Origin of the sequence: Ornithinibacillus scapharcae TW25, from assembly GCF_000190475.1 — a bacterium.
Taxonomy (GTDB): domain Bacteria; phylum Bacillota; class Bacilli; order Bacillales; family Amphibacillaceae; genus Ornithinibacillus; species Ornithinibacillus scapharcae.
In genome coordinates this window covers 57,672-173,014 of sequence record NZ_AEWH01000006.1, presented here as the reverse complement: position 1 = coordinate 173,014, position 115,343 = coordinate 57,672, and the positions used below count along the sequence as shown (strand labels likewise).

The following is a 115,343-nucleotide window of genomic DNA, read 5'->3' as shown; positions in this document are numbered from 1 at the left end:
CGTTCTGTAATATCGAACTGTGGAAATAAATTAGTCTGGGAGTCTTCCAAATACTGCTTTAAAACGATAGCATCCTCTACCTCGTCCACGTCCAGTTCTTGCAAGCGTTGCCTCATCGTTTGAATATCGTCGTCATTTGCGAGGTTTTTCATGTATACTAATCTGACATCTTTTGGCGAAAGAGTTCCTATCTTAAATTCCTCAAAAATTAAGTCTGGTGATTTTATCCGCCAGCGCACAATATTCATATTCTTTGCCAGTGATTCTGTAAACGAAATTTTTGGTCCTAATACAAGAGACTCTGTTTCTGCCTTTTCTAATGATCGACTTTCTTTAATTGGAAATAGATAACTTAATGTTTCGTTGTCACCTTCTATATAAATAAAAACTTCACCAATAATTAGCTTACTGAGTATCATCTCTAATTTATCAATGGTTGAACCTGTACTTAAAGGGAGATTGTTTTGTAAATTTTTTATAGACAGTTTTAGTTGTTTTCTATCAAAGTGAACTAATGGTGTTAGTAATCCTTTTTGTACCTGATCTGAGTCAATTTGATAATCAATAAAAAAAACAGCAACTCGTTTATCTCCAACCGTATATTGATTGAATTTTAAATCTGGATCATTATTAAATTCTCTCTTCAGTATCTTTTCAAGCTTATCCAATTTTATAGGGAAAATATCTGTTTCCTTCTTATTTTCTTTTATCTTGGTTTCTGTTTTTTTCCTCCACACAAAAAAACCTCCAGGCATTGCAAGTAACTAGTAGAACTTAGCTTGTGGAGAAATGGGGAATTTATGTATAAAAGAGGGTAGTGAAGAATAAAAAAAGAGAGGATTAGTCCTCTCTTGTAACAATATCAACTTTACCTGTTCCAGGATCAATTACGAGACCATGTACTTTGACATATGGTGGAAGAAGTGGGTGATTTCGAATCAAGTTAACACTTTGTAGAACCGATTCTTCAACCGTATCGAATCCATGAAATTCTTCTTCAAAATCGATACCAGCATGTTTCAGTGTGTGGATAGTTTCTTCTTCGATACCTTTTTCTATCATTTTATTGGTTAATGCCTTTGTATCAACACGGGACATACCACAGTCGTGATGGCCAATGACGGTAACTTCTTCGGCTTTAAGTTCAAAAATAGCTACTAGTATACTTTTCATGATGCTATCAAATGGTTTACGGATAATGGCTCCAGCGTTTTTTACGACTTTTACATCACCATTTTGAATATTCAGCGCCCTATGTAAAAGTTCTACTAAACGAGATTCCATACATGTGAAGATTACCATTTTTTTGTTCGGAATACTATCTGTCTGGTATTGTACATACTCTTTTTCTTCCACAAATTTTTTATTATACGTTAACATGTCATCAAGATGCATACTTATCACTCCTTATAGTTTGGTAAAATACCCCATAAAAACTATACCAGTTTTCGAACTATATAGAAAATATTTTATTAGAATGGGGGAGAGATGATGAATGGACACGTACAGATTTGTAAATTATGTAAAAAACCAAAGCGATATAGTGCCTTTTATATTTGTCAAGAATGTTTGGTTGAATTAGACAAGGTAAGTATGTTTATCAAAAAGAATCCGCAAGCAAGCATTGCAGAAATATCATATGGTATAAATTTACCCTCAGATTGTGTCCAGCGTATCATTGAATTCTTCCTTGGACCGAATAAACAAATTAAACAGTGAAGTGTAGATGTTTAAAAAGGAATAATTTTTTGAAAAACTTATTGACTTCTAAAATATACCAAATTATAATGGTGAAGTATTAAAAAATAGTAAAGGAGGGCATGAAAATGAAAAACATTATTTTAACACAATCAAAATACAATTTTATATTTCATGTGGCCTCTACTAAGCGGAGAAATGTATTCTAATTACTGGCATATTTTTAATCGTTTATGTAAGGTCACTGTGTGCTGTGGCCTTTTTGTAATATTTAGGGGAATTTCTGTCCTATTAGTTGTTTCCTAACTTACTTGCATGCGTCATTGGCGCATGCATTTTTTATTACAAAAATATCGTTTCACAGTACTGGATAGGAAAAATTAGGAACTCAAAAAAAGTTAACCATCGAGAGAAAAGAAGGTGATAAACCATGTTTCAAGTATTTAAGAAGTTAGATTGGTTTTTTAAGCATTATTGGAAACGTTATACGTTTGCGATTATTTCGTTAATCATGGCAAGTGCGATCGGATTAATCCCACCAAGATTACTAGGTTTTGCAATTGATCATATACAGTTTGAGACACTCACAGCTCATTTATTAACAATCATTATTGTTGGATATCTAGTCTTGATTATTGTCCATTATAGTATTTCTTTCCTATGGGATTATACCTTATTCAGTGGTGCTGTTATTTTGGAAAGATGGACACGAACGAAGTTAATCGATCATTTTCTTCGAATGACACCAACATTCTATGGAAAATACAAGACAGGTGACTTAATGGCCAGAAGTACGAATGATTTAAAGGCTATTGCCCAAACAGCTGGTTTTGGGGTTTTAACCTTGGTTGACTCCACAACGTTTATGTTCATGTTGATCGCTATGATGGGCTTCACTATTAGCTGGAAGTTAACTCTGGCAGCGTTAATACCATTACCGATTATGGCTATTATTATGAATAAATACGGTGCGGCCATACATGCAAGATTTACAGAAGCACAGGCAGCGTTTGGTAATCTGAATAATGAAGTACTAGAATCAATACGCGGAATCCGAGTTATTCGAGCGTTTGTTCAGGAAAAGCAGGATAGAAATCATTTTGAAGCAATGACAGAAGACGTCTATCAAAAAAATATAGCGGTTGCAAAAATTGATGCGATGTTTGAACCGACTATGAAAATATTGGTTGGCTTGTCTTACACGATAGGTCTTGGCTATGGGACCATTCTCGTATTCCAAAATGTGATTTCGTTAGGAGACCTAGTATCGTTTAACGTATACCTTGGTATGTTGATTTGGCCAATGTTTGCAGTAGGCGAATTAATAAACGTCTTACAACGTGGTAATGCCTCCCTGGATCGTGTTAATGAAACGATTAATTATGAGGCGGATGTTCAAAATCCAATCAGCCCAGTAGCTGTTTCTCATGTGTATTCAATTGATTTTCATGATGTATCCTTCTCCTACCCTGGTACAAAGGTTAATCAATTAGAGCATATTCAACTACAGGTGAAGAAGGGGCAAACCATCGGAGTTGTTGGAAAAACGGGTTCTGGAAAAACAACATTGTTTAAGTTGCTGTTACGTCAATACCCAGGTGTAAAAGGCAAAATTATGATCTCTGATGTTGATGTGGAGAACCTTACATTAGAACAAATTCGTTCTTGGATTGGGTATGTACCTCAGGATCAAATTATGTTCTCTAAAAGTGTCAGGGAGAATATTCAATTCGGGAAAAGTGATGCAACAGACGAGGAGATTTTCCGAGTGATGGAGCTTGCACACTTCTTAACGGATATTAAACAGCTTCCACAAGGACTAGATACCAAAGTTGGAGAAAGTGGTGTAACACTATCTGGCGGTCAAAAGCAAAGGGTTGCACTAGCTAGAGCATTTATTAAAGACCCGGAAATTTTAATATTAGATGACTCCCTTTCAGCAGTGGATGGAAAAACTGAGTCAAAAATTATTGAACACTTGCGTGAAGAAAGAAAAAATAAAACTACCTTTATTGCTGCTCACCGCCTTTCAGCAGTGACACATGCAGACCATATAATTGTATTAGAAGACGGTAAGATTGCCGAAGAAGGTACTCATGAAGAACTGATGAAGAATAATGGGTGGTATAAGGAGCAGTATGAACAACAACAGCTGGATGATGAGGAGGTGATCTCCTAATGAAGACTAAGGGATCGACAGAGAGAAGATTATTTCAATATGCTCTACAATTCAAGAAGAAGATTATTTTAGGTATTGTCTTTTTGATGATTGCGACAGCTTTAGAGTTAGCGGGGCCGCTAATTGCAAAGACCATCATTGATGAACATATTGTAGGTATCGAGGGAACTTGGTTTGAAGTTTCCGATAATAACGACCGGAACACAGTGGAATTTAATGATAGCTACTACAAGCGTTCCGACCGTATAGAAAATGAGGATATTCAAGTAAGCAAGAATACAATTTTGCAAATAGGACCTAGCTATTATCTGGTGGACGGGGATGTACCGTTACTTGGTGAAAGAAGTTTTGAGGATGATACGGTTACCGTTATCTCACAATCTGAAGAATTAACTTTCCCAGGGCAAAAGATTTCGGTAACAGACATCTATTCTTTCTTTAAGCCTGAACAAAGACCGATTTTCATGCTATTAGGTTTATATGTTGGATTACTATTGATTGCAGCTGTTTTTCAATTTTATAAGACATTCTTGTTACAAAAGGCATCTAATCAAATAGTGAAAAAAATGCGTATAGACGTTTTTGAACATACGCAGCGGATTCCTATCAATTATTATGTGGATCAGCCTGCAGGGAAAATCGTTGCACGAATAACGAACGATACGGAAGCAATCCGAGATTTATATGAACGTGTATTAAGTATCATCATCACTAGCGCTATTTATATGGCAGGAATTTTTGTTGCATTATTTATTTTAAATGCAAAATTAGCGGTATGGTTCTTATTATTAATTCCTCTTATTATTCTGTGGATGAAATTCTATAAATTCTTTGGAACGAAGTATAATAAAGTTATTCGTTCTACTATTAGTGAAATCAATGGGAAGATAAATGAAGCGATTCAAGGAATGACTATTATCCAGGCTTTCCGAAGAGAAGAGAAGACGAAAGAAGAGTTTGAAGAGTTAAATACGAGACATTTTAAATATCAGCGAAAACTAATTAAACTAAGTGCCTTAACTTCTTTTAATTTAGTAAATGTATTTCGTAATATTGCATTCGTAGCCTTCATTTGGTACTTTGGTTCCGCTTCATTGGATTTAAATACGATGATTTCGATAGGAATGTTGTATGCAATCGTTGATTTATTAACACGATTATTTGAGCCAGTGAACGATATCGTTAACCAATTGCCATTATTAGAACAAGCTAGAGTTGCTGGTACTAGGGTGTTTGCACTTATGGATATTGATGGAGAAGAGGTTGTTCAGGATCCCATTAAACGATACAAAGGAAATATTGAATTTGACAACGTTTCCTTTGCATACGATCATGAAGAGTATGTGTTAAAGGATATCTCGCTTTCCATTAAAGCAGGAGAAACAGTAGCCTTTGTTGGTCATACAGGCTCAGGTAAAAGTTCTATCATGAATTTATTATTCCGTTTCTACGATCCGCAAAAAGGCAAGATTACAATTGATGGATTTGACACAATGGAGTGGTCAAGGCAGCAAGTTAGAAGCCACATGGGAATTGTACTACAAGATCCATTCTTGTTCTCTGGAACTATTCTTTCTAATGTCACGATGAATGATCCGAAAATTAGCCGTGAAAGAGCAATAGAAGCTCTAAAAACAGTAGGAGCAGATCGGTTTATAGAAAAGCTTCCTAAGAAATATGATGAGAAAGTTACAGAAGGTGGAAGTACGTATTCGTTGGGCGAAAGACAGTTAATCTCCTTTGCGCGAGCTCTGGCATTTGATCCTGCAATATTAATCTTAGATGAGGCCACGGCAAATATTGATACCGAAACCGAGAATGTCATTCAAAAAGCATTAGAAATATTGAAGAAAGGTAGAACTACCCTTGTAATTGCTCACCGTCTATCAACCATTCAACAAGCAAATAACATATTTGTCCTTGAACATGGTAAGATTATAGAAGAGGGCAACCATGAAGCACTGATTGCTGAAAAAGGTACCTATTATCAAATGTATAAGATGCAACAAGGAATCTCCCAAAATTCGTCCAACGTGGGGTGACTTGATGGATAAAAATGAGCAAAAAAATGATATGATTGACCAAGACTTATATGAAGAATTCGAAGAGGAAGAACTGTATGAACTAGTGGATCAAGCTAGAAAAGATGCGCTTTTAAAGTCTAAATTGGAGAATCCAGATCAAAAGCCAAAGCGTCCCTTTCCAAAGTGGACGTTTTGGCTTATTGCCATAGTGCTGTTTATTAATGTGATTGCAATACTGCCACAAACGTTTTCAATACCAGCAATAGATTTTCTCATTACTTCAACAAAATTATCTGTTGACGAGGAGATAAAGTCCTATAAGGCAGCAGTTGTTGTCGTAGAAACGGAAGAAAGTAAAGGAACAGGTTTTGCTATTTCTGCGGATGGTTATATCATTACAAACCACCATGTAGTGGATGAAGAAACAAGTGTTACAGTTGCCTTCCCAGAAGAAGGGTTGTTTAAAGCAGAAGTAGTAGAGAATTATCCAGATGTGGATTTAGCAATATTAAAAACAGAAACAAAGGAAGAATTACCCTATCTGGAATTGGCCCAAACTGCACAGTTTAAGGAGAATGAACATATTTCATTTATAGGAAACCCACTTGCTTTTAATGGAATTGCTAATGAAGGAACAATCATTGGCTATACACAATTATCGGATTGGGATAGACCAGTGCTTATGATTAAAGCACCGGTTTACCGAGGGAATAGTGGCAGTCCAATTATTAATGAGGAAGGCTTAGTAATTGGGGTTATTTTTGCAACACTAGATCATGAAGAGCATGGGAAGGTAGGGCTATTCATTCCAATTGATTATTTACAGCAACAAGAAAAAAATACTACTTCTTAATTGAATATACTTACCGATATTAAATAGAAGAGAGTCGTGTACACTCTTCTATTTTTTATGGTTCCGATAATATTTTTCTTTCTCATCAGGAACCAGTTTGGTTTGTGGGGGAAGTTAACATAATTTAAACAAACTGTAACTCTTCTGTGACAGTGCCTGTAATATTTATACGATAAGATAGTCCTATTCAACTATAAAATTAATGTAATGGTGGACAAACATGACTTATTTAATGATAAATCGATATAATTTGATAAAATATATATATAACACACCCAAAAAATATGTAACACAAACGAAATATATGAATGCTAGGGGTGATCTCCGATGACAAATGAATTATTAAAAGACATCCCTTTAGAAGAGTTAATTAGAAAAGCGCAAAATGGTGATGATGTTACGCTTAACTTTTTACTAAAGAGTTATCAACCATTTATTGCGAAATGCGTTTCAGAAGTGTGTAAACGATATATTGACACGGAACGCGATGATGAGTTTAGTATAGGACTGTCAGCTTTTAATGAGGCAATTCGCATGTTCTCTCCAGATAGAGGTAGCTCTTTTCTAACTTTTGCAAATTTGGTTATTAAGCGTAAGGTAATTGATTATATTCGTTTCCAAAATAAGTATCCTGCTGCAATCTCTTTGGATGAAACATATGATGAAGAGAGTATGGAAAATCCAACTGAACTAGAAGCAGTAAAAGAGATTTACCAACAGGAGCAAGAAGCTTGGTATCGTAGAGAGGAAATTTTGGAGTTTAAGCAAAAGCTTGCTACGTATAAATTATCACTTGCGGAAATAGCGGAAGTTGCTCCCAAGCATCGTGATGCCCGAGACACTGCAGTTGGAATCGCAAGACTAATCCGAGATGATCAAGAGCTACGGGAATATGTTGAAAAGAAGAAAAAACTTCCTATTAAAGAGTTAGCTAAAAAAGTTGATGTTAGTAAGAAAACGTTAGAACGAAACAGGAAATTTATATTGGCAATCTTCATTATTCTTGGTGAAGATTATGTCTTTCTACAAGATTACTTAAAGGGGGTAGGTCAGTGAAAAAAGGAATAGTCATGGAACAGCATCGGGGTTTTACCATCGTGATGACCGATGATGGCCTATTCGAAAAAGCGTATCCAATTGCAAATGCATCAATTGGATTTGAAGTAGAATATGAACCAATAATTCAAAAACAATGGCTCGCTGTTTTGAAGGAAAAGTTTTTCACGATGCGAGTCGCCGCATTGGCATGCGTTTTCTTAATTGCATTACTACCATTTTATATGTGGACGAATCATAATAGTACGTATGCCTATGTTGATATTGATATAAATCCAAGTATAGAAGTGGAAATTAATGAGGACTTAGAGGTTATCAGTATTCTACCTTTTAACGATGACGCGGTATTGTTGATTGAGAAACTTGGTGATGTGAAGGGAAAAGATATTGAACGAGTAGTTGATAAAATTATTGCTGCAAGTGAAGAAACTGGCTTAGTGAATGATGAAAAGAATGTGTTAATTGGGGTACATTATGTGGAAGAAGATTCCAATAATACCGTACTAGATGCGATAGACCAACACTTTACTAAGAAAGCCTCTGAATGGGATGTTATTACCGTGGAAATTCCAGAAGAGATTAGAGAGACCGCGGAAGAGAAAAACATTTCTATGAATAAGGTCTTAGCTAATACAGTGAAAGAAAAAACAGTGGAGAAAGTTGATTCTATTTCAGAGGAAGACACAAAGGTATTGCAATCATTTTTTAACCAACATCCAAAAACAAAAGTGGAAATTACAACAGAAGAAGTACCACAGGAAACTAAGGTAAAGCCATCTATGCAAAAAATAATGTGGAGACTGTACAGCCCACTGAACAACGTCCACATCCAAGTGAATTAAAAAGTAAGAATGGAGAAATAAACGCTGCAAAACCGGAAAAAACGAACAAAAGAAAAATCAGCACCAACAGAAAAAAGCGGACAAGTCTAATGGAAATAATATAAATCACAATTCGGTACATCAAGAAAAAAAACAAGATAAAAACAATCAAAAAAAGTGGCATCCAGAAAAAAACAACAAGGGTTCTCATGAACCTAAATCCAAACCAGCTGACATACAGAAAAATCAATCTAATGACCACCGTGGAAAAACGAATGAACTCAAAGGAAATACGCCAAAACAGCCTGGAAATGGTCAAAATAAGAACCAAGAAAAAGGTCAAAAGGGAAATGGAAAGAATCAGGATTAGGTTTCTGATTATAAAAAACATTCAGGAGTAAGCTGTTTAGCCTACCCTGAATGTTTTTTTTGAGCATGAAAATCGTTTCGATTTCGTTAGACTTCCATAATTGCCGATGGTGTGTATTTCATCGCGTGGTCAATATAATAAAGAAGATTTTCATGCGATTCAACAATTCTTCGATCATCCAACGAATAATGGTAGGCATGTAGGAAGTTCTGTATCTTTTTGGATAATAAATCATCCTTTGTCCGTACCATTAATACTAATAAGTCATCCCATTGTCCCCATAACGTATAGTAAAGCGCCTTGTCGTAGTCTGGAATATCCATGAATTCCCCTCCTTAAAACTCCAAGGGTAATTATAGCTTCCCCGTATAATATATATATTTCTCTAGAACATATTTGGTGTGGTTACCAATTAAAGGTGGGCTCTAATTAGCATAAACAGATACAACCGATACATACTAAAAAAACAAAAGAGAGGGGTGAAATGATTATGAGAAATAAAATAATAACGCTTGCAGCGACATCATTCTTACTCGTTGCTGCTGGATGCGGGAATCAGGATGAAGAGGGGCAACAGGGTACCGATAATAATAATATTGAACCAGTAAGGTTTCAAAATAACGATGATACGGATTATCATCGGAACTACACGCTCCAACGCGATATAGAGGAAAGTAACACGTATGATGGTAATCCAACTCAAATAAGGAATGTAAAAAATAACAATGCAGCTAACAATAATGGCAATGACGGCAATGGAAATGGTGAAAAAACCAATCAATATGATGTTGCCGAAGAAGCTGCAGATTTAATCGAGAAAAGAGTTAAAGGTATTGATAACGTGTATGTATTCACTACCGATAACAATGCATATGTTGCGGCAGAAGTTGATAACAAGCAAGATGGACAAACTTCGGAGCTAACCGATGAGGTAAAAGAACAAATTTCAAAAGTAGTAAAATCTGTTGATCATGACATTGACAATGTGTATGTATCCACTAACCCTGATTTTATGGACCTAGCCGATAATTATGCAAATGATTTGGAAAACGGCGAACCAATTGAAGGATTTTTTGAGGAAATGGGCAACATGATTGAACGCGTCTTTCCGGAAAATAAATAGATACTCCAATAGTACTCCCGAATGGGAGTACTATTTTTTTAGCAGTTAGCAAAAACGAGCACATTCGCAGTGCGAATGCGAGTTTTTCAAAAAGGTGTATAGTAAAAGAGGGAAGGATCTAATTCTTTTCATATTCCTCAACATATGGTAGTGTATTACATATAATCCATATTAAACATAGTTGTTTACTATGATTTAAAAAAATTATATGGAGTTGGGTATATATGGGGAGAGAATTTTTAGATATTTTTGAAGGCTGGGCAGAGGAATATGACAACACAGTTAGTGGTTATGATCCAGAGTATAAAGAGGTATTTCATGCATATGATGATATCTTGGTGGAAGTAGCTAAAAACTCAGAAGGAAACATTTTGGAGTTTGGTGTAGGAACAGGGAATCTAACGGAGAAATTGCTAGAGAGGGGTCATGATATCATTGGTATAGAGCCTTCCCCTGCAATGAAAGCAATTGCTAATGCAAAACTTCCAGAAGCATTAGTAATGGATGGAGACTTTTTAGAATATCCTATACCAACTATACCAATTCATACGATAGTAAGTACGTATGCCTTCCATCACTTAACCGATGATGAGAAGGATAATGCTGTGAAGAAGTTTGCTGATATATTAGAAGTAAATGGAAAGGTTGTTTTTGCTGATACCATGTTCGAAACATTGGAAGCAAAAGAGAAAAAGACGAGTGAAGCAGAAGAAATTGGTTTTACCAATTTAGCAGCAGACTTGCGAAGAGAGTATTATCCTACAATGGAGACTATCGAAGGAATTTTTACAAAGCATAACTTTACGGTATCTTTCAAACAAATGAATGAATTTGTTTGGTTAATTATAGCAAAAAAAGAATAAGGAGAGGTAGAAGCACATGAAAAAGATGAATGTTGAAAGCTTTAACTTAGATCATACAAAGGTGAAAGCACCATATGTGAGATTAGTGGGAGTAACAGAAGGGGCAAATGGTGACAAGGTCTATAAATATGATATTCGTTTTAAGCAGCCAAACAAAGAGCATATGGAAATGGCAGGATTGCATTCAATTGAACATTTAATGGCCGAAAATATCCGAAATCATATGGATAATGTATTGGATATTAGTCCAATGGGGTGCCAGACAGGATTTTATCTTTCTATTTTAAACAACGATTCCTATGATGAAGCGTTAGTTGCACTTGAAAAAACATTACAGGATGTCTTAGCTGCCGATGAAGTTCCAGCATGTAATGAAGTGCAATGTGGATGGGCTGCTAATCATAGTTTAGAAGGTGCTAAATCAATTGCAGAAGAAATGTTAGCGAAAAAGGATGAGTGGAGAGAAGTATTCTAATTATAAATATCAAATAATGGGGTACTTCGGTAAAGAACTCATACCAGGTTCCCCATTGAGTTGCCTTTAGATGATGGGGTGAAGAAATGGCAATTTATCACTCATTACATGAGTTAATCGGTCAAACACCATTAATAAAGATTAATCATTTTGATCTTCCGAAAAATGTTAATCTTTATGCCAAGTTAGAGTTCTACAATCCTGGTGGAAGTGTGAAAGATCGCCTCGGTGTAGAGTTAATAGAGGATGCTTTGCAATCTGGAATGCTGCAAGCTGGCGGTACGATTATTGAACCTACCGCTGGAAATACTGGCATTGGATTAGCGTTATCTGCCCGTTCAAAGGGATTGAACGTAATATTTGTAGTTCCGGAACATTTTAGTCAGGAAAAACAAATAATTATGCAAGCGCTTGGAGCTAAAATTGTTCATACTCCTAGAGAAAAAGGGATGGTTGGAGCAATAGAGAAAACAAAGGAATTATTAGAAATGATTCCAAATAGCTATTCACCACAACAGTTTTCTAACCATGCAAATCCGAATACCTACTATAAGACATTAGCACCAGAAATTTGGGAAGACCTGAATGGTAATTTGGACGTTTTTATAGCAGGAGCGGGATCTGGAGGAACATTCATGGGATGTTCACGTTTTTTTAAAGAGAAAAATTCCAATATAAAAACAGTGATAGTGGAACCTGAAGGGTCAATTATTGCTGGTGGAAAACCTGGATCGCACCGTACGGAAGGAATCGGGATGGAATTTTTCCCTCCTTTCATCGATACACGTTATTTTGACCAAATTTACACGGTCCAAGATGATGATGCATTTCATATGGTGGAGAAACTTGCTAGATGTGAAGGCATTTTAGTAGGGAGTTCATCCGGAGCAGCAATGTATGCTGCGGTTAAAGAGGCGCAAAAAGCAGATGAAGGTGCAAATATAGTTGTCATATTTCCAGATAGTAGTGACCGATATTTAAGTAAACAAATTTACCCTGAAGTAATAGGGGAGGAGATATAAGATGCGTTCAAAAACAAAAATGGTTCACGGTGGAATTACTCGTGACGAACAAACCGGAGCGGTTTCTGTTCCGATTTATCAAGTTAGCACGTATAAGCAAGATGGAGTTGGTAATTTTCGTGGATATGAGTATTCGCGAACAGGTAATCCAACGCGTCATGCTTTAGAAACCGTCATTGCAGATTTAGAAAATGGAACTCACGGATTTGCGTTTGGATCAGGAATGGCTGCCATTACAACGGTTATGATGCTTTTAGACTCTGGTGACCATGTTGTATTAACAGATGATGTGTACGGAGGCTCTTATCGATTAATGACTAAGGTATTGAATCGCTTCGATTTAGACCATTCGTTTATCGATACTAGTGACCCAGCGAAAGTCAAACATGCAATCCAACCGAATACGAAGGCACTTTATATTGAAACGCCAACCAACCCACTACTCAAAATTACCGATTTAAAGAAGATGGCAGAAATAGCGAAAGAGCATGATTTGCTTCTGATTGTAGATAATACTTTTGCGACACCATACTGGCAGCAACCCCTTAGCTTAGGAGCTGATATCGTGCTGCATAGTGCAACAAAATATATCGGTGGTCACAGTGATGTCGTTGCTGGTTTAGTTGCTGTAAATTCAGCGGAATTAGCTGAAAAGGTTCATTTTCTGCAAAATTCTGTTGGTGCCGTATTAGGGCCACAGGATTCATGGCTTCTTATGCGTGGGATTAAAACATTAGCATTAAGGATGGAAGCTATAGAATCGAATACGAAGAAGCTAGCTTCATATTTAGTGGGACATGATAAAGTTTCAACAATCTATTACCCTGGCTTAGAATCTCACCTGGGTCATGAGATAGCGAAAAATCAATCAACAGGTTTTGGAGGTATGATCTCCTTTGATGTTGGTAGTGGGGCACGTGCTGAGAAAGTCTTAGAGCGGGTTAAGTATTTTACACTTGCAGAAAGCCTAGGTGCTGTTGAAAGTTTAATCTCGTTACCTGCAAAAATGACTCATGCATCCATACCAGCTGATAGAAGAGCAGAGCTTGGGATAACGGATGGACTGATTCGTGTCTCTGTCGGTATAGAAGATGCTGAAGATTTAATAGAAGATTTAGAGCAAGCATTAACAGAATAGTTTGCATTAGGGGCGTATGTTACATAACATACGCCTTTCTAATTGATGTTACTATCTATTTTTAAGGTAATAAATCAGATAGTTATTCCTATTCAATCTATGCTAAAATAGACACAATATAGTGAAGAGGATGTGAATGAATGAGTCAAAAAGCATTAGAATATTTAACAGAAAATCGTGATCGCTTATTAACTAAATTAAATGAGTTCTTATCCATTCCAAGTGTGAGCACAGATAGTGTACATAAAAAAGATGTTCAACAAGCTGCAAGTTTCTTAGAGGATTATCTAAACGAGTTAGGGTTTGAAAACGTACAAAAGATAAGCACTTCAAAACATCCGATTGTGTTTGCAGAGTATACAAAAGCAGGTCCGAATGCTCCCACGGTTTTATTATATGGACACTATGATGTTCAACCAGTAGATCCTATTGAGTTGTGGGTGAGTGATCCGTTTCAACCTGAGGTGAGGGACGGGCGTCTATATGCAAGGGGGGCTAGTGACGATAAAGGGCAAGTATTCATGCACCTGGCTGTGTTTGAGGCACTATTAGAAACAGAAGGTAGCCTTCCCCTCAACGTTAAGGTGTGTTTAGAAGGGGAAGAAGAAATAGGCAGTGAGAATCTGTATGCCATGCTTCAGGAAAACAAGGACCTATTCCAAGCTGATTTCGCTGTAATTTCAGATTCAGGAATGGTTGCAAAAAATCAGCCTACCATCCTATATGGTTTAAAGGGCTTTACTGGAATTGAAATAACAGTAACTGGACCTGACCATGATTTGCATTCAGGAATGTATGGGGGCGCCGTGAGAAATCCAATAATGGCATTAAGCCATATTTTAGCATCCATGAAAAATGAAGATGAAGTGGTTACTGTTGATGGTTTTTATGATGGCGTTGTTGGTTTATCAGATGAAGAAAGAGAATTGATTGAACAAGTTCCAGGTGAAGATTTTGTTAAAGCGACTGGTATTACAGAAACTGTATCTGAAGAAGGATATACACCGAAAGAACATACGATGGCACGTCCGACGTTTGAAATCAATGGCATTTATGGTGGATACCAGGGGGAAGGAACCAAAACAATTATTCCTACCTCAGCAACCGCCAAAATAACCTGTCGTTTAGTACCTGGTCAGGAGCCAGTAAAAATACAACATGCATTGGAAGCACATGTAAAGAAAGTAGCACCTAAAGGAATAACTGTAAGTGTAAAAAAAGAAAAGCTATCTGCAAAAGCATATAAAGTGGAACCTAATCATCCGTTAATCCAAAAAGCAGCGACAAGCTATACAAGAGCATTTGGGAAAGAGACTGTATATGTTCGAATGGGTGGATCTATTCCAGTAGTGGAATGGATAGAAGACATCTATAATATTCCAATTGTTCTACTAGGATTTGGAACGCCAGAAGACCGTCTGCATTCTCCTAATGAAAGCTTTCCACTTGATAGCTATGATAAGGGAATGGAGACATTAATATACTATTGGCATGAATTGAATAATAAGTAACGAGTGTTTCCCAGGAAAACTCCTGGGAATATCTTTCTATAGGGGGAATTAAGATGGAATATGCTGTGGAGAGGGTATTTCGTCCAGGGATTATAGATGATTTTTTGAAGGAATATAATCTTGATAAAACGTATAAATTACTAGGGGACTTTGAAAATTATGTGTATGAGGTTTATCGTGGTAAGGAAACATATATCTTGAGAATCACACATAGTTCCCACCGAAGTGAGGAAGAACTATATGGTGAATTAGATTGGATAAACTTTTTACATCAACATGGTGCAAATGTTTCTGTAGTGTTCCCATCCATAAATCAGAACTTAATAGAAAAACAAGTAGCGGAAGATGGTACCATCTTTTTTGCTTGCCTGTTTTCAAAAGTTAGCGGGGTACCCATTCGTTCTAATGATGAACGATTTTCAGAGCCATTTTTTGAGAGTTGGGGCAAAGAAATCGGAAAAATGCATAGAATTACAAAAGAATATCAACCAGATGCCGTATTCCGTAAGCAATGGTTTGAGGATGATTTATTTGAATTGGAAAAGTACGTTCCTCAAGAAGAGCTAGTGATCCAACAGACAAAGAAAGTAGTAGCGGTTTTAAAGGAATTACCTAGAGAAGAAGGCTTTGGGCTCATCCATAACGATGTACATAATGGAAACTTCTTCTATGATGGTAAAGGTATTCATGTGTTCGATTTTGATGATGCTTGTTACTTTTGGCATGTTTCAGATATCGCCATTCCATTATATTATTCTTGTTATTCGTTATTTCCAAATAAGAATATGCCTGGTAAAGAGGAGTTTGCTAATCGATTTATTACTGCGTTCATGTTCGGCTACCAACAAGAAATGGAACCACCGAAAGAATGGGAAACATTGTTACCTTTGTTTTTAAAGGTTCGTGATATTACACTTTACGCTGCTCTTCATAAAAAGATTGCTACGGAAGACCGGAATGAACTACTGCAGAAGAGGATGCAGGATATTAAGGACAGAATCGAGAATGGTGAACCGATTGTATTGGTGAATGGAAGAATAGGGGATTGATATGAAAATAGCATTAGTCACTGGAGTGTCTAAAGGATTAGGAGAATCGATAGCGAAGTTGTTTCTCGAGTCAGGTATCCATGTTTTTGGGGTCTCGAGAAATATAAATACCCGTTTAGAAAAGGTTGCTAAAACTAACACCGTAAACTTCCACCATTATTCTTGTGACCTAGGGAAAACAAGTGAAATGGCACAAACGGTTGAGCTAATCACAAAGGATATTACGACATATAACCCAACAGTAATCTATTTAGTCAATAACGCGGCAATGATTGAACCGATAAATCGTGTAATGGAGTTAGACCATCAATCTTTATCGGATCACTTTCAGTTAAATGCTGTTGCACCAATGTTCTTAATGAATCAGTTGTTGAAGTTCGCGACTTCTTTAAATACATCCTTTATCGGTGTTAATATAACTTCTGGTGCAGCGGAAAGACCAATTTTTGGTTGGAGTGCCTATTGCAGTTCGAAGGCAAGCATTAATATGTATACACAAACAGCAGCATTAGAACAAGATGTTCTAAAGACTGGTCACAAAATCATTGCCTTCAATCCAGGAATAATGGATACCAACATGCAAGAAACGATTCGCTCTAGTGCAAAAGAGGCGTTTGCAGAGGTTGATAAATTTAAAGGCTATAAAGAAAATAATCAACTACGTCATACAGAAACTGTTGGTGGGGTTTTAATTGATATTTTGAATGATGAGGCAAGTATTGAAAATGGAAAAATCTATCATGTAAATGAATATTTTTAATGAAAAAAGATGTCATTAGAGTAAAATCTAATGACATCTATTTATTCGATTAATAATATCCACCACTATAACCACCTGCACCAACGATGATTAACAGGATGAAAAGAACCACAATTAGCGCAAATCCGCCTTCAAATCCGCGACCCATTATGTCACCTCCCTATAGTTTAGTTATATATTTAAAAGTTAGACTATGCCCAAAATCCATTGCTGTATCCGCCGTAACCATAGCCACCATCATTGTTGTACCCACTAGCCCCTACTATGATTAACAATATAAATAACACAACGATTAAAGCAAAGCCTTTACCATAACCTCTTTCTTCTTTACTCATTACTTCCCACCTCCTCTACAATACAATGTATGTGATGTTTTCCCAGGTGACAGGGCGAATGTAAGGGTTTATGATGGTTAATTTACCCGTATAATTTTTGTTTTTAGTCATGGGCCTAATGAAAGTGCTGATAAAATGTGGTAAACTTATGAAATGGAAAACTGATAATAGCTGATTAGCTGTGATGAATAGAAAGGACGATTACATGATTACAAGAAAGAGCAAACGAGAAATTGAACAGATGCAAAAGGCAGCAGACCTACTTGTTCAAGTCCATAAAGAGATAGCAAAATTAATCAAGCCTGGAATTAGTACCATGGAAATTGACACGTTTGTCGATCGTTTTTTAGAAAAGCATGGTGCGGTTCCTGAGCAAAAAGGATACAATGGTTTCCCATATGCAACTTGTGCGTCCATTAACGATGAGATATGTCATGGTTTCCCAAGAGAAGAGAAACTGAAGGACGGAGATATTGTAACAATTGATATGGTAGTTAACCTTGATGGAGGCCTAGCGGATTCTGCATGGACATATGCAGTTGGAAATGTTGATGAAAAAGGTCTAAAGCTAATGGAAGTTACAAAAAAATCTCTATACCTAGGTGTTGAGCAAGCTCGTGCGGGAAATCGTATTGGTGATATTGGTCATGCTATTCAAGCATATGCGGAAGCGGAAGGATTTTCTGTTGTGCGTGATTTTACAGGTCATGGCATCGGACCAACTATTCATGAAGACCCACATATCCCGCACTTTGGATTACCTAACAAAGGACTTCGTCTAAAACCAGGAATGGTCATTACAATCGAGCCAATGTTAAACGAAGGGGACTGGCGCAGTCAAGTTGATGATAATGGTTGGACGGCTAGAACTATTGATAAAGGTAGATCTGCGCAATATGAGCATACAATTGTTATTACGGAAGGCGATCCGATTATTTTAACAGAACAAGATAAATAAAGAATGGAGAATCTGTACCTAGGGTATGGGTTCTTTTTTGTTTGGTGGGGAGTTCTATCCGAATCGCGCCACCTTGGAGTAAAGTTGCACGGGCCGAGCTAGAAGCCGCTCGAGGAGCAGTGAAGTTCGCGCAAGTTGATGATTAAGTTACGAGAGTTGATGTCAAAGTCGCGCGAGTACACCCTCGCCGCGCGAACTATTACTCAACTGTCGTGAGTTTTCCAAATCCCGCGTAAGTATTAATAAACCTCGCGCGCCGTGGGAGGAGTCGCGCCACCTTGGAGTAAAGTTGCACGGGCCGAGCTAGAAGCCGCTCGAGGAGTAGTGAAGTTCGCGCAAGTTGATGATTAGGTCGCGCGAGTTGATGTCAAAGTCGCGCGACCGACGCGAAAACTAACTCAAGCCAAGCTAGAAATCATACGACTATCTCAGGCCATGCAAGAGAATCCACCTAAAAAACGAAATAAAATAAACAATTTCAGTTTTCACTTTCTTTTAAATCAGTTATAATAGTAGAAATTTTACTAGAGGAGACGCGTAAATGGGGATTGGAAAGGTTGATAGAAAGTCGACATCTGTATTCAAACGTGGTTTAGCTGTTGGGTTTCCAATTATGCTTGGATATATTCCCATCGCTATTACATATGGCGTTTTAGCAAAACAGTCTGGTTTATCTTTATTAGAATTAACATTCATGAGTGTGTTTGTGTTTGCGGGAGCAAGCCAGTTTATGGGGGCGAATATGATTGCTCTCGGGGCAGGCGCTGTAGAAATTATTATAGCAACTTTTGTTTTAAACTTTCGACACTTTGTCATGAGTTTATCCTTTATGAACCGTATGCGACCAGTAGCTTTAAAATGGAAACTGCCACTTTCTATGGGACTAACGGATGAGACATTTGCTGTTTCCTCCTTACATCCAGAAGAAGCAAAGGAAGAGAAGGGCTATTTATTTTATGGGGCGCTAACCCTTGTGGCGTATATTTCCTGGGTAGTCGGTTCATTTCTTGGTGGTGTATTAGGTGAGGTTATCCCGGAGGCTCTAAGCCAAAGTATGGGTGTTGCTTTGTATGCTATGTTTATTGGCTTATTAGTTCCTTCTGTTAAGAAAGAATTTAGAGTAGGGTTGATAGCGATTATTGCAATGTTAATCAATGTGATATGTCTCCAGTTTATGAGTAGTGGATGGGCAATTGTTGCAGGTACAGTATTAGGTGGCTTTAGTGGTGTATTTTTATTGAAGGGGGAAAAAGAATGATACTTTTGATTATTATCGGGATGTCGATCGTTACGATGCTCCCAAGAATTATCCCTGCCTTCATTGTAGATAAGCTACAGTTTAAAGATTGGGTAAATCGGTGGCTTAACGCAATACCTTATGCTGCATTAGGTGCATTAATTTTTCCAGGCGTGTTATCTGTTATTCCAGATAAGCCGTATATCGGCTTAGTAGGTGGAATAGTAGCTATCATTCTAGCGTACTCTGGACTTAACATTATCTTCGTTGTAATTGGATCAATAGTATCCGTCTTTTTATTATCTACATTGTAATGGCATTATTTGATCTGGTTTCTCATAGAATAACATATAGTTTTCTATGAGAAATGTTGCTAAAGTTTATATTCCGTTAGAATTTATATAAAAAAATAATTGACATGAATCGTGATATGCATTACTATTAATCCCAGCATAAATAAAGTCTATCTTATTAATAGCCGCTGAGACGAGGGGTCAAAGATGCGGTGGCAAACCAGTTTGATTAAAAAAATCAGATATGGGGCCCAACCTGAGCGCAAAACTAGAATTGTTTTGCGAACAATAAGAGGATAAGCAGCTGATATTAATCGAAGCTTTCCTTAGGTTGTAGGAGAGCTTTTTTTATGCCCAAAATTGTAAAAAAATGGAAGGGATGGTTAATATTGGTAGAAAGAGTTTTATTTACTTCTGAGTCTGTGTCAGAAGGACATCCAGATAAAATTGCAGATCAAATTTCGGATGCTGTGTTGGACGCTGCGCTTGAACAGGATCCATTTTCAAGAGTTGCGTGTGAAGTGTTTACGACAACTAATACAGTCATTGTAGGTGGTGAAATTACCACTTCAGCAATTTTGGATATTGAAAAAATTGCACGTAATACTTTAATAGAAATCGGATACACAGATGATCGTTTCGGTATTGATGGACATACGTGTGATGTACGAGTGCTTGTTCATACTCAATCCCCCGATATAGCATTAGGTGTAGATGTATCGAGTGATATGAAAGCGATTGGTGCTGGTGATCAAGGAATTATGTTTGGTTATGCTACAGATGAAACAGATTCTCTGATGCCTTTAGCAATTCAAATGGCTCACCAACTAGTGAAGCAAGCTTCTCTACTACGGAAAAATGGTGAATTTTCATGGGCACGCCCGGATATGAAATCACAAGTAACCATTGACTATACAGTACCGAATCAACCAAAGATTGATAGTGTATTAATGTCCATACAGCATGATGAAAATTTTGATAAAGAAATATTTGAACAATACGTTACAGAAACTATTATTAAACAAACTGCTCGAGACTTTGGATTGAATCAAGACTTTAGAATTTTAATTAACCCTACAGGGCGATTCGTTGTAGGGGGACCACATGGTGATACAGGGTTAACTGGTAGAAAAATAATTGTGGATACGTACGGAGGTTCTGCTAAACATGGTGGTGGTGCATTTTCTGGTAAAGACTGTACCAAGGTAGACCGTTCTGCAGCATATGCCGCACGCTATATAGCGAAAAATATTGTTGCGGCTAGTTTGGCTAAGAAGTGTGAAATCCAGCTTTCTTATGCAATCGGTGTGAGTGAGCCAATTAGTATTGCGATTGATACATTTGGAACTGAAACGGTTGAAAAAGAACAATTGATTAGAGCTGTTCGACAAGTGTTTGATTTAACACCAGCAGGTATTATCGAGATGCTAAATCTACGAAAACCACAATACAGACAAGTCGCTGCATATGGTCACTTTGGACGAACCGACCTATCCCTTCCTTGGGAGAGAACCGATAGGGTAGAGGATGTAAAACAAGCATTGGAAATAATCGAGCCTGCGGGAGTTAGTAGGTAATGAGTCAGGTAAAGGAACTTGTCGCCAACCGCAAATATTCTTTGAGCCAAGATAAGATGCCTTTATTCAATGCCTTAGTGAACTATGCGAAACAAGATGTAACTCCGTTTGACGTTCCAGGTCACAAAATGGGCTCTAGAATGAATCCATTAAAGTCGATACTTGGGGATATGGCACTCCGAATGGATGTGAATTCCATGAAGGAATTAGATTTACTGAGTCATCCTCAATCCGTAATAAAAGAAGCACAGGATTTAGCAGCTGCTGCCTTTGGGGCGAAACAAGCATATTTTCTAGTGAATGGTACGACAGTCGGGATTCAAGCTATGATTATGGCAACTTGCAAACCAGGTGATACATTACTAGTGCCAAGAAATGGTCATAAATCTGTAATGGATGGAATTATATTAAGTGGAGCGAGACCGGTATTTATTCAACCAGAGGTGGATTACCATTTTGGCGTTTCACATGGTGTGTCAGTGAAGAATGTGGAGAAGGCTATTAATGAAAATCCAAATGCTAAAGCATTATTAATCACGTATCCAACTTATTTTGGAGCGATGAGTAATTTAGAGAAAATTTGTCAGTTAGCTCATGAACAAGAAATCACTGTTATCGTAGACAGTGCACATGGGGCTCATTTGCCCTTTATTTCAGAAGACATATTAGATCCAATTTCCGCGGGTGCAGATGTGGTAACCATTAGTATGCATAAAACCGGCGGCTCTATGACGCAAAGTTCTATACTTCTTTTACAGAATAATAGAGTAGCACCTGAGGCTATCCAAAAAAATCTTAGTTTGTTGCAATCAACTAGTGCTAATTATTTGCTATTAAGTTCTTTGGATGTTGCTAGAAGGGAAATGGTTTTATATGGGAATGAGCGTTATCTTCGATTAAAACCAATTGTTGAGAGAGCGATAATTGATATAGAATCAAATTCTCGGTATGAGGTATTAAAGAGTCATTATCTTGAAAAGCATTTTGACCAATCATATGACTGGTCAAAATTAGTAATCAGAGTAAATGGAATTGGATTAACTGGATTTGAGGTATATAGTATTTTGAAAGCTGAATATGGAATACAAATGGAACTTGCTGAGGGGTATGTTGTCATGGCTGTTATTTCAACTTCTGACACAGAAAGTTCTATTAGAAAGCTAGTAAGAGCTTTAAAAGATATAGAGGAAAAGTACGGTGAAAAGACTGTTCTTATGTCTACTAATGTTACAGCTAATCAGGTTAACAAACTTATTCTTAGTCCAAGAGAAGCTTTCTATGCAGAGCAAGAGACTGTTGATATATATAATGCAGTGGGACGAATTAGTGCTGACACATTAATGATCTATCCTCCAGGTATCCCACTTGTAATCCCTGGAGAACTAATTTCAGATGATGCTGTAAAGCAGTATCATTATTATCGCCAAACGTTGGGTACGGTGTTAAGTGAGGCGAAAGAGGCAAATCATATTACGGTCGTAAAGGAGAATGAGTAATATGGGTATTGAATTATCAACTTTAGGGAGACATGTCCTAATTGAATTTTATGGTTGTCCAAGTGATATTATTGAAAACAATGCATTAATTGAAAAGTTTATGAACGAGGCTGCAGATTATTCCGGAGCTACAATCGTCGATTCGGTATTTCATCATTTCAACCCATATGGTGTTTCAGGAGCCGTAATAATTGCGGAGTCACATTTGACTATTCATACATGGCCTGAATATGGTTATGCCTCTGTCGATGTATATACATGTGGCGATACTGTAAGTCCATGGAAAGCGGCTGAATACCTAAGTGAGAAGCTAAAGGCTAAGAAAACTGAATCCTTTGAAGTTCCGCGCGGTATGGTAGATAAAATTAAACAATTTGCTATGCATGAAATAAGTGAAGTACAAGTTAAATCAATGTTAGAAGGTGTATCGAAATGAATTGGTATACGGAACAGTGGAGCAAGAATTGTAACTTTTCGATTGCATATGAAACCTTACTTCATAGCGAAAAGTCTACTTTCCAACAAATTGATTTTTATAAGGGAGAAGAGTTTGGTACCTTCTTTACCCTTGATGGATTAATGATGGTAAATGAAAAGGATGAATTTATCTATCATGATATGATAGTTCATCCCGCTTTTGCCACAAACCCGAAAATTAAAAAAGTGTTGATCATTGGCGGTGGTGATGGAGGCACTGCACGAGAAGTGCTACGTTACCCAACAGTAGAGAAAGTAGTTATGGTAGAAATTGATGAGCGGGTATTCCGTTTATGCCAGGAATATCTTCCCATCACAGCTAGTGGGGTAGAAGAGGATAGAAGAATGGAACTTTGTTTTGAGGATGGCTTGGCCTATGTCAACCAAGCAAATGATGCATCTTTTGACCTCATAATTGTAGATTCTACCGATCCTATTTCCGTTGGAGAAGGGTTATTTACTACTGCATTTTATCAAGAGTGCTATCGTGTACTAAAAAAGGACGGTATCTTAATCAATCAACATGAGTCACCTTATTTTGCAGAGTATGCAGAAAATATGAAAAAAGCTCGTGAGAAAATAAAAGCAATCTTTCCTATCACAGAAGTCTATCAATATCATATGCCAACGTATCCATCCGGACACTGGCTGTTTGGTTTTGCATCTAAAACACATGACCCCATAAAGGATGTAAAAGTGGAAGAGTGGAAAAACTTTGGTCTGAAGACGAAATATTACAATACGGACTTACATGTTGGATCCTTCAGTTTGCCGAACTACGTAAGGGAGGCACTAGGCAATGGGAACTAAGCAATTAAATATTAGTACATTTATAGGCTGTGAAAAAACATATGAAGAGGCAGATGTAGTACTTTTTGGAGTACCTTTCGACGGTACAACAAGCTTTCGTCCAGGAACTCGTTTTGCCATGCAAGCTATTCGAACTGATTCATATGGGCTAGAAACTTATTCACCTTATCTTAATAGAGATTTGGAAGATGTATCCATTCATGATGGTGGGGATTTGGAATTGCCTTTAGGAAATACCGAAAAGGTCTTAGAACAAATAAAAGAATTTAGCCAAGAAATTTTAAAGGATGGAAAGAAATTTTTAATGGTAGGTGGAGAGCATCTCGTAAGTTTACCTACTATAAAAGCAGCTTATGATAAATTTCCAAATCTTCATGTGATTCATATTGATGCACACACTGATTTACGGGATGCGTATTTAGGAGAAAAGCTCTCTCATGCTTCCGTCATACGTAGAAGTCATGATTTTCTAGGTGACGGCAGAATATATCAATTTGGGATTCGTTCTGGGATGAAGGAAGAGTTTGAATGGGCTAAGAAGCATACGTATATGGAACGCTTCTCGCTTGAAACGTTGAAGGATATTGTTAATCAGCTTCAAGATGTACCAGTATATGTTACCATTGATTTAGACGTATTGGACCCAGGTGTATTTCCAGGAACCGGAACTCCAGAACCGGGTGGAATAACATATAAAGAACTATTGGAAGCTATACAACAATTACAATCATTAAACCAAATTGTTGCTGCAGATTTAGTGGAGTTATCTCCACAGTATGATCCTTCTGGAGCTTCAACTGCAATGGCTTGTAAAACAGTACGAGAAATGTTATTGACTTTAATAGACTAATAATCAAAAGAATAACTAATCACTAGATAAACAAAAAAGAGTATTCCAAAGTTTTAGTGAATGCATATCAAACTTAATCCCCCTTAAGGTAATCAATGTTATTAATATTGTTGCCTTGAGGGGGATTTATATTTATTAAGCATTATTCTCGATACGGCTCTATGTGTATATGCGTGTATAAAATACCGTGCTTTTTAGCAAGCTCTTCTTCAATTTTAACCGTTATATCGTGCCCCTGTCTTACAGTAAGGTTGGGGTCCACTTTAATCGTTACATCCAAAACGGATTGATTACCAAGAGCTCTTCCCTTAATATCCTCTACTTTCATTACATCTGGGAAATTAGTGATTTCGTCTTTAATAACTTTAAGACGTTTTTCATCAAAACCGTCCGTAAGTGTTAAGGTGGAATCCTTAAATATTTCCCAAGCGGTTTTGCAAATGATAATTCCTACAATTAGACCAGCAAGTGGATCAAGCCAGAATATCCCAAACTGTGCACCAATTATTCCTATAAATGCACCAATACTAACGAGCGCATCTGATCGGTTATCCTGTGCGGCGGCATACAACGCACTACTATTAATTTTACGTGATAAGGTAAGATTATAACGATACACGAAGAACATGACGATTGCTGCACCGATAGCTGTCCATGCAGTTAACATATCAGGTTTTACAATATGATCCTCAAACATCTTCCCAATAGTAGAGAAAATAACCTGCAAACCAACTGCTACCATGATAAATGCCGCAAGTAAGGATGCAATAGTTTCCGCTCGGTAGTGTCCATACCGATGATTTTGATCAGGTGGCTTTTGAGAGATTTTTAACCCGATAAGAATAGCAATTGAAGCAGCGACATCTGTAGTGTTATTCAATCCATCAGCCCATAACGCATCTGAGTCTCCTATGGATGCTATGACAAGTTTAGTACCAGCGAGGAATAGATAAGCAAAAATACTAATCCATGCTCCTTTTTCACCGCTTTTCATATTATTTGGTTGATTCATTCCATTTTAGCCTCCGTTATTTCCTAGGTAACTTTATCACTATAACAAAGCTAATATAGGTGGGTCTAGAGAAAAAGATGAGCGCCCAAGAATATCATTTGGCATGTTATAAGTATGTTTCCCAACCCCAATAATTATGACCAAGTTCTAGCTTATCCACCTTAAAATTTTGATTGCAATTATTCAAAAAATTTAGGATAATAGTAATAAAGGAGCAAAGGGGCGTATTCCAATGAAAAAGGAAAAGGTAGTCTACCTGTTTTGTCCGTATAAAGGAAAAGTCCTAAACGCTAAAAGAGAGATATCCTTTGAAATTCGCTTAACATCACGCTTAATTTTGGATGAAATCTGCTTTAACTGGAACAAAAGAGTTCTAGAGGATAGAATAAACCAATCTATTCAAAACGGAAATAAAGAAGAATTTGCAAGCGTTCGGAAGGAATATCTACAATATATATGGGAGTAAACCGTACGCATCTATATCCAGCCTTGCCTTTAGTTTGGTAAGGCTGTTTTTATGACAAATTGGAGGAATTCTACTATTGCCTGCAAAGTTTTCACTCGAAAGTGCAGTTCTAAAGGGGGGATCTTATGAAGCTAAATGAATCCATATTAAAGCGACAAAACCGTATTCTTATGTATATTATGTTATTTGCTGTGTTTCTGGGATTAGGAGCTGAAATAGTTGTAGGGGCACCTCTGAATAATATGTTAGCGCTAACATTTGGTGGTGCTATTGGTGTAGGATTAATGGCATTTTTTAATCATAAAAAAATCTATTTAAAGGTAGTTCCGTACATAGCCCTAATTTGTCTAACAGGTGTATCAATAGTTATCATGTTAAGCTCCAATTATGTCACGAATATGTTGTTTACATTCTTTCTATTAGCGGTTTCAGCAGTATCCTTGTCAAAAGCAGTATTGACTTCCGGAAGTGTACTAGGAGTATCCCTACTTGTCTTCTTTATTGCGGTAAAAGGTGATGTAGTAGGATTCGATATTCGGTCAGCTGCAATCGCATTCGTGTTTTATGTGTTAATTTTTCTCGTATTATTTATTCAAATTAGAGTATCTAGAAGTTTCTTCTCTACGATGGAGAATGCTATATCAGAAATGGAAGAGAAGACTATTATGGAAAAACGTCAATCTGAGTATGTACAAGCAGGAGCATTAAAAGTTAAAGATCAAATGGCGATTATTGAACAGGACAGTAGTTTAAATCAACAACAGATGAAAGAGATGCTGGAAGGGTTCAGAGAAATTGCGATGGCAACACAGACTCAAGCAGAGACTGCTTCCAATATATCAGAATCAACGGTCTCCACTAACCAGTCATTAGAAAAGATGATTAACTCTTTTACTAGAAGTGTGGAAGACGGAGAACATCTTATGAATCTTTCTTCAAAAGGCAAAGATTCTATGGATGCATTAACGCAAACGATTAATAATTTCAACCAGTCCTTTAATAATCTAACGACCCATATGGATAACTTGGTCAAGAGAATTGATGAGAATAATGCCAATGCAGAAAAAATCCAGGATATAGCAGAGCAAACGAATTTATTAGCCTTGAATGCTAGTATTGAGGCGGCTAGAGCTGGTGAATTTGGTAAAGGATTCTCTGTGGTTGCTTTGGAAATACGTAAACTTGCTGAAGTGTCACAGTTAACAGCAAAACAAATCCGAGAAAACCTAGAGATGATAGAATATGATGCAAAGAATACGCAGCAAGAGGTACAACAAAACAAAGCCTATTTAAAGACTAGTGCTGATCATACTAGGATTTCAAAAGAAAATTTTGAAATTATTTCTGAACAGCTACAAAACTTCATTAAGTATTTACAATATTTACATCATCAAACAAATGCTATAAAAGGATCGTCTGAAACCATTGAGATATCTGTTGATAACCTCGCATCTATTATGGAAGAAACGACAGCAACAATGGAGGAATTAGAAGCGATGGTAGATGAACAAGTCAATCGGATGTCTAATTTAGTAAGTGCCATTGAAGTGACGAATGAGGCTGCTGCGTCGCTAGAAAGGATTCAGATAGAAACTTAACGATAACTTAACAATAGCTGTACAAACATTTTGCTATGCTAATGGTGAGGGGAGTGTTTTTATTGAATAAAGATAAAAAAACACAATTAAGCTGGGCACTGTATGATTTTGGAAATTCAGCATTTGCAACAACGATGCTAGCAGCGATTCTACCAATTTTTTACTCGAGTGTAGCTGCCAATAATATTGACGAAAGTTTAGCAACCAGTTACTGGGGATATGCGAATTCGATTGCAGTATTAATAGTTGCGATTTTGGCTCCAATACTAGGTGCTATTGCTGATTTTTCAGCTGCAAAGAAAAAGTTTCTACGCTTTTTTGCATTTATGGGGATGATAGCAAGTGTTCTTCTTGCTTTTACGGGTGAAGGAGACTACATATTTGTAGCAATATTATTTATCGTTGGATCTATTGGTTTTTCTGGTGCGAACGTATTCTATGATGCTTTTTTACCGGAAGTTGCCGATGAAAAGGATATGGATAAAGTTTCTTCAAAAGGATTTGCATTAGGATATGTTGGTGGAGGAATTTTATTATTAATTAATGTATTGATGATTCTAAAGCCAGACCTATTTGGTTTAACGACTATCAGTGCGATGCAGGTATCCTTTGCAATGGTCGGTGTGTGGTGGTTAATTTTCTCCATCCCTTTATTAAAAAATATTCATGATGAGAAGAAACAGCCTATAAAACGAGACAAATCCTACATGGCGATTGGATTTACTAGAATCGGAAGTACGTTTAAGGAAATACGACAGTTCAAGCAATTATTACTTTTCTTATTTGCTTTTTGGCTATTTAATGATGGTATATCCACGATTATACGTATGGCTACCATCTACGGAACAGAAATAGGAATTGATCAAAATGACCTGATCGTTGCGTTGTTAATTACACAATTTGTTGGGATTCCATCTACCTTCTTCTTTGGTTGGTTAGCAGGAAAAATTTCAGCGAAAAAAGCATTAATGATCACGTTAATAATATATTTAGGAATTGTTATTATTGGATACTTTATGAATTCTGCCTTGCATTTTTATATCTTAGCAACGATTGTTGGACTTGTTCAGGGAGGTGCTCAAGCTCTCAGTAGATCGATATATGGTAGGATGGTACCTTCCAATAAGAAAGGTGAATTCTTTGGCTTCTATGGGATATCATCCAAATTCTCGGCTGTATTTGGTCCTTTCCTATTTGGTTTCGTAGGCCAACTGACAGGGAATAGTCGATACGGAATACTATCCTTAATCTTCTTCTTTATTGCTGGTATTATCATTTTGAGTTTTGTCAATGTAGAGAAAGGTGCACAAGCAGCAAAGAACGCAGCTTGACGAGTCATTTCCTATACCTAAAACACCGCACAGATTAAACCGTGCGGTGTTTTCTTTTCTAATTATATGATCGGATCACTATACTGATTACGCACGTTCAACTCCAAGGGCAGCCCTGTATCATAAGAAATATCTCCGATAGATGACACTAATTCCTCTCGACTTGTTCCATCGTTTCCCCAATAACCAATAACTTTTCTCATAATCTCTATTCCCTCAATACGAGCTTGTTCATATAAATCAATAAAGCTTTTGTTACTTGGGTTTTTAGTAGCCGGATGATACCATGTCTCATGTTTTAAATTAAGATAATCTATCTCCTCTTTAATGGGTTGATGGGAAAAAGAGGAAATCGTTGATTTGAGTAATCTGTTTTTCCAGCCATGAGGGTCGGCCAATAGCTTTAAAGCCAATTTCATATCGTTTAATGCCTTTATGATATTTTTTTTCGTGTTTTGCTCCAGTTCAGGAAAGTGTTTATGAATAGTTAAATAGAGTAATGTCGCAATATCATTTTTTTGCTGTCTATTTAGGTGAATCTCTTTATAAACTGGGGTTTTCCATGTTTGTAAATTTTTGTACCGTTCCATCATTAATGTATCAAGAATAATTTCAAATTTTGAGTGCTTGTTTCCCTCATATCCAGCACGATAATGGATATATGGATGTGCATTTCGATCAAGAATATGATGGGTGACAAAACCGAATACAAATGATTTTAATTCGTCGGTACCGTCTTTAACAGAGTCGATTAAGTCTATTAAGAAGCTTCCACATTTTTCAGTGTGAAGAAGCGAACCTATTTCATTGACCTGAGTATCTTCCATCCATGGCCAAAAATGATAATAAAAGAATGGATCTGGACCTTGTGCACCTAGATTTAGGATATAACTATGCTTTGGAATGGATTTAGGGCTTTCTATTGCATCAACAATATCTTCACAAAAAAGCATATGTGTCCAAATATTTGGCATGTAAAGCCCTCCTATCTATATAATGTTCTGGTATTCCATTATAAGAATGGTAATACCGGGCTATGTATTCTTAAAAATATTATATTACTTAAGTATAATAGTAAATGAACAAGGAAGGCTTTACAATTTTGTGAATTAATAATTGTCAGTATAAAATTTTGCGAAGGAGAAATGAAATTGATTTTCATTTGTAGAAAATTTGATACAATAGAGAGGGATTCAAAAAGAACATTGGGGAGGAAAAACAGATGGATTATCGTATTGAACATGATACGCTTGGAGAAGTGAAAGTACCAGCAGAAAAATATTGGGGTGCACAAACCCAACGTAGTAAGGAAAACTTTCCAATAGGAACAGAAACAATGCCAAACGAAATAATTAAAGCGTTTGCAATACTTAAAATGACTGCAGCAAAGGCGAATAGTGATTTAGGGTTATTGGATGCCAAAAAAGCTGAGGCTATTGAATATGCTGCTTTGCAAATAGTTGAAGGTAATTTAGACGACCATTTTCCATTAGTTGTGTGGCAAACAGGTAGTGGTACACAATCGAATATGAATATGAACGAAGTAATCGCATATGTAGGGAATATGTGGTTAAAGGATCAAGGTAGTGACCTAGTACTTCATCCGAATGATGACGTAAATAAATCACAAAGCTCAAATGATACATATCCAACAGCAATGCATGTTGCAGAAGTACTTAAGTTAGAGGATGTTGTACTGCCGGCACTACGTCAGCTAAAGAATACATTCCAAACAAAAATGGATGCATTCGATTCAATTGTAAAAATTGGACGAACTCATTTACAGGATGCTACGCCATTAACCCTTGGGCAAGAGATTAGTGGATGGCATCGTATGCTTGAAAAATCCGAAAGCATGATTCAAGCTAGTTTACCATACCTAAAAGAATTAGCAATTGGTGGTACAGCTGTTGGGACTGGGTTAAATGCTCATCCAGAATTCTCAGAACGAGTATGTGTAGAAATTAGCAGATTCACAGGAAAAGAATTTATTTCCGCACCTAATAAATTCCATGCGTTAACTTCTCATGACGAGACAGTGTTTGCGCACGGTGCTTTAAAGGGACTTGCAGCCGATTTAATGAAAATCGCTAATGATGTTCGCTGGTTGGCTAGTGGCCCCCGTTGTGGTATTGGCGAAATTACAATTCCGGAAAATGAACCAGGAAGTTCTATCATGCCAGGTAAAGTAAATCCCACTCAAAGTGAAGCTGTTACGATGGTAGCTGCACAAGTAATGGGAAATGATGCAGCAATCGGATTTGCTGCAAGTCAAGGTAATTTTGAACTAAATGTATTCAAACCAGTTATTGCTTATAATTTCTTACAATCTTGCCAGCTTCTTGCTGACAGTATGTTATCGTTTGATGAGCGATGTGCACAAGGTATCGAACCAAATCATGATCGGATTGAGAAGAATTTAAATGACTCATTAATGCTTGTTACCGCATTAAACCCTCATATTGGTTACGAAAATGCTGCTAAAATTGCTAAGAAAGCATTTGCCGATAATTCAACCTTAAAAGAGGCGGCAGTTGAATTAGGTCTTTTAACAGATGAAGAGTTTGATAAATATGTTGATCCAAGAGAAATGACACATCCAAATGTATAAAGTAAAAAAGGAATCCACCATTATGGTTGGGTTCCTTTTTTAACTGATAGGAAAGCATATAAATCTTTCTAATGCACAATACGCTAATCACCTCTTTTGAAAGTTGGCCAAAATTTACCAGAAATTTTTTGTGATAAGATTTTCGGTTCTGCTCACAATATAGTTACAGGAGGTGATAAACATGGCAAACAACAACAATTCAAACCAATTACTAGTACCTGGTGCAGAACAGGCACTAGAGCAAATGAAATATGAAATCGCTTCTGAGTTTGGTGTAAATCTTGGTGCAGACACTACTTCTCGTGCTAACGGTTCTGTTGGTGGAGAAATCACTAAGCGTCTTGTACAAACTGCTCAACAACAATTATCAGGTAAAATTCAATAATGATGGCTTGGGTGAATACCCTATATCAAGGGAAAGCTATTAGCTTTCCCTTTTAAGTCCCCTTTTTTAAGGCCTTGTAATCCTTTGGCAAACGACTGTCTAGCGAAGTCTGTAAGAATTACCAGTGTTTTCTTGTAGTAAGATTTTAAGTTCTGTTAAGAATAGTTATTACAGGAGGTGATACACATGGCTAGCAACAACTCAAATCAACTATTAGTTCCTGGTGTTGAACAAGCTCTTGAGCAAATGAAATATGAAATTGCTTCTGAGTTTGGTGTGAATCTAAGTGCTGATACAACTTCTCGTGCTAACGGTTCTGTTGGTGGAGAAATTACTAAGCGTTTAGTTCAAACAGCTCAACAACAATTAAATGGTAAATAAAACTTTATACGATTGGCTAATAAGGGAGAGCGTAATGCTTTCCCTTTATATATTGATATAAGTATTATGTACGAATCCCTACAAAAAATTCCCTTTAATTTACAAAAATGTTTCTTTTTATTTCAGGTAATTAAGAGTAAATAAAAAGAGGACAAATGTCCTCCTTTACCGATATTATTTAATTCTTTCTTCAGTTTCTACATCGAAGAAATGCGCTTTATTCATATCAATAGCTAGCTCGATTGTTTCTCCACCTTGAATATCTGATCTAGAATCAATACGTGCAACGAAATCTTGGTCATTTATTTTAGAATAAAGGAAAGTTTCCGCTCCCATTAATTCTGCAACTTCAATATGAGCAGTTATTTTAGTTTCAGGAGTAGATTCAATAAAGACTAATTCATCATGAATGTCTTCCGGGCGAATACCTAGAATTACTTCTTTCCCTACATATCCTTTTTCTTTTAGAAGCTTCAGTTTACCTTCTGGGATTTTTATCTTAACGTCACCCATAACAAATGAAGATTCTTGAATAACACCTGTTAAGAAATTCATAGCAGGTGACCCAATAAATCCACCTACAAAGACATTATTCGGGGCATCATATACTTCTTTAGGTGCACCGACCTGTTGGATAATACCATCCTTCATAACTACAAGGCGTGTTGCCATTGTCATCGCTTCTGTTTGGTCGTGTGTTACATAAATCGTCGTAGTTTGTAGACGCTTGTGAAGCTTTTGAATTTCTGCACGCATTTGTACACGAAGTTTAGCATCTAGGTTTGATAAAGGTTCGTCCATTAAGAATACTTTTGCATCACGAACAATAGCACGTCCTAATGCAACACGCTGACGCTGACCACCAGATAGAGCTTTTGGTTTACGGTCTAAATATGCTTCTAATCCTAGGATTTTAGCAGCGTTTTGTACTCGCTTATCAATTTCGTCCTTTTTAAATTTACGTAGTTTAAGACCGAATGCCATGTTATCATACACATTCATATGTGGGTATAGGGCATAGTTTTGGAATACCATTGCAATGTCACGATCTTTCGGTGCAACATCGTTCATTTTTTTATCATCGATGTAGAATTCACCTTCTGAAATTTCTTCCAAACCAGCAATCATACGAAGTGTTGTTGACTTACCACAACCAGATGGTCCAACAAACACGATAAATTCTTTATCTTTAATATGCAGGTTGAAATCATCAACTGCAACCACATCTTTATCATATCTTTTTTGAATATGCTCTAAGCGTAATTCTGCCATAATTGAAGTCCCCCTTAAATTTGAAAGCGTTTTACTTGATGATTTCATTATATAGGATAATATCATCGAAGCTAAATAGAAAACATGCACAAAAAAGTTTGTTTGCTTTGTGCATGTTTACTAGTTCTTATTGGTTACCTGCGAGAATAGCAAGATAAACCGTTAGGGCTTGGCGAAAATCCCTAATATCAATGCCAGTCTTCTCATAGAATTTATCAATCCGATATTGTAAGCTATTTCGGTGCATGTACAAATTTTTGGCGGCGACTGAGATATTTAAATTACTTTCTAATAACACTTCCACCATATGAATGAATTCCGAATCATTGCGAAAGTCTTGTAAAATTAAGTGATGTAGCTCCTGTTTAAGAACAGGATCAGATTGGTCTAATAATAGATATGGCACAGCTTCTAAGTACGTAACAACACTTTGTTCAGAATAAGCAAATGCTATATGTGCTCCAGCAATTACTTGTTCATACAGTTCTTTTAACCTGTCCAAACTATTGTTAAATGGTCCTATGAAGAAACGGATATTGATGTATAAGTCACTCATTAGGACATCAATAATTTCTTTGTAAGAGATACTATCTTCCAGATTCTCCGTAGATTCAATGATAATACCTTCTCTATCGCTTTCCCATAAGACAACGGTGTTCGTTTCGAAAAGTTCGTTGATAGCTTCTTTAAAAACTTTTGGCCTAATTTGATTAGGAGTTATTTGAAAATAGACAAAACGAAATGCCATCGATGAATTCGCAGGGAAATCTGTTTTACCATCTAACCAATTTCGCCATTGCTGCTCTTCATTGCTCAGAACAGGAAATAGAGTATCATAGGGCTGTAGAAAAGTGTTCAGAAGCTGTAGGTCTTTGTCAGCTAAATCAACTGGATGAATGCTAATAATTTCAGAATCATTCAGGAAGAACCATTTTAATTCATTGTTTATTTGAGTTGGTATTGTTTCATAATGTAATAATGAAGGAAAAATTCTTTTTAGCTTCTCAATCAATAGGAAAACCTCTTTTTTTATTTTCATTATACCAATTACATTTTATATTAAAAAAGATTATCTCACATATAACTGACTGGTATTAAGTACCTGGCTTAAGCTAATGGGGTTAATCAAGGCGGAGGAGAGGGGAAACTGTTAGTTTTCGATAAGATTCTGTGTGTCCGCCCACGAAATGAAGTTTCACTTTATTGTAATTGGTATTAGTATACATAGCATTAATGGTTTGTTATAGTGGTGGTATCCGAAATCAAGGAGGAATTTGTTTTGCCAAATATGTATGATAGTGCCTATGAATTGGAAAAGGCCATTCGTGAGAGTGAAGAATTTAAAGGACTAAAGGTTGCATTTGAAACAGTAATGAATGACGCTGATGCGAGAAAAACTTTCGAAGATTTCCGTGATACTCAAATGGAACTTCAACAAAAGCAAATGCAAGGTGAAGATATCACAGAAGAAGAAGTAGAGAAAGCGCGTAAAGTAGTGGAACTAGTTCAACAACATGAAGCAATCTCTCATTTAATGGAACAAGAACAACGCTTAAACTTAGTTATAAATGAACTTAGCCAAATTATAACAAAGCCATTAGAAGAACTGTATGGCTCTCAGTCTTAAAGATATAAAAACACGAGGAGAACTCCTTGTGTTTTTTTGATGCAGTAAATAGTATGTATACGGATAATCGTTGAAGGAGTTTAACCGAAGTAGCGCGAGCTCACCTAAGGTCGCGCGGGTACTCTTCAAAGTCGCGAGAGTCCACCAGGGATCGCGCGTGCACCACTTAAAGAAGCGCCACCTACCCTGAAACTCACGCCAGTCCCATCTAAACTCACGCCACAACTCTTTTCCCGCGTCAGAAATAATACACCACGCGCAACATTAACCAATTCCCGAGCAACTTTACCAGAAGCCCGCGCGACAACAGCCACATCCCGCGCGACTACCATTTACTAACCAATAAAAGCAGGACTTTTCATCCCCTATATCGAATAAGTTGAATAAGCATATGTCAATAAGGGGGAGCAAACATGAGTTTTGTTAAACAGGAGAGTAAAAATGGAATATCCTATATTCGTCTAAATCGACCTGATCGTTATAATGCGTTAAACAAGGAAATGTTAGAGGAGTTATTAATGGCTATTGAATCTGTAGAGAAGAATGGGGATCGAGTTGTATTGATTTCTGGAGAAGGTCCTGCATTTTGTGCGGGCGGCGATATCGGTATGATGAAAGACTTTTCCAACAAAGAATTTTTTGATCGTGTAATGGGAACTATCGCTGCAATTGTTCGGAAGTTATACATGATGCCTAAAATAATAATTTCTGTTGTACAAGGTTCTGCAGCTGGATTGGGTCTTAGTTTAGCATTGACAGCGGATTATGTGGTAGCCCATCAGGAAGCCAAATTCGGTATGCTGTTTAATGGAGTAGGACTTGCGCCGGATGGTGGTGGACATTTTTGGGCGGAGCAGCGTCTGGGAACACAACGGGCAAAGCAATTTATTTGGGGAAATCCCCGTCAAGTTAAAGGGGAAGAAGTGCAGCAATTGGGACTTGTCGATATTTTAACTGATAATGATGTCTTTCAAGAAGCTGAAAATCTCGGGAAACTGTTGTGTCAATCCCCGCTAGAAGCAATGCTTAAGACAAAAATGACTTACCACCATAAACATATCGATTCCCTCAATTACTATTTAGAGAAAGAACAAGATAATCAATGGGAATTACGTAATACTGCAGACCATAAAGAAGGGGTAATGGCATTCTTAGAAAAGCGCAAGCCTAAATTTAAGGGGCTATAATAAGTTTAAAAGGCTGTCTAGTTAGGAAATTTTCCTATAGACAGCCTTTATAATTTACCTATGAAATAAGATTAATTTTGCCTCTGGTGAAACACATCGGTGCGTATACTCTAGATACCCTGATTTTTCTAAACGCTTTTCTCCAATGCTTTTTGCTTCTTGATCGTTTGCGGCTTCAAATGATTCATCTAGTAATTTTTTACCGTTTTCTCAAACACTGTTAATACATAGTTTCTCATGGTTAACCTCCTGAAGTGTTCTTACTCAATTTATATTCGACTTTTTTCTTTGAAATCCTTCTTATCAGAAAAATTAAAAATAAATGTAAAGCAACCTTGACATCTCACGTCCATGTATAGTAAGCTTTACGTAAAGTTAACTTTACATAAAAAGTGGGAGATAAGATGAAAACATTAATCCGTGAAAAACGCACCGAGAGGAATATTACACAGGAGGAGTTATCACAGCTCTTGCAAGTATCGAGACAGACAATCATTTCCTTAGAAAAGGGAAAGTATAAACCTTCATTAGTTTTGGCACATAAACTTGCACAGATTTTTGAGTGCTCCATAGAAGATCTATTTATCTTTGAGGGGGATGAGAATGTTCAATGAAAAATGAGCTTGGATTTTGATACCGATAATAACAATGCTAGTTTGGTCAGCAATTTATTATCGTATTAAAGAAATGTAATTATTTGGATATAGGGGGAATAGAATGTTTAGTCAAACGTTTTTAGATGATCCATGGCTTATATTATTTTTAATATGTAATTATTTGTTCTTGCTTACGCTTTTTTTCATCCAAAGAAGAATTGGGAAAAAGAATTATCGTTACGATGAACGCTATTATCGAGTCAATAATCAAGCTAAGGGTCGTACATGGGACATTATGCTAGTTATCATGTTAATTGCTACACCTATCGTGATCATGTTTGATGGTATTTCTTTTGCATTTTTCTTACTACAAATATTATATGTGCTTCAGTGCATTATTTTTGCGATAACTGCAGCTTATTACAATTCAAAGGAATAAAAGGGGAGAACTAGCGAGATGAGTTTATTATTAAAAAATGTAACAAAACGTTTTGGGAAGCACACCGCTGTTAATAATCTATCATTGGCAATTCCAGAGAATGAAATGTTTGGATTTTTAGGAGGAAATGGGGCTGGAAAGACTACAACCTTCAGAATGATACTAGGATTATTAGACAGATCCTCCGGAGAAATAACCTGGAATGGGGAAGCGATAGACTATGAGAAAAGTAATATCATAGGTTACTTGCCAGAGGAAAGAGGATTGTACCCGAAATTAAAAGTAAAGGAACAAATTGTGTATTTAGCTCGTTTGAGAGGAATGGGAAAACGAGAAGCAGAAACAGAACTCAATAAGTGGCTCGAACGATTCAAGGTTCCTGAATACTTGAATCAAAAGGTGGAGGAGTTATCAAAGGGTAATCAACAGAAAATACAATTTATTTCTGCTGTTATTCACAAACCCAAACTGTTAATCCTGGATGAGCCTTTTTCTGGATTAGACCCCATCAATGTTGAGATGTTGAAGGAAGCAGTCATTGATTTGAAAAATAATGGTACTTCCATTGTATTTTCATCCCATCGAATGGAGCATGTGGAGGAATTATGTGAGCATTTATGTATTCTGCAAAAAGGTAATCCTGTCGTACAAGGTTCACTAAGAGAAATTAAGCGTTCTTTTGGTAAAAAGAATTTAGTAATTCATGCCGATATGTCATTGGACTTTTTAAAAGACTTTCCAGGTGTTGTCCTTTATAAACAAACTTCTGAAGGCTGTGTCTTACAAATATCCAGCGAAGAAGTGTCACAAGAAATCCTAACTAGAATACAAGGAAAAGGGTTTATTCGGAAATTTGATTTAGTAGAGCCATCCTTAAATGATATTTTTATCGAGAAAGTAGGTGCAGCATATGAATAAGTTTTGGATAATTGCTTCACATACCTATCTATCAAGATTAAAAACGAAAATGTTCTATATTAGTACTATCTTAGTTTTAGCTTTTATTATGTTAATGGCTAACTTTGATTCAATCATCGAGTCCTTCTCGGGAGAAGGGGAACATGAAATAGCAGTTATCGATGAATCAGAGGGATTATATGATACTTTAGAGTCTAGTGTAGCGGATAAAGATTGGGAGATTACACAACTAACTAGCTCTATTGAGGATGCTAAACAAGCTGTAATCAATGAAGAATATTCAGCCTTAGTCACTCTCCATGTAGATGAGAATGGCCTACCAGAGGCAACATTTTATGCGAACAACATTACAGATTCTCAGCTTGTAAGTGATGTACAGCAATCATTACAACAATTAAAGGTTAGAATCGCAACAGAACAGCTAGGAATAGAGCAAGCGCAGATTATGGATATCTTTTCTCCTATTCCATTTGAAAAGATTTCACTTGATAGCAATAGTAAGTCTGAAGAGGAATTAAATCAGGCTCGTGGTATTGTCTATGTCATGCTAATGTTACTCTATATTGCGGTATTAATGTATGGAAATCTAATTGCTACGGATGTGGCAACAGAGAAATCCTCACGGGTAATGGAAATTTTAGTTTCCAGCGTATCGCCAGTAACACATATGTTTGCGAAAATACTAGGGATCGCGCTATTAGGAATGACACAGGTTGCGATATTCATTTTAGTAGGATTTGCCATGCTTCAGTCTAGGAAAAGTGAAGTTGGAGGGATGCTGGAATCTTTTGGGTTAGAAAACATTTCGACAACACTCATACTTTATGGAGTTCTGTTCTTCCTTCTAGGATACCTTTTATATGCAACCCTAGCAGCGATGCTTGGCTCTATTGTAAGCCGAGTGGAGGAAGTTAACCAAGTGATTATACCGATGACTTTCCTTATTGTCATTGCATTCTTGTTATCTATGTTTGGTATGGGAGTACCAGATTCTACCGTCGTTACGATTGGATCTTACATTCCATTTTTCACACCGATGCTCATGTTTGTCCGAGTGGGGCTACTAGATATAGCGATGTGGGAAGTGTTATTATCTGTTGGAATAATGGTTGCAACGATTCTACTGTTCGCGTTTATTGGGGCAAAAGTATACCGTGGAGGCGTGTTGTTATACGACAAATCAACTTCATTTAAAGATATTAAAAAAGCGTTACAGCTGACTAAAAAAGGTTAGATTGAACACCAAAAAATCACTATTTAAAAGCCGTATCGAAATGCGGCTTTTTTATTTTGTCTTCAAGTATATCGAACGTGCATTCGCTTTGTGATTCTGGTAAAATAATACGCAAGAGGAGGGATCGTGGTGAAAAAGAAGATATCGTTTATACACGCTGCCGATTTACATTTAGATAGTCCTTTTAACGGTCTTTCTGACTTACATGAAACTCAATTTCAAGAGGTACGAGAAAGCACCTTTAAGGCATTAGAGAATCTCGTAACGACTGCTATAAAAAGAGAAGTGGATTTTATCGTGCTGGTAGGAGATTTATTTGATAATGATAAGCAAAGCTTGAAAGCGCAAATCAAACTTCGAAATGCCTTTGAAAAATTACAAGCTCATCAAATAGATGTGTATGTATCGTATGGAAACCATGATTATACGTCAGGAAATATTTATCCAATTACATATCCAGAGAATGTTCATATCTTTCAAGATGAGCAGGTACGTTCGTTCACCTATGTAAAAGATAATACCCCACTGGCCATGATATATGGATTCAGCTATGAAAATAGAGCGGTTATACATAATAAGGCGCATGAATATAAAAAAGGCGATGCAACAATTCCGTTTCACATAGCGATGCTTCATGGAAGTATTGAAAGCAACACGGATCATGATACATATGCGCCGTTTCAGGTAGGGCAGCTAGTGCAGGCAGACTTTGATTACTGGGCATTAGGTCATATTCATAAAAGAGAAATTTTAAAAGAAAATCCGTATATTATTTATCCTGGAAATATACAAGGTAGAAACCGTAAAGAAATCGGTCCAAAAGGCTGTTACTATGTGGAGTTAACCGAAACACAACAGTTAGTTGAATTTGTTCCTCTCCAAGCGGTACAATACCATACACTAACTGTCGATTTGGTAGATTGTGATTCTATTCATCAAGTGGAGGAAATACTAACCAATACGTTGAAAAAGATTCCTGCTTCAGTACCACAGTTATTAGATGTTTCCATACGCGGTGGAACGAAACTATGGGAATGGAAGAATGATGATGTGCTCGATGAGTTAATTGAAATTATAAATGAAAGTTTCTCATCACAACGGAACTGGCTGTACATCTTCAGGTACTCAGTAATAGAAGGTGAAACAGTCCACCAGCTAGAAGGTGATTATTTCATTGGCGAAATAAAAAATAAATTAGAAGAATTTACCGGTGGGGAACACATAAGCGAAATATACCAACATAAAGAGGCAAGGAAATACTTGGATCACTTAGATGCTGACGAACTTAAGGAAATAAACAAAGAGGCGTATGAACTGCTTATACATAAGCTTTTTCAGGAATGAGGTGAAATAGTGAAGATACTTCAGGCAAGAATTTATGGCTTTGGGAAATGGGTAGATTACGAGATTGACTTTTCCAAGCACTCCTTTATAACGATTTTTGGTCATAATGAATCGGGAAAAAGTACACTGCAACGATTTCTGCAGTTTATGTTATTTGGTTTACCTCCAAAACAGCGCAAATACTACCAACCAAAGGATAGTAGTAAGATGGGTGGAAGATTATTTATTCTAGACACAGAAATAGGGGAGTATAGTATAGAACGTATCGGTGATGCCAACAATGGAGCAGCAAAATGTTTCACACCGGATGGGAAAGAATATGATGAATCCTGGTTAAAAGAAAGGCTTCATAGTATTGATGAGAAGACTTATCGTGCTATATTTTCATTCTCTGCAATGGATTTAAATGATCTCCAAGATGTAAAGGAAGAGGAAATTAGCGAGGTTTTATTAGGAATAGGCCTAAGTGGCTCAACGAAAATCTATTCTGTCGAAAAACGATTAGAACAACAAATCGGTGAGTTTTTTAAGCCATATGGAAAAAATCCAATTATCAACCAACAATTACAAACGCTAGAACGCCTTCAACGAGAAATTAAGGAACTAAAGGAAGAAGAAGCAGAATATCGAGAAAAAAAGAATGCGATTCATCGGATTAAGGGAGATATTACACTTCTCGAAAAAACGATAAAAGAAGAAAAGGAAAGACAATTTCAGCTTGAGAAACTAATTCAAGCCTTTCCGCAAATTGAGGAATATATCGGACTTCAAAATAGGTTAAAGGAATTACCAGAGGAGTTTTATTTTCCTGAAGATGGAATGGAACGGATAGAATCTCTAAAGAGGGAGCTCATTCCGCTTGAGAGTGAAATAAAGCTAGCCATTCGAAATAGAGAAATCTTCCAGAAAGAAATGGAAAAACTAGAAGGACAAAATAGTGAAATTTCTTTTATAGAAGCGAAAAAGATAATAACTCAGTCTAATGAATATCAGGATATGGAGAAGGAGAAGAAGGTTGTAAGAGAACGGGTTGACCAGCTTCACCGTGAGATTCGTTCCAAATTATCGAATCTAAATTTGGGCCTAGAGATGGAGCAATTATCTCATTATCAACTTCCGTTTCACCTCGAGAAAGATTGGAACCATTACAGAATATCTATTGAATCGATAACACGTGAAATGAGACAAATAAAGGAAAATACGCAGCTTCAACAGGCAAAATTGGAACGAATAACGGAAGAATTGTCTAGGGTGGAATCTAGTCAACTTACGGCTGATAAAAGAAGCGAGCTGGAGGGTATCCTAGAATTACATCATGAATCTCAATTATTGGAAATCGTACAGAAAGAACATTACCATAAACAGGAAAAGTGGAAAAAGACAAAGCTACAGAAAAGAAAAAGATTGAACGCATTATGGATCGGAAGCTTGTTTTTAGGAGTAGTGACAGCTGCTTTATCGTTCATTACAGATCAATTTTGGCTAATCAATATTTCTGTTCTGAGTTTGATAGTTGGACTTCTACAATGGTTTCTTGGTGTTAAGTCTATTCAGAATATGGATAAGATGTTAGAACCGAATACTACTACACCGTTCCGAACGATATCGGTGGAGGAAAGAAGAAGTGCAGAGAGCTTGCTTTTACAAGAACAAGAAATATTGCGGGAGAAGGAATTACTTCAGGACAAGTTATTAGACACAGAGATTCAGCTTCAACAACTAACAGAGAAACAAGTAGTAATAGAAAACCAACAAGATGAGTTAATGGAACGGATAGCACTTGAAAAAACAAAGTATCCGTTTTTGGAGCATGTGGATTTAAACTATTGGCCAGAGCTATACCATACCTTAAAAGGAATCCTTGATCAGATTAAACAAATCGATGAATTGTACAATCAAGATAGGGATATCTCTCAGAAACTTGATGTTTACCACAACTTGCTTGATAAGTTTATAGAAAAACATTATCCATCCTCTAACTTTAAAAGCTATATAAGTAAGCTAGAGTTTTTAGGAAATGAGATATCCGCATATCAGGATCGTGAGCAGCAAATCCAGCAGTTAAAAATTAGATTGCAAGATATCGAGAACCAAGTTCAGGAAAAAACGATTAGTTATGAACTAGTTGAGGAGCGCATTATTTCGTTATTCTCTAAAGCTAATGCAAAGGATGAGGAAGAATTTTATAAGCGTTATCGTGAGTGGAAAGAGCAAACAGAACTACTAGAATCCTGTCGGAGAATAGCGACACAGATTTCTAGTTATTTCACTTCCGAAAAGTGGAATAATATTATAGAAAACCCACCAAGTCGGAGTAAAGTTGAGTTAGAGTTAAAAGAATGTGTCCAATTAATCAAACATCTAGAGGAAGAACTGGGCCAAAAGAGACAACAGCTAGCAAATCTTACGGTTGAGCTACAGAATTTAGAGAAATCTGAATCCTATTCAAAAACTATACATGTTTTCCAGATGGAAAAGGAAAGATTGCATAAGCTTGCTCGGAAATGGGCTGTATTAAAAACAGCAAAAGAGCTCCTATCTGAAACCAAACATCAGTACCGTGACAAGTATTTAACAAGAGTATTAGAAAAAACGACACAATACTTCCGAAACCTAACAGACCATCAGTATGTTCAAGTGTTCTCTCCAACGGCAGACAAACCTTTTATGGTAGAAAATAGTAACAAAATTCGTTTTTCCGTAAAAGAACTATCACAAGGAACGATTAACCAATTGTACGTGTCGCTGCGCTTAGCCATTAGTGAGGTCATGAGTGAGAAATTTCACTTACCATTTATAATTGATGATGCCTTTGTACATTTTGACAAGCTACGAAACAAACGAATGCTTGAAATTCTAGAGAGCATTTCGAAGAATCATCAAATCCTATTTTTTACATGTAAACAGGATGTGCTTGAAGAAATACCAATCCAAAACCTAGTCCATTTGACAAATCATATACCTTTAGTAGAAAATAAATGGTAAACTTATGGCGAATTAATATATGCGTAAGAATTATTAATAGTGGACAATAGTGGAGGGGCATCCATTGAATGAGAATCAAAATAGTAAAGACTGGGAAAAACACGAAGAAACCATAGAAAAATTCATTCAAACTATCGCTAAAAATATGAATCTATATGGCTTAACATCTTCTATTGGCAGGTTGTATGGCGTTTTATATTTTGCTGAGGAGCCGATGACCTTAGACGATATGCGTGAGGCATTGGAAATGAGTAAAACGAGTATGTCAACAGGTGTTCGAGCCCTTGCTGATATGAAGATGGTGGAATCAACTTATAAAAAGGGGATACGTAAAGACCTTTATCAATCAGAAGAGGATTGGTATAAATCGTTTACTTCTTTATTTGGTAATCGTTGGCGAAAGCATACCGAATCTAATATTGAAGAAGCCGATGAAGCGATTGAAGCGTTAACGAACATATTAGAGAAATCTGATGATGATGCATTAAACGAGCGAATTAATCGTGACCTAGAACGCTTAGTGTATGCGAGAAATTATTATGATTGGTTGATGAAATTTATTCAAGTCATCGAATCCGGGAAAATATTTGACTATATTCCAAAGAATAAATAACACACAGAAGAAAAGTAATTTAAAGTCCTACTGTTCCGGTATGATCCAGAATCAGTAGGACTTAATTTATTCGAAAAAAACTACTGATTCTACTACTTTATTTCCTCTGTATTCTCATACCTACTATCCAAAAAGTCAACAATATGAATGATATATCCCTCAACAGTCTGTGGACTCCTTATCGCTGCTCCCCATTCTGGCAAACCATGGTGACATAGAATACAATGAGAAATTAAATGTATATCCTCTATGGAAATACGAATATCCTCCGTTTCAATTACCTTCGTTAGCATGAGTACGCCATACGGAATATGTCCAATCATGACACCTAATTCATCCATTTTAATACCTGTTTGCTTACGCATTGTTATGCTAGAATCTGTCGCTGTAGGATATAAGAAGTTGAATTCATCGTACTTCTTCCCAGCGTGGTCATATTCCAGTAATTTACCAATATCATGGAATAGGATACTAGTCATTAAAGCATCGTAATTAGGTGGGATATCTTTATATTGCATCATACCTGAGAGCATTTTATATAGGTGATCAATGGTATCCTTCCATACTAGATTAGATGGTTGCTCTTCTGATTGAAATTGTTCCCATAGCTCTTTTTTATATGCTTTTTCTACAACATTGATTAATTTCATAACGGCTTGAAAGTGATTCTCTTCTTGTTTTAAGATGAATCTAGCAAACCTCATTAAACCGACTGTATGTTTCAACAATCCCCCTAAATAGTTATGATGAAACCCTTTAGCTGCAGGTCTAATACGAAATTGATCCCAGAAACGATTCATTGCAGACAATGAAATTTCTTTGTAGGGGGATTCTAATTCGTATAGATAAGAAAATAACTCAACGGTAAGTTCTTCCATGTCTTGTTGTGTATATGCTAATAAGGAAAATGGGTTAATGCTTTCTTCACATGGTACCATCCGATTAATCGTAATTGATTTATAACCACGGTATTCATCTATGATACCTTCTATATCAAAGATAGAAAATTCCTCTAGTAGCGGCACAATTTGTTCTATAGCTCCTTGATTGTCCCACATTTTTGCATTAATATTTCCGAAATTATTACTAAAAGTGATTTTTAAGTACTGCTTGTTGGTTTTGGTCATTTGAATGGTAAATTCATTAAGAAGTACCCGTATATTAACACTATTACCTGCTGATTCCTTTTGTAGATTAAAGTATTCTTCACTTTTTGGTAATGCAGGAGGTGGGAAATTTGCCAGAATTTCCCCACGCGCTTGTGGAGTAATTTCTTGAATAATAGGGACAAAGTTATAAAAATATGATTTATTTACTGTCATGGTTATCACTCCATAAAAAGGTTTAGGATGTCTCTATTCTAACTTATTATAATGTTGTTAATCTATTAAAAACGAAAATAGTTATAAGTAGTAGATTTCTTGTTAAACTAAATCTAATACGTATATTGTAAATTATATTGTATTTCCCATGGAGAGGGACAGCTACGAATTCCTGTAATGATTTGTCCAACTTGTTCATATACTTCAAATAAAGTACATATGGACAAGGAGGTAGTATGGTGATATTAGGTATGCCTTGGTGGGTATTCGTCGTAATTTTATTTATTTTCTTTAGTGGTTATATGTCGTTTAGAGCAATGCGTGCAGAACGAGAGTTAGAGAAGCATTTTATTGAAAAAGAAGGTCAGGTTTATATGAACCGAATCCAAGAAGAACGTGAAGAACGCTTAAAACAAAATGAAATTACGAACTAACCTAAAAAAAGAGCCAATCCCTATATCTAGGAGTTGGCTCTCATCATTAACCTTGTGCTTCTGTCTTTTTGAATATATCTTTATAGTCTTCGATTTTTACATCGATTTTAGCATCTTCTATAAGCTTGTCCATTTTTTCTTGGACTTTAGCGTTGTCAACTTGTTCCGTTGCTAATTGTCTACGGATAGTTTCTTTCTCATCTTCTAAAGTAGGAATGTCAGTTACGGTGATGATATGGTAGCCAAACTCAGATTTTACTGGATCACTAATTTCGCCTTCTTTTAGGCTAAATGCAGCATCTTCGAATTCTTTCACCATTCTACCTGTAGCGAAATAACCTAAGTCTCCACCTTGTTCAGCAGAACCATCAGTAGAATATTCTTTCGCTAATTCTGCAAAGTCTCCACCTTCATCAAGCTTTTTCTTTACTTCATTAGCAGTTGCTTCATCTTCGACCAAGATGTGGCTAGCTCGGATTTCGAGTTCGTTATTTTCTTTCATCTCATTAAATTTCTTTTCAACTTCTTCATCTGACACTTTAATATCTTCAAAAACTAATTTTTCTTGTAGAAGTCGTTGATATGTTTGCTCGCGGAAAGCATCCTCATCTGGATAGCCTTGTTGCATCAGCCACATAGAGAACATATCGCCTTGCTCATCTTTTACTTCTTTAACGGCCTTATCAACTTCTTCATCTGTTACATCGTATTTATCTTCTAGAACTTTAATTACAACCATATTGTATAGTGCACTTTCACCAATATAGTTTTTCATTTCATTATAGAAATCTTCCTTTGTAATGTCGCCTACTTTTGTTTCTACGACAACTTCTGAATCATTACTACAAGCAGACAGTAGCAAAAATCCTGTCGTAATTGCTGCAATCGTTAATTTTTTCATCTAAAGCTACACTCCTAATCTTCATTGACTTAATGATTAATATACCATAATCTGTATTGATTATAATAGTTAAAAGTCATATTCCTAACTTTTTACACATTTGCTTTTTGATTACACCATTGAATTTAATACTTTTACATAAGAAGTAACAAGTAAGATAAGGATCATAATATTCGTGAACCGAAACACTTTAGCTTCTTTAGCAGCATTCATCTCAAGCTTCTTACAAAATTTATCTGTTAACGTATTAAAGGTGAATAGGATGATTAATGCATAAAACAGAAAAAAGATTATCAACCTTATAGCCTCCCCCAACAAAATACTAACAAAATATCTATGCCATGGAAATACGAAAAATTCATAGCAAAAATAACTATATAAAATACTGTAACAAAAAATTCAAATTATGAATAGTAAAAAAAGAGGCTTCTGTAGAGAGCCTCTTCTAATTAGCTTTTAATAGTATATCGAAGCCTTCCTCACCATTTTCAACATAAGCGTTATTCGGTGCTTTCCACAAATGGCGGATGGTTAAGAAGTCAAGAAATGATAGACCAATATTGACTGCAGCTATTAGTAATGCATAAACATAAACCATAGGAAAAATGATTCCAGCAACTATACAAGGTATGGTAATTAATAATGAAGGCATGATTAATGATATGATATAGTTTTTTTTACTAATATGCGAAACAATATAAAAAGTAAATATAGGTAATACTTTTTTTCTAGTTATCTTTAAATTAATACGGCGATTCATTATAATTAATGGTAAAATATGCATAAATGAGTGAAGTGTTGGTAATAAAACAATCGCTATGATAAATACTAGTATCCCCACTTGTTGTACTTGTTTATCAAGATGTAGCATAGAGAATGGTACATAGAGTAGGATAAAGGCAATTAATCCAATGAAACAAGAGATTAAATTAATACGTTTTAACCCATAATGCTTATCTAAATTTATTGATTTCCAGCAGTTCATCATCATGCCTCCTTTTCATTGGTGTACGAACTGATTTTTTTATTAGTTTTAGAGTCAATTTAAAAAAGCCTTTTTGATAATAGTATTTAATGATAAAAAATGCAATAGGTTTTAAGGAAATTTAACAAGAAAAATTGTTTCCTTGGAGTATATATAATTTGAATACCATATGTAATAAAGAACTATGATGGGAGGGAGCTATACGTGAATAATAATGAGGCTGATAACCTAGCAACATTTCAAATACAATTACTGACCAATATTATTGATATAAAAAAGTTCCCTTTTACCAAACTTATAATGGAGAGAAGAGTTACGGAAAAAGAATATACCGAACTCTTTGAAATGCTTGAACGGCTGAACATGGAGTATAGGCAACAAAAAGAAGAAGGGTTACTGGACTATTCGACACATCTTATGCGATTTGTTGGTATGTTAACGGAAAAGTTAGATCCAACTGAAACCATACTAGCATTAGAATGTGAAGGCTACTATCCAGAGTTATTAGGGGAATTTATCCGATTGATACATAAAAATGGCTTATAGGGGTTTCCTATAAGCCATTTTCTATTTGTTCTTCGATGCTTCTTTAAAAAATACATCCAGTTTGTTATGAAAATCTAGTAAGTCATTTAATTTGTTATGAATATGTTCATTGCTTTGGTCCAAGGCGGATTGTTCCAATTCTGATTGGAGTTCTAGTAATGCCTCTTTTCGATCCTCTGTTGCGACAATCCATTTTTTCATATAAAAGCTCATAAACTGCTTAAATAGCTGTTCATTCGCCTGGAATAAATCCTTTCGAACCCCTTTTTTCCATACGCGCTTTACTAGATTTAAATCTACTAAACTGCGTACTCCTGTGCTCATGGATGTTTTGCTTTTCCCTAATGCTTCGCTCATCTGATCCAATGTTAAAGGCACTCCTTCTATATAAAGAAATGCAAAGAGTCTGGCCTCTAATGGGGATAAGTCAAACAATTCCACGGTTTTTGCGAATTCTAGAAGAATACTGTTCTTAATATGTTCGTTGTTGCAATCCAACATGCAAACCTCCCAACAAGTATAAGGGTACAACAGTCTGAACTAATTTTAAAACGGGGAGTTGATACGGATTTGGGAGCATTTGGGAGGATTTCTAAGTATCACCTGTGAATAATGTGTACAGTTTAAACTGTACAAAAAATATAAACGAAAATAAAGGAATACACAGTTTGTTGCGAATGGGTAGAAAGGTGTATAGTTATCAGGTAAGCAATTCGGCAAAATCAGTTTTACTTTTATCTAGTTATGTTTCTCTACTTCTTCCCTAATGAATTATGTGATGGGGAAGAAATATGCATTTGAAAAGGTTTGAAATTATGTATATCTGTATTGTGGCTGTTCGGTGATTGTTAAAACACTTACCCTGAGTAGATAGAGAGTTTAATTGATTTATAAAGGACTTACATGAAGGAAGAGGTGAAGGGTATGCCCATTATAGAGGCGAAAAATTTAACGAAAGTATTTGGGAAAAACCCCAAACAAGCATTAGCGCTTTTAGAAGAGGGTTTATCAAAAGAAGAGATATTAAAGAAGACCGGTAGTACAGTAGGTGTTAATCGTGCTAGCTTTACGGTTGAACCGGGAGAGATTTTTGTCATTATGGGACTCTCAGGTAGTGGTAAATCTACGCTAGTCAGACTTATCAACCGCCTAATTAATCCAACTGAAGGTAGTATGATGATAGACGGACAGGACCTAGCTAAAATGGATCGAAAGCAGCTTCGTCAAGTTCGAAGAGATAAATTAGGAATGGTCTTTCAACGGTTTGCGTTATTTCCAAATCGAACCGTTTTACAGAATACAGAATATGGATTAGAGATTCAGAAAGTACCTAAAGAGGTACGGACAAAAAAGGCACTGGAAGCTCTTAAGTTAGTTGGTTTAGAAGGTTATGCGGATCAAAAGCCTGATCAGCTTTCTGGTGGGATGCAGCAACGTGTTGGATTGGCTAGAGCGTTGGCAAACGATCCAGAAGTCTTATTAATGGATGAGGCATTTTCAGCACTTGACCCATTAATACGTAAAGATATGCAGGATGAATTGATTGATCTGCAATCGACCATGAAGAAAACCATTATTTTTATTACGCATGATTTAGATGAGGCATTACGTATTGGTGACCGAATTGCTTTAATGAAGGACGGAACAATCGTTCAAATCGGTACTCCAGAAGAAATATTAGTAAACCCAGCAAATGAATATGTTGAACGATTTGTAGAGGATGTTGATCGTTCAAAAGTATTGACTGCACAACATATTATGAAGCGTCCAGAGACAATAAATATTGAAAAACACGGGCCGCGTGTCGCTTTAGAGCGTATGCGTGAAGCGGGTATATCTAGTATTCTAGTGGTCGATAGCAAGCGCAATCTAAAAGGGTATGTAACAGCAGATGATGCATCAGAAGCGAGAAAACAAGAAGTGCGTGATATTAACACTATCTTACGTACAGATATTAAAGAGGTCACAAAGGAAACATCGATGCAAGATATCTTTAATGTCATCAATGGTTCACCAGTACCAGTTGCTGTAGTGGAAAATGAGAAACTTGTAGGTATTATCGTACGCGGTGCCGTCATTGCTGCGTTAGCAGGGGATAGTGAGGTGAACATAGAGCATGTTTAAAGAATGGTTTACAGAAGGCATACCGATAGGTGATTGGGCAAAAAGTTTTACAGAATGGACAAAGGACACCTTTTCCTTTCTATTTGAACCAATCAAAGAACATTTAGGGAACTTCATGGAATGGTTTTCTGAAGATGTTCTCATGCAGATACCGGCTTTTGTATTTATTTTAGTTATTGCAATTCTAGCATTTATTCTTTCCAAGAAGAAACTAGGTTTAATGGTATTTTCAATCGTTGGGCTTTGGCTCATTTATAATCAAGGTTACTGGGAAGAACTAATGAGTACTGTGACACTAGTGTTAATCGCTAGTATATTATCCATTATTATTGGGGTGCCACTAGGTATCTTAATGGCCAAAAGTAAAACAGCAGAAGCGATTCTTAAGCCAGTACTCGATTTTATGCAGACAATGCCAGCGTTTGTTTATTTAATTCCAGCGGTGGCGTTCTTCGGAATTGGTTTGGTACCTGGTGTATTTGCATCCTTAATATTTGCAACGCCACCTACAGTTCGCTTCACAAACTTAGGAATTCGACAAGTATCCAAAGAATTGGTTGAGGCATCTGAGGCATTTGGTAGTACAGGAGCTCAGAAATTATTTAAAGTTGAGCTACCGATGGCAAGAGCTACTATCATGGCAGGAATTAATCAGACAGTCATGTTAGCTCTATCCATGGTTGTTATAGCATCCATGATTGGGGCACCAGGACTTGGAAAAGAAGTATTAACCGCCTTACAACGCTCTGATGTTGGTACAGGATTTGTTGCCGGAATTGGAATTGTTATTTTAGCCATTATCATTGATCGTTTTACACAAAGTGTAAATAAAAAACAAAACAATGCTTAATTTCTTAGGATTTCTTTTCTATATGAAAAGTTCCATATAAAAAATTATGAAGGGGAGTTAATGATATGTTTAAACGTAATTGGAAGCGTCTAGGGATAATTGCTGGACTTTCTTTATCCTTAATCGCAGCAGGTTGTTCTTCGGATGATTCATCATCAAAAGATAGCGGTGAAGGTGATTCTTCTGTAGGCGAAGGACAAGAAATAAATCTTGCTTATGTAAATTGGGATACAGAGATAGCATCTACGAACGTTATCGGTAAAGTATTAGAAGATCTAGGTTATGATGTTACGCTTACAGGATTGGATAATGCTATTATGTGGGAAGCGGTTGCGACAGGTGAAGCCGATGCAATGGTTGCAGCATGGTTACCTGGAACACACGGAAGCCAATTCGAAGAGTACGGTGACCAAATGGAACAGTTAGGCCCAAACCTAGAAGGTGCTAAAATTGGTTTAGTTGTACCATCTTATATGGATGTAAATTCTATTGCCGACTTAACAGATGAAGCAGACATGAAAATTACTGGTATTGAGCCAGGTGCAGGTGTTGTTGCCGCATCTCAGCGCACATTAGAAGAATATGATAACCTAGCAGATTGGGAAGTTGTGACGTCATCTAGTGGTGCTATGGCAACTGCGCTAGGAGAAGCTATTGAAAACGAAGAAGAAATTATTGTAACTGGTTGGTCACCACATTGGAAATTCCAAAAATATGACCTTAAGTATTTAGAGGATCCTAATGGTACATTTGGTGATGCTGAAACAATTGAAACAATGGTACGTAAAGGTCTAAAAGAAGATATGCCTGAAGCATACCAAGTGCTTGATAACTTCAACTGGACTACAGCAGACCTTGAAGCTGTAATGCTTGATATTACAGAGGGTATGGATGAAGAAGAAGCAGCAGCTAAATGGATTGAAGAGAATCCAGATAAGGTTGCGGAATGGACTAAAGGAATAGAATAATCATTAAAAAACCTGTAAACATTATATAAATTGTTTACAGGTTTTTTCTTTACATAATGAATGAGCGGGAGAAATCGATAAAAAAACCAACACCTAAAAAGATGCTGGTCTCGGTTTATTCTTCTTTATTTTTACCGGCATTAACCTTTTCCTCTAAGTCCTTCAGACTTGATTCGATTTGCTCAAGATATTGATGAATATTTTGCTGATGTGGCTCAACCGATTCTTTCCACTCTACAATGGAGTTCTTCATCTCGTGTGTTAAATCTTTCATTAATGAAACACCTTCTTTGGACGTTGCTGCAATTTGATTTTTTAAACGTAGCCCATCCTGTTTGAGGTTTTCAAGCAATTCCTTCCATTCGATACTTTGATCTTTAACCTTCGTTCTTAAATCTTTACCAGATGTCGGAGTCGTTAGTAATGTTGCAGCTGCTCCAACTGCTGCTCCGAATAAGACTCCAAGGGCTAATGATTTTCCATTCGCCATAAAAATCCGCTCCTTCCCGTATACTATAATTTTTCCTTTATCTCTCTATTTTATCCAACCTATGACTAGTATCCTGTGTAATGGGGACTTATGATAGGACAACCCCTACCATATGAGGGTGTATTCCTATAGAAGTATGTATAAGTTAGTTGCTTTAAAAAATCCTCTGACACTCGCCAGAGGATATATATATGGTTATCATTATACGGTAATTGGTTTTGAACGCTTTAGAATCTGCTGAACAACAGGGTATATCACAACCATTAGTACGGTATTTAATCCTGCAGCTGGCAATACAGCAGTTGTAAAAGCGAGCAGAAATGCACCATCCATTAAACCGATAACATATAGGACAAAACTTAAGAATATGGATCCACTAATCATAGTCCCAATTGCTGTTAATACTGGTGCAGTGATATTGTGATTAATCTTATCTTTCAACAGTAAAAACAATGCAAAGAATATAAATGCTGTAATAGGCTTTTCAATTAGATTGGCGATTTGTCCACCGGGTGCACTCGTTGATAAAGCAGATAGCACTCCTGTAGCAATGGAAAGCACCATTACATAATTAATCTTTGGAAACAGCATAATCCCTAAGAACATCATTGCTAGCATCATATCTGGTGTTACCCCATAAATTGGTGGCATCACAAAATGCAATGCTGCTCCTATCCCTACTAGTAGTGACAGAATGACTAAAACTCTTGTATTCATTTGTACCTCTCCTCGGCTAAGCTTATCTAAGCTCTTATTTTTTAGTTCCTCAACTGTACACTCGTTGTCAGTTGCAGAAACTTATATATATTATATCAAACATTACAGCAAAGAAAAAGTAAATTCTAAAAACTTTTCATTTACATAATGGGAGATTTACTTAACTTCTTTGTTTATTTCGGCTGCTATGTTCTGTAGGTTCTCAGAGGTGTAATCATCCGTATGCACCTTCCAGTTTGATGAAAAACCATCGCCTTCTCCATAGCGAGGAATTAAGTGAATATGTAAATGGAATACAGATTGATCAGCTGCCGGTTCATTGTTATTTAATAAGTTCATCCCAATAGGTTGGAAAGCTGTTTTTATTGCATTAGCAATTCGAGGGACCCGAGAAAATAATTCACTCGCAACCTCACTAGGTGTTTCGTAAATGTTTTTTACATGAGTTTTTGGAATAACTAAGGTATGCCCTTTTGTTACTTGACTAATATCAAGGAATGCATAAACATGTTCATCTTCGTACACCTTGGCAGAAGGAATTTCACCAGCAACAATTTTACAAAAAATACAATCTTCATGTGCCAATTTATTTCATCTCCTAACATTTTCTTCTATTGTAAATAGATGGCGCTCAAAAAGTAAAGTGTTTGGATTGTTTAATTTCTCACAGAATAACCAAAAAACAGGCATCGCCCGAAGGCGTGCCTGCTGTAGAGTCGAGGTCAATAAAACTAATGTGGGGACTTGTAGTACCGTTAATTCGCCCAAAGCTTCTTAACTGGTTTACAAAAACCTTTTTGTTAGTATCCCTTGGCGTTGAGACATCTTCTAACAAAAGGGTTTTATTGCATTAGATTATCTTTCACCAACACCCCATTTGTTTTTTTCATGTTGTTTTCTAGTGCAGCTTCACTATTTTCCAACACTAACACCTCATTTGTGTGTAACAAATTGGCTTGCTGTGAGTCATCCTCGACTCTACACTAGTATTTTGAGCATTTTTTAAAGTTCTATACCTCTTTTTTAAAAAAATTTAAACTAAAAGTTCCTTTGGTATGTCACTAGGGTAAAGCAACACGAACGAACTACCCGACCATATGAGAAAGTTGTCGAAAATCTATTGTGAGTTTCCTTTGGAATTTATATCTATAAGTGATAAAATTTTTATCAAGTGATAAGAGAAGTAGGGGGAAAGCTTGTGGAGCCTTTATTACATATTGACAATCTCGTTGGAGGGTATACCCATAAAAATGTTCTCCATGGTATTTCGTTTGAAGTAAATACCAATGAAATAGTTGGATTAATTGGTTTAAATGGTGCCGGCAAAAGTACGACCATTAAACATATTATTGGATTGATGCAGCCTAAAAAAGGATCTATTTCGATTAATGGGAAAACCTTTAAAGAAAACCCATCAGAATATAGAAATCAAATGGCCTATATTCCTGAAATGCCTATTCTATATGATGAATTAACATTATATGAACATTTACGCTTAACAGCTATGGCATATAATGTTCCAGAAGATGTATTTGAGAAGAGGTTAGAGGTATTATTAAAAGAATTTCGTTTAGAAAAAAAGCTGAAATGGTTTCCAGTACATTTTTCCAAGGGAATGCGACAAAAGGTAATGATAATGTGTGCGTTTTTAATTGAACCACCACTCTATATTGTGGACGAGCCTTTTGTAGGGTTAGATCCACTAGGGATCCAGTCATATCTTCAATTAATGGATAATATGAAAGAGAACGGTTCAGGTATATTGATGTCTACTCATATTTTAGCAACTGCTGAACGCTACTGTGACCGGTTTGTTATCCTGCACGATGGTGATGTTCGTGCACAAGGAACGTTAGAGGAATTGCGTGAGCAGTTTGATATGCCTCGTGCCAATTTAGATGACCTATATGTACAACTAACAAAGGAAGATAGCCATGTTTAATGCACATGACTTTTTTATGAAGCGTTTCAATGCGCATCTAAAAGATATGAGTAGGTATCTTCGTTATATTTTTAATGGGCATATTGCTTTTGCAATGCTATTTTTTGTTGCTGCATTGGCATATTATTACCAACAATGGCTAGCAAATCTCCCAGATAATTTCCCAACAGCATGGATTATGGGGATAGTATTAGGTGTTGTCGTTAGTTATAGCCCTGTACGAACACTGTTAAAGGAACCAGATTTAGTTTTTCTTCTACCGGCAGAACATAAGATGAGAGCCTATTTCCGGAATGCTCTTATCTATAGTTTTGTTATTCAACTATATATAGTAGCAATTGTAATGGCTGCTTTTGGTCCTTTATATTCTGCTTCCTTTGGCGAGCGTGAAGGGAAAACATACTTCGTTACCATCTTAGTCGTATTAATATTTAAGCTATGGAATTTAATCGCTAATTGGTGGATGTTAAGGGTACGTGAAGAACATCTCCGACTGATAGATCAAGTAGCGAGATTCCTGCTTAATATTGCAGTTTTCTATTTCATCATAAGTGGAGAAATGCTGCTTGCAGGAATTACTACTATTTTGTTCATTATTGTATTTCTTTATGATTTAGGTATCTCTCGTAAGCAGGCGGGAATTGCATGGGAGCTCCTTTTGGAAAAAGACCAGAACCGTATGCAATCTTTTTATCGTTTTGCTAATATGTTTACCGACGTACCGAATTTAAAAAATCGAATAAAGCCAAGAAATTGGCTAGTGTCATTTGTGGAGAGAAGAATTCCATTTGAACGGAAAGCTACCTATGATTACTTATACCGGATTACGTTTATTCGTGGTGGAGATTATTTAGCCATGTATATTCGTTTGATTGTAATTGGCGGTTTGTTTATTTTCTTCCTACCAAACCTGTGGGTGAAGATTGGATTTGCAATTCTATTCCTGTACATGAGTAGTTTTCAAATGATGGCATTGTATCAACACCATCGCACCATCATCTGGCTAGACATATATCCTGTTGAAGCAGAACCTAGAAGAAGTGCATTAATGAAGTGGTTATTGCAGCTGGGAGTTATTCAGACAATAATCTATGCGATTGTTTTTCTACTGTCTCAAGCCTACATAGGTGCTATCATCACTTTAATTTCTGGGTTAGCCTTTATTTACATCTTTACAAATGGTTATATCAAACGAAAATTAGCGTAAAAAAGGCATTCCTTGGAGTAATTGATCCAAGGAATGCTTTTTTACATGGCATTATATATCTTGTTGATAAGCAAAGTAAGTACTGATTAATGTTTTGGCAGCAATTGGCATCGCTCTTTCATCAAAATCAAAATGAGGGTGGTGATGTGGATAGTGATTTCCTTCCTTTTCAGCACCTGTAAAAAAGTATGCCCCAGGCCTTTCTTGAAGATAATAAGCAAAATCTTCTCCACCCATTACTGGTATGATTTCTTCTATCTGATGTACATCGGGTATTTTTCTCGCTTCATGTAGGACAAGTTCTACCTCTTTAGCATGGTTAATGACAGGTGGATACCCCTTTATGTAATCAAATGAATAGGTACATTCATTTGCGATGCAAACACCTTTTATAATTTTCTCCATTTCCTCTATTACTTGATCTTGAATATCTGTATTTAAATATCTTACAGTTCCAACGAGTTTTGCTGTATCTGCAATGACATTAAAAGCATTTCCAGCTTCAAATATGCCGATAGTTAAAACTACAGTCTCAAGCGGGTCGATTCGTCTGCTTGTAATTTGTTGCAACTGTGAAATGAGTTGTGCACCTATGACAATCGAATCCTTTGTTTCATGGGGATATGCGCCATGACCACCTTGCCCTTGAATCGTAATTTCAAATCGATCTGCCCCAGCCATCAGGACGTCTTTTGCGGATTGGATTGTTCCGAGGGGAGTGGTGGCCCATAAATGTGTACCAAAAACAGCATCAACGCCTTCTAAAGCTCCAGCTTCAATCATCGGCTTTGCCCCACCTGGTGCATATTCTTCTGCATGCTGATGAAGGAATACAATGGTACCCGATAATTCTTTTTGATAGGATTTCATTACCTTTGCCAGTGTCAGTAAGGTAGCTGTGTGGCCATCATGTCCACAAGCATGCATCACACCATCTACCTTGGATTTATATGGAACATCCTTCTCATCCTGAATTGGTAGAGCATCAAAATCAGCCCGTAGCGCAATTGTTTTTCCTGGCTTGCCGCCTTTCAATGTAGCAATTACACCGTTTCCCCCGACTTCCTTTTGATATGGGATTTCTAATTTATCATAAAAGTTCGTAATGTATTGCGCTGTTTGATACTCCTGAAAGGATAATTCAGGATATTGATGTAAATGTCGGCGGATATCGACCATTTCTGGATATAAAGCATCTATCGCTTTATGTATTTCCGTTAACATAGACCAATTCCTCCTTCTGAATTTTTTTACTATTATAGCATCTTTTTTAGTGTGACAAGAAATTATTTTATTTCATTCTGGAAAAACTAGCGTTGATGAATGGAAAAATGATGGTTGGAGGCAGGTCAATTTGAAAAGTAGATTAATCATTACTTTATCTTTATTAGCGATAGTTGTTATGAGTTCCTGGATTTATCAAATCGTACGAGGACAGTTACCATTTTTAGATAAGTGGACACAACCATTTGCAGAAGAACTTTCAGGTACATTATTCTATACTTTTTCTCGAGAAATTACTATTCTTGGTTCCTATCCGGTTATATATTCAGTTACGATTGCTGGTATAGTCCTATTGTTTATCCTTTACCGCACGTGGATAGAAGGGATTACATATGGATTAGGAGTCATGGGCACCCATTTACTTAATAGAATCATAAAGGAGCTTGTTGGTAGGGAGCGTCCATTGGTACTGGCTGAAATCAATGCGTCAGGTGAAAGCTTTCCATCTGCGCATGCCATGTCATCGTTAGTATGTTATGGATTTTTAGCCTATTTTATAGGCAATAAAATATACTCGAAGTCCAAGAGAACACTTCTTCAAATTATAGCTGCGTTGTTGGTGATCATAGTAGGTATGAGTAGGTATGTCACGAATGTTCATTTTCTATCGGATGTATTAGCTGGATTTATAATCGGCCTTATCTGCCTTGTGGGCCTAATCTATCTGTACCGAAAACTCAAAGAAAAAAGTAAGAACAGAATACCTTCTCGGTCTCTAGACTGAGTTAAAAGCATTCTGAAGATGGTTTTCCCTTTATCTTGGAAGGATTAAGATAAATGTAATAGAAGGTTAGAAGGGAGCATTTCGAATGGATGCTGTAGAGAAGCAAGAAAATATAAAGGTACCAATTTTTCATAATCGAAATTTTGTTTTTCTATTAATTAGTGCGTTATTTTCCTCACCAGGCTATTATGTCTATTTAATAGGTGCGGAATGGCTCATGCTGAGTATTACGGATAATCGTTTTTATTTTGGTTTATTGTTTTTTGTAGCTGCAATTCCAAGACTTATCTTATTAATTGTTGGGGGAATCATTGCGGATCGAGTAAATAAACGAACGATTTTATTTTGGTCGGACTTCTCTCGAGCGGTATTAATTGGTATATTGGTAGTACTTATTATTACTGATCAGGTTGCAATATGGCATTTATTAGCCTTATCTGGTTTGTTTGGTATATCGGATGCGTTTAGCTATCCAGCTATGAATTCACTTATTCCGAATCTATTGGAGGATGACCAGCTACAACGAGGAAATTCTTTTATACAAATGACTAATCAAATTAGTCCTATTCTTGGACCTGCGCTTGGCGGTACATTAATTGCACTATTAGGTTTTGAAGGAGTATTCTCGGTCGCTTTTGTTATGTTATTGTTATCTGCTATAGCGGTCTTATTTATTCGACTAAAGCACTTGGAGACTGATGAGGATGAAAAGCATACACCATTAGCTGATTTAAAAGAGGGCTTCCAATATGCGCGAAAGAAGGAATTGATTATATCCGTCGTTGTTATGGCGCTTTTCCTAAATCTATTCTTTTCAGGTCCTATAGCTATTGGGATGCCGGTAATTGTAAAAGATGTCTTTAATGGAAGTGCTGTGAGCCTTGCAACAATCCAAACATCAATGGGAATCGGTGCACTAGCTGGTGCTATTTTATTAGCAAGCTGGAAATTAAAAAGTCCAGGGAAAACGGTAATCCTAGGATTGATTGGGCTAGGGCTTGCATTTAGTACCATGGGATTGTCATCGAATATTTGGATGATGGCAGGATTAGTTGCCTTAATGTCGGTCTTAACGCAAGTAGTTAATATTCCATTAATTACGATGTTACAGCAAACAACCGAGAAACGAATGCTGGGAAGAATGATGAGTATGTTTATGACAGTTTCAACAGGGTTAACACCTATTTCCTATATTGTAACTTCTTCCTTAATCGCAGCGGGTATCAGTATAAGGGTCATTATCGTGGTTAGCGGAGTTGTTGTTACTGCTATCGCTATCTATAGTTTTAGAAACAAGAAATTATTAGGTTTTAAACTTTCGCAAGGGAGAGAGTCACTATGAGTAAAGGAATCCGCTATTTTGTTGCAGCAGCACTTATCGCCTTTGGTCTAGTCCTAGTGTTGGGAAACATAGGCGTTATTGACTTCGAATGGAACAGTAGAACCGCTTGGAGTTATATTTACCCTTCTTTATTTGTGATTTTTGGAATAAAATGTATGATAGACCGATTTAGACATCGTGGTGGAAGTTGGGCATGGGGATCATTTTTCTTTATATTTGGTTCCCTTCTGTTACTAGATCGCTTTGGTATAATTTTCTTCAAATTCAATGATGTATTCAAACTATGGCCATTATTAATTATTTACATTGGATTTGCGGTGATTGGAAATTCTGGAAAACCAAAGGTAATTATTCAAAAGGACGGAGATTATGATAAGAGTGAAGAGAGTACCACTTACTTTACTGTAGGAGATTATGAATATAATAAACCAAATTGGAAAGTGGAACCGATGACGATAAAAACGTTTGCTGGGGACTTTTATTATGATTTTTCGAAAGGGTATATTCCAGAAAAAGAGATTCCTATTTCAATAAGCGCATTAGCAGGTGATGTTCACCTTATTATTCCGGAAAATCTGGAGTTTAGAGTGAACGCGTCCATTAAGGCAGGAGATATTGATATCGTTGGGAATACGGTTGATGGCATTAATCGCTCCCTTAACTATGAAACTCCAAACTATGATTCTGCTAAAAGAAAATTAACCTTTACCTTAAAATTAAAAGCAGGCTCTATTCGAGTGGATTATGTGTAAGGAAAGGGGAGGGTGTTTAGATGAAAAGTCGATTTTCTAATATCCGTTATAGTTACATCATTTCGCATTTAACAGCACTTTTTTTAACGCTGATTACTATTTTGGCAATTCTTCTTTCCATATATGTCCTATTTAGTCCAACATGGTTAACTGCAAACAGTATCTTTCTATTTATAGGGTTGTATGCAATTATTTCTTTCTTTATTTCGATTTATGTTGGTTTTCGATCTAGTGGTGAATTAAAACAACGAATGGATTATATGTCTCTATTAATAAAACAGTTTGCCAATGGAAATTACCAATCGCGAATCTATCTTAATGAAGGTGATGAAATAAATAGATTCGGAAATGATTTAAATGAACTTGGTGAAAAACTACAAAACCAAGTGAAGTCCTTACAACGTCTTGCTGATGAGAAGGCTGAATTAGCAAAATCTGCACATAAGTCAGCGGTTATGGAGGAAAGGCAGCGCATTGCTAGGGATTTACATGATGCAGTTAGTCAACAACTTTTTGCTTTAGCGATGATGTCTGAAGCAGCTATTAAGCAAATCGAACATAATCCGTCACTAGCGAAAGAACAAATGGTTGAAGTAGCGGGTGCAGCTCATCAGGCACAATCCGAAATGCGTGCGTTATTACTTCATTTGAGACCTGTCCATCTCTCTGGAGATCCACTTCCCAAAGGGATTCAAAAGCTTGTACAAGAGTTAAAGCAAAAATCGCAAATAGACTTCGAACTTGTAATAGATGAAACAATCAAACTATCAGAAGCTACTGAGGAGCATGTTTTTAGGATTATACAAGAGTCTTTATCGAATATATTAAGGCATGCCAATGCAACAGAGGTTAAGCTAGAGATTTTTAAGCGCGGAAAAGAGTTATTTATGCATATTGCAGATAATGGCAAAGGTTTTGAGCTAACGGGTGATAATGAGAAAAAGACATCATATGGATTAAAAACAATGAGAGAAAGAAGCGAGGAATTAGGTGGTACTTTTACTATTCGTTCAAATGTTAATGAAGGTACCTATATTGATATACGAATACCATGCTAAGATGAATTATCAGAATTCATTGTATAATGTTAAGTAGGGGAGGGTTTGTTATGATCAGAGTAATTGTTGTGGACGATCATGAAATTGTCAGAAAGGGCATTATAGCATACTTGCAAACAGATCCAGAGATAGATGTTGTCGGTCAAGCAAGTAGTGGGAATGAAGGTGCTAAGTTAATCTTAAAAGAAAAGCCAGATGTCGTGTTAATGGATTTGATGATGGATAATGGAACAGGAATTGATGCAACCAATCTAGTAATGAAGGAATACCCATCCTGTAAGATAATTATTCTAACTAGTTACTACGATGACCAGCAAGTATTTCCTGCACTGGAGGCCGGGGCGTTTAGTTATTTATTAAAGACATCTTCAGCCGACGAGATTGTCACTGCCATTAAGAAGGCAAATAGTGGGGAAAATGTTATTGAACCTAAAGTGGCAAGTAAAATGATGACGAGTTTTCGTGGGGAACAACGTAAGCTTCATGATGATTTAACAGAAAGAGAGATGGAAGTACTACTTTGCATTGGGAACGGGATGACCAATCAAGAGATAAGTGAAAAGCTTTATATTGGAATAAAGACAGTGAAAACACATGTCAGCAATATTCTAGCCAAACTAGATGTACATGATCGAACACAAGCTGCAGTTTATGTTCATAAGAATAATCTCATGTGAATTTCATATTCTTTTAGATGAAGAGGTAGCCCTCTTCTTTTGTTTTTTACTCTATTACCTAGTATAATACTAGGGAAATAAAATATGAGGAGAATACCGGAATGGGTCTTTCGAAGCGAAAAGAAAATGTCCTAATGGGTATATGGGGAGTAGCCCTAATCGCTACTGCTGGAAGTTTGTTTTTCTCAGAAGTGATGGGTTATGAGCCTTGCGAAATGTGCTGGTACCAGCGGATTCTGATGTATCCACTTGTCATCATTTATGGAACGGCATTATTTAAGAAGAATCTATCGATTGCTCTGCCAGGACTTTTTATGAGTGGAATAGGAATGTTTGTCTCTACATATCATTATCTTATACAAAAATTACCTGCACTCTCAGAAGCAGGAGGTTCTTGTGGACTAGTTCCTTGTAATTTTCAATATGTGAATTACTTTGGGTTCGTCACGATTCCTTTTATGGCGGGCACAGCATTTATCATCATCTTTGTTACACATCTAGTATTACTAAAACAAGGTAGGGGGAAATAATCATGCAAAAGAAAATGCTTATTATCATTGGCGTTATTGTCGTATTATTCGTTGCGTTATACTTTGTCATTGATTACAAGAATAATAAAGCACTGGAAGGCAGTGACAATCCATACGGTACTACTGACTTAGAACAACCAACAATTGACCAATTAGATGACCCAAACTATGGTAATCAAATTTTACCAGATGATTTAAAAGAAGCGGTTGAAAGTGGAGAAGCTGTAACGGTGTATTATTACAGCCCAACATGTGTATACTGCCAAAACACGACACCATATTTAGCACCATTAGCGGAAGAAATGGGTGTTGATATGAAAAAATTAAACTTATTAGAATTCGCTCAAGAAGTGACTCAATTCTCGATTCGCTCAACTCCAACACTTGTACATTATAAGGACGGTAAAGAAGTTACTCGTATTGAAGGTCAAGCCGAAGAAGAAGTGTACGCAGAGTTTTTTGAAGAGTATGTGTTGAATTAACCATTCGCTTGGTATAGCCGCGTTTTAACTGATAGGAAGATATAAATTAGGACAGTCCCGATAAAAAGGGACTGTCCTTTGTTCGTAAGGAAGTAGTTATTCCTTTTCTTCCATCATTTGATACGTATTTACAAACGGTCGATCTGCAAAATATGCGGGTGGTTTTGTTTCACTATGTGCTTTTTGAAAGTCACTAGAATTCTTCCAGTTCTCATAGTTTTCATGGGATTTCCACTGTGTGAAAACAACATATGTATTCCCTTTCTTTGGTTTTAATAATCGAAAGGCTAAGAATCCCTCCCGATTGTCGACAGCTTGTTTTCTTTTCTTAAAGTTATCCTCGAAAACCGGTTTACCTTCGTCTGTTACAGGTATATTATTCATGACAACATAGCCCTTATCTTGAATATTTCCGCTCTGAATAATGATTTCATATTCTCTGCCTGCTGCGAACACTTTTGAAGAGGTACCCTCATAATAAGCCAAATCATTGGAAGTTCCGGACATGAAGTAAAACTGGATAGCTGGATATTTATCCTTTAACTTCTTTAAAAAATCAAAAGTTCCATTCGTCATATATGCTTTCATGATATCAGACTCCTTGTTTCTAAAATTATTATTAACTAGTAACTCTTATTATTTTATATTTCGAGAGATTTGACGTATAATACATTTTGTAACTAGTATTGCCTTCATTTCTACAACCAATTGTGAAATAGAATACATGTATGGGAGACTTTATACATTCTATTTTAGCGTATAGAAATTGGAATTATAACCCATTATGATGAATTTTACTCCATTCTTATTTGGCAAATCCCTCTAATTTGACGGATTTACTACATTTGCTAAATTTAGACAAATTAATGACAAAAGGCCTATCTTCCTATACATCAAAGTGGTAAATCGTTATAGTAGAATAAGATGAACGGCAAGTTTAGGCATGATGCCTAATTATTACATATAAGGTATGGATGCTGTCCTAGTGATGATCCAAAAAGGGTGAGAACATGAAACTGAATGATACTATTATTCGCGCTTACAAGGGCGAGACTACGGATTATACTCCTGCATGGTTTATGAGACAGGCAGGAAGATCACAACCAGAATATAGAGAACTGAAGGAGAAATATTCTCTATTCGAAATTACACATCGACCAGAAGTTTGTGCATACGTAACAAGACTTCCAGTTGAACAGTACAATGTTGATGCTGCAATTCTTTATAAGGATATTATGTCTCCTTTACCAGCACTGGGTATTGATGTTGAAATTAAAGCTGGAATTGGACCTGTAATTGATAATCCAATTAGAAGTATGCAGGATGTTGAAAAATTAGGTACGATAAATCCAGAACAAGATGTTCCTTATGTTTTAGAAACGATCCGCTTACTAACAGAAGAACAACTAACAGTTCCATTGATTGGATTTAGTGGTGCTCCATTTACATTAGCTAGTTATTTAATCGAAGGTGGACCTTCTAAAACTTATGGAAAAACAAAAGCTTTCATGTATGCAAATCCAGAAACATGGTTTGCATTAATGGATAAGTTAGCGGATATGACGATTACGTATGTGAAATCACAAATTAGGGCAGGCGTAAAGGCTGTTCAAATTTTCGATTCATGGGTAGGTGCTTTAAATGTTAGGGACTACAGAACCTATATCAAACCAGTCATGGATCGTATCTTTAGTGAATTACAAAATAAAGATGTACCGTTGATTATGTTTGGCGTTGGTGCAAGCCATCTATTAATGGAATGGAACGATTTGCCGGTTGACGTCATTGGATTAGACTGGAGAACATCCATTAAGGAAGCAAGGGATTTAGGCGTAAGCAAAGTATTACAAGGGAACCTCGATCCGGCAATCTTACTTGCAGATTGGGATACAATTGAAGCTCGTGCGAAAGAAATCCTTGATATGTCTAAAGAAGATGGGCGTCATGTATTTAATTTAGGTCACGGTGTAACACCTGATATAAAACCAGAAACATTGAAAAAACTAACAGAACTGATTCATACGTACTCGAAACGTTAAGCGAATCAAAACTTACATGAAGAGGTGTAGGAAATGGAAAGAAAGAAAATAGGATTACTAGTAATGGCTTATGGTACTCCATATAAAGAAGAGGATATTGAACCTTATTACACACATATCCGTCATGGAAGAAAGCCTTCTGATGAACAATTACAAGACTTAAAGGATCGTTATAAAGCAATTGGTGGAACTTCACCACTAGCTCGTATAACAGAGGAACAAGCGAAAGCTATTGAAGTTAAATTAAATGAAATACAAGATGAGTATGAATATAAGGCATATATTGGCTTAAAACATATCACACCATTTATTGAGGATACGGTTGCTGAAATGGCAAAAGACGGTATTAAAGAGGCTGTTTCTATTGTATTAGCACCACATTACTCTACATTTAGTGTAAAATCCTATAATACTCGTGCTGGTGAAGAAGCAGCTAAACATGGTATCGAGATTCGTGCTGTAGAAAGCTGGTATGATGCACCAGGATTTATTCAGTACTGGGCAGACCATATTAATGCAGAATATGCGAAAATGTCTGATGAGGAACGTGAAAAAGCAGTTCTTATCGTTTCTGCACACAGCTTACCAGAAAAATACTACAAAACGGCGATCCATATCCAGATCAATTAGCTGAAACAGCAAGACTTATTGCGGAAAAAGCTGGGATTACGAACTATGAGCTAGGGTGGCAAAGTGAAGGGAATACACCAGATCCTTGGTTAGGACCAGATGTGCAAGATTTAACTCGTTCTCTATATGAGGAAAAAGGATACCGTTCATTTGTTTATGCACCTGTTGGCTTTATCGCTGACCATTTAGAGGTTCTTTATGATAATGATTATGAATGTAAAGTGGTTTGTGATGAATTGGGAGCTAGCTACTATCGCCCACCAATGCCAAACACACATCCTTTATTTATTGAAACTTTAGCAAACGTTGTACAAAATAAAAGTAAAGCGTGATGCATAATGGATAAACAAACAATCGTAATAATAGGTGGCGGGATAACAGGGTTATCCGCTGCCTTTTATTTGCAAAAAGAGATAAAAGATAAGAATCTACCTTATCAATTGAAGCTTGTAGAAGCAAGCGACCGCCTCGGAGGCAAAATTATCACGTACAAGCGGGATGGATTTACCATTGAACGGGGACCAGATTCTATTATTGCTAGGAAAAAGCCAGGTATGAAATTAGTTGAAGAATTAGGGCTGGCAGACCAAATAATCCGTAACGGAACTGGTCAATCCTACATTCTAGTTGAAGACAAGCTCCATAAAATGCCTAAAGGGGCCTTTATGGGAATTCCAAAGCAAATTGGTCCATTCCTAGGGTCTAGTCTTGTTTCACCTGTCGGTAAAATCCGTACTTTATTTGACCTAGTTAAGGCAAAAGGTGATGAGCAGACGGATCAATCTCTAGGTGGATTTATGCGCCGTCGTTTTGGGAATCAACTAGTTGAAAATGAAATTGAACCATTACTATCTGGAATTTACTCAGGAGATATCGATGAAATGAGTTTAATGGCAACGTTCCCGAACTTTTATCAGCTGGAGCAGAAATATGGTAGCTTGATTAAAGGATTGCGTGCAACGATTCCGAATCCACCTAAGACAACAGGAAAGGCACCTGGTGCATTTTTCTCTTTTAAAAATGGTTTAGAAACCTTAGTTGATAAATTAGTAGAAAAGCTTGATAGAGAATCCATTATACTAGAAGCACCTGTTGACCATATTGAGAAAAAGGATACGACATATCATGTATTGTTAGGGAATGGTGAAGTGATTAAAGCAGCTGCGGTACTTGCAACAACACCACATGCAACCTTACCTGAAATGTTCAGTCAATATGATTTCTTGAAGGTATTTAAGGATGTGCCTTCTAGCTCTGTAGCTAATGTTGCACTCGCTTTTGACCAATCAGCCATTAAGCAGGATATTGATGGAACTGGTTTTGTTGTCTCAAGGAACAGTGATCATCGAATTACTGCTTGTACATGGACCCATAAGAAATGGCCATCCACAACACCTGAAGGTAAAGTGTTAATACGTTGCTATGTAGGTAGACCGAGTGACCAAGAAGTAGTGGATCTATCAGATGAGGAATTAACGGAAATTGTTTTAAAGGACTTAAATAAAACAATGAATATTACAGCCAAACCGGATTTTGCGGTTATCTCACGCTGGAAAAACGTCATGCCGCAATATACAGTTGGACATATAGAAAGAATTGCTCAAGTGCGAAGTGCTGCAAGTGAACAGCTTCCAGGTGTTTACTTTGCTGGTAGTTCCTTCGAAGGGGTTGGTATCCCTGACTGTATCGAACAAGGAGAAAAAGCAGTACATCAGGTATTGGATTTTTTAAAAGATAAATAATGATATATAGAAAAAGCGGTATTTGCGTGGGAGCAAATACTGCTTTTTTCAGTGAAAGTAGATTATGAGTGGTTTACATCACGTTCTTGAGAAGGAATAGTGAAGGAGAAGATGAAGATGGAGGCTATCATCACGTTTCCGAGAAAGAATAGTGAAGGAGAAGATGAAGATGGAGGCTATCATCACGTTTCCGAGAAAGAATAGTGAAGGAGAAGATGAAGATGAATGGTATCATCACGTTCTTGAGGAGGAATAGTGAAGGAGAAGATGATGATGGAGGCTCTCATCGCGTTCTTGAGAAGCAATAGAGAAGGAGAAGATGATGATGGAGGCTCTCATCGCGTTTTGAGAAGGAATAGTGAAGGAGAAGATGAAGATGGAGGCTATCATCACGTTTCCGAGAAAGAATAGTGAAGGAGAAGATGATGATGAATGGTATCATCACGTTCTTGAGGAGGAATAGTGAAGGAGAAGATGAAGATGGAGGCTCTCATCGCGTTTCCGAGCAAAACTTCATCAATAGACATGGGGAGCAAAAAAGAAACGGTCAAGTGACTACCGAAGTCTATGACCGTTTCAATTTTATTATTTATTGATAGCTTTTTTCTAGTTCATCAACTAACGAGCCAACAAAAGCAACTGCTTCGCGGATTGCATCAGGTTTTGACATATCGACTCCAGCTTGTTTGATTAAATCAAGTGGTTTTAATGTGCCGCCTGCTTTGAGAACCTCTAACCAGCTATCGACAACTGGTTTTCCTTCTTCTTGAATACGTTTCGCTACAGCAGTAGAAACGGTTAGTCCAGCAGAGTACGTATATGGATATAGACCCATATAGTAATGTGGCTGTCTCATCCAAGTTAATCCTGCACCTTCATCAAAAACAACAGAATCTCCCCAGAAGTTTTCTAGTGCTTCTTGTTTTTGTTGTGTTAGTACACTAGCCGTTAGTGGCGTACCAGCTTCTGCTAGTGCATACACACGACGTTGGTATTCGCCCTCTAATAGGTGTGTTACAAAGTTATGATAATACGTACCCAATAATTGCGTAATAACCCAACGCTTCATTCGTTTATCATCTGTCGTACTCATGAGATGATTTGCCAACAGCAATTCATTCATTGTAGAAGGAGCTTCAACAAAGTATGTGGAAGGTCTTGTATTGAATAGAGATTGGTTTTTACCAGCAAGATAAAAGTGTCCTGCATGTCCAAGCTCGTGTGCTAATACAAACGCACCACGCATCGTATCTGTCCATGTCATTAAAATGTATGGATGAACACCATATGGGCTAGAACAGAAAGCACCAGTTGATTTCCCAACGTTATCAGATAAGTCAACCCAACGTTCGTTTAGTCCCTTTTCCATAATTTCTGTGTATTCCGGTCCCATTACTTTTAATGAATCTAAAATGACTGTCTTTGCTTCTTCATAGGTGGTCTTCGGATTGAAATCTGGATCTAATGGTGCTTTTAAATCACAATAACGCATCTCATCTAATCCAAGCTTTTCTTTCTTTAACTTAGCATAACGGCGCATATGTGGTGCTAATTCTTCCTGAATAACATTTAATTGATTTTCGTACATTTCTTTTGTTACTTCTTGTGGAGCGAGTAGCATGTCTGTTACAGATTCATACTTACGTAAGCGTGCCATGGTTACTTGCTTCGATACCTCTGTTGCATAGGTAGCAGCAAATGTGTTTTTATACTGGTTTAATGTCTTTACGAAGGAATCATAAGCATCGCGACGCAGCTTAGTATTCGATTCTAATTCAAAGCGATCTTCATATAGTGCTGCCGACATTGGATGATCCTTGCCATCTTCATCAATGACAGAATCAAACACCATGTCTGAGGCTTTACTACGAGAGTAGATCATATATGGAGCCCCATGAACTTCTGCTAAAGCAGCTAATGTTTCCTCGATTTCTGGTGCTAATGTATGAGGCTTTTCTTCTAAAATATCATCTAGCATTTTTTTATAGGTTTGTAGTGCTGGTTCCTCTTGTAAGAACTGTGCAATTGTTTCTTCTGAAAGTGTTAGCAATTCAGATTGGATAAAGGATAGCTTTGCACCAATGCTTGCTCCTGCTGATGAAACTTTAGCAGAGTCACGTTGATTTTCTGGATCACTTCCATCTGCACTAGCTTTTAAACTAGCATATGTACCTACTCGTGTTAGACGCTCACGGTAGTTTTCTAGTGTTGTAAGACAGTTCAATAGCGTCTTCGCATCACTACCTAGTTTTCCTTTAAATTGGGTAATCTCAGTCACGTCATGTTGAATCGCCTGTAGGTCCTTTTCCCAATCTTCAAAGGTAGGATATAAATCTGTTAAATCCCATTTTTGTTCTTCGGGTACTTCGGAACGTAATAATCTTTTAGTCTTAGTAGTTGTCATTTTATTTTCCCCTTTCTAAAAAAACACCAAAAGTATTTCGGTAGTCTAAATATTATAATACAAAACTAGAAGGAAGGATATGATTTTTCTGATATTTTTAGCAAAAAAAATACAGCTATCTGGAAGTAGCTGTTAGAGAGTTGTATCTCTTGTGACTAAGGTATAGAATTAGGAGGAATACATGTATCTTATCTTGCAGGATGGTCACATTCTTCGCAAATATTGATATAGCAGTCTGCTTGTTCTAAAATGTCTTGACCACATTTTTGACACTTTTTCTTTGGAAGATTTCGAAAAAACTCAAGCACATTCAGCATAACGAAGTTCCTCCTTTAGCTTAGTAGTTTCATTGTAATATAACAGTATGCAAACAGTCAACGCTGTGTTACAACAAAAATAATGTAGAGGTGATTCATATGAAAATAACAGTAATAGGTTATTGGGGAGGATATCCCGCCCCTGATAGTGCAACATCAGCATATTTATTAGAAAAGGATGATTTCACTTTACTAATAGATGCCGGTAGTGGTTCACTTTCCAAACTTCAAAAATACAAAAATGTCCTGGATGTTGATGCTGTAATCCTATCGCATTATCATCATGATCATGTTGCCGATATTGGTGTGCTTCAATATGCATGGCTAGTGCAATCTTATGTGATAGGGAATAAAGAAGTTTTACCAATTTATGCGCATACAGACGATATGGATGGATTTAATAAGTTGACACATGATTTCACGGAAGGTGTAGCATATGATCCGACTCAAACATTAACGGTTGGTCCATTTTCGATTACTTTCCAAAAGACCAAGCACCCAGTGCCATGCTATGGCATGCGAATTACCGATGGGCAGAGTGTCATCGTATATACGGCAGATACTAGTTATCAAGAAGATTGGATAGCCTTTAGTAAGGATGCTGATTTATTAATCACCGATTGCAACTTCTATGCGAATCAAGATGGTTCAGGTGCTGGACACATGACAAGCAAAGAAGGTGGACATATCGCTAGTGAGGCAAATGTGAAAGAATTAATACTAAGTCATCTACCACAGTACGGTAATCGTGAGGATTTAATTCAGCAAGCAAGTGAAGTTTTTAATGGCAAAATTCGTCTGGCTGAAGAAGGATTGTCATGGGAAAAATAAGGTCTTTTCTTTGCTTACCTATCTATTTTTCGATAAACTAATATCTGGAAAAAAACTGTATCTATTAGGAGGGGAAAGCTGTGAAATTTATTGATAATCAAGGCATTACTGACCCAACGATTAACTTAGCAATTGAGGAATATATCCTGCAAAACTTTGGTGAGAAGGATACATACTTATTATTCTATATCAATAAGCCTTCCATCATTATTGGAAGAAATCAGAATACAATTGAAGAAATTAATACAAATTATGTTGAAGAAAACAATATTAAAGTAGTTCGCCGTCTTTCTGGTGGTGGAGCGGTATATCATGACGAACAAAATCTAAACTTCAGTTTTATTACGAAGGACGATGGAGAAAGTTTCCATAACTTCGCGAAATTTTTAAAGCCAGTAATTGAAGTTCTGAATGAGCTTGGAGTTCCAGCAGAGCTTCAAGGTAGAAATGATGTTGTAGTAGAGGGAAGAAAAATCTCTGGTAATGCCATGTTCTCAACAAAAGGACGTATGTTCAGCCATGGTACATTAATGCTTGATTCTGAAATCGATAATGTTGTAAAAGCCCTTAAAGTAAAAAAAGAGAAGATTGAGTCAAAAGGGATTAAATCTATTCGTAGTCGTGTCGCTAATATCTCCGAGTTCCTGGATGAGAAAATTTCTATGGAGGAATTTAAAGAGCGTATATTGAAACATGTATTTCAGGTTGATGATGTGAAGGATGTTCCTCGTTATGAATTAACTGAAGAAGACTGGAAGAACATTCATAAGATTTCTGAGGAACGTTATCAACAGTGGGAATGGAATTATGGTAAATCACCGGCATTTAATGTACAAGCATCTCATAAATTCCCATCTGGATTATTAGATGTACGTTTTGATGTGAAAAAAGGTATTATTGAGAACTGTAAGATTTATGGAGATTTCTTTGGTTTAGGGGATATCCATGACCTTGAGAATAAATTAGTTGGTGTACGTCATGAAAAACAAGCAATCGAAAAAGCACTTGATGACATTGATGTCGCACATTATCTAGGAAAAATTACAAAAGAAGACTTTATTGGTCTGTTATATTAAAAACATCTGCCCACAATCATTTTGTGGGCTTTTTCATTCATGTTATCAATGCGTTATTCAGCCTTCTCCGGCATTCGCCTTAATTCTTCATGAAAAAAGTATGAAAAAAATGGGATTTATGCATAATAATATAATATCGGTTCATGAAGGAGGAATTTTGCATGAAAAAACAAGAAGGAAATCCGGAATTAGAAACCTTTACTATATTAAATCCCAACTTTGTACTACCATCGGAAGTATATTCATCGGAATCGAAACTCGAAAAGCAATTATCTGAAGGAAATATTTCCAAAAATGATGAAGTCAAAGATTGATAAAGAGAAAATATCTTGATTTGTTGAATTTTAATCGTTTTATCTATTATTTTGTTGATACTTTTGATACATTATTTCATAAGCCATACCCTTTCATGGATAGTGGAAAGGATGAACATTAACATGTTTATAGAAGATTTATATTCTCCATTACATGAAATTACCCCGTTAACGCTAGCTATTGTATCAAAAGAGGATGATGATGGAAATGTTCAAACTTATGTTCTGGAAGAGGAAGCGGAATATATGGTAGAACACTCCCCGAGTAAATTAATTGACCATGCTTGTCGTTTTTTTGGGTCGAGTCTCAAGGGCAGACAAGAGGGTACGAGGGATATTTGTGGGATTACCCACAAAGCCCCAATATCGATTGACCCTTCAAGTGGCATGTATTTCTTTCCTACCTCTTCCCCCTCTAATGTAACCTGCTCCTGGATAGCACATACCCATATTAATCATGTGAATCGTACAGATGAACGCGCTACAGAAATTGTGTTTAAAAGCGGGAAAAAGATTACAATTGATGCCTCTTATGGATCAATTATGAATCAGATTCACCGTACAGCACAATTCAGGTATCTATTAGATAATCGGATTAAGCATTTGCAACAGCGAAAGGTTGTTCTTGAGCCAAAGCATTCAACATAATCTCTTGGACAATTTCTTCTACCTTTTTTCGAATAGCGGGGTTAAAGTAATTTCTCTTTTCTTCTTTTCCTTTACTAATAAAGAGATAGGAAGAAAAGGAGTCGTTTTTATTAATTAGCATGACACGTAATTTTTTATTCTCCATTTTTGAACGTAATTGTCTACGCTCACTAAGTGCATTTGCATTCATCTTTTCTAAGAGCTGTATATATGGTTCTTTTATTTTAAAAGCACCCTTTTGGATGTGCTGAATATCTTGTTGAATGACGACGATTGCCATTGAAAGAAAAAGAAAGCGTGTAGCAATTCTCAATTCTTCATCTGTTAAATAGCGCATGTAAGTTACCCCTCCAATTAGGAACATTTGTTCTCATTATACGCCAAAGTAAATAAAAAATACACTATTTGTTTAAAAAAATATAGAAAATGAAAGGGTATAGGCGATACTACCTTTAGAATACTAGGTTATTCCATGTATAGGTATTTGGTACTTTGGTTAAAACTTTTCATAATGCATAAATTCCTTTAAAATAAAATTAATACATAAAGGGCTTGGATGGGGAGACTTATTGAATGAATCTTTTTAGTATCATAACAGATTGGAAAACCGCTATTCAGAATGACAATTTAGACGAATATATAATGGAACTATTGCAAGATTATGAGAGTTTAGGACCGTTACCTGGAATACTACTACCATTTATCGAGGCATTTCTACCATTTTTACCGTTAGTTGTATTTGTTATGGGAAATGCCGCAGCATACGGCTTACTGGAAGGATTTTTATTATCATGGGCAGGCTCTAGCTTAGGAGCAATACTAGTATTTTTAATTGTTCGGAACCTTGGTGACAAAAGAATCTTTGTAAAGATACGTAAAAACAATCAAGTAAAAAGAGTTACTAGTTGGTTGGAGAGGCATGGATTCGGTCCATTATTTCTACTGATGTGTTTTCCATTTTCTCCATCAGCCGTAATAAATGTTGTTGCTGGTCTGTCTAACATTAACATTTATCAATTTATTTTAGCAGTGTTACTTGGAAAATCCGTCATGATATTTTCCATTGCTTATGTAGGATCCAGCATTGCATCATTTGCACAAAATCCTACAAAAACTATTGTTGTCGGTGTATGTATTATTTTATTCTGGGTATTAGGAAAATTCATTGAAACGAAATTACATCAAAAATCAAAGCAAAAAGAAGAAATCTCTGACTCAGAGGGAGTAAAATAAAAACCAAAACTTCTGTCTTGTACAAGTCTTAGTCAGTAAGTTTTTTTCATTACTGGAGAGTTAAGTAAGGAGGAAGTTAAAGTGGGACTCCGTTTTATATTAGGTAGAGCTGGAACAGAAAAGAGCAATATAGCATTTGAGGAGATTAAAGAGAAGTCATTAGCAAACCCTCAAGGGCCACCGATATTTTATATCGTTCCAGATCAAATGACATTTGAACAAGAATATACACTATTTCGTGATAAGGAATTCCAAGGGAGTAGTCGTACACAAGTGACAAGTTTTTCACGGCTTGCTTGGCTTATTTTACAGGAAACAGGTGGTGCAACAAGACAGTTTATTAGTTCGGTAGGGATACAAATGATGCTACGTAAAATCATCGAGGAAAAAGAGGGTGATTGGCATGTATTCCAAAAGGCGGTGGAAAAACAAGGTTTCTTAAGTCAACTTGAAAAAATCATAACGGAATTTAAGCGGTATGAAATTACACCGGATACCTTATTAACTCAGAAATATCAAATTAACCAATATGCCCACAAGGAGCCAGGTGAAGTAGCATTAGTAAATAAGTTGGAAGACTTGCATTATATATATGAAAAACTAGGACAAGCTTTAGCAAACCAATATATTGATGGGGAGGACCAACTAAGTTTATTAGCAGAAAAAATTGGTGAGGCGAAGTCATTAGAAGGAGCAGAGATTTATTTTGATGGCTTCCACAGATTTACACCAAAGGAACTAGTTGTCGTAGAGACGTTGCTGAAGAAGTGTGAGCGAATCACGGTAACCTTAACAACAGAGGAGGATGTGGATCACGCCATTTTATCTGATATGGACTTGTTTTATCAAACTAAGGAGACATATCAGGTTTTAAAAGAGATCGCAAATGTTAATGGAATTACAATAGAGGATAGTATTGTATTACATGCTAACGATGGTGTGTTTCGAGATAAACCTTATTTTGCCCATTTAGAGCGTAACTTTGATGTGCGTCCTGCACCGCGATTTGAGGGGGAGGCACCGATTCGAATCGCAGAGGCAGTACATCCACGGGCAGAGATTGAAGGGGTTGCTCAAGAGATTGTTCGTCTGGTAAGAGAAGAGAATTACCGCTATCGTGATATCGCCGTATTAATTCGTCAAACAGAGAAATATCAAGATATTATTGGTACTATTTTTGAGGATTATAATATACCAGTATTTATTGATGAAAAGCGTACGATGCTGAATCATTCTCTCATTGAATTTATTCGTTCTGCCTTAGAGGTAGTGGATACAAATTGGCGGTATGATGCGGTGTTTCGCATGCTGAAGACCGGTTTTATTCCAGAGACAGATGATGAATATCCGCTGACAAGTGATGCAATAGACGAACTGGAAAACTATGTAATTGAATATGGTATCCGTTCTCGGAAGCAGTGGATGAGTGAAGAGGACTGGATTTTTCAACGTTTCCGTGGTTTTGATAGAGGAGCACAAACTGATGCAGAGAAGGAAATGCAAACAAGGATTAATCGTTTCCGAAGACAGGTTATTCATTCACTAGGAGCATTTGATGCGAAAATCCGTTCGGCAGTAACTATTCGGGAGCTTTGCATTAATCTATTTACATTACTGGAGGAAATAGCAGTTCCTGCCAAACTGGAGGAAATGCGTACTATTTTTGATGAAAATGGTCAACTTTCCAAAGGGCGAGAACAAGAACAGGTTTGGAATGCCATCATCCACCTAATGGATGAAATGGTAGAGATGGCTGGAGAAGAGGAAATGTCACTTTCAACTTTTCGTGTCACACTTGATGCTGGATTTGAAACATTAAAGTTCTCACATGTTCCACCTAGTATCGATCATGTCATTGTTGGTACAATTGACCGCTCACGTATTAGTGGAATTAAATGTTCATTTTTAGTAGGGGTGAATGAAGGGATTTGGCCATTAAAACCGCCAGCTGATGGAATGATTAATGAAACAGAGCGGGAAATGTTGGCAGCGAGTGGCATGAAGCTAGCAGACACAAGTAAAAGACAGTTATTAGATGATTGGTTTTATATGTACTTAGCCTTTTCATCTGCTTCAGACTATCTATGGATTAGTTATCCGCTTAGTGATGAAGAAGGAAAATCCAAAATGCCATCACAACTAATAAAAAGACTGGAAGATATGTTCCCATCTTGTAGGGAGCACGTTCTACTACAAGACCCAGATGAATTATATGAAGCAGACCGTTTTATTACATCACCGGTAAAGACAAGATCAGCCTTAACGGCTCAGTTAGCTAGGAGTATAAAAGGGTACCCTGTAATGCCTGTTTGGTGGAATGTGTTAAATTGGTATGTGAAAAATCACGAAAAATACGGTACGACCTATACCATTTTACAAAGTCTGTTCTATGAGAATACGCCTTCAGATATGGAAGAGGAGACAGTGGAACAACTGTACCCGAAACAATTAACAGCAAGTGTTTCGAGGTTAGAAACGTACTTTAGTTGTTCTTATCAGCATTTTGCTAAATATAGTTTAGGGTTGGATGAGCGAAGAACTTATAAATTAGATGCGCCAGATATTGGTAACCTTTTCCATGAGGCATTAAAGATTATTACGGAATGGATACAGGAGGAAGGAAAGGATTTTGCTCATTTAACAAAGAAGGATGCAAATGATTATGCCCAGAGAGCTGTAACGAGTCTTGCGCCAATATTACAGCATCAGATTCTTCATAGCACCAATCGATATCAATACATCCAGCAAAAGCTACAACATGTTATTGCTCGCGCGGCATATGTGTTAAGTGAGCAAGCAAGATTGAGTAAGTTTTCACCAGTCGGCTTAGAGCTTGGATTTGGTACAAAAGGGGATAAGCTTAAGCCAGTATCCTTACAACTGCCAAATGGATATGAAATTAAGCTACGAGGTAGAATTGATAGAGTGGATAAGGCATTAGACCAAGAGGATTTATACTTGCGAATTATTGATTATAAATCAAGCTCAAGAGGTCTAGATATGGTTGATGTCTATTATGGAATCGCCATGCAGATGCTTACGTATTTGGATGTCGTATTATCACAATCGGAACAATGGCTTGGAAAGAAAGCGACACCAGCAGGCGTACTATATTTCCATGTTCATAATCCAATGATTTCTGGTAACGCCCAAATGTCAGATGAGGAATTAGAAAATGAGTTATTTAAAAGTTATAAAATGAAGGGTCTATTGATAAATAATGAACGCGTGGTGCAAATGATGGACACTTCACTGGAGTCGGGACATAGTGAAATTATCCCTGTACAAATCAAAAAAGATGGTAGTTTTTCCAGTAAGAATTCCAAGGTTGCAGGGAAAGAAACCTTCTCCATCCTTCAAGGGCATATCCATCGTTTAATGTATCAAGCGGGGATTGATATTACTGGGGGACAGGTACACTTAAATCCATATCAGCGAAAGCAAAAAGTGGCCTGTACGTATTGTCCATTTTTATCGGTATGTCAATTTGATTCTTCTCTAGAAACGAATGACTTTAGGAGATTGACTGAAATGAAAGAGGAAGAAGTATTAGAAAAACTAAGCACGAAGGAGGGAGATATCAATGGTTAGATGGACGAAGGAACAAGAGGCGGCAATCTATACAGAGGGTAGTGACGTGTTAGTTGCTGCTGCTGCTGGTTCTGGTAAAACAGCAGTACTTGTAGAACGAATTATCCAAAAGCTACTAAAGACAGAAAATCCCGTTGATATTGATTCCCTTCTAGTCGTAACGTTTACAAATGCAGCGGCACAGGAAATGCGAAATCGTGTCGGCTTAGCTTTAGAAAAAGCACTGGAACAGGATCCGACCTCCAATCATTTAAAAAAGCAATTATCGCTACTACAACGTGCTTCGATATCGACCTTACATTCATTCTGTCTCGATATTGTGAAGCAGTATGCTTACCTAATTGATATTGATCCAGGCTTCCGAATTGCAAATGATATGGAAGCCGATCTCATGCAGCAGGATGTCTTAGAGGATTTATTCGAAGATTGGTATGGCAGAGAAGGGAAAGACCAAGAAAAATTCTTCCAAGTGGTGGATAGATTCTCTGGTGACCGTAACGATGTTGATGTAGAGAAATTAGTCTTAGCGCTTTATAACTTTGCTGTCCAGAATCCATGGCCACACAAATGGTTAGATGATTTGGCTGCAGTATATGAAGTGCCTGAAGAATGGACAGAAGAAGATTTAACCTGGTTAGAGATAATTAAACGAGAAGTACGCGATAAGTTTAGTGGTCTGGAACAGGAAATGAATTTAGCTCTGAGAATAGCAAGAGAAAGTGATGGGCCATATCACTATATCGATACAATTGAAGCAGATATAGAGCTATTAAATAATGCAATATTGAAGCTTGAAACCTGGGATGAATTACAACAGTTTATGATCACTAGTAAGTTTACTGACCTATCGAGAAAAAGACCAGATATTAACAAGGATAAGAAAGAAAGAGTTCAGAAATTACGCGGTACGTATAAAAAGCGCTGGGAAAAGATGGCTAATAATTGGTTTAATAGAAATCTATCTGCCCATGTAGAGGACATGAGAGAACTAGCAACGGTTGTAAAAGCATTAACGGAAATCGTGAAAGACTTTATTGATCGCTTTACCATAGCGAAGCGAGAAAAGGCAGTAGTCGACTTTTCGGATTTAGAGCATTTATGTTTGCAATTACTACTGGATGAAACCTCGACAATCGAAGAACCAAAGCCGTCAAACGTAGCAAGAAATTTGCAGAAGCAGTTTAGTGAGTTATTAGTTGATGAATATCAGGATACCAATTTAGTACAAGAAACTATATTAACATTGATAAGTGACCAGGTTGGTCCTGGGAACATGTTTATGGTGGGAGATGTAAAGCAAAGTATTTATCGTTTTAGACACGCTGAACCATCTCTATTTATTGAAAAGTACAAACGATTTGCCTTAGATGATAACCCAGGGATAAGGATTGATTTAGCTAGTAATTTTAGAAGCCGAGAGCTTGTGTTAATAGGAGCGAACTATATCTTTAGACAAATTCTTGATGAGAATCTGGGAGAAATTAACTACGATAGCGATGCAGAACTAATCTATGCCAATAAAATGTATGATTCCTTACCATTAACTGAACCAAATCCAGAATTAATCATTATTGATAGACAGCAACCTGAAGCAAAAACCAGTATCGACGATGATGAGGCATCAGGGAATGAGGAAGATTATCGTGATTTAGAGAATGCACAGCTTGAGGCTAGGGCATATGCCATGAAAATAAAACAATGGATTGGTACAGAGGACAAAGCCCCCCTTCAAGTAGTGGACAAGGCTACCGAGTCTTTAAGAGATGTACAATACCGTGATATTGTCATTTTACTTCGTTCCATGACATGGGCTCCAACTATTGTTGATGAGTTGAAGAAGCAAGGAATACCAGTTTATGCGGAGTTGTCGACAGGTTATTTTGAAGCAATTGAAGTAAAAATTATGTTGAATTTGTTGAAGGTTATTGATAATCCTAGACAGGACATTCCACTAGCGTCTGTATTGAAGTCACCAATTGTGGGCTTGAATGAGAATGAGTTAGCAAAAATTAGACTGGCTGATAATAGAAACACGTATTATGATGCAGTCGAAAAATATCGTAAACAAAACAGCGATGCATTAACAACCAAATTAAATTGGTTTACCGAGCTGCTGGAACGATTCCGCCTTGCATCTAGACAGGGTGCATTATCAGATTTAATTTGGCAAATTTATCGGGAAACAGGATATTTTGACTTTGTTGGTGGGATGCCAGGTGGTCGTCAGCGACAGGCTAACCTTAGAGCTCTTTATGATCGTGCTAGAGGCTATGAAACTACTTCATTCAGAGGTTTATTCCGCTTTCTGCGTTTCATTGAGAGAATGGAGGAAAAAGGCGATGATTTAGGTGCAGCGAGAGCCTTGAGCGAGCAAGAAGATGTTGTTCGCATTATGACAATCCATAAAAGTAAAGGGTTAGAATTTCCTGTTGTTATTGTTGGAGCAATGGATAAGCAATTTAATATGATGGATCTACGACAAAATTATTTACTTCATAAGGACCTAGGTTTTGCTACCAAATATATTGATCCAGTGAAGCGAATTACGTATCCAACGTTGTTCTACCATGCGATAACGGAAGAAAAGCGAAGAGAGCTGCTTGCAGAAGAGATGCGGGTACTCTATGTAGCATTAACACGGGCCAGAGAAAAACTAGTGATGGTTGGTAATGTAGCCTCCTTTGTCGATAAACGAGATAAATGGGAATCTATTTTAGAGCATTCCGAATGGATATTACCAGCTCATTTCAGAATTGGTTCGAAGTCCTATTTAGACTGGGTTGGACCAGCGTTGATTCGCCATTCCCATACAGAAGCATTACGAACTGGAGAAATACATGATGCTATATTAGAAGAGATTCGGATTGATCCTTCTAAATGGGATATTACGATATTGCATGGTAGTGAGTTAACCAATTTAGATGAAGATTCTATTGAGGAAGATTTACTACTTAAAGAGAGGATTAAGGAATGGGAACCGGTTGCTATAGAAGAGTCATTATTAGATTCCTTTGTGGATGAAAGACTATCCTTCCAATATCCATTTGAAGAAGCGGCTTATTCTCGAGCGAAACAAAGTGTAACAGAGATAAAGCGTCAGCGTGAAATAAAAGATGAATATAGTGCTACTCAGTTAGTTCAGCCATTTAAGACGCCGATAGCAAAGAAGCCAATTTTTATGCAAAAAGAAAAGACACTTTCCGCAGCTGAGAAAGGTACAGCAATGCACACGGTGATGCAGCATCTTCCATTTGAGAGAAAGATGTTTAGGAAAGAGATTGAAGAATATATTGAAGGATTGGTAATACGTGAGATTTTACGAAGACAAGAAGCAGATTCCGTTGACATAGAGGCGGTAGAGAAGTTCTTTGATACAGACATTGCTGAATTAATGATGGAGGCAGAAAAGCTCTATCGTGAGGTTCCATTTAGTATTACGTTACCTGCTAGTCAGGTATATGCAAATTGGGATAGTGAGATAGAGGAACAGGTACTAGTCCAGGGGGTTTTTGATGCGGTAATCCCTGCTAAAAATGGATGGATTATACTGGATTATAAAACAGATCATATTACAGGTGAAGTGGATGATGATGTTATTTCAAAACTAGTGAACCGATATCGTGTTCAGTTAGATCTCTATCGTCATGCACTTGAGGCCATCTGGAATGCTCCTGTTGAGGAAACCTATCTTTATTTCTTTTCGAAACAACTGTTAGTAAAAGTACCAAATTAATTAGAAGTATAATAATCCGTCGCCTGTAGCTTGGCGACGGATTTTTTCATGTTGGTGAAAGTTAAGCGTTAGCGGTTTGATTTTGATCATTTACATCTGGATCGAGAGGATTGATTAGGTTTGCCCCGGTATTCGTATTAATAAAATCACCTGTATTCAATGAACCTGAACCAGTAACGGTTTTCGCTGTGCTCTTTGGGGACAAATAGAATGAATCTCCAAAATTGACCACACCGCCTCCGATACTATTTATTTTAATTGGGCCGACGATTGATGGCATGGAAAACACCTACTAAATAAGAGTTTACTTTAAAATATGTGAGTTCTTGTGATTCTGTGTGTATGAGTGAATTATTATTCTATGAAACAAACAATCTGACGATTATTTTAACCCCCTACAGAGTCATCAAGTAAAATCCGAAAATGCTTTAATCTAGTTTCTGCATTTATTTTGTTTAGTCCGCCAACTTGGAAAAGAGAGGACTGACTAACATCGGATATAGATACAGAATTAACCTGAATTCCATTATGATGATTAGAGTTCATTTCTACCGGTAAATCTAAGTGAACCCAATGAGTTTGTCTTTGAAATAAAGAATATTCAGAAAAATGGAAGTCGTAATTTTCATTCCATGAATTACCTTCACGTTGTACAGCGATTGCCTTAAATTTGGGATTAAAATGTACCGAATCTCCAATGTTACAAATAGAACTAAAGGCAATTGTATTGATTTCACTTTGCGAGAGTTGTACCATTCGATTCCGCATGATTTACCTCAATAAGGAGCTAACGGTACGATATTTCCTAAGACATAGGATTCTGGTGGAGTATCAAAAAATGAAGATAGTTTCATTTCTTCATTATCTCCAATTAGAAAGACAGAGGAAGAGGCAACTGTATCTATGGTGACATCTCCAACACAGAGCCCCCAGTTATGGACTTCTATATTCATAATCATTCTCCTTTTTCCTCAGATTTTTCCATAAAACGTTGTAAGGAATGGTAGATTTCTTTTTTTACATGGTCTAGAATAAAGCTTTCTAGCTGGATTCCATCTGTAATATGGTGTTTTTCTTTCGCTTCTTTTTCATAGTATGCTATTCTATCAGGAACCTGACTTAATATATCGTGAATAATGTCACCTTCTAGTTTTTTAGGTATGGTCATATTATTTTTTTCGGATAAGTTACGAATGATTTCTGGTCCTTGTTCATTAATAAAATGATTAATTGGTGGAACGAGCTTTTGTTTCAGTTCGTTTTGGACTTGTTTATGCTGAAATTTCGGAATACCTAGGTCGTCGATGTTTGCTAATTCATTAGGGGAAAGTCCGATATGCAACGTACCATCCAAACGTTCGATTTTTAATTGATCGAAGTGGTATTCAATCTTATCGATGGAAGGGCTACTGGTATGTTGAAGTTTCATCTCGAGCTGGTTAACTTTTTCTTCTAGTAATCGTATTTGTTCACTCTGTTTATAGGTGATTTGCTGTAGTTCGTAGATGTGATTACGCCACTCATACATATTCATCGTCTAATCCCCTTTACATCCGGTCTAGGCTAATAACTATGAATATTGTATGCTAAAGTTTTATTTCTGTGCTAGAGGGGTGTAAGTTGTACAATAGGGGACTGTTGTCCTTGCGGAGTAGCTTCCTCTGCGGGTTCTGAGAACCCCCCAGTATTATAAATTTCGGAATATGCCCCAATAGCCCCTGTACTTCCTATCTGTAATACAGAGGAATTGGTTATAGATCCTACCTTTAATAGATTGATATGAATGGATTGATGAACCGTAATATTCATTATAATCTCTCCAGTATTAGGATATTGGCTGATCGATGTTGTCTTTATCATAGACATAGATATTAGAGTTGTCTAGATTCACATGAATCCCGTCTCCAGAATTAAAAGATCCACCACCAGCATATGTTTTTGCAGTGCTCTCTGGATTCATCGAATAGACATCTCCTATATTAAAAATGCTGGATGATGAGATACTATTTATTTTTACTGCTCCTACTTTTGCTGGCATCTGAATCCTCCTCTTAGTTAGTTTATGATATGGTTAGAAATTGTTGAAAGGGGATATCGTGAGTAAAGGAAAAAACAGGATACAAAAAAGATGCCGCATCACATGCGGCATCTTAATCTCAGCCTTTTAGAACTTCTTTGATATGATCAATCGCCCAATCAAGATCATCTTTGGTAATGATTAATGGAGGTGCAAAGCGAATAACATTTTCATGTGTTTCTTTACATAATAAGCCCTTTTCTTTTAAGGCCTCACAGTATGGGCGTGCAGATTCAGTTAATTCCACCCCAATGAATAATCCTTTACCACGAACTTCTTTAATCTTTGGATTATCAATACTTCTTAATTCTTGCATCATGTATTCTCCAAGTTCTAATGAACGAGCAGCTAAGTCTTCATCTTCCAGTACTTCTAGTGCCGCAATGGAAACCGCACAAGCCAGTGGATTACCACCGAAAGTGGAACCGTGTGAGCCTGGATTAAAGACACCTAGAATATCCTGATTGGCAACCACACAGGAAATCGGCATTACACCGCCACCAAGTGCTTTTCCAAGAATAAGCATATCTGGTTCAACTTCTTCCCAATCACATGCAAACATCTTGCCAGTACGAGCAAGACCTGCTTGTATTTCATCAGCGATATATAGAACATTGTTTTCTTTACATACGTCATAAGCCTCTTTTAGGAAACCTTCTGGAGGTATAACAATGCCAGCTTCACCTTGAATTGGCTCAAATAAAAATCCAGCAGTGTTTTCGTTTATTGCAGCTTTTAGTGCTTCAATGTCACCATAAGGGATTAGCTTAATTCCCGGAAGCATTGGGCCGAATCCACGCTTATATTCTGCTTCAGAAGATAAAGAAACAGCGAGCATTGTACGACCGTGGAAGTTTCCTTCACATGCAATAATCTCTGCTTGGTTCTCAGGCACACCTTTTACTTCGTATGCCCAACGACGTGCAGCTTTAACAGCCGTCTCGACAGCCTCTGCACCGGTATTCATTGGTAGGGCCATATCTTTATTTGTCAGTTTACAAATTTTTTCATACCACGGACCTAACTGGTCATTATGGAATGCACGAGAAGTAAGGGTTACTCTTCCAGCCTGCTCAACTAGAGCATCGATGATTTTTGGGTGGCGATGACCTTGGTTAACAGCAGAGTAAGCACTTAGCATATCCATATAGCGATTGCCTTCTGGATCCTCCACCCAAACACCTTCAGCCTTTGCAACCACAACTGGTAGTGGATGATAGTTTTTCGCACCATATGTATCCGTTTGACTTATAATCGTTTCACTAATATTTGTCATGATATCCCTCCTATATAAGCAAATGTAACATAATTCGCTCCATTATTAAATAAAAATTAATATGTACGATCATGTATAATAATTTACTAGGATAGGAGGGAGCAAACTTCATTCTGCAAAGGCGGTCATCACGGAATGTTAATTGAACTTATTGGACATCTATAGGGAGTTAGTCTTACTGAATGAAGTTTCACTTTATTGTCAATAATTTTTTGTAGGACAGAACAAGCTTACATGATATGATAAAATGGAAACACTTTGGTCTATAAAATGAGAATACTAACTTAGGAGGAAAAAGATGAATACACATCTACATATTACGGCTTGGGCATTAGCTTTAATTTTATTCATCGTCGCTATCATTCTACATAAGCAAGGAAAACAAAAAGGTGCGAAGATTGTACAAATGGTTCTTCGTTTGGATTACCTGTTAATTCTTTATTCCGGTGGGGATTTAATCGCGAACTACTTCGGTGGTGATAGCCCGATGATGGTTGAAGCAATTATTAAGGGAATTGCTGGAGTTTGGGTAATCGCTGCGATGGAAATGACTTTAGGAAAAATTAAAGACAATGATTCCGCTAAAGCTGGTTGGATTCAATTAATTATTGCATTAGCCATTACGATTGCATTAGGATTCTTCCGTTTACCAGGTGGACTTTTACCGTAAGGGCAATGAGAGCCGTTCCAATCAATTGTGGAATGGCTTTTCTTTTGGCTCAGAGGCGAAGTGGAAATTTTCTCTCCTAAACTTTTACGTGGATTCACGGTATATTATGAAGGATTTTTAACAATTTAGATGTTTTCGTTGACGAATGGAAAGAAAGAATAATAAGGTAAGAAAGGAATGTTACTTGGCTGTTGTCATCGTTATGTAGTTGGAAGAGATTCGACCTACCAAACTGGTAAAATATGCTGGAGGAAAAATAGATGAAAAAACTTACTCTCATTCTTATAGCGGTATTGATATTGCTTCATACATATCCAGCTGTAAGCTTTGCACAAAATAGCTCCATACAGGAAGAGATTTTTTATGACATACTAGTAGACCGTTTTAATAATGGTAACCAGGCATTTAGTGAACAAGTACGAGTTGATGATCCACTTGCCTATCATGGTGGTGACTTGGAAGGAATTAAATTAAAACTCGATGACTTGAAGGAATTAGGTTTTACGGCGATTTCCTTATCACCTATCATGGAAAACTCGGAGAATGGTTACCATGGTTATTGGGTAGAGGATTTTTATACAGTTGAAGAGCAATTTGGAACAATGGAAGATTTACAGTTGTTAGTTCAAGAGGCTCATAAACGGGATATGAAAGTCGTGCTAGAATTAGTTGTGAATTATGTATCGAATACAAACCCTATTGTAAGTGACCCAGAAAAGAAAGATTGGATTATAGAGGATTCGAGCGTGGAAACGTATGATGAACCGTGGCTTGAGAATGTATCTATCTTAAATCAGGAGAATACCGAAGTTCAAGAGATGTTAATTGATATGGCGAAGTATTGGTTAGAAGAAGGTAATTTGGATGGACTAAAGATCCATGCTGCTGATCAAGCTTCTCCAGAGTTTCTAACTACATTGACGCGTGAGATAAAGGAAGAAAAATCAGAAGTTTATGTAATCGCGGATACATTGTCTAATGAAGCACCAAAAGAGCTATTTAATATCGATACGATTGATATTGTGGAAAATTCTATTCTTTCGCAAACGATTGTCGATGTATTGGCAGAAGTGGATAAGCCAATTTCTGAGATATATGAAAAATGGGATGAAATCGAGAACAAAAATGGTTTAATCTACCTAGATAATAAAACAATGGATCGCTTCACACAGGTTGCTGCCATCAATAAACGTGATGATGTTAATACATGGATGCTTGGATTAACATACTTATTAACTACTCCAGGTGTTCCATCTGTGTTTCAAGGCTCTGATGTCCCTATGTACGGTTCAGGGATAGAACAAGTGCATCAATTAGTAAACTTTAATAGTGGTGATCCTGAGCTTGAAGAGGTTTTTTCTAAGGCACTTGCTTTACGAACGCAATTCCCCGCACTCCAATATGGTGACTTTGAGCTTGTTGGTTCTGATGAAGGGATGAGCGTTTTTAAACGTAGTTATGAAGATCAAACGGTGTATATTGCGATTAATAATGATAGTGTTTCCAGAACGGTATCCCTAATGGATATAGAACCTGGTATTCAATTAAGGGGCTTGTTAGGTGACAATCTAGCCCGTCAATTAGATAATGGTGAGTACCGAATTGGTCTTGCAAGAGAAACGGCAGACGTCTATATTATTGAAGAGGATTCAGGTGTTAATTGGGGATTTGTTGCTCCTATTATAATCGTCCTGTTACTATTTATTGTAGGTGTTGTCTACCTAACAAGAAAGCAGAAAAAAACGAGAAGCTAATAAGTAACAAAAAAAGTAGCATTAGTCTTATAAACTAGTGCTATTTTTTTGGTTGTAACTATTTGGAAAATTAGTTACAATTGATGGGATTGATTGGGAGATGGGGAGGGATTTGTTTGGGATTTCGTCTATTCTTATTTTTATTAACAAGTATTGCGATATGTTTTGCTGCCTTTGTAGTTAGTATGGTTACGCTGTTTTTAGGTATATATAAGTTTTATATTCCTTTCATTATAATTGTAACAATTGGCATTCTTTTCTTCGTTTTTAATCATTATTTTAACATCGTAAAAGGTAAGGCACTGCGCCGAAGCGCTATCACATTTATTTCGGCTGCAATCTTAACCATTATGGTATATGAAAGTATACATTTATATGACAAAGCGATCCCAACATTAGCAAATGACAGTGTAGATTTATACGAGTATCAGCCATTCGGTGAACCAACGAAGGCTGTAAGTCTTGACGATCCTGCAACCTTTAAGATAGATGGAGAACTTCCAAAGATTGATGGAGCTACAGCCTTATATCCAATTTACGCTGCTTTTGTTCAAGCTACATATCCAGAGAAGCAATATGACGTATATGAAAGTGAAGTAATCTCTACTCGAACTCCATATGCATATGAAAACCTAATAAATGGGAAGGTAGATATGATATTTGCTTTAGGTCCTTCAGAGGCACAACTGAAGAAAGCTGAAAATAGGGGAGTAGAGTTAAAGCTAACCCCAATTGGAAAAGAAGCATTTGTATTCTTTGTCAATGCGAAAAACGAAGTCAGTGGATTAACACTTGATGAAATCAAGAAAATTTATTCAGGAGAAATAACGAACTGGGGAGACGTAGGGGGAGCCAACGATTCCATTCGTGCTTTTCAACGACCAGCAGATAGTGGAAGCCAAACAACGTTGGAACAATTAATGGCGGATACACCAATTATGACCCCACCAACAGAGGATATAATAAGTTTAATGGGCGGAATTATTGAAGAAACGGCAAATTATAAAAATTATAAGAATGCAATTGGATACACATTTCGCTTTTATTCCAATGAAATGGCTAAGAACGATTCTATTCGGCATTTAGCAATAGATGGAATTGCCCCAACATTAGAAACCATTAGAAATGGAGAATACCCTATTACAGAGACCTTTTATGTGGTAACAGCAGGTAGTGAGAACCCTAATATAGAACCATTTATCGAATGGATTCTTTCAAGTCAGGGGCAATCTATTATTGAAAAGACGGGATATGTGCCAATCGGTTCAGATTTATGATAATTTAAGTGAGAAAGTGATTGGAGTGGATAATGTGTACGAATTAAAAACAAAGGAAAATGAAAGTAATGTTATCGAGTTTATCGAAACAGTTGATAGTCCAAAGAAAAAAGAGGACGCTTATCGGTTGCTAGATATCTTTACAGAGACGACTGGATATCCTGCAAAGATGTGGGGCACCAGTATTATTGGTTTTGGCTCCTATCATTATAAGTATGCCTCCGGGCATGAGGGGGATGCACCACTAGTCGGGTTTTCTCCGAGAAAGGCAAAAATAAGTCTATATTTTGCAACGGGTGATCCAGAACGAGAAGAGATTTTGCAAAACTTTGGTAAATACACAACAGGAAAAGCATGTGTATATATTAATAAAATTGCTGATATCGATGTAGAAGTTTTAAAGAAAATGATAAATCAATCCATAAAGTTTTTAAAAGAAACCTATCCAGATGGAATAGAATAAGAGGAAAGATGGCTATCGGAGATGATAGTCATTTTTTTGTAAAGTAAACTATTATCATGTGAACCTATATTAAAAAAGAAAAAAGCCCAAAAAGGACTCTGAACTAAACGTATTCATGAGCTGAAGTAGCTCCTTGTTGATGAAGAAAGTTGTACACATCACGGTAAAACCTAATATCTATTTGACCAGCAATGTATTTTTGTTGGTAGTAATCTAAGAGGTCGTTTAGTGTTTTGGGTACTTCATTTCGATCCGTTTCATAATCAGAAATTAATTCATTTATTAGCATGGAAATCCCCCTCTTGTAAGGTTGCTCGGACAACTTTTATTATCAATATATGATTAAGAAGGAGATTTCATGTTGATATTTGCTAATTTTGTGAAAGGTTAATTTAAAGTATTAGAGGAATCCTAATAAAAGGAGAATGTTCACAGAACATTCTCCTACTTTCCCTAATATTCAAATGATAATTCAGGAAATTCTACACTGGTTAACAGTTGCTTTTTATTCCAATCATAAGCTTTCATCTGATCCCAAGAGAATGTATAAATAGTGTCATCTACTGAGATTAATCTTTTTATTTCAGATGTCCACTCTGGATATTCCTCAAATTCTCCCTGATGAGTAATGGTGTCTCTAAGTTTAATTCCATTTTCAGGAGAAATCTCGTAAAGTAATGCCCCCTCAAATATCACATGGTATTCTTCATACGTTATATTATCTTTCCGTACTGTTTTATTTTCAGATAGAACAACAGGGAATCCAAATAGGTTTTCGGTCGGATGTTGGAATAATACTTTGTGATTATGAAGAAGCTCGGAATAAGAACCACCTTGCCCAATGATTTCACTGAATTTTTCTTTTGGTTTTGTTGGGTCACTGACATCAAATACGGATATCTTTATTCCGTCAGTTCTAACGAGGGGTTCTTTCATACCATCTTCTTTCACAAGTTCTGTATGCTGACCAAAGCCAATTACATGATTTTCATCAAGTGGGTGTAGATAATTACTAAAGCCTGGTATCTTTAATTCGCCAAGCACCGTAGGCTTTTTAGGATCCTTTAGATCAATCACAAACAATGGATCTACTTCCTTGAACGTTACCATATAAGCAACATCCTCCATAAAGCGTACACTGTAGATTCGTTCACCTTCTGCAAGCCCTTCGATTGATCCTAGAGGTTGTAAATCATTATCGAACGTATAAAGATTGTTTGTCGATAATGCTTCATCATCCCATGTATTCCCTTTTGTAGTTGCAACTCGGAATGTGTTATTCCTTTCATCCATAGCGAATTGATTTAACAGTGTTCCGTCAACTATTGTGGAAGCATTATAGGTTAATTTGCCCTTATTTATTCGGAACTGGGTAATTTCCGTATTAACTTCTTGTGGGTGCCATATGCCGATTTTTGCTTGGTCTGTTGTTTCAGACTCTGTTTTAGAAGACTCGACATTTTTATATTGGTCGATAGCCACATAGAGGTTGTGATGAGACATATAAATTTGATTAGAAGCTCCGAGATAAGTCTCAACATTTGCTTCTTTTTTCATATTATTTAAATCGAGTGATGTTAAAATGAGAAATTGCTCTTCTTTACTTTCTGGGAAGAAGTACATATCTTCAAATTCAACAGGTATACTTTCATCACTTACGGTAGTGTCCATCTTAAACGGTCTTATATCAACATCCTTTTGTATGTCAGTAAGGATATGATAGGGCGGATGCTCATTTGCAATAAGATAAAGGTACCCATCTAAAAGCCGGGATGTATTATAGTAACCATCAATACTAACCTCACGAACTTGGTGTGGTTCGTTAGGTTTTGATATATCGTATACAAGTATCGTAGTTTGGTTATGATAGATTGGCTCAGGAATACCCACTTTGTCATCTGGCCGTTTATCACGGAGTGGTTCTGATTTATTGCCGATAGCTATTAACAAGTTTTTAAAAAGGTATAGCTCCTGCGGATAATAATTCTTTACGTTGATTTTGCTAAGCACTTTACTCTTTTCTTTTTCAGTTGAAGCAATTAGAATATCACTATCTCTAACAAAGTAAACGGCCTTGCCATCTGATTTAATAATGTCAGCTTCATCGATACCTTGGACTTGCACGTTAGTCGTAGAACTTCCAGGGCTACCACTAGTAGAGGCTTTAGACTCCGCCCCCCCAGCACTATCTGCAGATTCTTCGACAACCTCGTTCATCGAAACCATTTCATTCCTATTTTCATTCATTCTTTCTTTTAATAATTGAACGAGCTGTTTTTGATTTTTGATAGTAGGTAAATCTGCAACCGCTGTAAAACGATGTTTAAATGCCTTTGATAACGCTTTACCGCTAGCTGTTCTCACATGATCAGAAAAGGAGATCTCATATTGCTCGTCTATAGAATATCCATCCTTTGGTGCGTGTATCGTTAGAACTGTAAAGGAATCATTCCACTCCAATTCTAGAGGGACCTGTTCTCCATTCTTATTGGCTACCACTACCGTTTTTTCTGTAAATGTTTTTGGATCCATGGGTTCTGAAAAGTGAATATTCCAATCCTTAAAGACCGGAACAAAGCTCGTTTCAGAAGGTATTTCTGCAGTTATTTTGTTTGAGAAGCCTAACACAATAATCATCCAAACTCCTATTATTCCTATAATACTAATTAACCCAATCCTTTTAACCATTCTTTTCACCCCTAGGAATTATTATCCTTTATGAGTAAGACGCGACCAGATTAAGATATGTTTCAGAACGGATATATTTCTTAATAAAGATTGGTTAGTTATTTTAAGACAAAAAAATAACCCAATTGGGTTATTTTAGTAAAAAGATTTATTTAAGAAAAATAATGCGATTGTGCCTGGGCCAGCATGAGCACCGATTGCTGAACCAACGTATTCAATTACAACTTCTTTTACACCAAATTTCTCTTTGATCATTTCTGCTAGCTTCTCGGCGCGTTCTAAATCGTCACCGTGACTAATACCAACTACTTGGTTTTCTAAATTGCCGCCACGCTCTTCCATAATTTCAAGGATACGACCTAGTAATTTTTTTGTTCCTCGCATTTTTTCGAGTGGGATTAATTTACCATCCTCCACATGAAGGATAGGCTTAATATTTAGTAATGAGCCAACGAAGGCTGCTGTTTTACTAACGCGCCCACCACGTTTAAGATACTCCAAATCATCAACGGTGAAGATATGTTCCATATGTAATGCACGTTTTTCGGCGTCGTCGATTATTTCTTCCATGCTTTTTCCTTCTTGAGCCATTTTGGCTGCGTTTAAAACCACTAAGCCATATCCGATAGAAGCACATTTTGTATCCATTACATGGATGTCGGCTTCAGGATACTCTTCTTTTACCTCTTGTTCCATCATTTTAGCTGTTTGATATGTGCCGGAAAGCTCGGAAGAAAACGCTAAATATACTAATGGTTGTTTAGACTTTGCATACTCGGTAAAAATAGATTTAAACGCTTGAGGAGGAACCTGCGAAGTTTTAGGACTTTTACCATTTCTCATTGCATCAAAAACGTTTTTAGGTGTAATATTTATCCCGTCTTCATAATCCTTATCATCTAAATGTACAGTTAAGGATACCATTTCCATGTTATATTCTGAGAAGTACTCTTTAGTTAAATCACTTGCTGAATCTGCCATAATTTTTACACTCACACGTGTCACCTTCAATCCTATGAAATAATTATATTATTTTTAGTTTATAGCTATAATGGGATATAGTCAAAGTAATTGCTAAAAAAAGGAGACTGTTATGTTTTTAATCGAAGCGAAACGAATTCTAGTCGTTATCATAGGTTCTTTATTAAATGCACTCTCACTTAATTTGTTTTTAGAGAGCGCTAATGTTTATGCAAGTGGTTTTACTGGCTCTGCTCAATTGATTTCAAGTGTTTTTAATGATTTTATAGGAATTGGTGTTTCCACTGGTATTCTATTATTCCTATTAAATATACCAGTATTTATTTTAGGATGGTTTAAGGTAGGGAAAGGTTTTACCATCTACAGTATTGTATCGGTAATTTTTTCATCGATTTTTCTACAATTTTTACCAATAGTAGAACTTTCAGAAGACATTATCTTAAATGCGGTGTTTGGTGGTTTAGTGGCTGGTATTGGTGTAGGAATGACATTAAAGGTAGGGGCATCTACAGGTGGTATGGATATTGTAGCCATGGTATTATCACGTATGAACGATAAGCCAATCGGTTTTTATTTCATTACCCTTAATGCAATTATTATTGCTTTAGCTGGAATTCTTTATGAACCAGAAAATGCTTTGTATACGATGGTTGCACTCTATGTAACTACTCGAGTAATAGACGCTATTCATACGAGATACAATAAGCTTACAGCTATGATTGTTACGAAAAAAGCGAAAGAATTACAAACGGCCATACATAACACAATGGTGCGTGGGATTACGATCTTACCGGCTGTTGGTGCATATACCAATCAAGAAAAACACATGCTTTATTTAGTTATTACACGTTATGAGTTGTATGATTTAGAAAAGATTATTAAAGAGATTGATCCAGAGGCTTTCACGAATATTGTACAAACAACCGGGATATACGGTTTCTTTCGAAAAGAATAAGGGGAATGATGGATATGAGAAAGGTTTTATTTATATTATGTATAGTGTTCTTTCTTACGGCTTGCGGAAATGATACAGATGAGAGACAAGAGTCTAAAGCTAATACAAATTCAGACGTTTATGCGAATTTCCAAAATATCGATATTGAAATTAAGGATAATCAAGCACTAGTTACTGGTGAAGTTGATGTATGGGATGATACGTTCTTTTACCAGGTGGAACAAAATGAGAATATCCTGTTAGAGGAACAACAAGTAGAGGTAGAAGGTAAATGGGGAGAATTTAACCTAACTATTGAACTTCCAGAAGAACTAGAAGAAGTACTCATTGTTAAAATGTATACAAAAGGAAAAGATGGTAGCATTATAAATCCAAATTATATTCCAATTGATGTGAACTAAAAACACAACAGGAGAGCAATAAAAGATCCTTGCTTATGAAAAAGAGGATGGGGGAATAAACCTCATCCTCTTTTTCATATGGAACTATGTGTCAATAACCGTGTTTTTCGAACACTTCTTTTACACGAGGTGTAACATCGTCCCATTCGGCATCAAAACTCTTGTTAATCGTAATGAAGTTTTGATAACCAAAGACATTATCAACACCCTCTAATTGTAATAGATCATTCATAATTTCATGTTCGCTCGTATCTCCAGGTTTTACTGAAATACTGTTTGTTCCTTCAAAAATAATCTTATCAGTAGTGAATTTTATTGCATTTGGATTTGGTGTAGCTTCTGCTCGCACTCCCATTTTACTTAAACCTCCCAAATCTTCATTTACATCTATCTTAGCAGAAAGGAACAGATAAAAAAGAAAATAGGTGCTCCAGAATGGAACACCTATTAATAAGCTTGTTTCATCAGTAATCCCGTTTCATCCAAAGAATGAACTAGCTATTACCATCACAAGCTAACGTAATCTTTTAGAGACTAGCTCAGCGTATTTTGATCTAATTGTTGCTGTAATTGCTGTAATTGCTGTTTTTCTTCAGGAGTTGCATCATTCATCGCAGCTTGAATAGCATTATGAGCTGCTTGCTTGTCCTGCTCAGATGCTCCACCAGCAAGATTATTCGTAAACTTTGTCACGGCATCTTTAGCTTGTTGTAATAAATTGTTCTGCATTTAAAATCCTCCTACTGTATGGTTATCTGCTTCCTCGCTTTTTCGTTCCGCTTCTGTGAAGTTAGAACGATACGGAAACTTTTCCGCATGTTTCTTTACAGCATCTGCGCTTTGTTGACTAAACCTTCTCGATTTACTCCCTTTGCCCAAGACAATTCCTCCCAGTAAGAAAGACTTGGTGTTCAAAGCTGGTATGAAATCTCAACCAGGAAAATCACGTTGTTACATTCCATTTAGAATGTAATAAAAGGATGAGCTATAGTTGAAGCAAAGCATTTAAAAAAGTGAACGATTTGTTAACCGTTCACTTGTAGTATGGAAGAAAGGTATTAAATTTATTGAAGGAAAATATCGGAACCACTGTTGTTACTTTACATTTACTTTTAAATTCAAATATTCTTCTAAAAATACACCAATTCCGCTTTCTTGATTCGTAACTGTAACATGCTTTGCGATTGATTTTAATGGGTCTATTGCATTTCCCATTGCAACACCAACACCAGCATAATCAATCATTTCTAGATCATTATCCTCATCACCAAAGGCAATGATTCGATCTTCTGGTATTTGGTAGTAGTGGGCGATTTTTTTTAATCCAACTGCTTTATTTATTCCTTTTTTGACAATTTCAATAACATTCCAAGGAGCTCCCCATTTTCGATGCTCAATTACTTCTGCATGAAATTCATCCAGATGGTCTCTTAAAGTTGTAATGTGTTCCTCTTTTGGATGAATCAATAATGATGTCGGATCTTCATTTAACTTACTTTTTAAACTTCCAATGACAAATGGTGAGTCATCTTTTGTCTGATAAAATATGTCAATTAAATCTTGGTCGTATTTATCAAGATAGACATTGTCCATCACTTCAGCTAAAACGTTTTGAACATCCAAATCATAACATGTCTGTACGATACTTAGGGCTGTTCTTCTTGGCATAGGATTATGGAGGACATCCCATTTATTATCTTGGGGGTGATGGATTAACGCGCCATTAAAGTTAACCATCGGTGTTTGTAAGCCTAGCTCATGATAATACTGGATACTAGCTCGATGGGGTCTGCCAGTCGCAATGACAACAATATGACCATCATCCATTGCATTTTTCAAAATTTTCTTATTCTTTTCACTTATTACTTTGTCATCAGACAGTAGTGTACCATCAAGATCTAAAGCGATTAGATGTTGTTTTGTCATTTTATTCACCTCATTGTCCTTAGTTTATTCGTGTTCTGCTTATATGTAAAGGGATATTGTGTAATAGTTCAGTTAAATTAGTTTAACTATTTTCCTAAACGTACTATCATATAACTAGAGAAACTAAGATAAGGGGAAGTTGCAAATGATTGGAATAAAGAAAGAGAAAATTGCTGGAATACCAAGTCTAACTGTAGTTCACTTAGATAGAGAAAATGATTCCTTACCAACAGTCGTTTATTTTCACGGAATTACTAGTGCTAAGGAACACAACTTACCGCTAGCATTTTTACTGGCAGAACAAGGAATCCGCGTTATTTTGCCAGATAGTATGTATCATGGTGAACGGGAATCAGCTGACATTCAGGATGTTCGATATTACTTGTTTAACATCGTTCTACAAAACGTAAAAGAATTAGAAATGATTAATCATGAGTTAGTAAGTAAAAACCTTATCTTAGATGGGAAAATCGGTGTTGCGGGTACAAGCATGGGGGGCATTACAACAGCCGCGGCATTGTCAGAGTATCAGTGGATAAAAACAGCAGCCATATTAATGGGTTCTCCTAAATTAACAGAATTTGCTAGAGAGTTAGTGGAGGTTTATAGCAAAGCAGGCAATTTACCTTTGTCTCAACAAGAGATAAGTCAGTTATATGATACATTAGCAACAAGGGATTTATCCCTACAAGCAGAAAAATTAAATGATAGACCTTTGTTAATTTGGCACGGAGATCGTGATTCGGTTGTGCCATTTGAGCATTCTTATAGCTTTTATCAAAAGGTCAAGAAAATCTATAGAACGGAAGAAAACATTCATTTCATCCGTGAGAAGGATCGGGATCACAAGGTAAGTAGACCTGCTATATTAGAGACCGTGAAATGGTTTGTGCGCCATTTGTAGGTAAATCATTTAAAAAAGTAAGAAAATATGTTTAAATGAAAGTAAGATGATAGAAGGAGGGAAAACCATGGATGAAGCATTAAAAGAAAATCTCATGGGAGCTCTTGAAAATGTAATTGACCCTGAGCTAGGTATTGATATTGTTAACCTCGGGTTAATATATGATGTAGATTTAGATGATGAAGGATTATGTGTAGTGACGATGACACTTACAGCAATGGGTTGTCCATTATCTGCTCATATTGAAGCCGATGTGCAACGTGCACTATACGATATACCTGAAGTAAAGGAAACGAGAGTAGATATTGTTTGGGACCCACCTTGGGGTAAGGAAAGAATGTCACGTTATGCCAAGATAGCATTAGGAATTCCAGATTGATAAAAGAGAAGCCAGCGGACTAATAAATGTCTGCTGGCTTTTGCTTTATTTTAGAAATAATATGACGAGTGTACCTACCACAAAACAATAAAACGCAAAGTATTTTAAATTCCCTTTAGCCATGATATTCATAAACCATTTTAAGGCGAAATAGGAAGCTATTATCGACGCCATGAACGCTAATAAATAAGGAATTAGTAGCGTTTTTAGACTCTCATCGCCTACTATATCACTGAATGACATAACAGCAACACCTAAGCTTATCGGGATGTAGAGTAAGAAAGAAAAACGCAATGCTGTATCTTGTTTCATTCCTAGCAACATAGAAGCAACTATGGTAGCACCAGATCTGCTGATACCCGGAAACAGTGCCACAGATTGGGCTAGTCCGACAATAATTGCATCTTTTGTAGAGATTTGTTTTTCTCCTTTTCTTCCTCTTAAATTACGAATAATCCATAGCGCAACACCTGTGATTAATAATGTAATCCCAACAATAAATGGCTTAGCTTCAAAACTGTTATTTAGTAATAACCCAAATATGCCAGCTGGAATAGTTGCGATTACTAATAACAGTATAAAGTGAAAATCACTCTTTGCCTCTTGATCACGAGTGAGAATATAGCGGAAACCATTTTTAGTCAGTCTTGATATATCCTTAAAATAAATGATAATCACAGCAATTAAAGATCCTGTATTTACAATTGCTTCAAATGTCATGCCTGGAGTTTCAATATGAAATAGCTCTCGGGCGAGAACAATGTGACCACTAGAAGATATAGGGATAGGCTCAGTAAAACCCTGTAATAACCCTAACAATATGTATTGTATTAATGTAATAAAATCATTATCCATTTATATTCTCCTTAGAAAAATACTTCACAATTGGCTAATTCTGTAACCACCTAATGGGCGTGTGAATAGTCTAATTTGTGAGGAGGTCGATGAGAATGTCTCACCAAAAACATATGTATGACTTGTGCAAAAATCATATGCATTCATACGTACTAGCTGAGCTAGAGGATGGCACAAATTTTGATGGTATAATTACGGGTTTAGATGAAGAATATGTATATTTTGCTGTTCCGATTGATAATGAAACTCCATCTCAAATGATGCAAAATGATCCATCCCAAATGATGCAGAATATGGGCGAACTACGTCAGTTTGGTTGGTATGGTTTCGGAGGTTTTCCACCATATGGTTACGGATTTCCAGGGTTTGGTTTTCCTGGCTATGGCTTTGGACCGAGAAGAAGATTTAGACGATTAGTTCTACCTTTAGCTGCACTTACTGCTTTAAGTGTCCTTCCATGGTATTAATCAAATAGCGTTCAGCGAGAATACCATACAATAGTTTAAAAAGAGAAAACCCTTGCCCCAGATTACAAGGCAAGGGTTTTCTAATCATCTTTATTGCTCTTTTTTCTCGCGTAACATGCCGTCTCCAAGAAGGAAAACAATGATAGAGAATACAGCAGCTAAAACAAATGTAGCAACTAGGTCTAATGATTCGCCACCCATACTTGATAACACGTAAGATAGCACGAACGAAATTAGAACTGCCCAAATAATCGTAAAGATATAACGCATATGTACACCTCATTTTTTATTTTCCGCAAAATTTTTAAGCTAATATAAATTCCATATTAATTTTACCAAACCAATACATAAATGAAAAGTATTAAATCATAGTTTACAGAGAGAGGGAGGAATCGTTATGAAGATTTTAATCCAAAATTGTTTTCATTGGATTGGGTATCATTATGTTAATTATTTTCTCGAAAAGGGAATGGTAGTAAAAGGGGTAGACCAGATTAATACCAATAAGAAAGAAAATTTATATATGCTTGTCGGAAGAAATAGTTCTTTTGAACTAATGGAAACATTTGACCCAAGTGATCAGGTTGATGTTATGCTTATTATTGGAAAAGTGGACATTCCCAATAATATTACATGTAATCGGATAATACACATTCCAATAGGTAACTCACCACAGAAATTACCTAACACTGTAGTAATAAACCCTCCAATACTATTTGGAGAATGGATGGATATGAACGAAACGGGTTTTTATCATGATAATCATTTTATCACCTTCGACTCAGATGAGTTTCGGAGGGATGCAGTGCATATTCATGATTTTGTTCAAGCAACTTATCCTGTATTGAATGCTGACGTTATATCTCAAAGAATTGATGTGCTTTCAAAAAAAATTTTCCTAGATGATGCAGTAAAACTTGAAAATTCTATCTATATTCGTGACAATAGACCTATAGAGGAAAGTCTGAGGAAAATAAAATCACATTACCAACGCTACCAACAATTTTATTAACTCACTATATAGATACTGAATGGAGTGCACTAACTTGAGGAGAAGATATTCTATTTACCTGTTCGTTATAACAAGCTTAATCTTTATTGTTGGCTGTGCCCAAGATAATCAACAAGGTAATTTGTTTAAGGTGGGTATGATGGTGAAGGGGACAGTAGAGGATAATCCATGGAATGATAAAGGTTATAAAGGTCTTCTTGCTATTGAAGATAAGTTTGATGTGGAAGTAGAAGTTATCGAAAATGTGGAAACAGACGAAGAAATCTCAAAAGCGGTTAGTGAGCTCGTTGATGAAGGAGTTAATCTAATAATTGGCCATAGTAGTATATATGGGGAGCAATTTTATAGTTTAGCTAAGAGTTTTCCAGATATCCATTTTATATATACAAATGGGAATTATTATAGTGAAAATCTTACAAGTCTGACGTTCAATTCACATGCAATGGGTTTTTTTGCTGGAATGATCGCAAGTCAAATGTCTAAATCAAATGAAGTAGGAATTATTGCGGCATATCAATGGCAACCTGAAATAGAAGGATTTTATGAAGGTGTTAAATTTAAGAATGCCAACACAAATGTGAACATGGAATTTATCTATGACTGGAATGACAAGGATGTCGCTTTACGAGCATATAATAAAATGAAACAATCAGGTGTAGATGTTATTTATCCTGCTGGAGATGATTTCAGTGAAGAAATCATAAAACAAGCAAGTGAGGATCAAATTTATGCAATTGGATTTGTTTCTGACCAGTATAAAATTGAACCAAAAACGGTGTTAACGAGTACCGTGCAGCATGTAGATCGACTGTATGTATTAGCAGCGGAAAAGTTTCATAATGGAACATTAAAAGGGGAAATCATGTCTTTTGATTTTAAGGATGATTTAATTACATTGGGAGAATACAGTGAAGAGGTGCCAAAGTATTTTCAAAAATCCTTAAATGAATATATTGAAGAGTACAAAAAAACAGGCTTGCTACCCAATCAATATTGATTTTTTGTCATGGAATTAGATTGGGATGGAGTAGTTGTATCTTGCAAGTCTTTCTTTTTTGCATTAAAATTAGTACCTAGTCATAATATTTGATAATAACAACGTTGTGAGGAGATGTAAAAATGGGTGTTGGAATTTTAGGTGTTGGACATTATGTACCGACAAAGATCTTAACGAATTTTGACTTGGAAAAAATGGTTGATACAAGTGATGAATGGATTCGAACTAGAACAGGAATTGAGGAAAGAAGAATCGCTGATGATGATATGAATACTTCACATATGGCATACCATGCATCTTTAAGCGCTTTAGAAGATGCAAATATTAGCCCTGAAGAAATAGATTTGATATTAGTAGCAACAGTTACGCCGGATACACCGTTTCCATCCGTATCCTGTATGCTACAGGAAAAGCTCGGTGCATGGAATGCCGCGGCAATGGATATTAGTGCTGCATGTGCTGGCTTTATGTACGGTATGATTACTGCAAAACAGTTTATAGAAACAAAGGTATACAAAAATATACTTGTTGTTGGTGCTGAAAAACTTTCGAAAATAACAGATTGGACTGATCGTAATACCTGTGTGCTTTTTGGAGATGGTGCAGGGGCAGCTGTCCTAGGTGAAGTTTCCGATGGAAGAGGTATATTAGCATTCGAGTTAGGTGCGAATGGTTCTGGCGGTAAGCACCTATATCAGAAGGATGATGGATACCTAGCAATGAACGGCCGTGAAGTATTTAAATTTGCAGTTAGACAAATGCCAGATTCATCAATCAATGTCATTGAAAAAGCAGGGTTACAGAAAGAGGATGTTGATTTTCTAATTCCGCACCAAGCTAATATCCGCATCATGGAAGCTGCTATGGAGAAATTAGGAATTTCAGAGGATAGAATGGCAAAAGTCATTAACAAATATGGAAATAATTCTTCTGCATCTATACCTATGGCTTTATCGGAAAGTGTAAAGAATGGTAAAATTAAGGAAGATGATGTAGTTGTATTAGTAGGATTTGGTGCAGGTTTAACATGGGGAGCAATTTCATTACGCTGGGGACGATAATTGTCATCCTTTGATTCTGTTGAATACTAAATTATAGGAGGAATACTAAAATCATGTCAGAAAGAAGAGTTGTTGTAACAGGGGTTGGAGCAATTACTCCTGTTGGAAATGATGTGAATACAATGTGGGAAAGTCTATTAGCAAGTAAATCAGGAATTGATTTTGTCACGCAAGTAAATAAAGAAGATTTCCCTGCTAAGGTAGCTGCTGAAGTAAAGGATTTCGATCCTTCTCTTTATGTTGATAAAAAAGATGCACGAAAAATGGATCCTTTCACACAATACGCTGTAGCAGCTTCCAAGATGGCATTAAAGGATGCTAACTTAGAAATAACGGATGAAATTGCCCACCGTGTAGGTGTTTGGATTGGTTCTGGAATTGGTGGAATGAAAACTTATGAAGAACAATTTATGAAATTTGTTGAAAAGGGTCCAAAAAGAGTTAGTCCTTTCTTTGTTCCAATGATGATCCCAGATATGGCTGCTGGACAGGTATCGATTCAGACAGGTGCAAAAGGAATTAACTCATGTTCGGTAACAGCATGTGCATCTGGGGCAAATTCAATCGGAGATGCATTTAAAGCGGTACAACGTGGAGATGTGGACTACATTATCGCTGGGGGTAGTGAAGCACCAATTACAAACATGGCCTTTTCTGGTTTCTCAGCAATGAAGGCACTATCCTTTAATGATGACCCTTCTATAGCAAGTCGTCCGTTTGATAAAAATCGAGATGGTTTTGTAATGGGTGAAGGTGCAGGTATCCTAATCTTAGAATCACTTGAAACAGCACTGGCTCGTGGAGCACGTATTTATGCTGAAATTGTGGGTTATGGTGCAACTGGAGATGCATACCATATCACTGCTCCTGCTGAACATGGTGAGGGCGCTGCTAGAGCAATGCAACACGCACTAAAGGATGCAGGGTTAAAGCCTGAGGATGTAGATTATATTAATGCTCATGGTACAAGCACAGACCTAAATGATAAATATGAAACAGAAGCAATAAAAACCATTTTCGGTGAACATGCTTACAAGCTTGCCGTCTCATCAACTAAATCAATGACAGGTCATTTATTGGGAGCGGCTGGTGGAGTAGAAGCTGTCATCTCTGTTAAGGCAATTGAAAACGGAGTTATTCCACCAACAACCAATTACGAGACACCAGATCCTGATTTAGACCTAGACTATGTTCCAAATAAAGCGAGAAAGCAAGATGTAAATGTAGTTGTAAGTAATTCATTAGGTTTTGGTGGACATAACGTAGCACTTGTCTTTAAAAAATATCAATAATGTGAAGGCTGACTGTAATGGTCAGTCTTTTTCATTGGTTTTATGAACAAGTTACGAGCGAACATAGTCCCTGTACTGAAAAATATGGGCCCACCATGAGAGAACAAAGTCCCTGTTCCGAAAAATATAAGTCCACCGTGCTAGCACATAATCCCTCCCCGACAAATATGATCCTGCTAGGAGAACTATCAGCCCGAAATATTACCTTTTAGCCTATTATATCTATCATCTCTATCATAGTTTCTATATGTAGTGCATATAATCAATTAAAAATAATGGACAAGCTAGGTGGTTGGATAATGGGGCATTTGTTTTTATTTTTAATCGGATTTGGACTAGCTGTAACGGGTGGAGTGACATTGATAGCGTATATGAATTTTTTGCCAGCTGGGGTATCTTGGGCAGAATATTTTTTGTATGTGGGGAGTAGATTCGAGTGCTATCTTTTGCCAATAGGCGTTTTAATGATGACGTTTGTAATTTATACTTTTCCAAATAGACCCTAACTCGGGTAATTTTCACTCTATCGAATAATTTTTCAAATGATGGTCATAATGTATTCTAAAGCGATGTTCAAAAATACTGGTAGAGATGGTATTTTTTGAGCAACCTCAGGTAAAGATTCTTTGTGGGAGTGAGGGGTGTTTTATGTTATACTTACACGATGTTTGGGTCAACTGGTTTGAAGGAGAAGAAAACGGGTATAATGTTTGTTATTTTCATGAATGGCGAAAAGATGATGGTATTGAATTACTTGATCAAGTGCCTTTAATTTACATAACAGAATCATTGTTTCAATACATTGAAAATGATATGCATGACTTACCGAAAGGCTTATTAGATGCTATATACAAACGTGCGTATACTCGAAAAGGTCAAGAGAGATCCGTAGTAGACTATGCATGTATTGTAACCGACGGAAATGATATTATAGCATTTGATACTATCGGGTATCGTATACCAATTCGAAAAAGCAGACTAATCCCAAGACAAGAACAGCTTGTATATGAAATGATTGGAAAATCAAAGCCACAAAGCTTCGGTTTTGATGACTCTAGGTATATAAAAGAATATCATATGCTTTCCATGTCACCAGAGCTAATTTTCGGGTTAACTAGAAGAGAAAGACAGTTAAAGCAACTGCTTATGATGGGGTTGGATCAACTCAGGACTTCTAATAATATAGAAGAGCTTCGTTATTGGTTAACGGAATGGGATCCTAAGAAGTATCCCGATATTCGTTATATGGATGAAGACGAAGTATGGCAAGCATTATATGATGGAGTTAAATACGGTTGGAGTCTTGATCATGAAGAACTTTGTGAAAAACTAATAAAAGGGCAACCATTCTTGGAAAAAATGTGGGAGCTTGAGAGCAATTACGCAGAAGGCGCATCCAAACAAAAATCAAAGAATCAGTGAGGGTTTATTCTCTCACTGATTCTATTTGTTTATGGGTATTCTATGAATCAATACACAACCATTGTCCCCTTAGGAAAGACATTTTATTTGATATTCTATTTACAAAAGGTGCATCATGAATATATGACGTCATTTTGTAAGAGAAGGAGAATCCATAATGAAAGGTATTACTGTTAAACAACCAGGTGGACCTGAACAACTAGAATTGACAGAACTAGCAACTCCAAAACCAATGGACGGGCAACTGCTGATTAAGGTGCAGAATGCTGCGGTAAATCGTACAGATATCATTACTAGACAAGGAAAGTCAGGTTATATGAAAAATCCTGTACTTGGTGTAGAGGTTGCTGGAATAGTGGAAGATGTAACTGGAAATAGTCCATTCGCTGTTGGTGAACGAGTAATGGGATTAGTAAACGGTGGCGGATATGCTGAATATGCTCTTATGCCAGTTGATCGAGCAATGAAGATTCCAGATAACTTTTCATTTGAACAAGGAGCAGCCATACCAGAAGTGTTTTTAACTGCATTTCAAACTTTATACTGGATTGGTAAGCTTACGAAACACGAATCAGTGTTGATTCATGCTGGTGCAAGTGGGGTAGGAACGGCGGCCATCCAGTTAGCCAAACACATATCGGATGCGAAGGTCATTGTGACTGCAGGGTCTCAGAAAAAACTAGATTTCTGTCAACAATTGGGTGCAGATGTTTTGATAAATTATAAGGAAAAAGCTTTTGAAGAAGACGTTTTAAAAGCGACAGATGGCAAAGGTGTCGATCTTATATTAGATTTTATTGGTGCGGATTATTGGGAGAAGAATTTAGCTAGTATTAAACAGGGTGGAAGATGGGTGTTAATTGGAACCCTTGGTGGCGGTGTCGTTCCAAACGTTAATTTAATGGCGTTAATGGCCAAGTATGTACAATTATATGGAACACTATTAACACCAAGAAGTGATGAATATAAAGCTAATTTAGCGAAGGAATTTACTGAGGTTGTTATACCTTATTTCGAGAATGGAAGTATTAAACCAATAGTAGATACTGTCTTTCCGATAGAGGACACCGCTAAGGCTCATACCTATATGGAAGAAAACCGTAATATTGGTAAGATTATTATTCAAGTACAGGGGAACTAGTTCATTCTAGCTTTGAGAAATTCAAAGGATGCTCAGACTTTTTCTATATAAAAACGCAATCCTAAATGGGTTGCGTTTTCACTTATGAACCTTATCGATTCTGAATACCTTTTTGCAAATAAATCATTTCATTGGCCAATTTTTGGATTCTATCGGATATGCTACGATCAATAATTTCTTCACTGTTATCATTAAAAGCGTCGTTATGAATATAAACATTTCCAGTGGGAATCAACCCTTTAAAATAAGAAAGAATGGGCTTTAACTGATATTCTGGTACAAGAAAGTGTTTATTAGACCAACCTGTTGCGACAATACCTGTTACCTTATATTTGAACGCATTCTCAGGAAGCAAATCGAACAAGTTCTTAAGTGCTCCAGAAATAGAAGCTTGATAAATTGGAGTTCCAAAAACCAAAAAATCTGCGTTCAGCATTTTTTTAACCACGTTTATCGTGTCATTATTATAATCTGCTAATGGAGCACCAATTGCAAAATCTATCTCATATTCTCTTAAGTCAATTAATTCGGTTTTGATGGATAAATCAATCTGTTGAGCTGCGACTAATACATCGTTTACCGCAATGGATGTCTTATCACCAGCCATAGCCCCTGAAATTCCTACTAATTTCATGCCATACCCTCACTTTTCTTCTGATTGTCATGATGTTACCACGAACATATAATACTTACCTTCTCATTGATGGTATCATGTTACAGTGTATTTTCCAACCAATCTGGGAGTAGAGAAAACTACAATCTGTAAACTAGGAAATATTAACAATAATATCTATTTCCATTTTGTGTAAGCTAATTAGATAGCGCACATGGAATTCGTGTGAAAATTATGGTGTGGACATTAGGAGGATTCATCATGAGCATAGAAAATTACCAGGGTAGTAATAAAATGATTATTGGTATTGTGTTTGGGGTTACTACTTTTTGGTTATTTGCACAAGCAATGGTAAATATTGTACCGGCAGTTCAAAAGGATTTGGGTCTTGACTTAGGGGTTATTAATATAGCAATCAGTTTAACTTCTTTGTTTTCAGGTATGTTTATCGTTGTTGCAGGGGGATTAGCTGATAAAATCGGAAGAAAGAAAATTACCTATTTGGGTTTAATACTAAGTGTTATAGGATCGTTATTATTAGTGCTGGCACAGGGATCAGTATTATTGATAATTGGTAGAGTAATGCAAGGTTTATCGGCTGCTTGTATTATGCCTGCGACCATTGCTCTTATGAAGGCTTATTTTGAAGGTGCAGAGAGACAGCGAGCATTAAGTTATTGGTCTATTGGTTCATGGGGTGGATCTGGTATTACTTCCTTTGCAGGTGGAGCTATTGCTACGTACATGGGGTGGAAATGGATATTTATCTTTTCCATCATTTTTGCATTACTTGCTATGTGGCTGATAAAGGATGTACCAGAAAGTAAAGCAAAAACAACAGGGAAATTTAGATTCGATTACGGTGGATTGATTATTTTTATCATTACAATGTTAGCAATTAATATTTTCATTACACAGGGCGCTGAATTAGGTTGGACAAGCTTTATAACCCTTCTTGTTGCAGTTGTTTCGGTTGTTGGAATCGTTGTTTTTATCTATTATGAGGGTAGAAAAAGCAATGCTCTAATTGATTTCAAGCTATTTAAAAATAAAGGTTATACGGGTGCAACAGTATCTAATTTCCTTTTAAATGCTGTTGCCGGTACGTTAATTGTTGCGAATACGTATGTCCAAGTTGGTCGGGGATTTACTGCTTTTCAATCAGGTTTACTATCATTAGGCTATCTGGTCGCGGTCCTCTCATTAATTCGGGTTGGCGAAAAGATTATGCAGCGTACAGGAGCTAAGAAACCGATGGTATGGGGTTCATTTATTACCTTGATCGGGGTTGCCGTTATGGGATTAACGTTTTTACCGGACCTTCTTTATACCATCATCGTATTTGTCGGATTTATTCTATTTGGTCTTGGTCTTGGAATGTATGCAACTCCATCGACAGATACGGCTGTAGATTCTGCACCTGATGATAAAATCGGGGAGGCCTCAGGGATCTATAAAATGGCTAGTTCACTAGGTAATGCATTTGGAATCGCAATCTCAGCAACTGTATATGGAGCGGTTTCGGAAGTAAGCTCTGTACACATGGCAGCAACGGTTGGAATCATAACAAATGTCATTTTTGCAACGGTATCGTTACTTTCCATTTTATTCTTGATTCCTACTGTAACCAAAAAGCAGAAGGAAGAATCCATGCAAAGGTAGATATATACAATAAATAAATCGCCAAGGAGGAATTTATCATGTTACTAGACGAACTAATGGCAAATTTAGCGGCGAAGAAAGAACGCATCATTGATATTCGACGTTATTTACATGAACATCCGGAATTATCCTTTCAAGAAGAAGAAACAGCTAAGTATATAGAAGAGTTTTATCGTGAGGTACCAGTTGATGCTGTTGAAACAAATTTCGGAGGAAATAGAGGCATCGTAGTGACTATTAAAGGCACTAAACCTGGAAAGACGATAGCAATACGTGCGGATTTTGATGCTTTACCAATTAAAGAAGAGACTGATTTACCATTTGCCTCTAAAAATGAAGGTGTCATGCATGCATGTGGACATGATGGGCATACAGCATATATGTTGGTGTTAGCAGAAACGTTGGCAGAACATAAAGAACAGCTTAAAGGAACCATAAAAGTTATCCATCAACCAGCAGAAGAAAAACCACCAGGTGGTGCAATAGGAATGATTAAAGCTGGTGTTTTAGAAGGGGTAGATGCGATATTCGGTATTCATGTGATGACGAATATGGAAACAGGGAAAATTTTTTATAGAAGTGGTAACACCCAAACTGGGCGTTCATATTTTAAATTAGTTGTAAAAGGGAAAGGTGGACATGGATCTTCTCCACATCTTGCTAATGATGCTATTGTAGCAGCAAGCTCCTTTGTAATGAATTTGCAAACAATTGTTAGTCGCCGGATTAATCCTTTTGATACTGCTTCCATCACAATCGGTAATTTTGATGGGAAAGGTACATTTAATGTCATTAAGGATACGGTTACCTTGGAGGGGGATGTAAGAACAATGTCTCCAGGGACAAGGGAAACGGTTGAAAATGAGGTCCGTGCTTTTGCAGAAGGACTAGAAAGATCTTATGGGGTTAAGGTCGATTTAGAATATAAGAATGACTATCCAGTTCTGTGTAATGACCCAGAGATAACGGAGCATGTAGCTCTAGTATTGGCGAAAGCGTCTATACCTGAGGTTGAAGCTGTATTGGAAACTCCACCACAGCCCCCATCAGAGGATTTTGCTTACTATCTTGAGAAAGTACCAGGTTGTTTCTTTTATGTTGGGGCTACACCTGAATCTGGAGAAGCGTATCCACATCATCATCCTAAGTTCGATATTAATGAAAAGAGCCTTATTATTAGTGCGAAGGCTATGGCTGCTGTTGTAGCTTCTTATTGTGATGGAAGTGAATGATAAGCCCATCATAAGTGCTGCACCTTACAGATGTGAATTCGCTAATAATTAGTGATAAACGCTGATATATATATAAAAACGCTGATATATGGAGAAAATAGCTGATATTAATTCAGGAATATAACCCCGTAAAAGCCTACGAATTAATTGCTACTTAAGGATCTTCATAATTCTTCCTTTCATAGGAATACTACCAGTGAAAGGGAAGAATATTCTTATGGAGGCTATGCTGATGGATAAGGAAATGAACTATGGAAGTGACTATAAGTATATCCCTGCGACATCTGTTGGTAGTGGGGTAGGACTAGAATTATTACCAGACTTGTATTGTTACACGATCCAAATCGTAAATATAGGTCTCGTTGGGGATCCGAAGTCAAATGAGTATGTACTGATAGACGCAGGAATGCCGAACTCTGCTAATGAAATAATATCAGTGACAGAAGAACGCTTTGGTCAAAATAGCCGACCAAAAGCCATTATCCTAACACATGGTCACTTTGATCATGTTGGAGCGATTGTCGATTTGGTTAGTTATTGGCAAGTACCGGTTTACGCCCATGAATTAGAAATGCCGTTTTTAACAGGTAAGAAGGCATATCCAGAACCTGACCCTACGGTTGAGGGAGGAATGGTGTCTAAAATGTCGCCGATGTTTCCAAATGAACCGATTGACCTTGGTAACCATATCGAAATGTTACCTTCAGATGGAACGGTTCCACATATGCCTGACTTTAAGTGGCTTCATACACCAGGACACTCACCAGGGCATATATCATTATTTAGAGAAAAGGACAGGGCATTAATTGCTGGTGATGCATTTGTTACGGTAAAACAAGAGTATCTATATAAAGTTATCACACAGGAACAGGAGATAAGTGGTCCACCAAGATATCTGACAACCGATTGGGATGCAGCAAAAAAATCCGTCATGGAGTTAGCCAAGCTAAATCCTTCCGTTGCAGTTACAGGTCATGGACTACCGATGACAGGCGAATTATTAACGGAGAGCCTGGAAACATTAGTTCAAGATTTTGACAGCATTGCTATTCCAGATTATGGGAAGTATGTAGATAAAAAACTTCATTAAATACAAAAAAACTCCTCTAACTAGATGTCAGAGGAGTTTTATCGATTATTAGGATTCTTAGTTTTACTTTTTCTTTCTTACGCGTCCTAGTCCCATAGCTTTTTTTGCTTTTTGGATTGTTTTGTTAGCAACTAGTGATGCTTTTTCAGCACCTCTATCTAGGAAATCATCAAGTTCTTCCGATTCTAGAATTTCATAGTAGCGATCTTGAATTGGTTTTAATACAGCAATTACCGCATCAGCTACTCCTTGTTTAAAATCTCCATAGCCTTTTCCTTCATATTTTTTCTCAAGATCTGCAATTGACTCGCCAGAGAATACCGAATGAATATCAAGTAAGTTTGTTACGCCAGGTTTATTTTCTTTATCGTATTTTACAATCCCCTCTGAATCCGTAACAGCACTCTTTATTTTCTTCTCAATTTGCTTTGGATCGTCCAACATATAAATGGAAGCTTTTACATTTTCATCAGACTTACTCATTTTTTTCGTTGGATTTTGTAGTGACATGATACGTGCCCCAACCTTAGGAATGCTTATCTCAGGAATGTTAAACACTTCTAGGAAGCGGTTGTTAAATCGTTGTGCCAAATCACGTGTTAATTCTAAATGTTGCTTTTGATCATCGCCAACTGGTACTAAATCAGCTTGATATAATAGAATGTCAGCAGCCATTAGCGATGGATACGTAAATAATGCCGCCGAAACTGCTTCTTTACCTTCAGACTTATCCTTAAATTGTGTCATTCGTTCTAACTCACCCATGTAATTGATTGATTGCATCATCCATCCTAATTGCGTGTGAGCTGGTACTTCAGACTGAATAAACAATGTCGCTTTTTCTGGATTAATACCAGCAGCAATATAAAGTGCCGCTAAAGAACGGATATTTTGTTTCAGTTGTAAACGGTCCTGTGGTACTGTTATCGCATGCTCATCTACGATACAGAAAAAGCAGTTATGTGTTTCTTGTAGCTCTACAAATTGGCGAATTGCTCCAACATAGTTTCCTATGGTAAGAGAGCCACTTGGTTGAATTCCTGAAAAGATCGTTTTCATAATAATTCACTCCCTATAAATTTTAACAATAAAAAAAGCCCATTCCATCCCCTAACAGAAGGGACGAATGAACCGCGTTGCCACCCTAATTATCTTAAATGAATAAGATCACTTCATTAATAAATAGCTCCAAAGTCCAATTCCAAATTACCTTGATACTTGTTTACACCAACCACAAGCTCTCTAAAAATCAGCGGGTATTTGTACTACGCCTTTTTCAATGCTATAGTTATTGAGTTTTTTTATATTATATAAGGCTTATAATAGAAAAGCAAGAAAACAAATCGAACTTTAGCGTGAGAGGGGCTCTCTCGGTAAGGGGAGCAGAGAAAGATAGTCAACTCCACCGAGAGAAGCTCTTTCTCGGTAAAGGAAGCGAGGAAAATAGACTAACTCTACCGAGAGAAGTGCTCTCTCGGTAAGGGGAGCAGAGAAAGAAGGTAAACTCTACCGAGAGAAGACCTCTCTAGGTAAGAAAAGCATAGAAATAGGATAAACACCACCGAGAGAAGTGCTCTCTCGGTAAGAAAAGCATAGAAATAGGATAAACACCACCGAGAGAAGTGCTCTCTCGGTAAGAAAAGCATAGAAATAGGATAAACTCCACCGAGAGAAGTGCTCTCTCGGTAAAGAAAGCATAGAAATAGGATAAAATCTACCGTGAGAAGCTCTTTCTCGGTAAAGGAAGCGAAGAAAATAGACTAACTCTACCTAGAGAAGCTCTCTCACGGTCTAAAGACTTTCATTCATAATAGCTCCATCTATGCTCGCCTTTTTTAGTGAAATATCTATTAAGGAGATTCCGTATTCGGCGTTCCGATACGACTTCGCACCAATCGGAGATACTGCTAGTGGTTATCTTTTCATTTGGAAAAAGTAATTTATATTCTCTAATATTCTCTAATATGGCTTTATCGATTAGCTCTGCGTGTTGACAATTAGAGCATATATACTGTTTGGGTCCTAAAGCATGCTTCCGTATGAAAGAATTACAGTGAAAACAAGTGATGCCTTTTGTTAGTTGACTATAATCATATGACGGGATTTGGATGTGTGCAGATTCTTTTTTGTGCAACTGAATTAGGTTTTCTGCGAGTTTTCGATGTTTTTCATTTACTGTTGATTGGATTGTATTCAATAAACTCAAGTGACTCTTAACTTGTGTTGGGAAGATAATTGGTTTATCCATCGGGGCTTGATAAAGAGTGAAGTTAGAATTGATGAAGATTACAAAGGATTGTATTGGTAGGTTATATCCGAGGGTAAGAAGCAGCTGGCGTATTAAAGATGTACTTCGACTAAGCTGATTTAAAGGATTAACTATTTCATAATTAGGTTTTTTGTATAACTTGTCTGTTTCGAAATAATAATCCCCCTCATAATTCTTTATTTCATAAACGTAAATCTTCTCTTTTGTAATAATTAATGTATCAATTTGAAAGGTAGTATTTTTACTCTCTAACAGTAAATCATTTATGATTAAACAATCGCAATGTAAGTCCTTCGTTAATGTGTCAAATATTACTTCACCTTCATAACCTTTACTTAGATTTAGACAGTACTGCTTATCATCAGATGCTAAACTATATCGCTTGTCCAATAGTTCTAAAATGATTAACTGCTTTGATTTTGTCCGGGATTTAATAATCACTAATATGTTATCCTCCTTATGGCAAAATTGAATTCCCTAATTATTATATCATAGTAGCTATTAATCAATTACCAAAACCCTGAATATTCAATTATGTTATCATCTATAATAAAGAAAATATCAAATGCAAGGAGCATCCTCAATGCAAATAAAAACAAAAGCAAAACTAGGGGAAACAAGTAATGTTCGCTACATTAATGGATATGTGAACATGTCTACTGTTAATTTAAATGTCTATTGTTTTGAGGTAGATGGAGTGCTCATCGATACAGGTTCTCCACGACTACTTAAGGATTTCACGAGTTTTTTTAAGGATGCAGATATTGATAAAGTCGTCATTACCCACTCCCATGAGGATCACACCGGTGGAGCGGAATTTCTTCAACGGAATTATCAGTTGCCAATTTACATAAATGAAAAATCTATCAATGAATCTAGGGAACGAGCCTCATATCCGCTTTACCGTAAGTTTTTCTGGGGAAAAAGACAACCATTCCGTGCTCAACCAATCGGTAAAACTTTTGAATCACGTAATGCTTCATGGGAAGTGATACAGACACCAGGTCATGCTGAGGACCATCTAGTTTTTCTTAATAAAAATACGGGTCAATTATTCTCGGGTGATTTATATATTCAAACGAGGACCAAGTTAATGCTAAAAACTGAAAGGGTACCGACAATTATTGAATCAATAGAACGAGTTCTGTCTTATGATTTCAATGAAATGTTTTGCTGTCATGCGGGATACGTGAAAGATGGTCATAAAGCCCTGACCAAAAAGTTAAATTATTTGAAGGAGTTAACAGAAGAAGTCTTGTCCCTACAAAAGCAAGGATATAATGAAAAAGAAATACATAATTTGCTATTTAAAAGAAAGTATCCAATCACATATTTATCTCTAGGTGAATGGGATTCAAAACATATCATAAGTTCCATAATAACCCGTAAGTGAGCGAGCTAATCCCGCTCGCTTTTTTAGTTATAAGAAGGATAGTATCGTTATAATTGCTTATCCTAAATACAAACTTATTATTGGGGGATTGTTATGGCTAAAAAAGGTAAATTTACAACGTATTTAACTGGTATTTCAGCAAATCTCAAGGAAGCAGCGGATTACTTCTCCAATTATAAAGTAAATGTCGAGGAGGACTTAGAAATCTTCGCCACCAAA

At 36.7% G+C, this 115,343-nt stretch carries 124 protein-coding genes, 2 pseudogenes and 1 other annotated feature (2 of these 127 cut by a window edge); of the genes and pseudogenes, 84 read left to right on the top strand and 42 right to left on the bottom strand.

The window, feature by feature from the left end; translation table 11 throughout:
* Positions 1-737 carry the start of a spore germination protein gene (locus G5W_RS0102165; protein WP_010093796.1) on the bottom strand. The gene continues 793 nt to the left of window position 1, outside the view, so only the first 737 of its 1,530 coding nucleotides appear in the window; it begins with the start codon at positions 735-737; its stop codon lies off the left edge, out of view.
* 103 nt (positions 738-840) lie between these two features.
* Positions 841-1,395: a beta-class carbonic anhydrase gene (locus G5W_RS0102160; protein ID WP_010093795.1), complete on the bottom strand. Its 555-nt coding sequence runs from the start codon at positions 1,393-1,395 to the stop codon at positions 841-843.
* Between the two features lie 96 nt (positions 1,396-1,491).
* On the opposite strand from G5W_RS0102160, the gene G5W_RS0102155 reads away from it, so the two are divergent.
* From G5W_RS0102155 to G5W_RS0102130, 6 genes are all read left to right on the top strand, one after another.
* Positions 1,492-1,719, top strand: coding sequence for a hypothetical protein (locus G5W_RS0102155; protein ID WP_010093794.1), 228 nt, complete (start codon positions 1,492-1,494; stop codon positions 1,717-1,719).
* 409 nt (positions 1,720-2,128) lie between these two features.
* Positions 2,129-3,877 carry an ABC transporter ATP-binding protein gene (locus G5W_RS0102150; protein ID WP_010093793.1) on the top strand — a complete coding sequence of 583 codons (1,749 nt, stop codon included), beginning with the start codon at positions 2,129-2,131 and terminating at the stop codon, positions 3,875-3,877.
* Positions 3,877-5,919: an ABC transporter ATP-binding protein gene (locus tag G5W_RS0102145; protein WP_010093791.1), complete on the top strand. Its 2,043-nt coding sequence runs from the start codon at positions 3,877-3,879 to the stop codon at positions 5,917-5,919. Before G5W_RS0102150 ends, G5W_RS0102145 begins: the two co-directional genes overlap by 1 nt.
* 4 nt (positions 5,920-5,923) lie before the next feature.
* Positions 5,924-6,754, top strand: a complete 831-nt coding sequence (locus tag G5W_RS0102140) for a S1 family peptidase (protein WP_010093790.1) — start codon at positions 5,924-5,926, stop codon at positions 6,752-6,754.
* Between the two features lie 327 nt (positions 6,755-7,081).
* Positions 7,082-7,810, top strand: a complete 729-nt coding sequence (sigI, locus tag G5W_RS0102135) for an RNA polymerase sigma-I factor (RefSeq protein WP_010093789.1) — start codon at positions 7,082-7,084, stop codon at positions 7,808-7,810.
* Positions 7,807-8,652: an anti-sigma-I factor RsgI family protein gene (locus tag G5W_RS0102130; RefSeq protein WP_010093788.1), complete on the top strand. Its 846-nt coding sequence runs from the start codon at positions 7,807-7,809 to the stop codon at positions 8,650-8,652. Before sigI ends, G5W_RS0102130 begins: the two co-directional genes overlap by 4 nt.
* 435 nt (positions 8,653-9,087) lie before the next feature.
* On the opposite strand, the gene G5W_RS0102120 is transcribed toward G5W_RS0102130, so the two are convergent.
* Positions 9,088-9,324, bottom strand: a complete 237-nt coding sequence (locus G5W_RS0102120; RefSeq protein ID WP_010093787.1) for a YhdB family protein — start codon at positions 9,322-9,324, stop codon at positions 9,088-9,090.
* A 167-nt stretch (positions 9,325-9,491) separates the two neighbouring features.
* On the opposite strand from G5W_RS0102120, the gene G5W_RS0102115 reads away from it, so the two are divergent.
* The 8 genes from G5W_RS0102115 (at position 9,492) to G5W_RS0102080 (ending at position 16,942) form a co-directional block, all read left to right on the top strand.
* Positions 9,492-10,124, top strand: a complete 633-nt coding sequence (locus G5W_RS0102115; RefSeq protein WP_010093786.1) for a YhcN/YlaJ family sporulation lipoprotein — start codon at positions 9,492-9,494, stop codon at positions 10,122-10,124.
* 224 nt (positions 10,125-10,348) lie between these two features.
* Complete coding sequence (locus tag G5W_RS0102110) at positions 10,349-10,987, top strand: class I SAM-dependent DNA methyltransferase (protein ID WP_010093784.1); 639 nt, start codon at positions 10,349-10,351, stop codon at positions 10,985-10,987.
* 16 nt (positions 10,988-11,003) lie between these two features.
* Positions 11,004-11,462 (top strand): S-ribosylhomocysteine lyase, encoded by a 459-nt coding sequence (locus tag G5W_RS0102105; protein WP_010093783.1) that lies wholly within the window; start codon positions 11,004-11,006, stop codon positions 11,460-11,462.
* Positions 11,463-11,548: 86 nt separating this feature from the next.
* Positions 11,549-12,484: a PLP-dependent cysteine synthase family protein gene (locus G5W_RS0102100; protein ID WP_010093782.1), complete on the top strand. Its 936-nt coding sequence runs from the start codon at positions 11,549-11,551 to the stop codon at positions 12,482-12,484.
* A gap of 1 nt (position 12,485) precedes the next feature.
* The gene (locus G5W_RS0102095; RefSeq protein WP_010093781.1) at positions 12,486-13,622 is read left to right on the top strand and encodes a bifunctional cystathionine gamma-lyase/homocysteine desulfhydrase; all 1,137 of its coding nucleotides are present in this window, start codon (positions 12,486-12,488) and stop codon (positions 13,620-13,622) included.
* Positions 13,623-13,762: 140 nt separating this feature from the next.
* On the top strand, positions 13,763-15,133 hold the full coding sequence (locus G5W_RS0102090; RefSeq protein WP_010093779.1) for a dipeptidase: 1,371 nt from the start codon (positions 13,763-13,765) through the stop codon (positions 15,131-15,133).
* 53 nt (positions 15,134-15,186) lie between these two features.
* Positions 15,187-16,182 (top strand): phosphotransferase enzyme family protein, encoded by a 996-nt coding sequence (locus tag G5W_RS0102085; protein ID WP_010093777.1) that lies wholly within the window; start codon positions 15,187-15,189, stop codon positions 16,180-16,182.
* Between the two features lies 1 nt (position 16,183).
* Complete coding sequence (locus tag G5W_RS0102080) at positions 16,184-16,942, top strand: (S)-benzoin forming benzil reductase (RefSeq protein ID WP_010093776.1); 759 nt, start codon at positions 16,184-16,186, stop codon at positions 16,940-16,942.
* 49 nt (positions 16,943-16,991) lie between these two features.
* Here the strand turns inward: G5W_RS0102080 and G5W_RS23090 are convergent, their stop codons facing one another.
* Positions 16,992-17,090, bottom strand: a complete 99-nt coding sequence (locus tag G5W_RS23090; protein WP_010093774.1) for a YjcZ family sporulation protein — start codon at positions 17,088-17,090, stop codon at positions 16,992-16,994.
* Between the two features lie 43 nt (positions 17,091-17,133).
* Complete coding sequence (locus tag G5W_RS24440) at positions 17,134-17,277, bottom strand: YjcZ family sporulation protein (protein WP_010093773.1); 144 nt, start codon at positions 17,275-17,277, stop codon at positions 17,134-17,136.
* A gap of 205 nt (positions 17,278-17,482) precedes the next feature.
* Here G5W_RS24440 and map point away from each other — a divergent pair, with 205 nt between their 5' ends.
* The 8 genes from map to speB all read left to right on the top strand — a co-directional run bounded on the left by map (position 17,483) and on the right by speB (position 24,975).
* On the top strand, positions 17,483-18,235 hold the full coding sequence (gene map / locus G5W_RS0102065; RefSeq protein WP_010093772.1) for a type I methionyl aminopeptidase: 753 nt from the start codon (positions 17,483-17,485) through the stop codon (positions 18,233-18,235).
* 541 nt (positions 18,236-18,776) lie between these two features.
* Positions 18,777-19,493 carry an AzlC family ABC transporter permease gene (locus G5W_RS0102060; RefSeq protein WP_010093771.1) on the top strand — a complete coding sequence of 239 codons (717 nt, stop codon included), beginning with the start codon at positions 18,777-18,779 and terminating at the stop codon, positions 19,491-19,493.
* Complete coding sequence (locus G5W_RS0102055; protein ID WP_010093769.1) at positions 19,490-19,786, top strand: AzlD domain-containing protein; 297 nt, start codon at positions 19,490-19,492, stop codon at positions 19,784-19,786. The genes G5W_RS0102060 and G5W_RS0102055 overlap by 4 nt, the downstream gene beginning before the upstream one ends.
* A 329-nt stretch (positions 19,787-20,115) precedes the next feature.
* Positions 20,116-21,342, top strand: a complete 1,227-nt coding sequence (metK, locus tag G5W_RS0102050) for a methionine adenosyltransferase (protein WP_010093768.1) — start codon at positions 20,116-20,118, stop codon at positions 21,340-21,342.
* Positions 21,342-22,838 (top strand): aminotransferase class I/II-fold pyridoxal phosphate-dependent enzyme, encoded by a 1,497-nt coding sequence (locus tag G5W_RS0102045; protein WP_010093767.1) that lies wholly within the window; start codon positions 21,342-21,344, stop codon positions 22,836-22,838. The genes metK and G5W_RS0102045 overlap by 1 nt, the downstream gene beginning before the upstream one ends.
* Before the next feature lies 1 nt (position 22,839).
* Positions 22,840-23,274 carry an adenosylmethionine decarboxylase gene (gene speD / locus G5W_RS0102040; RefSeq protein WP_010093766.1) on the top strand — a complete coding sequence of 145 codons (435 nt, stop codon included), beginning with the start codon at positions 22,840-22,842 and terminating at the stop codon, positions 23,272-23,274.
* Positions 23,271-24,125, top strand: coding sequence for a polyamine aminopropyltransferase (gene speE, locus G5W_RS0102035; RefSeq protein ID WP_010093764.1), 855 nt, complete (start codon positions 23,271-23,273; stop codon positions 24,123-24,125). The genes speD and speE overlap by 4 nt, the downstream gene beginning before the upstream one ends.
* Complete coding sequence (gene speB / locus G5W_RS0102030; RefSeq protein ID WP_010093763.1) at positions 24,115-24,975, top strand: agmatinase; 861 nt, start codon at positions 24,115-24,117, stop codon at positions 24,973-24,975. Before speE ends, speB begins: the two co-directional genes overlap by 11 nt.
* Before the next feature lie 142 nt (positions 24,976-25,117).
* Here speB and G5W_RS0102025 read toward each other — a convergent pair whose 3' ends face one another.
* On the bottom strand, positions 25,118-25,987 hold the full coding sequence (locus G5W_RS0102025) for a cation diffusion facilitator family transporter (protein WP_010093760.1): 870 nt from the start codon (positions 25,985-25,987) through the stop codon (positions 25,118-25,120).
* Between the two features lie 232 nt (positions 25,988-26,219).
* Here G5W_RS0102025 and G5W_RS0102020 point away from each other — a divergent pair, with 232 nt between their 5' ends.
* From G5W_RS0102020 to G5W_RS0102010, 3 genes are all read left to right on the top strand, one after another.
* Positions 26,220-26,453 (top strand): hypothetical protein, encoded by a 234-nt coding sequence (locus G5W_RS0102020; RefSeq protein ID WP_010093758.1) that lies wholly within the window; start codon positions 26,220-26,222, stop codon positions 26,451-26,453.
* A gap of 125 nt (positions 26,454-26,578) precedes the next feature.
* Positions 26,579-28,051 carry a methyl-accepting chemotaxis protein gene (locus tag G5W_RS0102015; RefSeq protein ID WP_010093756.1) on the top strand — a complete coding sequence of 491 codons (1,473 nt, stop codon included), beginning with the start codon at positions 26,579-26,581 and terminating at the stop codon, positions 28,049-28,051.
* A 62-nt stretch (positions 28,052-28,113) separates the two neighbouring features.
* Positions 28,114-29,382 carry an MFS transporter gene (locus G5W_RS0102010; RefSeq protein ID WP_010093754.1) on the top strand — a complete coding sequence of 423 codons (1,269 nt, stop codon included), beginning with the start codon at positions 28,114-28,116 and terminating at the stop codon, positions 29,380-29,382.
* Positions 29,383-29,444: 62 nt separating this feature from the next.
* On the opposite strand, the gene G5W_RS0102005 is transcribed toward G5W_RS0102010, so the two are convergent.
* Positions 29,445-30,356: a zinc dependent phospholipase C family protein gene (locus G5W_RS0102005; RefSeq protein WP_010093752.1), complete on the bottom strand. Its 912-nt coding sequence runs from the start codon at positions 30,354-30,356 to the stop codon at positions 29,445-29,447.
* Positions 30,357-30,604: 248 nt separating this feature from the next.
* Between G5W_RS0102005 and fumC the strand changes: the two genes are divergently transcribed.
* The 3 genes from fumC to G5W_RS0101990 all read left to right on the top strand — a co-directional run bounded on the left by fumC (position 30,605) and on the right by G5W_RS0101990 (position 32,759).
* Positions 30,605-31,993 (top strand): class II fumarate hydratase, encoded by a 1,389-nt coding sequence (gene fumC, locus G5W_RS0102000; RefSeq protein ID WP_010093750.1) that lies wholly within the window; start codon positions 30,605-30,607, stop codon positions 31,991-31,993.
* Between the two features lie 181 nt (positions 31,994-32,174).
* Complete coding sequence (locus tag G5W_RS0101995) at positions 32,175-32,378, top strand: alpha/beta-type small acid-soluble spore protein (RefSeq protein WP_010093749.1); 204 nt, start codon at positions 32,175-32,177, stop codon at positions 32,376-32,378.
* Positions 32,379-32,564: 186 nt separating this feature from the next.
* Entirely contained in the window at positions 32,565-32,759 is a 195-nt protein-coding gene (locus tag G5W_RS0101990) for an alpha/beta-type small acid-soluble spore protein (RefSeq protein WP_010093748.1), read from the top strand.
* 174 nt (positions 32,760-32,933) lie between these two features.
* On the opposite strand, the gene G5W_RS0101985 is transcribed toward G5W_RS0101990, so the two are convergent.
* Together G5W_RS0101985 and G5W_RS0101980 are read right to left on the bottom strand one after the other, a co-directional pair.
* Positions 32,934-34,031 carry an ABC transporter ATP-binding protein gene (locus G5W_RS0101985; protein ID WP_010093747.1) on the bottom strand — a complete coding sequence of 366 codons (1,098 nt, stop codon included), beginning with the start codon at positions 34,029-34,031 and terminating at the stop codon, positions 32,934-32,936.
* A 127-nt stretch (positions 34,032-34,158) separates the two neighbouring features.
* Positions 34,159-35,043, bottom strand: coding sequence for a PucR family transcriptional regulator (locus G5W_RS0101980; protein WP_010093746.1), 885 nt, complete (start codon positions 35,041-35,043; stop codon positions 34,159-34,161).
* A 267-nt stretch (positions 35,044-35,310) separates the two neighbouring features.
* Between G5W_RS0101980 and G5W_RS0101975 the strand changes: the two genes are divergently transcribed.
* Both G5W_RS0101975 and G5W_RS0101965 read left to right on the top strand, forming a co-directional pair.
* The gene (locus G5W_RS0101975; protein ID WP_010093745.1) at positions 35,311-35,658 is read left to right on the top strand and encodes a YlbF/YmcA family competence regulator; all 348 of its coding nucleotides are present in this window, start codon (positions 35,311-35,313) and stop codon (positions 35,656-35,658) included.
* A 413-nt stretch (positions 35,659-36,071) separates the two neighbouring features.
* Positions 36,072-36,845 carry an enoyl-CoA hydratase-related protein gene (locus G5W_RS0101965; RefSeq protein ID WP_010093742.1) on the top strand — a complete coding sequence of 258 codons (774 nt, stop codon included), beginning with the start codon at positions 36,072-36,074 and terminating at the stop codon, positions 36,843-36,845.
* Between the two features lie 54 nt (positions 36,846-36,899).
* Here G5W_RS0101965 and G5W_RS23080 read toward each other — a convergent pair.
* Positions 36,900-37,084, bottom strand: a pseudogene (locus tag G5W_RS23080) (YhzD family protein).
* A gap of 165 nt (positions 37,085-37,249) precedes the next feature.
* Here G5W_RS23080 and G5W_RS0101960 point away from each other — a divergent pair.
* From G5W_RS0101960 to G5W_RS0101930, 7 genes are all read left to right on the top strand, one after another.
* Entirely contained in the window at positions 37,250-37,459 is a 210-nt protein-coding gene (locus G5W_RS0101960) for a helix-turn-helix transcriptional regulator (RefSeq protein WP_010093741.1), read from the top strand.
* A 103-nt stretch (positions 37,460-37,562) separates the two neighbouring features.
* The gene (locus tag G5W_RS0101955) at positions 37,563-37,880 is read left to right on the top strand and encodes a DUF2178 domain-containing protein (RefSeq protein ID WP_010093740.1); all 318 of its coding nucleotides are present in this window, start codon (positions 37,563-37,565) and stop codon (positions 37,878-37,880) included.
* A gap of 18 nt (positions 37,881-37,898) precedes the next feature.
* Positions 37,899-38,798 carry an ABC transporter ATP-binding protein gene (locus tag G5W_RS0101950; protein ID WP_010093739.1) on the top strand — a complete coding sequence of 300 codons (900 nt, stop codon included), beginning with the start codon at positions 37,899-37,901 and terminating at the stop codon, positions 38,796-38,798.
* On the top strand, positions 38,791-40,032 hold the full coding sequence (locus G5W_RS0101945) for an ABC transporter permease (RefSeq protein WP_010093734.1): 1,242 nt from the start codon (positions 38,791-38,793) through the stop codon (positions 40,030-40,032). Before G5W_RS0101950 ends, G5W_RS0101945 begins: the two co-directional genes overlap by 8 nt.
* A gap of 129 nt (positions 40,033-40,161) precedes the next feature.
* Positions 40,162-41,376, top strand: coding sequence for a metallophosphoesterase family protein (locus tag G5W_RS0101940; protein WP_010093733.1), 1,215 nt, complete (start codon positions 40,162-40,164; stop codon positions 41,374-41,376).
* A 9-nt stretch (positions 41,377-41,385) separates the two neighbouring features.
* Positions 41,386-44,361 carry an ATP-binding protein gene (locus G5W_RS0101935; protein WP_010093732.1) on the top strand — a complete coding sequence of 992 codons (2,976 nt, stop codon included), beginning with the start codon at positions 41,386-41,388 and terminating at the stop codon, positions 44,359-44,361.
* A gap of 64 nt (positions 44,362-44,425) precedes the next feature.
* A complete protein-coding gene (locus tag G5W_RS0101930; RefSeq protein WP_010093731.1) occupies positions 44,426-44,974 on the top strand; it encodes a GbsR/MarR family transcriptional regulator in 549 nt (182 codons plus the stop codon).
* Between the two features lie 92 nt (positions 44,975-45,066).
* Here the strand turns inward: G5W_RS0101930 and G5W_RS0101925 are convergent, their stop codons facing one another.
* Positions 45,067-46,296 carry an HD domain-containing protein gene (locus G5W_RS0101925; RefSeq protein WP_010093730.1) on the bottom strand — a complete coding sequence of 410 codons (1,230 nt, stop codon included), beginning with the start codon at positions 46,294-46,296 and terminating at the stop codon, positions 45,067-45,069.
* Between the two features lie 236 nt (positions 46,297-46,532).
* On the opposite strand from G5W_RS0101925, the gene G5W_RS0101920 reads away from it, so the two are divergent.
* Positions 46,533-46,730 (top strand): sporulation YhaL family protein, encoded by a 198-nt coding sequence (locus tag G5W_RS0101920; protein WP_081472401.1) that lies wholly within the window; start codon positions 46,533-46,535, stop codon positions 46,728-46,730.
* Positions 46,731-46,776: 46 nt separating this feature from the next.
* On the opposite strand, the gene G5W_RS0101915 is transcribed toward G5W_RS0101920, so the two are convergent.
* From G5W_RS0101915 to G5W_RS0101905, 3 genes are all read right to left on the bottom strand, one after another.
* Complete coding sequence (locus G5W_RS0101915) at positions 46,777-47,631, bottom strand: peptidylprolyl isomerase (protein WP_010093728.1); 855 nt, start codon at positions 47,629-47,631, stop codon at positions 46,777-46,779.
* Positions 47,632-47,742: 111 nt separating this feature from the next.
* Positions 47,743-47,928: a hypothetical protein gene (locus G5W_RS0101910; protein WP_010093727.1), complete on the bottom strand. Its 186-nt coding sequence runs from the start codon at positions 47,926-47,928 to the stop codon at positions 47,743-47,745.
* Positions 47,929-48,076: 148 nt separating this feature from the next.
* Positions 48,077-48,616, bottom strand: a complete 540-nt coding sequence (locus G5W_RS0101905; RefSeq protein WP_010093723.1) for a DUF3267 domain-containing protein — start codon at positions 48,614-48,616, stop codon at positions 48,077-48,079.
* A 204-nt stretch (positions 48,617-48,820) separates the two neighbouring features.
* Here G5W_RS0101905 and G5W_RS0101900 point away from each other — a divergent pair, with 204 nt between their 5' ends.
* Positions 48,821-49,162, top strand: coding sequence for a DUF1878 family protein (locus tag G5W_RS0101900; protein ID WP_010093721.1), 342 nt, complete (start codon positions 48,821-48,823; stop codon positions 49,160-49,162).
* 21 nt (positions 49,163-49,183) lie between these two features.
* Here G5W_RS0101900 and G5W_RS0101895 read toward each other — a convergent pair whose 3' ends face one another.
* Positions 49,184-49,663 carry a GbsR/MarR family transcriptional regulator gene (locus tag G5W_RS0101895; RefSeq protein ID WP_033445529.1) on the bottom strand — a complete coding sequence of 160 codons (480 nt, stop codon included), beginning with the start codon at positions 49,661-49,663 and terminating at the stop codon, positions 49,184-49,186.
* 423 nt (positions 49,664-50,086) lie between these two features.
* Between G5W_RS0101895 and G5W_RS0101890 the strand changes: the two genes are divergently transcribed.
* The 3 genes from G5W_RS0101890 (at position 50,087) to G5W_RS0101880 (ending at position 53,104) form a co-directional block, all read left to right on the top strand.
* Positions 50,087-51,286: a quaternary amine ABC transporter ATP-binding protein gene (locus G5W_RS0101890; protein WP_010093719.1), complete on the top strand. Its 1,200-nt coding sequence runs from the start codon at positions 50,087-50,089 to the stop codon at positions 51,284-51,286.
* Positions 51,279-52,136 carry an ABC transporter permease gene (locus G5W_RS0101885; protein ID WP_010093718.1) on the top strand — a complete coding sequence of 286 codons (858 nt, stop codon included), beginning with the start codon at positions 51,279-51,281 and terminating at the stop codon, positions 52,134-52,136. The genes G5W_RS0101890 and G5W_RS0101885 overlap by 8 nt, the downstream gene beginning before the upstream one ends.
* Before the next feature lie 65 nt (positions 52,137-52,201).
* Positions 52,202-53,104: a glycine betaine ABC transporter substrate-binding protein gene (locus G5W_RS0101880; protein ID WP_010093717.1), complete on the top strand. Its 903-nt coding sequence runs from the start codon at positions 52,202-52,204 to the stop codon at positions 53,102-53,104.
* A gap of 115 nt (positions 53,105-53,219) precedes the next feature.
* On the opposite strand, the gene G5W_RS0101875 is transcribed toward G5W_RS0101880, so the two are convergent.
* From G5W_RS0101875 to G5W_RS0101865, 3 genes are all read right to left on the bottom strand, one after another.
* Complete coding sequence (locus G5W_RS0101875; RefSeq protein ID WP_010093716.1) at positions 53,220-53,594, bottom strand: YtxH domain-containing protein; 375 nt, start codon at positions 53,592-53,594, stop codon at positions 53,220-53,222.
* A gap of 201 nt (positions 53,595-53,795) precedes the next feature.
* Positions 53,796-54,311 (bottom strand): tryptophan transporter, encoded by a 516-nt coding sequence (locus tag G5W_RS0101870; protein WP_010093715.1) that lies wholly within the window; start codon positions 54,309-54,311, stop codon positions 53,796-53,798.
* A 156-nt stretch (positions 54,312-54,467) separates the two neighbouring features.
* A complete protein-coding gene (locus tag G5W_RS0101865) occupies positions 54,468-54,896 on the bottom strand; it encodes an HIT family protein (RefSeq protein WP_010093713.1) in 429 nt (142 codons plus the stop codon).
* Positions 54,897-55,509: 613 nt separating this feature from the next.
* Between G5W_RS0101865 and G5W_RS0101855 the strand changes: the two genes are divergently transcribed.
* Both G5W_RS0101855 and G5W_RS0101850 read left to right on the top strand, forming a co-directional pair.
* Positions 55,510-56,253: an ABC transporter ATP-binding protein gene (locus G5W_RS0101855; protein ID WP_010093710.1), complete on the top strand. Its 744-nt coding sequence runs from the start codon at positions 55,510-55,512 to the stop codon at positions 56,251-56,253.
* Complete coding sequence (locus G5W_RS0101850; RefSeq protein ID WP_010093708.1) at positions 56,246-57,460, top strand: ABC transporter permease; 1,215 nt, start codon at positions 56,246-56,248, stop codon at positions 57,458-57,460. The genes G5W_RS0101855 and G5W_RS0101850 overlap by 8 nt, the downstream gene beginning before the upstream one ends.
* A 51-nt stretch (positions 57,461-57,511) precedes the next feature.
* Here the strand turns inward: G5W_RS0101850 and G5W_RS0101845 are convergent, their stop codons facing one another.
* Positions 57,512-58,684, bottom strand: coding sequence for a M20 metallopeptidase family protein (locus tag G5W_RS0101845; RefSeq protein ID WP_010093706.1), 1,173 nt, complete (start codon positions 58,682-58,684; stop codon positions 57,512-57,514).
* Between the two features lie 130 nt (positions 58,685-58,814).
* On the opposite strand from G5W_RS0101845, the gene G5W_RS0101840 reads away from it, so the two are divergent.
* The 7 genes from G5W_RS0101840 to G5W_RS0101810 all read left to right on the top strand — a co-directional run bounded on the left by G5W_RS0101840 (position 58,815) and on the right by G5W_RS0101810 (position 64,309).
* A complete protein-coding gene (locus G5W_RS0101840) occupies positions 58,815-59,468 on the top strand; it encodes a phosphatase PAP2 family protein (RefSeq protein WP_010093704.1) in 654 nt (217 codons plus the stop codon).
* A gap of 85 nt (positions 59,469-59,553) precedes the next feature.
* Positions 59,554-60,810 (top strand): MFS transporter, encoded by a 1,257-nt coding sequence (locus G5W_RS0101835; protein WP_010093703.1) that lies wholly within the window; start codon positions 59,554-59,556, stop codon positions 60,808-60,810.
* Positions 60,807-61,562, top strand: coding sequence for a cell wall-active antibiotics response protein LiaF (liaF, locus tag G5W_RS0101830; RefSeq protein ID WP_010093702.1), 756 nt, complete (start codon positions 60,807-60,809; stop codon positions 61,560-61,562). Before G5W_RS0101835 ends, liaF begins: the two co-directional genes overlap by 4 nt.
* Before the next feature lie 20 nt (positions 61,563-61,582).
* Positions 61,583-62,620 carry a sensor histidine kinase gene (locus tag G5W_RS0101825; RefSeq protein WP_010093701.1) on the top strand — a complete coding sequence of 346 codons (1,038 nt, stop codon included), beginning with the start codon at positions 61,583-61,585 and terminating at the stop codon, positions 62,618-62,620.
* A 50-nt stretch (positions 62,621-62,670) separates the two neighbouring features.
* Positions 62,671-63,297, top strand: a complete 627-nt coding sequence (locus tag G5W_RS0101820; RefSeq protein ID WP_010093700.1) for a response regulator transcription factor — start codon at positions 62,671-62,673, stop codon at positions 63,295-63,297.
* A gap of 101 nt (positions 63,298-63,398) precedes the next feature.
* Entirely contained in the window at positions 63,399-63,827 is a 429-nt protein-coding gene (locus tag G5W_RS0101815; protein WP_010093697.1) for a disulfide oxidoreductase, read from the top strand.
* 2 nt (positions 63,828-63,829) lie between these two features.
* Positions 63,830-64,309 carry a thioredoxin family protein gene (locus tag G5W_RS0101810; RefSeq protein ID WP_010093696.1) on the top strand — a complete coding sequence of 160 codons (480 nt, stop codon included), beginning with the start codon at positions 63,830-63,832 and terminating at the stop codon, positions 64,307-64,309.
* Positions 64,310-64,405: 96 nt separating this feature from the next.
* Here the strand turns inward: G5W_RS0101810 and G5W_RS0101805 are convergent, their stop codons facing one another.
* Entirely contained in the window at positions 64,406-64,897 is a 492-nt protein-coding gene (locus G5W_RS0101805) for an antibiotic biosynthesis monooxygenase family protein (RefSeq protein WP_010093695.1), read from the bottom strand.
* Positions 64,898-65,319: 422 nt separating this feature from the next.
* Between G5W_RS0101805 and hemE the strand changes: the two genes are divergently transcribed.
* From hemE to G5W_RS23670, 5 genes and pseudogenes are all read left to right on the top strand, one after another.
* Positions 65,320-66,348, top strand: coding sequence for a uroporphyrinogen decarboxylase (hemE, locus tag G5W_RS0101800; protein ID WP_010093693.1), 1,029 nt, complete (start codon positions 65,320-65,322; stop codon positions 66,346-66,348).
* Between the two features lie 33 nt (positions 66,349-66,381).
* Positions 66,382-67,310: pseudogene (gene hemH / locus G5W_RS21875) on the top strand (ferrochelatase).
* A gap of 6 nt (positions 67,311-67,316) precedes the next feature.
* Positions 67,317-68,720, top strand: a complete 1,404-nt coding sequence (hemY, locus tag G5W_RS0101790; RefSeq protein ID WP_010093687.1) for a protoporphyrinogen oxidase — start codon at positions 67,317-67,319, stop codon at positions 68,718-68,720.
* A 255-nt stretch (positions 68,721-68,975) separates the two neighbouring features.
* The gene (locus G5W_RS23675; protein WP_010093686.1) at positions 68,976-69,131 is read left to right on the top strand and encodes a hypothetical protein; all 156 of its coding nucleotides are present in this window, start codon (positions 68,976-68,978) and stop codon (positions 69,129-69,131) included.
* A gap of 17 nt (positions 69,132-69,148) precedes the next feature.
* Positions 69,149-69,316, top strand: a complete 168-nt coding sequence (locus G5W_RS23670) for a hypothetical protein (protein ID WP_010093685.1) — start codon at positions 69,149-69,151, stop codon at positions 69,314-69,316.
* On the opposite strand, the gene pepF is transcribed toward G5W_RS23670, so the two are convergent.
* Positions 69,310-71,124, bottom strand: a complete 1,815-nt coding sequence (gene pepF, locus G5W_RS0101770; RefSeq protein WP_010093683.1) for an oligoendopeptidase F — start codon at positions 71,122-71,124, stop codon at positions 69,310-69,312. The genes G5W_RS23670 and pepF overlap by 7 nt on opposite strands.
* Before the next feature lie 188 nt (positions 71,125-71,312).
* Positions 71,313-71,441: a protein YhfH gene (yhfH, locus tag G5W_RS23075; RefSeq protein ID WP_010093682.1), complete on the bottom strand. Its 129-nt coding sequence runs from the start codon at positions 71,439-71,441 to the stop codon at positions 71,313-71,315.
* A gap of 99 nt (positions 71,442-71,540) precedes the next feature.
* Between yhfH and G5W_RS0101760 the strand changes: the two genes are divergently transcribed.
* From G5W_RS0101760 to G5W_RS0101745, 4 genes are all read left to right on the top strand, one after another.
* Positions 71,541-72,272: an MBL fold metallo-hydrolase gene (locus tag G5W_RS0101760; RefSeq protein ID WP_010093681.1), complete on the top strand. Its 732-nt coding sequence runs from the start codon at positions 71,541-71,543 to the stop codon at positions 72,270-72,272.
* An 80-nt stretch (positions 72,273-72,352) separates the two neighbouring features.
* Complete coding sequence (locus tag G5W_RS0101755) at positions 72,353-73,348, top strand: lipoate--protein ligase (RefSeq protein ID WP_010093680.1); 996 nt, start codon at positions 72,353-72,355, stop codon at positions 73,346-73,348.
* 161 nt (positions 73,349-73,509) lie between these two features.
* Positions 73,510-73,662 carry a hypothetical protein gene (locus G5W_RS23665; RefSeq protein WP_010093678.1) on the top strand — a complete coding sequence of 51 codons (153 nt, stop codon included), beginning with the start codon at positions 73,510-73,512 and terminating at the stop codon, positions 73,660-73,662.
* Positions 73,663-73,785: 123 nt separating this feature from the next.
* The gene (locus tag G5W_RS0101745) at positions 73,786-74,310 is read left to right on the top strand and encodes a competence protein ComK (RefSeq protein ID WP_033445528.1); all 525 of its coding nucleotides are present in this window, start codon (positions 73,786-73,788) and stop codon (positions 74,308-74,310) included.
* On the opposite strand, the gene G5W_RS0101740 is transcribed toward G5W_RS0101745, so the two are convergent.
* A complete protein-coding gene (locus G5W_RS0101740) occupies positions 74,258-74,647 on the bottom strand; it encodes a YhjD family protein (RefSeq protein ID WP_010093674.1) in 390 nt (129 codons plus the stop codon). The genes G5W_RS0101745 and G5W_RS0101740 overlap by 53 nt on opposite strands.
* Positions 74,648-74,883: 236 nt before the next feature.
* Between G5W_RS0101740 and G5W_RS0101735 the strand changes: the two genes are divergently transcribed.
* The 3 genes from G5W_RS0101735 to addA all read left to right on the top strand — a co-directional run bounded on the left by G5W_RS0101735 (position 74,884) and on the right by addA (position 82,867).
* Positions 74,884-75,543, top strand: a complete 660-nt coding sequence (locus tag G5W_RS0101735) for a TVP38/TMEM64 family protein (protein WP_010093672.1) — start codon at positions 74,884-74,886, stop codon at positions 75,541-75,543.
* A gap of 81 nt (positions 75,544-75,624) precedes the next feature.
* Positions 75,625-79,134, top strand: coding sequence for a helicase-exonuclease AddAB subunit AddB (gene addB, locus G5W_RS0101730; RefSeq protein WP_010093670.1), 3,510 nt, complete (start codon positions 75,625-75,627; stop codon positions 79,132-79,134).
* On the top strand, positions 79,127-82,867 hold the full coding sequence (gene addA / locus G5W_RS0101725; RefSeq protein WP_010093668.1) for a helicase-exonuclease AddAB subunit AddA: 3,741 nt from the start codon (positions 79,127-79,129) through the stop codon (positions 82,865-82,867). Before addB ends, addA begins: the two co-directional genes overlap by 8 nt.
* Before the next feature lie 61 nt (positions 82,868-82,928).
* Here addA and G5W_RS0101720 read toward each other — a convergent pair whose 3' ends face one another.
* From G5W_RS0101720 to G5W_RS0101690, 7 genes are all read right to left on the bottom strand, one after another.
* Positions 82,929-83,147 (bottom strand): spore germination protein, encoded by a 219-nt coding sequence (locus tag G5W_RS0101720; RefSeq protein ID WP_010093666.1) that lies wholly within the window; start codon positions 83,145-83,147, stop codon positions 82,929-82,931.
* 107 nt (positions 83,148-83,254) lie between these two features.
* Positions 83,255-83,635, bottom strand: coding sequence for a spore germination protein GerPE (locus G5W_RS0101715; RefSeq protein ID WP_010093664.1), 381 nt, complete (start codon positions 83,633-83,635; stop codon positions 83,255-83,257).
* Between the two features lie 8 nt (positions 83,636-83,643).
* Positions 83,644-83,820 carry a hypothetical protein gene (locus tag G5W_RS0101710; protein WP_029190967.1) on the bottom strand — a complete coding sequence of 59 codons (177 nt, stop codon included), beginning with the start codon at positions 83,818-83,820 and terminating at the stop codon, positions 83,644-83,646.
* 2 nt (positions 83,821-83,822) lie between these two features.
* Complete coding sequence (gene gerPC / locus G5W_RS20215) at positions 83,823-84,401, bottom strand: spore germination protein GerPC (protein WP_010093660.1); 579 nt, start codon at positions 84,399-84,401, stop codon at positions 83,823-83,825.
* Between the two features lie 71 nt (positions 84,402-84,472).
* Positions 84,473-84,676: a spore germination protein GerPB gene (locus G5W_RS0101700; protein WP_010093659.1), complete on the bottom strand. Its 204-nt coding sequence runs from the start codon at positions 84,674-84,676 to the stop codon at positions 84,473-84,475.
* A 16-nt stretch (positions 84,677-84,692) separates the two neighbouring features.
* Positions 84,693-84,905 carry a spore germination protein gene (locus G5W_RS0101695; RefSeq protein WP_010093654.1) on the bottom strand — a complete coding sequence of 71 codons (213 nt, stop codon included), beginning with the start codon at positions 84,903-84,905 and terminating at the stop codon, positions 84,693-84,695.
* Positions 84,906-85,023: 118 nt separating this feature from the next.
* Positions 85,024-86,220 carry an ornithine--oxo-acid transaminase gene (locus G5W_RS0101690; protein ID WP_010093652.1) on the bottom strand — a complete coding sequence of 399 codons (1,197 nt, stop codon included), beginning with the start codon at positions 86,218-86,220 and terminating at the stop codon, positions 85,024-85,026.
* A gap of 298 nt (positions 86,221-86,518) precedes the next feature.
* On the opposite strand from G5W_RS0101690, the gene G5W_RS0101685 reads away from it, so the two are divergent.
* The 4 genes from G5W_RS0101685 to G5W_RS0101670 all read left to right on the top strand — a co-directional run bounded on the left by G5W_RS0101685 (position 86,519) and on the right by G5W_RS0101670 (position 90,384).
* On the top strand, positions 86,519-86,890 hold the full coding sequence (locus G5W_RS0101685; protein ID WP_010093650.1) for a YisL family protein: 372 nt from the start codon (positions 86,519-86,521) through the stop codon (positions 86,888-86,890).
* 260 nt (positions 86,891-87,150) lie between these two features.
* Positions 87,151-88,644, top strand: a complete 1,494-nt coding sequence (locus G5W_RS0101680) for an alpha-amylase family glycosyl hydrolase (RefSeq protein WP_010093648.1) — start codon at positions 87,151-87,153, stop codon at positions 88,642-88,644.
* Positions 88,645-88,760: 116 nt separating this feature from the next.
* A complete protein-coding gene (locus G5W_RS0101675) occupies positions 88,761-89,921 on the top strand; it encodes a PstS family phosphate ABC transporter substrate-binding protein (RefSeq protein WP_010093647.1) in 1,161 nt (386 codons plus the stop codon).
* A 34-nt stretch (positions 89,922-89,955) separates the two neighbouring features.
* The gene (locus G5W_RS0101670; RefSeq protein WP_010093646.1) at positions 89,956-90,384 is read left to right on the top strand and encodes a DUF1801 domain-containing protein; all 429 of its coding nucleotides are present in this window, start codon (positions 89,956-89,958) and stop codon (positions 90,382-90,384) included.
* Between the two features lie 103 nt (positions 90,385-90,487).
* Here the strand turns inward: G5W_RS0101670 and yppF are convergent, their stop codons facing one another.
* From yppF to G5W_RS0101655, 3 genes are all read right to left on the bottom strand, one after another.
* Positions 90,488-90,673 carry a YppF family protein gene (gene yppF, locus G5W_RS0101665; protein WP_010093645.1) on the bottom strand — a complete coding sequence of 62 codons (186 nt, stop codon included), beginning with the start codon at positions 90,671-90,673 and terminating at the stop codon, positions 90,488-90,490.
* 164 nt (positions 90,674-90,837) lie between these two features.
* A complete protein-coding gene (locus G5W_RS20210) occupies positions 90,838-93,072 on the bottom strand; it encodes a beta-propeller domain-containing protein (RefSeq protein WP_010093644.1) in 2,235 nt (744 codons plus the stop codon).
* A 135-nt stretch (positions 93,073-93,207) separates the two neighbouring features.
* Positions 93,208-94,068 carry a DegV family protein gene (locus G5W_RS0101655; RefSeq protein ID WP_010093643.1) on the bottom strand — a complete coding sequence of 287 codons (861 nt, stop codon included), beginning with the start codon at positions 94,066-94,068 and terminating at the stop codon, positions 93,208-93,210.
* A gap of 97 nt (positions 94,069-94,165) precedes the next feature.
* On the opposite strand from G5W_RS0101655, the gene G5W_RS0101650 reads away from it, so the two are divergent.
* Positions 94,166-95,008 (top strand): YitT family protein, encoded by an 843-nt coding sequence (locus G5W_RS0101650; protein WP_010093642.1) that lies wholly within the window; start codon positions 94,166-94,168, stop codon positions 95,006-95,008.
* Between the two features lie 14 nt (positions 95,009-95,022).
* Positions 95,023-95,409, top strand: a complete 387-nt coding sequence (locus G5W_RS0101645; protein ID WP_010093639.1) for a membrane lipoprotein lipid attachment site-containing protein — start codon at positions 95,023-95,025, stop codon at positions 95,407-95,409.
* A 91-nt stretch (positions 95,410-95,500) separates the two neighbouring features.
* Here G5W_RS0101645 and G5W_RS0101640 read toward each other — a convergent pair whose 3' ends face one another.
* The 4 genes from G5W_RS0101640 to G5W_RS0101625 form a co-directional block, all read right to left on the bottom strand.
* Positions 95,501-95,764: a NifU N-terminal domain-containing protein gene (locus G5W_RS0101640; protein WP_010093636.1), complete on the bottom strand. Its 264-nt coding sequence runs from the start codon at positions 95,762-95,764 to the stop codon at positions 95,501-95,503.
* 179 nt (positions 95,765-95,943) lie between these two features.
* Entirely contained in the window at positions 95,944-96,138 is a 195-nt protein-coding gene (locus G5W_RS0101635; protein WP_010093633.1) for a DUF3813 family protein, read from the bottom strand.
* Entirely contained in the window at positions 96,139-96,288 is a 150-nt protein-coding gene (locus G5W_RS23925) for a hypothetical protein (protein WP_010093632.1), read from the bottom strand.
* A 216-nt stretch (positions 96,289-96,504) separates the two neighbouring features.
* Positions 96,505-97,335, bottom strand: a complete 831-nt coding sequence (locus G5W_RS0101625; RefSeq protein WP_010093630.1) for a Cof-type HAD-IIB family hydrolase — start codon at positions 97,333-97,335, stop codon at positions 96,505-96,507.
* Between the two features lie 145 nt (positions 97,336-97,480).
* On the opposite strand from G5W_RS0101625, the gene G5W_RS0101620 reads away from it, so the two are divergent.
* Both G5W_RS0101620 and G5W_RS0101615 read left to right on the top strand, forming a co-directional pair.
* Entirely contained in the window at positions 97,481-98,239 is a 759-nt protein-coding gene (locus tag G5W_RS0101620) for a YqiA/YcfP family alpha/beta fold hydrolase (RefSeq protein ID WP_010093629.1), read from the top strand.
* A gap of 67 nt (positions 98,240-98,306) precedes the next feature.
* A complete protein-coding gene (locus G5W_RS0101615; RefSeq protein WP_010093628.1) occupies positions 98,307-98,618 on the top strand; it encodes a metal-sulfur cluster assembly factor in 312 nt (103 codons plus the stop codon).
* Positions 98,619-98,663: 45 nt separating this feature from the next.
* On the opposite strand, the gene G5W_RS0101610 is transcribed toward G5W_RS0101615, so the two are convergent.
* Positions 98,664-99,473, bottom strand: coding sequence for an undecaprenyl-diphosphate phosphatase (locus G5W_RS0101610; RefSeq protein ID WP_010093627.1), 810 nt, complete (start codon positions 99,471-99,473; stop codon positions 98,664-98,666).
* 95 nt (positions 99,474-99,568) lie between these two features.
* Between G5W_RS0101610 and G5W_RS0101605 the strand changes: the two genes are divergently transcribed.
* Positions 99,569-99,940, top strand: a complete 372-nt coding sequence (locus G5W_RS0101605) for a hypothetical protein (RefSeq protein ID WP_010093626.1) — start codon at positions 99,569-99,571, stop codon at positions 99,938-99,940.
* Between the two features lie 90 nt (positions 99,941-100,030).
* Here G5W_RS0101605 and G5W_RS0101600 read toward each other — a convergent pair whose 3' ends face one another.
* Complete coding sequence (locus G5W_RS0101600; RefSeq protein ID WP_010093625.1) at positions 100,031-100,210, bottom strand: YjzD family protein; 180 nt, start codon at positions 100,208-100,210, stop codon at positions 100,031-100,033.
* A 127-nt stretch (positions 100,211-100,337) separates the two neighbouring features.
* Here G5W_RS0101600 and G5W_RS0101595 point away from each other — a divergent pair, with 127 nt between their 5' ends.
* The 7 genes from G5W_RS0101595 to G5W_RS0101565 all read left to right on the top strand — a co-directional run bounded on the left by G5W_RS0101595 (position 100,338) and on the right by G5W_RS0101565 (position 106,865).
* Complete coding sequence (locus G5W_RS0101595; RefSeq protein ID WP_010093623.1) at positions 100,338-100,952, top strand: hypothetical protein; 615 nt, start codon at positions 100,338-100,340, stop codon at positions 100,950-100,952.
* Between the two features lie 34 nt (positions 100,953-100,986).
* Positions 100,987-101,949 carry a BMP family ABC transporter substrate-binding protein gene (locus G5W_RS0101590; protein WP_010093621.1) on the top strand — a complete coding sequence of 321 codons (963 nt, stop codon included), beginning with the start codon at positions 100,987-100,989 and terminating at the stop codon, positions 101,947-101,949.
* 122 nt (positions 101,950-102,071) lie between these two features.
* On the top strand, positions 102,072-103,010 hold the full coding sequence (locus G5W_RS0101585; RefSeq protein WP_010093620.1) for a beta-ketoacyl-ACP synthase III: 939 nt from the start codon (positions 102,072-102,074) through the stop codon (positions 103,008-103,010).
* Between the two features lie 53 nt (positions 103,011-103,063).
* The gene (gene fabF, locus G5W_RS0101580) at positions 103,064-104,302 is read left to right on the top strand and encodes a beta-ketoacyl-ACP synthase II (RefSeq protein ID WP_010093619.1); all 1,239 of its coding nucleotides are present in this window, start codon (positions 103,064-103,066) and stop codon (positions 104,300-104,302) included.
* Positions 104,303-104,601: 299 nt separating this feature from the next.
* On the top strand, positions 104,602-104,808 hold the full coding sequence (locus tag G5W_RS0101575) for a YuzI family membrane protein (protein WP_010093618.1): 207 nt from the start codon (positions 104,602-104,604) through the stop codon (positions 104,806-104,808).
* A 142-nt stretch (positions 104,809-104,950) separates the two neighbouring features.
* Positions 104,951-105,724, top strand: coding sequence for a YjbA family protein (locus G5W_RS0101570; protein ID WP_010093617.1), 774 nt, complete (start codon positions 104,951-104,953; stop codon positions 105,722-105,724).
* A gap of 157 nt (positions 105,725-105,881) precedes the next feature.
* Positions 105,882-106,865 carry an NAD(P)H-quinone oxidoreductase gene (locus G5W_RS0101565; RefSeq protein WP_010093615.1) on the top strand — a complete coding sequence of 328 codons (984 nt, stop codon included), beginning with the start codon at positions 105,882-105,884 and terminating at the stop codon, positions 106,863-106,865.
* A gap of 91 nt (positions 106,866-106,956) precedes the next feature.
* On the opposite strand, the gene G5W_RS0101560 is transcribed toward G5W_RS0101565, so the two are convergent.
* A complete protein-coding gene (locus G5W_RS0101560) occupies positions 106,957-107,499 on the bottom strand; it encodes an NADPH-dependent FMN reductase (RefSeq protein WP_010093613.1) in 543 nt (180 codons plus the stop codon).
* Positions 107,500-107,739: 240 nt separating this feature from the next.
* Here G5W_RS0101560 and G5W_RS0101555 point away from each other — a divergent pair, with 240 nt between their 5' ends.
* The 3 genes from G5W_RS0101555 to G5W_RS0101545 all read left to right on the top strand — a co-directional run bounded on the left by G5W_RS0101555 (position 107,740) and on the right by G5W_RS0101545 (position 111,462).
* Positions 107,740-109,140, top strand: a complete 1,401-nt coding sequence (locus G5W_RS0101555) for an MFS transporter (RefSeq protein WP_010093611.1) — start codon at positions 107,740-107,742, stop codon at positions 109,138-109,140.
* Positions 109,141-109,178: 38 nt separating this feature from the next.
* Positions 109,179-110,372 (top strand): M20 family metallopeptidase, encoded by a 1,194-nt coding sequence (locus tag G5W_RS0101550; RefSeq protein WP_010093609.1) that lies wholly within the window; start codon positions 109,179-109,181, stop codon positions 110,370-110,372.
* A 232-nt stretch (positions 110,373-110,604) separates the two neighbouring features.
* A complete protein-coding gene (locus tag G5W_RS0101545) occupies positions 110,605-111,462 on the top strand; it encodes an MBL fold metallo-hydrolase (RefSeq protein ID WP_010093608.1) in 858 nt (285 codons plus the stop codon).
* Positions 111,463-111,525: 63 nt separating this feature from the next.
* On the opposite strand, the gene trpS is transcribed toward G5W_RS0101545, so the two are convergent.
* Positions 111,526-112,521 carry a tryptophan--tRNA ligase gene (gene trpS / locus G5W_RS0101540; protein WP_010093607.1) on the bottom strand — a complete coding sequence of 332 codons (996 nt, stop codon included), beginning with the start codon at positions 112,519-112,521 and terminating at the stop codon, positions 111,526-111,528.
* 56 nt (positions 112,522-112,577) lie between these two features.
* Positions 112,578-112,751, bottom strand: a binding site (T-box leader).
* Positions 112,752-113,263: 512 nt separating this feature from the next.
* Positions 113,264-114,172: a nuclease-related domain-containing protein gene (locus tag G5W_RS0101535; protein WP_010093606.1), complete on the bottom strand. Its 909-nt coding sequence runs from the start codon at positions 114,170-114,172 to the stop codon at positions 113,264-113,266.
* 142 nt (positions 114,173-114,314) lie between these two features.
* Here G5W_RS0101535 and G5W_RS0101530 point away from each other — a divergent pair, with 142 nt between their 5' ends.
* Together G5W_RS0101530 and G5W_RS0101525 are read left to right on the top strand one after the other, a co-directional pair.
* The gene (locus G5W_RS0101530; protein WP_010093605.1) at positions 114,315-115,124 is read left to right on the top strand and encodes an MBL fold metallo-hydrolase; all 810 of its coding nucleotides are present in this window, start codon (positions 114,315-114,317) and stop codon (positions 115,122-115,124) included.
* Between the two features lie 93 nt (positions 115,125-115,217).
* On the top strand, positions 115,218-115,343 hold the 5' portion of the coding sequence (locus G5W_RS0101525) for a DUF47 domain-containing protein (RefSeq protein WP_010093604.1). 486 nt of this gene lie beyond the right edge of the window; only the first 126 of its 612 coding nucleotides appear in the window; the start codon lies at positions 115,218-115,220; the stop codon falls past the right edge of the window.

Excerpts from the sequence above, each read along its gene's own strand:
- G5W_RS0101915 (WP_010093728.1), bottom strand. The coding sequence starts at position 47,631 with ATGAAAAAATTAACGATTGCAGCAATTACGACAGGATTTTTGCTACTG.
- yhfH (WP_010093682.1), bottom strand. The coding sequence starts at position 71,441 with ATGCTGAATGTGCTTGAGTTTTTTCGAAATCTTCCAAAGAAAAAGTGT.
- G5W_RS0102025 (WP_010093760.1), bottom strand. The coding sequence starts at position 25,987 with ATGAATCAACCAAATAATATGAAAAGCGGTGAAAAAGGAGCATGGATT.
- trpS (WP_010093607.1), bottom strand. The coding sequence starts at position 112,521 with ATGAAAACGATCTTTTCAGGAATTCAACCAAGTGGCTCTCTTACCATA.
- G5W_RS0102090 (WP_010093779.1), top strand. The coding sequence starts at position 13,763 with ATGAGTCAAAAAGCATTAGAATATTTAACAGAAAATCGTGATCGCTTA.
- G5W_RS0101565 (WP_010093615.1), top strand. The coding sequence starts at position 105,882 with ATGAAAGGTATTACTGTTAAACAACCAGGTGGACCTGAACAACTAGAA.
- G5W_RS0101585 (WP_010093620.1), top strand. The coding sequence starts at position 102,072 with ATGGGTGTTGGAATTTTAGGTGTTGGACATTATGTACCGACAAAGATC.
- G5W_RS0101920 (WP_081472401.1), top strand. The coding sequence starts at position 46,533 with ATGGTGATATTAGGTATGCCTTGGTGGGTATTCGTCGTAATTTTATTT.
- map (WP_010093772.1), top strand. The coding sequence starts at position 17,483 with ATGATTACAAGAAAGAGCAAACGAGAAATTGAACAGATGCAAAAGGCA.
- G5W_RS0102115 (WP_010093786.1), top strand. The coding sequence starts at position 9,492 with ATGAGAAATAAAATAATAACGCTTGCAGCGACATCATTCTTACTCGTT.
- G5W_RS0102095 (WP_010093781.1), top strand. The coding sequence starts at position 12,486 with ATGCGTTCAAAAACAAAAATGGTTCACGGTGGAATTACTCGTGACGAA.
- G5W_RS0101985 (WP_010093747.1), bottom strand. The coding sequence starts at position 34,031 with ATGGCAGAATTACGCTTAGAGCATATTCAAAAAAGATATGATAAAGAT.
- G5W_RS0102085 (WP_010093777.1), top strand. The coding sequence starts at position 15,187 with ATGGAATATGCTGTGGAGAGGGTATTTCGTCCAGGGATTATAGATGAT.
- G5W_RS0101890 (WP_010093719.1), top strand. The coding sequence starts at position 50,087 with ATGCCCATTATAGAGGCGAAAAATTTAACGAAAGTATTTGGGAAAAAC.
- G5W_RS0101570 (WP_010093617.1), top strand. The coding sequence starts at position 104,951 with ATGTTATACTTACACGATGTTTGGGTCAACTGGTTTGAAGGAGAAGAA.
- G5W_RS0101545 (WP_010093608.1), top strand. The coding sequence starts at position 110,605 with ATGGATAAGGAAATGAACTATGGAAGTGACTATAAGTATATCCCTGCG.
- G5W_RS23665 (WP_010093678.1), top strand. The coding sequence starts at position 73,510 with ATGAAAAAACAAGAAGGAAATCCGGAATTAGAAACCTTTACTATATTA.
- G5W_RS0102005 (WP_010093752.1), bottom strand. The coding sequence starts at position 30,356 with ATGCCAAATATTTGGACACATATGCTTTTTTGTGAAGATATTGTTGAT.
- G5W_RS0101695 (WP_010093654.1), bottom strand. The coding sequence starts at position 84,905 with ATGCCAGCAAAAGTAGGAGCAGTAAAAATAAATAGTATCTCATCATCC.
- G5W_RS0101625 (WP_010093630.1), bottom strand. The coding sequence starts at position 97,335 with ATGACAAAACAACATCTAATCGCTTTAGATCTTGATGGTACACTACTG.
- G5W_RS0101600 (WP_010093625.1), bottom strand. The coding sequence starts at position 100,210 with ATGCGTTATATCTTTACGATTATTTGGGCAGTTCTAATTTCGTTCGTG.
- G5W_RS0101955 (WP_010093740.1), top strand. The coding sequence starts at position 37,563 with ATGTTTAGTCAAACGTTTTTAGATGATCCATGGCTTATATTATTTTTA.
- G5W_RS0101680 (WP_010093648.1), top strand. The coding sequence starts at position 87,151 with ATGAAAAAACTTACTCTCATTCTTATAGCGGTATTGATATTGCTTCAT.
- G5W_RS0101945 (WP_010093734.1), top strand. The coding sequence starts at position 38,791 with ATGAATAAGTTTTGGATAATTGCTTCACATACCTATCTATCAAGATTA.
- G5W_RS0101690 (WP_010093652.1), bottom strand. The coding sequence starts at position 86,220 with ATGACAAATATTAGTGAAACGATTATAAGTCAAACGGATACATATGGT.
- G5W_RS0102150 (WP_010093793.1), top strand. The coding sequence starts at position 2,129 with ATGTTTCAAGTATTTAAGAAGTTAGATTGGTTTTTTAAGCATTATTGG.
- G5W_RS0101715 (WP_010093664.1), bottom strand. The coding sequence starts at position 83,635 with ATGCGGAATCGAATGGTACAACTCTCGCAAAGTGAAATCAATACAATT.
- G5W_RS24440 (WP_010093773.1), bottom strand. The coding sequence starts at position 17,277 with ATGAGTAAAGAAGAAAGAGGTTATGGTAAAGGCTTTGCTTTAATCGTT.
- G5W_RS0102015 (WP_010093756.1), top strand. The coding sequence starts at position 26,579 with ATGAAGCTAAATGAATCCATATTAAAGCGACAAAACCGTATTCTTATG.
- G5W_RS0101640 (WP_010093636.1), bottom strand. The coding sequence starts at position 95,764 with ATGGGAGTGCGAGCAGAAGCTACACCAAATCCAAATGCAATAAAATTC.
- G5W_RS0101605 (WP_010093626.1), top strand. The coding sequence starts at position 99,569 with ATGTCTCACCAAAAACATATGTATGACTTGTGCAAAAATCATATGCAT.
- G5W_RS0101835 (WP_010093703.1), top strand. The coding sequence starts at position 59,554 with ATGGATGCTGTAGAGAAGCAAGAAAATATAAAGGTACCAATTTTTCAT.
- metK (WP_010093768.1), top strand. The coding sequence starts at position 20,116 with ATGCCCAAAATTGTAAAAAAATGGAAGGGATGGTTAATATTGGTAGAA.
- G5W_RS0101650 (WP_010093642.1), top strand. The coding sequence starts at position 94,166 with ATGTTTTTAATCGAAGCGAAACGAATTCTAGTCGTTATCATAGGTTCT.
- G5W_RS0102105 (WP_010093783.1), top strand. The coding sequence starts at position 11,004 with ATGAAAAAGATGAATGTTGAAAGCTTTAACTTAGATCATACAAAGGTG.
- G5W_RS0102060 (WP_010093771.1), top strand. The coding sequence starts at position 18,777 with ATGGGGATTGGAAAGGTTGATAGAAAGTCGACATCTGTATTCAAACGT.
- G5W_RS0101735 (WP_010093672.1), top strand. The coding sequence starts at position 74,884 with ATGAATCTTTTTAGTATCATAACAGATTGGAAAACCGCTATTCAGAAT.
- G5W_RS0101810 (WP_010093696.1), top strand. The coding sequence starts at position 63,830 with ATGCAAAAGAAAATGCTTATTATCATTGGCGTTATTGTCGTATTATTC.
- G5W_RS0101925 (WP_010093730.1), bottom strand. The coding sequence starts at position 46,296 with ATGACAGTAAATAAATCATATTTTTATAACTTTGTCCCTATTATTCAA.
- G5W_RS0101635 (WP_010093633.1), bottom strand. The coding sequence starts at position 96,138 with ATGCAGAACAATTTATTACAACAAGCTAAAGATGCCGTGACAAAGTTT.
- G5W_RS20210 (WP_010093644.1), bottom strand. The coding sequence starts at position 93,072 with ATGGTTAAAAGGATTGGGTTAATTAGTATTATAGGAATAATAGGAGTT.
- G5W_RS0101685 (WP_010093650.1), top strand. The coding sequence starts at position 86,519 with ATGAATACACATCTACATATTACGGCTTGGGCATTAGCTTTAATTTTA.
- G5W_RS0101575 (WP_010093618.1), top strand. The coding sequence starts at position 104,602 with ATGGGGCATTTGTTTTTATTTTTAATCGGATTTGGACTAGCTGTAACG.
- G5W_RS0102045 (WP_010093767.1), top strand. The coding sequence starts at position 21,342 with ATGAGTCAGGTAAAGGAACTTGTCGCCAACCGCAAATATTCTTTGAGC.
- G5W_RS0102100 (WP_010093782.1), top strand. The coding sequence starts at position 11,549 with ATGGCAATTTATCACTCATTACATGAGTTAATCGGTCAAACACCATTA.
- G5W_RS0102160 (WP_010093795.1), bottom strand. The coding sequence starts at position 1,395 with ATGCATCTTGATGACATGTTAACGTATAATAAAAAATTTGTGGAAGAA.
- G5W_RS0101875 (WP_010093716.1), bottom strand. The coding sequence starts at position 53,594 with ATGGCGAATGGAAAATCATTAGCCCTTGGAGTCTTATTCGGAGCAGCA.
- speE (WP_010093764.1), top strand. The coding sequence starts at position 23,271 with ATGAATTGGTATACGGAACAGTGGAGCAAGAATTGTAACTTTTCGATT.
- G5W_RS0101555 (WP_010093611.1), top strand. The coding sequence starts at position 107,740 with ATGAGCATAGAAAATTACCAGGGTAGTAATAAAATGATTATTGGTATT.
- G5W_RS0102155 (WP_010093794.1), top strand. The coding sequence starts at position 1,492 with ATGAATGGACACGTACAGATTTGTAAATTATGTAAAAAACCAAAGCGA.
- G5W_RS0101950 (WP_010093739.1), top strand. The coding sequence starts at position 37,899 with ATGAGTTTATTATTAAAAAATGTAACAAAACGTTTTGGGAAGCACACC.
- G5W_RS0101880 (WP_010093717.1), top strand. The coding sequence starts at position 52,202 with ATGTTTAAACGTAATTGGAAGCGTCTAGGGATAATTGCTGGACTTTCT.
- hemE (WP_010093693.1), top strand. The coding sequence starts at position 65,320 with ATGAAACTGAATGATACTATTATTCGCGCTTACAAGGGCGAGACTACG.
- G5W_RS0101885 (WP_010093718.1), top strand. The coding sequence starts at position 51,279 with ATGTTTAAAGAATGGTTTACAGAAGGCATACCGATAGGTGATTGGGCA.
- G5W_RS0102055 (WP_010093769.1), top strand. The coding sequence starts at position 19,490 with ATGATACTTTTGATTATTATCGGGATGTCGATCGTTACGATGCTCCCA.
- G5W_RS0101550 (WP_010093609.1), top strand. The coding sequence starts at position 109,179 with ATGTTACTAGACGAACTAATGGCAAATTTAGCGGCGAAGAAAGAACGC.
- G5W_RS0101990 (WP_010093748.1), top strand. The coding sequence starts at position 32,565 with ATGGCTAGCAACAACTCAAATCAACTATTAGTTCCTGGTGTTGAACAA.
- hemY (WP_010093687.1), top strand. The coding sequence starts at position 67,317 with ATGGATAAACAAACAATCGTAATAATAGGTGGCGGGATAACAGGGTTA.
- G5W_RS0101620 (WP_010093629.1), top strand. The coding sequence starts at position 97,481 with ATGATTGGAATAAAGAAAGAGAAAATTGCTGGAATACCAAGTCTAACT.
- speB (WP_010093763.1), top strand. The coding sequence starts at position 24,115 with ATGGGAACTAAGCAATTAAATATTAGTACATTTATAGGCTGTGAAAAA.
- G5W_RS0101845 (WP_010093706.1), bottom strand. The coding sequence starts at position 58,684 with ATGTTAACGGAAATACATAAAGCGATAGATGCTTTATATCCAGAAATG.
- G5W_RS0101995 (WP_010093749.1), top strand. The coding sequence starts at position 32,175 with ATGGCAAACAACAACAATTCAAACCAATTACTAGTACCTGGTGCAGAA.
- yppF (WP_010093645.1), bottom strand. The coding sequence starts at position 90,673 with ATGCTAATAAATGAATTAATTTCTGATTATGAAACGGATCGAAATGAA.
- G5W_RS23670 (WP_010093685.1), top strand. The coding sequence starts at position 69,149 with ATGAATGGTATCATCACGTTCTTGAGGAGGAATAGTGAAGGAGAAGAT.
- G5W_RS0102140 (WP_010093790.1), top strand. The coding sequence starts at position 5,924 with ATGGATAAAAATGAGCAAAAAAATGATATGATTGACCAAGACTTATAT.
- G5W_RS0101615 (WP_010093628.1), top strand. The coding sequence starts at position 98,307 with ATGGATGAAGCATTAAAAGAAAATCTCATGGGAGCTCTTGAAAATGTA.
- G5W_RS0102145 (WP_010093791.1), top strand. The coding sequence starts at position 3,877 with ATGAAGACTAAGGGATCGACAGAGAGAAGATTATTTCAATATGCTCTA.
- G5W_RS0101530 (WP_010093605.1), top strand. The coding sequence starts at position 114,315 with ATGCAAATAAAAACAAAAGCAAAACTAGGGGAAACAAGTAATGTTCGC.
- G5W_RS23090 (WP_010093774.1), bottom strand. The coding sequence starts at position 17,090 with ATGGGTCGCGGATTTGAAGGCGGATTTGCGCTAATTGTGGTTCTTTTC.
- G5W_RS0101595 (WP_010093623.1), top strand. The coding sequence starts at position 100,338 with ATGAAGATTTTAATCCAAAATTGTTTTCATTGGATTGGGTATCATTAT.
- G5W_RS0101815 (WP_010093697.1), top strand. The coding sequence starts at position 63,399 with ATGGGTCTTTCGAAGCGAAAAGAAAATGTCCTAATGGGTATATGGGGA.
- G5W_RS0101560 (WP_010093613.1), bottom strand. The coding sequence starts at position 107,499 with ATGAAATTAGTAGGAATTTCAGGGGCTATGGCTGGTGATAAGACATCC.
- G5W_RS0101905 (WP_010093723.1), bottom strand. The coding sequence starts at position 48,616 with ATGAACTGCTGGAAATCAATAAATTTAGATAAGCATTATGGGTTAAAA.
- liaF (WP_010093702.1), top strand. The coding sequence starts at position 60,807 with ATGAGTAAAGGAATCCGCTATTTTGTTGCAGCAGCACTTATCGCCTTT.
- G5W_RS0101820 (WP_010093700.1), top strand. The coding sequence starts at position 62,671 with ATGATCAGAGTAATTGTTGTGGACGATCATGAAATTGTCAGAAAGGGC.
- G5W_RS0102080 (WP_010093776.1), top strand. The coding sequence starts at position 16,184 with ATGAAAATAGCATTAGTCACTGGAGTGTCTAAAGGATTAGGAGAATCG.
- addA (WP_010093668.1), top strand. The coding sequence starts at position 79,127 with ATGGTTAGATGGACGAAGGAACAAGAGGCGGCAATCTATACAGAGGGT.
- G5W_RS0101965 (WP_010093742.1), top strand. The coding sequence starts at position 36,072 with ATGAGTTTTGTTAAACAGGAGAGTAAAAATGGAATATCCTATATTCGT.
- G5W_RS0101805 (WP_010093695.1), bottom strand. The coding sequence starts at position 64,897 with ATGAAAGCATATATGACGAATGGAACTTTTGATTTTTTAAAGAAGTTA.
- G5W_RS0101825 (WP_010093701.1), top strand. The coding sequence starts at position 61,583 with ATGAAAAGTCGATTTTCTAATATCCGTTATAGTTACATCATTTCGCAT.
- pepF (WP_010093683.1), bottom strand. The coding sequence starts at position 71,124 with ATGACAACTACTAAGACTAAAAGATTATTACGTTCCGAAGTACCCGAA.
- G5W_RS0102020 (WP_010093758.1), top strand. The coding sequence starts at position 26,220 with ATGAAAAAGGAAAAGGTAGTCTACCTGTTTTGTCCGTATAAAGGAAAA.
- G5W_RS0102110 (WP_010093784.1), top strand. The coding sequence starts at position 10,349 with ATGGGGAGAGAATTTTTAGATATTTTTGAAGGCTGGGCAGAGGAATAT.
- G5W_RS0101760 (WP_010093681.1), top strand. The coding sequence starts at position 71,541 with ATGAAAATAACAGTAATAGGTTATTGGGGAGGATATCCCGCCCCTGAT.
- G5W_RS0101720 (WP_010093666.1), bottom strand. The coding sequence starts at position 83,147 with ATGCCATCAATCGTCGGCCCAATTAAAATAAATAGTATCGGAGGCGGT.
- G5W_RS0101960 (WP_010093741.1), top strand. The coding sequence starts at position 37,250 with ATGAAAACATTAATCCGTGAAAAACGCACCGAGAGGAATATTACACAG.
- gerPC (WP_010093660.1), bottom strand. The coding sequence starts at position 84,401 with ATGAATATGTATGAGTGGCGTAATCACATCTACGAACTACAGCAAATC.
- G5W_RS0101895 (WP_033445529.1), bottom strand. The coding sequence starts at position 49,663 with ATGTTGGATTGCAACAACGAACATATTAAGAACAGTATTCTTCTAGAA.
- G5W_RS0101745 (WP_033445528.1), top strand. The coding sequence starts at position 73,786 with ATGTTTATAGAAGATTTATATTCTCCATTACATGAAATTACCCCGTTA.
- G5W_RS0101740 (WP_010093674.1), bottom strand. The coding sequence starts at position 74,647 with ATGCGCTATTTAACAGATGAAGAATTGAGAATTGCTACACGCTTTCTT.
- G5W_RS0101700 (WP_010093659.1), bottom strand. The coding sequence starts at position 84,676 with ATGAATATTACGGTTCATCAATCCATTCATATCAATCTATTAAAGGTA.
- G5W_RS0101870 (WP_010093715.1), bottom strand. The coding sequence starts at position 54,311 with ATGAATACAAGAGTTTTAGTCATTCTGTCACTACTAGTAGGGATAGGA.
- fabF (WP_010093619.1), top strand. The coding sequence starts at position 103,064 with ATGTCAGAAAGAAGAGTTGTTGTAACAGGGGTTGGAGCAATTACTCCT.
- G5W_RS0102120 (WP_010093787.1), bottom strand. The coding sequence starts at position 9,324 with ATGGATATTCCAGACTACGACAAGGCGCTTTACTATACGTTATGGGGA.
- speD (WP_010093766.1), top strand. The coding sequence starts at position 22,840 with ATGGGTATTGAATTATCAACTTTAGGGAGACATGTCCTAATTGAATTT.
- G5W_RS0101645 (WP_010093639.1), top strand. The coding sequence starts at position 95,023 with ATGAGAAAGGTTTTATTTATATTATGTATAGTGTTCTTTCTTACGGCT.
- G5W_RS0101610 (WP_010093627.1), bottom strand. The coding sequence starts at position 99,473 with ATGGATAATGATTTTATTACATTAATACAATACATATTGTTAGGGTTA.
- fumC (WP_010093750.1), top strand. The coding sequence starts at position 30,605 with ATGGATTATCGTATTGAACATGATACGCTTGGAGAAGTGAAAGTACCA.
- G5W_RS0101850 (WP_010093708.1), top strand. The coding sequence starts at position 56,246 with ATGTTTAATGCACATGACTTTTTTATGAAGCGTTTCAATGCGCATCTA.
- sigI (WP_010093789.1), top strand. The coding sequence starts at position 7,082 with ATGACAAATGAATTATTAAAAGACATCCCTTTAGAAGAGTTAATTAGA.
- G5W_RS0101710 (WP_029190967.1), bottom strand. The coding sequence starts at position 83,820 with ATGAATATAGAAGTCCATAACTGGGGGCTCTGTGTTGGAGATGTCACC.